The sequence below is a fragment of the Paraburkholderia sp. JHI2823 genome (genome assembly GCF_038900695.1).
GTDB classification, from domain to species: domain Bacteria; phylum Pseudomonadota; class Gammaproteobacteria; order Burkholderiales; family Burkholderiaceae; genus Paraburkholderia; species Paraburkholderia mimosarum.
Genome location: NZ_JAYMRY010000009.1, coordinates 1 through 115,343, shown reverse-complemented (window position 1 = coordinate 115,343; position 115,343 = coordinate 1). Strand labels below are relative to the sequence as shown.

Sequence of the window (115,343 nt, the reverse complement as noted above, 5' to 3'; positions counted from 1 at the left end):
GGGCTTCTTGGAGAACTTGTACGCGCCATGCGACGTGCCGATGGCGATGGCCAGCGCATCGCACTGGGTGAGCTTCACGAAGTCGGCGGCCTGCTCCGGATCGGTCAGGAGCTGCTCGCGCGTCATGGTGCCTTCGGCGCCGTGACCGTCTTCCTTGTCGCCCTTCATCGTTTCCAGCGAACCGAGCACGCCCAGTTCGGCTTCGACCGTCACGCCGATCGAGTGCGCCATTTCGACGACCTTGCGCGACACATCGACGTTGTACTCGTAGGAAGCGACCGTCTTGCCGTCGGCTTCGAGCGAGCCGTCCATCATCACGCTGGTGAAACCGCTGCGGATCGCGGCCATGCAGACCGCCGGCGACTGGCCGTGGTCCTGGTGCATCACGACCGGAATATGCGGATACGACTCGACCGCGGCTTCGATCAGGTGACGCAGGAACGGCTCGCCCGCATACTTGCGCGCGCCGGCCGAGGCTTGCATGATCACCGGCGAACCCACCTGGTTCGCGGCTTCCATGATCGCCTGGACCTGTTCCAGGTTGTTCACGTTGAACGCCGGCAGGCCATAGCCGTGTTCAGCCGCGTGATCGAGCAGTTGACGCATTGAAACGAGAGGCATTGTTGCTACTCCTTTGATTTGAAACGAATGGCTTCGTGCCGCCGGCTATCTTGCGCAGCCGGTCGAAGGCGGCCTGGCAGCCGCCGCCCGCGTGCTCGCAGCGGGCTCGATGCCGTGATTTTATCGCGAAGCGCGTCCCCTCCCGGCGCGAGGCACGCAACGGGCATGAAACTGGCGTATCGAGACGTCAAATCAGCGAGAAGATGCAAAAACGGTTGACAGGCGGTGCGGCGTTTCTACGAAGTACGTACCGGGATTTGTGGGCAAAAGCCATCAATCAACACCGATTTGGCGCCGATCCGATACCAGTCTGATACCAGTCGGCGCCAGCGCGGTTTATCTTAGGGAGCCTCGCAAAAATCACGGCGAGAGATCACAAGACGGCACTCACAGCACGTCGCCCACGCGCACGATCTTCAGCGTGTTCGTGCCGCCCGGCTGACCCATCGGTTCACCCACGGTCAGCACGACCATGTCCCCGCGCGCCGCATACCCCTTGCTCACCACCACTTCGATCGCTTGCTGGAGGGCCGTATCGCGGTCGCTGCTGGTGTCCAGATGCAGCGGCGTCACATTGCGGTAGAGCGACATCGCGCGCTCGCTGGCCGCGCGCGGCGTGAGCGCGAAGATCGGCACGTGAGTCCAGTGGCGCGACATCCAGAGCGCCGTCGAGCCCGACTCGGTGAGCGCGACGATCGCCTTGGCGCCCAGGTGGTAGGCCGTGAAGAGCGCGCCCATGGCGATCGACTGGTCGATGCGCGTGAACGTACGGTCGAGGAAGTCCTTGTCGAGTTCGCTCTGCTCCGACTTCTCGGCTTCCAGACAAATCGCGGCCATCGCCTCGATGGTCTGCACCGGGTACTTGCCCGCCGCAGATTCGGCCGAGAGCATCACTGCGTCGGTGCCGTCCAGCACGGCGTTGGCGACGTCCGAGACTTCGGCGCGCGTGGGCACCGGCGCGTGGATCATCGACTCCATCATCTGCGTGGCCGTGATGACGAGCTTGTTCGAGTCGCGCGCCATGCGGATCATGCGCTTTTGCAGCGCCGGCACCGCCGCGTTGCCCACTTCCACGGCGAGGTCGCCGCGCGCGACCATGATGCCGTCCGACGAATCAAGAATCTCCTGGAGCGCCGGAATCGCTTCGGCGCGCTCGATCTTCGCGATCATCTTCGGCTTGATGCCGTACGGCGCGCCCGCGATGTTCGCGAGCTGACGCGCCATTTCCATGTCGGTCGCGTTCTTCGGGAACGACACGGCGACGAAGTCCGCGCCGAGCGACATGGCCGTGCGGATGTCTTCCATGTCCTTCGCGGTCAGCGCGGGCGCCGTGAGGCCGCCGCCCTGGCGGTTGATGCCCTTGTTGTTCGACAGGTCGCCGCCCACGCGCACGACCGTGTGAATCTCGCTGCCGATCACGCGCGAGACGTCGAGCACGATGAGGCCGTCGTTGAGCAGCAGGACGTCGCCGGGCTTCAGGTCGCGCGGCAGATCCTTGTAGTCGAGGCCGACGCGTTCGTCATTGCCCAGCTCGCATTCGGCGTCGAGGATGAACGGTTGACCCGGCTCGAGCACCGTCTTGCCATTCTCGAATTTGCCGACGCGGATCTTCGGCCCTTGCAGGTCCGCCATGATCGCGACTTCGCGGCCGGCCTGGCGGGCGCAATCCCGCACCATTTCAGCGCGCTGACGGTGGTCGTCGGCGGTGCCGTGCGAGAAGTTGAGGCGCACCACGTCCAGCCCTGCGCGGATCATTTTCTGCAGGATGTCCGGCGTGCTGGAAGCCGGACCGATGGTGGCGACAATCTTGGTGGCGCGATGCATGAGTCTCCTCGTCTGGATAGGATCGCTGGGAAAACCGCTGCTGCGAGACGTGCTGGCCGGTCGTGCCGCGGCAGCGGACGCACCGGAACGCGCACCGGGTGAGCCCGGCGTCGCTTTCTTGGAGGTCGCCGCGGGGCTCACTTGAGCCGCTGCGGCGCTTTTTACATGCGTAACTGGATTCGATGCGGGCGTGGCTGTGCGCCCTGTCGGATTCTGCGCGGCTGTCGATTCAGCAGTCGACTGTCTTGCCGCCTCGTCTGCGACGTCCGCCATTGCGGCAACGGGCGTCGCGCCCGCCCGTGCCGGATCTGGCTGGGGCGCTGCGCCCCCCTTCTTTGCGGCCCCGGCTGCGCTGCGCGACTTCTGTGCGCCAGCGCGAGGAAGTTTGCTCATGGCGGCGGCTCTTGCCGACTTCGCGCCCGGGGCCCGCGGCGCCACTTAACCGGCCGCCCGCGTTTCGAGCACTTCGACTGCCGGCAGCTTCTTGCCTTCGAGGAACTCGAGGAAGGCGCCGCCGCCCGTCGAGATGTAGCTGACCTTGTCGGCGATGTTGTACTTCGCGATGGCCGCGAGCGTGTCGCCGCCGCCTGCGATCGAGAATGCGCCCGAGTTGGCGATCGCATCCGCGAGCGTCTTCGTGCCGTTGCCGAACTGATCGAACTCGAACACGCCGACCGGGCCGTTCCACACGATCGTGCCGGCCTGCGCGAGCTGTGCGGCGAGCGCGTTGGCGGTGACGGGGCCGATGTCGAGGATCATCTCGTCGTCGGCCACGTCGGCCACCTTCTTCGTTTCGGCCTTCGCCGTCGGCGCGAACTCCTTGGCCGTCACGACGTCGGTCGGGATCGGCACCGAGGCGCCGCGCGCGCGCGCCGCTTCGATGATGGCCTTCGCTTCGTCCACGAGATCGGCTTCGGCAAGCGACTTGCCGATCTTCAGGCCCGCAGCCAGCATGAACGTGTTGGCGATGCCGCCGCCCACGATCAGCTGGTCGACCTTTTCGGCCAGCGACTTGAGGATGGTGAGCTTGGTCGAGACCTTGGAGCCTGCCACGATCGCCACCAGCGGGCGCTTGGGCGCGCCGAGCGCCTTGCCGAGCGCGTCGAGTTCGGCCGCGAGCAGCGGGCCCGCGCAGGCGACGCCCGCATACTTCGCGATGCCGTACGTGGTCGCTTCGGCGCGGTGGGCGGTGCCGAACGCGTCGTTCACGTAGATATCGCAGAGCTTCGCCATCTTTTGCGAAAGCTCGTCCGAGTTCTTCTTCTCGCCCTTGTTCACGCGGCAGTTCTCGAGCAGCACGACGTTGCCCGGCTCGACGTTCACGCCGTTCTCAACCCAGTTCGCAACCAGCGGTACGTCGCGGCCGAGCAGTTCGGCGAGACGCTTCGCGACCGGCGCGAGCGAGTCTTCGGGCTTGAACTCGCCTTCGGTCGGGCGGCCCAGGTGCGAGGTGACCATGACGGCCGCGCCAGCGTCGAGTGCGGCCTTGATGGCCGGCACGGAGGCGCGCACGCGGGTGTCTTCGGTGATGTTGCCGTTGTCGTCCTGTGGCACGTTCAGGTCGGCGCGGATGAATACGCGCTTGCCTTTCAACTTGCCTTCGGAGATCAGATCGGAAAGACGCAGAACCTTGTTCATGGACATGTCATCTTGATGGTGGGAAGGCGGTGGCAAGGCGATGCGGGCGCCGCGGGCCAGTCTCAGTGGCGGGCGGCCAGGACGTGCTGCAGGGCACGGCGCGGGATCCGGATCTGACTGGCTTTCCGGTCAGGGCTCCGGGTCGCGGCTCGTCGCTGGCACGAGCCGGCATCGAATTGCGAGATCGGTATTTTAGCCGATAGCCAGGACGATCTGAGACGTGCCCTGGCGAATCTCGCGTATTTGGGAAGGCGCTGCACGCCCAGCGGGCATTGGGCGCGGACTGCTGCGCCGCAGCATGCGCGGCGGCTCAAAAAAAACCGCGAGGGGTGCTTGCCACACCCGAATTGCCCGCAAACCCCGCCCCACGTGCCCGCAGGCGCGCTGGGAGGCGGCAAATGACGCTAAAATAGCCGTCTTTGCCACCCGCAGCCGCGCGGCATGCGGCGAAGCCCGCTTAACAAGCCCGATATTTACTGCACTTGTCTGGAGAATCGTATGTCAATGGCCGACCGCGACGGCAAGATCTGGATGGACGGCAAGCTGATTGACTGGCGCGACGCCAAGATTCACGTGCTGACCCACACGCTGCACTACGGCATGGGCGTTTTCGAAGGCGTACGTGCCTACCAGACCGCCAGCGGCAGCACCGCCATCTTCCGCCTCGCCGAGCACACGAAGCGCCTGCTCAACTCGGCCAAGATTTTCCAGATGGACGTGCCGTTCGACGCGAAGACGCTCGCCGAGGCACAGCTCGAAGTCGTGCGCGCGAACAAGCTCGCCTCGTGCTACATCCGTCCGATCATCTGGGTCGGCTCGGAGAAGCTCGGCGTTTCGGCGCGAGGCAACACGATTCACGTGGCCATCGCCGCATGGCCGTGGGGCGCCTATCTGGGCGAAGACGGCCTTGCCAAGGGCATCCGCGTGAAGACTTCGTCGTTCACGCGCCATCACGTGAATGTCTCGATGGTGCGCGCGAAGGCTTCGGGCTGGTACGTGAACTCGATCCTCGCCAACCAGGAAGCCACCGCCGACGGCTACGACGAAGCGCTGCTGCTCGACGTCGACGGCTACGTGTCGGAAGGCTCGGGCGAGAACTTCTTCCTCGTCAACAACGGCAAGCTGTACACGCCGGACCTCGCGTCGTGCCTCGACGGCATCACGCGCGACACGGTCATCACGCTCGCGCGCGACATGGGTATTCCGGTGATCGAGAAGCGCATCACGCGCGACGAGGTGTACACCTGCGACGAAGCGTTCTTCACCGGCACCGCCGCCGAAGTCACGCCGATCCGCGAGCTCGACAACCGCACGATCGGCAGCGGCTCGCGCGGCCCGATCACGGAGAAGCTGCAATCGGCCTTCTTCGACGTGGTCTCGGGCAAGAGCGAAAAATACGCAAGCTGGCTCGCGAAGGTCTAAGCAGCGAACGCTTGCCCCCACAGCTACACAGAGAATCGTCCTCATGAGCGAAATCAAGGAAATGCCGCTGGTCGAACTTTCGGCCAAGGATCTGCCCGCTTACTGCCCGAACCCGTCGATGCCGCGCTGGAGCAACCATCCGCGCGTGTTCCTCGACGTGACGCACGGCGAAGCGAAGTGCCCATACTGCAGCACGCGTTACAAGCTGCGCGAGGGCGAGGTCGTCCACGGCCACTGACGCGTTGCGCCCAAACGTGCCGATCGCGCCCGAACGGCGCGTTGGCATTGTCGTCCGTGAGCGCGTGCCGCCGAGTGAAAGCATCGCGCTCGCCCGGCATTCCCCATGCATCACTGCCCGCAGCGTGCCGCCAGCAAGACGGCGGTGCGCTGCGGGTCGTGCGCACATCGCCACGAAGCCATACGCCGTTGCGCTTTCGCCCACCGGCACGCCGGCGGGACGTCACGCAAACGCTTCGTCGAATTCATAACCGTGTTTCGCGCGCCGCCCCGAAGCGGGAAGCCGCGTGCAACCTTTACCCTCTCCGGACCCTGACTCCCGATGCGCCGCGCGCTGGTAATCGCACCGAACTGGATCGGTGACGCACTGATGGCGCAGCCGCTTTTATCGCGGCTCGTTAAACTGCACCCCCGCATTCAGATCGATGCGCTCGCGCCGACCTGGGTTGCGCCCGTGCTCGAGCGCATGCCCGAGATCCGCGACGTCTACGCCACCGACCTCGGCCACGGCAAGCTGCAGTTGCTGCGCCGCTGGCAACTGGCCGGCGATCTGCGTGCCGAGCGCTACGACGCCGCCTATGTGCTGCCCAATTCGCTCAAGTCCGCGCTGATTCCGTGGCTCGCCAACGTGCCGCTGCGCATTGGCTACACGGGGGAGAACCGCTACGGCCTGCTGAACGTGCGCCACGCGAATCCCCCGAAGAACGAGCGGCCACCGATGGTCGGGCACTACGCCGCGCTCGCTTACGCGCCGGGCGCCACCGTGCCCGACGATCTGCCGATGCCGCGCCTCGAGTCGGACCCGAACGAGGCCTCGCGCGTCTCGGCGCGCTTCAACCTCGATACGCGCGTGCCGCTGCTCGTGTTCTGCCCCGGCGCCGAATACGGCCCCGCCAAGCGCTGGCCGCCCGAGCATTTCGCGGCGCTCGCGAAGATGGTGGGCCAGTCGTTCCCGTACACGCAGATCGTCGCGCTAGGCTCGCCGAAGGACGCCCCGCTCGCCCAGGCCATCGCCGACCGTGCGCCGAACGTACGCAACCTGTGCGGGCAGACGGCGCTCGGCGAAGCGTGCGCGCTGATCTCGCGCGCGAACGCCGTGGTCACCAACGATTCGGGCCTGATGCACGTGGCGGCCGCGCTGCGCCGTCCGCTCGTCGCGCTCTACGGATCGACGGATCCGCGCCACACGCCGCCCTTGTCCGAGCTTGCAAAGGTACAATGGCTGCATCTCGAATGTAGTCCCTGCTTTGCGCGCGAGTGTCCGCTCGGGCATCTGAACTGCCTGCGCGAACTGAGTCCGGAGCAGGTTTTCGGCGATCTGCGCGGCATGCTGCTCGGGCAGCGATAGCAAGCTCCAGGCGGCGTTGGGTGGCGGTGCGCCACCCAACGCCGAAGCCATGGCGCACGCGAGTGGATGTGCGCCACGCAACGGACGCCACGCGCGTTGCGCGCGCCCAATAGAAGCACGAGAGAGAGACCAAAGCGCCGCATCGGAGCACGACGTCACAGGCCTGTCTCGCGAGGGCGGCATGCTCGCGGCAAAGGCGGCGTCTCGTTGCAACGGCGCCGCCCGCCGGAATGCGGCGCGCGCGGCCGGCAAACGCGCGAAACGCCGCGATCGGCACATGAGCCGACGCAACCGATCAATCGCCAACCCGCGCCCAGGTACACGCCGAGTGCAACTCTGAGCACACCAGACTAACGAGCCATGCCACGTTTTGCCCACATCTTCGAAGCCGCCGCGGACACCCTCAACACGTACTACCAGGCCGTCGCGGAAGTCAACATCGACAGCTTGATGGGTCTGTGGATCGATGAAGAATTCGTGAGCTGCATCACGGCGGAAGGCGCGCATCTGCATGGCCTGCCGAACATCCGCGCGGGCCTCTCCGCGCAGCTCGAAGCGGCGCCCGTGTCGATCGAGCCGCTCGACATCCGTGTGTACGACAGCCTCGGCACCGTGGTCTACGCGATCGTGGAGGCGCACCGCCCGGTCGATCCCCGCGCGATTCCCGCCATGGTCTTCACGACCTACGTGATGGTTCACGAGCGCGGCGAGTGGCGCATCGCGCACATTCACGCGAGCCGCATGCCGGACGACGCAGCCACCCAGTTTTCGGCCAGATTGCGCCACGGCCAGGGCGCGCTGCACTGACAGACGAGCGCAAGCAGGGGGCAGTCATGAGCACGACCGACGACACCAGCAAGCCCAGCGAGGCAGCCCGCGTCGCCGCCGCGCTCGAGGCCCAGGCTGCCGTGCTCGGCGCCAGCTACGACTCCCGCTACCGTGCGCCCTTCTGGCTGCCCGGCGCACATATCCAGACCATCGTGCCGGCGCTCTTCTCGCGCCTGCCCGCGCCCGCCTACCGTCGCGAGCGCTGGGACACGCCCGATGGCGATTTCATCGACGTTGACTGGGTTGACGGCAAAAGGACCGGCCCGGGTTCGCACGACGCACCGCTTTTCATCCTGTTCCACGGCCTGGAAGGCGGCTCGGGCTCGCACTACGCGCGCGCGCTCGCCGCGGCCGCGCACGCGCGCGGCTGGCACGCGGCGATTCCGCACTTTCGCAGTTGCAGCGGGCCGTTGAATCTGCTGCCGCGCTTTTACCATCTCGCCGATTCCGACGAGGCCGACTGGGTCCTGCGCCGCTTCGCCGCCCGCCACGCGGGGCCGCTCGTCGTCGCGGGGGTGTCGCTCGGCGGCAACGTGCTCCTGCACTGGCTCGCGCAGCGCCGCGAAGATGCCGCGATCGTCGCGGCCGCCGCAGCGATCTCGGCGCCGCTCGACGTGCACGCGGGCGGCGAGATGCTCGCGCAAGGCTTCGGCATGGTCTACACGCGCAGCTTCCTGAAGACGCTGAAGGTCAAGGCGCTCCAGAAGCTCGAACAGTACCCCGGCCTCTTCGACGCGCAGCGCGTGCTAGCCAGCCGCACGATGTACGAATTCGACAACGTCGTGACCGCGCCCCTGCACGGCTTTCGCAACACCCACGACTACTACACCCAGGCGACGATCCGTCCGAAGCTCGGCGAGATCGTCGTCCCCACGCTCGTTCTGAACGCGCGCAACGATCCGTTCCTGCCCGATCGCGTGCTGCCCGCGCGCCACGAAGTGAGCGCCGCAGTCGAGCTCGACCAGCCCGAACACGGCGGCCACGTCGGCTTCATGACGGGCCCGTTCCCCGGCCGCAGCGACTGGCTCGCGCAGCGCGTGTTCGCTTATCTCTCGTCTTTCGTCTCTCATGGATGACATCGTCAAACAGGCGCTCGCGCGCTGGCCCAACGTCCCGCATTGCACGGGCTGGCTGCTGCTCGACGCGCGCGGCAACTGGCGCATGCGCGACGAGGCCGCCCAGGCGCAGAACGCGCCCGGCACCGCGATCCGCCACGAAGCCCTGCTCGGCTTCATCAACCGCAACTACGAGCGCGATGAACAGGGGCAGTGGTACTTCCAGAACGGGCCGCAGCGCGTGTACGTCGAACTCGAATACACGCCGTGGATCGCCCGTCTCGCGGCCGGCCACTACGGTGGCGAGGGCGCGCTGACGCTCACCGACCAGGCCGGCCAGCCTTTCGAGCCCGTGGCCGCCTATCTCGACGAAGCGGGCAGCGTGATCTTCGCCGATGGCGGCACGCCGCCGCGCGCCGCGTTGCTGCACGATCACGACCTGGATCTGTTCTCCGACCACGCGACGCTCGCCGACGACGCCCACAGCGGCACGTTCCACTGGCGCGCCGACGCGGCGCTGCCGCTGCAGCCGATCAAGCGCGCCGACGTGTCCGCGCGCTTTGCCTTCGTGCCGAGCCCGGCGCTCGCGGAACGCGAAGCGCAAGGCGCCGCGCACGCCGACGACCCGTCGCCCGAGCGCGAAGGCCAGGCGCCTCAGCCGCGGCCCTCGTCCTTCGCGTCCTCGCGCTCCTGCTTGTAGCGCGCTTCGAAGTCGTGCAGGCGCGCATCGATGGTCGACAGGTCGTAGTAGCCCACCGATTTCATGTCGCGCGCCTCCTTGAGCTGGCGTATGGCCGAGGGCCACGCGCCGTCTAGCGCGAGCTTTTCCGCCATCGCGCGATGTTGCGTAAGCGTGTCGCCGAGCCCCGCGCTCGCCTGCGCGAGATAAAGCCACCACGCGCCTTGCTGCGGCTCGGCTTCCGTCTCGCTGCGCGCGAGCGCCTGCGCATCCTTGAACCGGTGCGCCGAAAGCAGCGCCTGCATCAGCGAATCGGTGGCCGCGTGCGAAGCGGGCCAAGCCTTGTGCGCGGCCTCACCTAGCCGCACGGCGTCGTCGGTGCGGCCCGAGCGCCGCGCAATCTCGATGGCGAGCACATCGAGACTCGGCGAGTTTCGTGTCTTGCCGCCATCCGCGGCCTCGAACTGCGCGAACGCGGCGCGCGAGTTCGCGAGCGAGGCCGTGGCGTCTGCGTAGCGCTCGAGCAGCATCTGCGCGTACGCAATGCCATACCAGTTCGCGGCGACGTTGAGCGCCGTGCGGTCTTCGAGCTCCGAACGCAGACGCGAAACCTCGTCGATGTAGTCGCCACGCGTGCGGTTCTGAAGCACGCGCACGCGTGCGCGCACGAAGCCATACTCGGGCGCCTGGTGCGGCTGACGGTAGTCGGCGCGGCGGGCGCGGTCCTGCATGTCGGCGATGCGCTCGCCGGTGAGCGGATGCGTGCGCGCGTACGCCGGCACGCCTGTGTCGCCCATCGAGTCGCGCTCGAGCCGTTCGAAAAACGCCACCATGCCCCATGAGTCGTAGCCCGCGCCCGTCAGCAGCTTGAAACCCACGCGATCGGCTTCATGCTCGGCGGCGCGCGAGAAGCGCAACTGGGTATCCACCGCGTAGGCCTGGCTGCCCAGTGCAATCGCGCTGCCGAGGTCGCCGCTGTGCGCGAGCACGCCCGCGAGAATGCCGAACAGTACGCCCGCGAGCGCAGCGAGGCCGGTGCGCACGTTTTGCGAAAGCATGCGCGCGATGTGCCGCTGCAACACGTGGCCCATCTCGTGACCGATCACGGAGGCGAGTTCGGATTCCGTTTGCGTGGCGACGATCAGGCCCGTGTTGACGCCGATAAACCCGCCGGGCAGCGAAAACGCGTTGATCTGGCCATCGCGGATCGCGAAGATCTCGAAGTCGGGCCGATAGCCGCCGATGAACTGTGCGCTCGCCGCGGCCGCGAGGCGCGCGGCGACCGAGTCGAGATAATCGAGCACGAGCCAGTCGCCGATATAGTCGGGGTCGCGCCGAATTTCGCGCATCACGCGCTCGCCGATGCGGCGCTCGGCCTGCGGCGTGAGCGCGCCGCCGGAGCCATCGCCGAGGTCGGGCAGTTGCGGCACCCAGGTGGGGGCGCGCACACTGGCATTGCTGCCCGGGTAAAGCGGACCGGACTGGCTCTGGGCCGCGAAGCGGCTCTGCGCGCCGCCATAGGTGCCGAACACGCCCTGCGCGATCGAGGCGGGGACCACGGGGTCCGCCGAGTCGTCGAGCGGGCCGTTGACGAGCGCGGGCGCCGCGGTAACGGGCGCAGTGGATGCGTCCGGCGCATGGCCCGATGCGGCGGTGACGGACTTGTGGGCCGTTGCTGGCGCTGCCGTTGTCGAGGTCGCGCCGGCGGTCGCAGCCGGGCCCGAGCCGAGACTGAGCACGGCGCCATTCGACGCCTGCGCGTACGCTTGCGGGTGAACCGCGAGCGACGCGCACAACCACGCAGCAAGCAGCCGTTTCAGACGCATTGATGACAGGATCGGAGAACGCGGGCACGGGCGCGGCGGCGAATCCGGTGCGCGCCGCCTGCGCCGACCGGTCGATTGTAGCCCGCCTGCCGCCGCACGCCGCGCTGATAAGATAGGCACCCCTCGAGGAAGAACCCACCATGCCCGAACTCACGCATTTTGACGCAGCCGGCGACGCCCACATGGTCGACGTCGGCGGCAAGGCCGAGACGAAGCGCATCGCGCTAGCGAGCGGCACGATTCGCATGCTGCCGGAGACCTTCGCGCTGATCCGCGACGGCCACGCAAAGAAAGGCGACGTGATCGGCGTCGCGCGCATCGCGGCGATCCAGGGCGCGAAGCGCACGTCGGACCTGATTCCGCTTTGCCACCCGCTCGCGATCACGCGCGTGAAGGTGGACTTCACGCTCGACGAAGCGCTGCCGGGCGTGCACTGCACCGCGCAGGTGGAGACGCTCGGCCGCACAGGCGTGGAGATGGAAGCGCTGACCGCCGTGCAGGTCGGTCTGCTGACGGTCTACGACATGTGCAAGGCCGTGGACCGCGGCATGACGATCACCGATGTGCGCGTGCTGGAGAAGCACGGCGGGAAGTCGGGGGATTGGGTGGCTGAGCGTTGAGCCCACGGGCTCCATCGAGGATAGGGCTATGACGATCGACGAGCTGCTCGAGCAGGTGCTGGCCTTCCGCGACGCGCGCGACTGGAAGCAGTTTCACACGCTGCGCAATCTGATCGTCTCTACGAGCATCGAGGCCGGCGAGCTGCTGGAAACCGTGCAGTGGAAGAACGATGCCGAGATCGAAGCCTTGCTCGCCGACCCCGAGCAATTGAAGAACCTCCGGCACGAGTGCGCCGATGTGTTCATCTATCTCATGCTGGTCGCCAACACGGCGGGATTCAGTCTCGTCGATGCGGCGGCAGAGAAGCTCGCGCTGAACGCGCGGCGCTATCCGGTCGAGAAAGCGAAGGGCAGCGCCGCGAAATACTCCGAGCTTTGATCGCGGCAAGCCGCCGAATCACCGCCGCTTTGTAGACAGGCCGCGAGACTCAGTCCTCCGAATCGTCCTCGTCGTCGGGCTCGGCCGCTTTCGGCGGAACGCCGTACTTCTTCACCAGTTGCGCCTTGAAGTCCTTGAGCGTGTCCTGCTCGTCGAGCAGTCCGTAGAGCGAAGCAAGCTGCGTCGGCCAGTCGTGCAACTCGGTGGCGAAAATGCGCAGGCGCTCCACCGTATCGAATGCACCCACCGTGTCGCCATCCAGCGCCTGCAAGACCGCATAGCGGCGCAGCACCGTCTCGCCGGGCAGCAGCGCAATGGCGCGCTGATGCGCGTAGAGCTTGCTCGAAAGACTCGCGGCGTTCATCGGCAACAGCGTAGCCATGCCGTAGTCGCCCCAGGCGCCGAACAGACGCGACGGATCGGCGCCATAATCGCGCGCCGGATGCTGGCCGTAGTACAGCACCTCCGCGCGGTTATAGTCGCGCAGCACCGGGTACAGCGCCGCAATGGCGCCGAACACGACCACCGCATACACGCCGAGCGCCACGCGCGGCGGCACGACGGAGAGCGGCTTCGTCTCCAGCAGGCCGAACACGAACATCGCGGGCAGCAGGAAGAACATGTACTGCTGCGGATATTCGACGAGCGCGTGCATGACGAGCACGCCGATCAGCATGAAGCCGAACACGCGCTCGGCGGTATGCGGCACGCGCAGCGCCCGCACGAACCAGGTGACGAGCCCGATCACGACGATGCCGAGCCCCACGAGGCCGGTCTTGGCTAGCAGGTCGAGGAAGATGTCGTGCGCGTTGTTGGCGATCTCGACGCCGCCCAGCGAGCGCACGAGCTCGAATTGATGCACCGGGAAATCGCCCCAGCCGACGCCTAGCACAGGATGCGACTTGAACATCGTCCAGCCGTAGCGCCACAGCGCGAGTCGTGGCGCGATCTGGCTGGCGTCCTTCATGCGTTCGGCGGCCGACTGGGCCAGGTCGAGGTTGTAGCGAATGTTGGCCCACCGCACGAACGCATTCATGCCGAAGAAGAGCACCAACAGCAGGACCGGAATGAGCCAGGCGCGCAAGCCGGCCGCCTTGCGGCCCGAGAGCGCCGCGGACGCGAGTCCGTCGGCACTCGCGCCGCGCCCCTCGCCCGCTTCAGTGCGGCAGCCCGTCAGCGCGATCCACAGCCCCGCGACGAAGATCACCCCCATCTGCAGCCACGGCCCGCGCGACACCGTGAGCGCGAGGCCGCCCGAATAGATCGCGGTCAGCACGCCCCAGAGCAAGGGGTTCAGGCGGCGCGTCTGCACGAGGTACATCGCGCCGGCCATGGCGAAAGCGATATACGACGCGAGGTGATTGGCCTGCGCCATGTTGCCGAACGGCCGCCGATCGACCGTGATGTTGTACGCGACCACGAGCGGCGTGACTTTCGTTTCCAGGTGAAAGAGCTGGATCACCTGGCTGAACACGGCGAAGAGCCCCCCGATCTGCAACGCGAACGCGCCCCACACGAGCGCCGACTGCATGAGGCGCGCGCGAGAGATGGTGTAACCCGCGTGCGTCGCCAGAAAGGCGGCGAGCAGGTAGCCCGCGCCCAGCCAGTTCATCGACGGCTCGGCGAGCGGCAGCGCGAAGGTCTGGACGATCAGCAGCAGGCCGAAGAAAAGCGGCACCAGCGCAACCGTGGGCGACGCGAAACCGCCGCCCGAGCGCGCCGGGCGAACGAGCATCAGCGTCGCTGCGGCGACCAGCACATAAAGTGTCAGCGCAACGAATTCCGCATAGAACGTGGGAATCGGATAGGTGTGGTTGACGACGGCATAAGGCAGCGTCAACGCGAGGGCCAGCAAGACGAACGTAAGGTAACGCGCAAATTTGGAAGGCATGGACTAGGCGGCAGGCGTCAGCAACGGGGCACTATACAAAACTTTTCCCCCGCTGTGCGGGTGCGGCCCGGTACTGCCGGCTCAGCATGCGCGGCTGCTGCCCGGTCGCACCCGCATGAACTGCGCGAACAGTGACATTGCCGGCTCGCGCCAGCGACGTGTCCGCTGCGCATGCTTCACGCGCAGCGGGCCCATCGTTGCCAGAGCATCGAAGCGCGAGGCCTACGCGCGACAGTCCGGCGGCGCGAGATTGCCGGCCAGCGTTGCGGCGTTCACGGGCGATGGGCCCGAGCCGGGCGGCCCCAGCGACGAAGCCGTCTTGCCGGCTGCGAAGCACTCCCACGTGAGCGTGCCGCCCTGCGCGCTGCCCTTCGCGAGCGCGACGCGCGCGGTGGGCTGATCGGTGTTGTCGGGCACCGAGGGCACGAGCACGATCGTGTTGCTGCCCGCGGGCGCCACGCGCGATGTGAACGCGACCGTGATCTGCCCGGTCGTGTCGTCGATGTGCAGGGAATCCACGTTGCGCGTCGCGGGGGGCACCGCATAGCCCGCGCTAAATTCGTTGCCGCTCGCGGCGTTCTCCGCCACGGCGAGCCGCGCCGAAGCCGCGAGCGAAAGGCCCTCGCCCACGCGGCTGCGCGCAAGGTAGTCCTGGTACGCGGGAATCGCGTAGGCGGCGATCACGCCGACGATCGCAAGCACGATCATCAGTTCGATCAGCGTGAAACCGCGCGCGGTCCAGCGCGAAGCGAGGCACGCCAGTCTCGCAAAACGCGCGAAGGGGCCATCGCGCGCGCTCATGGCGTGCGCGTCGCTACTTGCCAAGCGGGTCAAGGCAGGTACGGATACGATCATCTTCAGGGCTCCTGAAACAAGAAACGCCCGGCCACAGTCGTGGTCAGGCGTCTTGATCGTATCGACGGCCACGCTCATCGGGCAGTCGACCGGATGGCCGAGGCCAAACGAACAGGACCAGTGGCCTGGATGCAGCGACAGCGCGGGCGACTGCGCCCCAGTGCGATTGAATGCCCTTAAGTTTGTGCGCGCCGCGCGTTGCGGCGCCTGAGCCAGGAGCCGAGCCCGACGACGAACACCGCCCCCGCCACGCAGATGCCGTACTCCGCCACCGGCGTATCGAGCAGCGGCCAGCGGTCGCCGGCGGGATCGTTGACGATGAGCCCACCCGCGATCCAGCCGAGCAGCGCCGCGCCGAACGTCACGATCACGGGATAGCGGTCGAGCAGCTTCAGCACGAGCTGGCTGCCCCACACAATGAGCGGAATGCTCACCAGCAGCCCGAAGATCACGAGCGCGATGCGATGGCGAGGATCGGCGGCTTCGGCTGCGCCCGCAATCGCCACCACGTTGTCGAGGCTCATCACCGCGTCGGCGACGATGATCGTCTTGATCGCCCCGATCAGCTTGTCGGCGGGCTTCACATTGGCGTGCTCGATATGACTGGGCGCAAGCAGCCGCACGCCGATCCACAGCAGCAGCAGTCCGCCCGTGAACTTCAGGAACGGCACGTTGAGCAGCATCACCGCGAAGGCGATCAGCACGACACGCAGCGCGATTGCGCCCGCGGTGCCCCAGAGGATGCCGCGCAAGCGCTGCTGCGAAGGCAGGTCGCGGCAGGCGAGCGCGATCACCACGGCGTTGTCGCCGCCGAGCAGGATGTCGATGACGATGATCTGGATGACTGCGCCCCAGTGGAGCGACGCGAAAAACTCGAACATGAAAACGGGAGACTCAGAAGTGACTCAGGATTGGCGGTTCACGCGGCGAGCCAAATAAAAAAGCGAGGAAGCCATGACTGGCTCCCTCGCTTTTGCCCGGAAACCTCGTGAAAGGATTCCGCAAGGATATCAAAAATCGCTGGCTGCTCGCGCATTCATGACGCGCGAGCGCCCGCGAATCTGGATTTACAGCACCGACTTCAGCAGACGGCCCATTTCCGACGGGTTGCGCGTCACCTTGATGCCGCAGCCGTCCATGATTTCCAGCTTCGCGTCGGCCGTGTCCGCACCGCCCGAGATCAGCGCGCCGGCGTGGCCCATGCGCTTGCCCGGAGGCGCCGTGACGCCCGCGATGAAGCCGACCACCGGCTTCTTCATGTTGTCCTTGATCCAGTAAGCGGCGTTCGCTTCGTCCGGACCGCCGATCTCGCCGATCATGATCACGGCGTCCGTATCCGGATCGTCGTTGAACATCTTCATGACGTCGATGTGCTTCAGACCGTTGATCGGGTCGCCGCCGATACCGACTGCCGACGACTGGCCGAGGCCGAGCGCGGTGAGCTGGGCCACGGCTTCATACGTCAGCGTGCCCGAGCGCGACACGACACCGATGCGGCCCTTGCGGTGGATGTGACCCGGCATGATGCCGATCTTCAGCTCGTCCGGCGTGATCGTGCCGGGGCAGTTCGGGCCGAGCAGCAGCGTCTTGCGGCCTTCGCGGCGCATACGGTCCTTGACTTCGATCATGTCGCGCACGGGAATGCCTTCCGTGATGCAGATTGCGAGATCGAGGTCGGCCTCGACGGCTTCCCAGATCGCAGCGGCTGCGCCTGCGGGCGGCACGTAGATGACCGAAACGGTCGCGCCGGTGGCTTCCTTCGCTTCACGCACGTTCGCGTAGATGGGAATGCCCTCGAAGTCCTCGCCGGCCTTCTTCGGGTTCACGCCCGCGACGAACGCTTCGCGGCCGTTGGCGTACTCACGGCAGGCGCGGGTGTGGAACTGACCGGTCTTGCCGGTGATGCCCTGCGTGATGACCTTGGTGTCTTTGTTGATCAGAATCGACATGTATTGACCTCTGTTCGTTTGGCGCAATTCGTCGCGTCGCCCGCACGGATGCGGAGTTCGCGCCGAACACTACGCCATTCGTATCCGGTGAAAATTACTTGCCTTCGGCAGCCGCGACGACCTTCTGCGCGGCCTCTTCCATGCTGTCTGCCGAGATGATCGGCAGGCCCGATTCGGCCAGCATCTTCTTGCCGAGGTCCTCGTTCGTGCCCTTCATGCGCACGACGAGCGGCACGTTCAGGTTCACGGCCTTCGAACCGGCGATCACGCCTTCCGCGATCACGTCGCAGCGCATGATGCCGCCGAAGATGTTCACGAGGATCGCCTTCAGGCCCGGGTTCTTGAGCATGAGCTTGAACGCTTCGGTCACCTTCTCGGTCGTGGCACCGCCGCCGACGTCGAGGAAGTTGGCCGGCTCGCCGCCGAACAGCTTGATGGTGTCCATCGTCGCCATCGCGAGGCCTGCGCCGTTCACGAGACAGCCGATGTTGCCGTCGAGCGAGATGTAAGCGAGGTCGAACTTCGAGGCTTCGATTTCAGCCGGATCTTCTTCGTCCAGATCGCGGTAAGCCACGATTTCGGGGTGGCGTGCAAGCGCGTTCGAATCGAAGTTGAACTTCGCGTCGAGCGCCGTCACGGTGCCGTTGCTGGAGACGTTCAGCGGGTTGATTTCGGCCAGCGACGCATCGGTTTCCCAGAACGCCTTGTACAGACCCTTCAGGATGTCGCGCGCTTGCGGAATCGAAGCAGCGGGCACGCCGATTTTCGCGGCGAGGTCGTCGGCCTGCGCGTCGAGCAGACCCGTCGACGGCTCGACGATGACCTTGTGGATCAGTTCCGGGTGCTTTTCGGCGACTTCTTCGATGTCCATGCCGCCTTCGCTCGAACCCATCAGAACGACCTTTTGCGACACGCGATCGACGACGAGGCTGACATACAGTTCTTGCTTGATGTCGGCGCCTTCTTCGATCAGCAGGCGGTTGACCTTCTGGCCTTCCGGACCGGTCTGGTGCGTGACGAGCTGCATGCCGAGGATCTGGTTCGCGTACTCGCGCACCTGCTCGAGCGACTTGGCAACCTTCACGCCGCCGCCCTTGCCGCGGCCACCCGCGTGGATCTGTGCCTTGACGACCCAAACCGGACCGCCCAGCTCTTCAGCGGCCTTGACCGCGTCATCCACCGAAAACACCGGGATGCCGCGCGGGACCGCGACTCCGAATTTCCGCAGGATTTCCTTACCCTGGTACTCGTGAATCTTCATGCGTGATTCCTTCAGTCTGAGAGTTGGAGTGAACTTCGATTCCGCTGTTGTTATTCATGCGTGACGGCGCCGGCCCTGCCCTCTCGGCCCGGGCTGCTGTCGTCGCGCACGCCGGCGACGTCCGCGCCGCGCTCTATGGAACGCGGCACATAGCCATACCAGCGCGGATAAAACTGCTTCACCGCCTCTGAGTCCAACCGCAGCGCGTGGCAGCGGCCAAGCTGGAAAGGCGGCTTCTCGCCGGCGGCCTCGTTGCCTCCGGCGGTCTTGCCGAGTTCCGGTCCGGGCTCTTCGCCCGGCGAGCCATTCGATGTGTCCCACACCTCTCCGACGAACGCCTGGATCGCGACGGTCGGCAGTACGCCCAACATTTCTGTGAGATGCGTGCAGCCAGCCGTGCCGGCGACGAGCCGGCCCGCTTCGCGGCGGAAGTTCTGGAGGAGATTGAGCCCGATGAGGGCCCGATAGGCGGGGTTAGCGTTCTGGCACTGACCGTCATAAGGCACCCAGTCGGACGACGCCTGGGCGTCGACGACGTTGAGCTTGCGATCGATCGTAATGCGCAGCCAGAGTTCATGGATCGGCAAACCGTTGGGCCGGACACCGGCGGCGAGCGGCACGTCGCGTGGCTTGTGGTCGGTCAGGCACGCGTCGATGTCCCACAGGCCGTCTTCGCGCTCATAGGCAACCGCCCGGATGGCGCGCTGATGGCGCAACTGGCGGGGCACGGGCGGGGAAAGCGGCATGCTAAAGGTAAGACCGGATGGGAAAACCTCGCGATTTTAACATACCGGGTATTTGGGACAGCCGCGGATACAAAGGGCCGGCTCACAGGCCCGGCGCGGGTTTGCGCGCGCCGGTTTTCGGGACGACCGGCTCAATTGCCGGAGCCGTCTTCCTCGAGACCCTTGAGGATCTTGCCGATGATCGACATCGAGAAGCCGCGCGCCGCGAGAAAGCGCGCCTGGCGCGCGCGCTCAGCCGGCGTTTCGGGCAACTGACCATACTTCTTCTGCCAGACGGCGCGGGCGCGCACGAGTTCGGTCTCGCGCAAATGCGTGCTCACCTCTTCGATGAGCGCGTCGCCCACGGCGTGGCGCTTCAGTTCGCTGACGATGCGTCCTGCCCCCACGCGCGCCGCGCGCCGGTGCACGACGCTTTCGGCAAAGCGGGCATCGGAGAGCCAGCCCTCGCGTTCGAGCGAATCGAGCAGCGCCTCGAGCGCGTCGGCGTCGTCGGTGTACGGCATGAGCTTGCGCGAGAGTTCGGCACGGCTGTATTCGCGGCGCGAAAGATAGCCGAGCGCGCGGCCTTTGAGCGAGCGCTCGGGACGCTGCTTTTCCGCGGGCGATTTGTCGCGCGCGCGCGCTCGTGCAGCGCGCGTGGTCGAGCTGCGCTCGTAGGTGTCTGCTTGGGGTGTGGTGGCCTCGTCTGGCTCGTCCATCGGTGCCCGCCGGGATCGCGAGCCGGACGCCGCTTTGGATGACGGTTCGGACCTCGCGTTCGGCGAAGCCTCACCTTGCGCGCCGAAGAACGCCTCGAACGGCACTTCGAAAACCGCGCCGCCATCGTCACCGATATCGGCCGGCGAAGAATTGTCCCCGCCAGAATGCGCAAAGCCGCGATCGCCCGCCTGGGCGTCGCGGCTCGAAGAGCGCATGCGTGGGTCGCGCAGCGAATCCGCAGGCAAACTCGCGGACAAATCCGTGCGCAAGTTCGCCTGCTCGGAAGACATCGTGGACGCCGCCCGAGACGGCGGCATCGAAGCGGACCCGCCCTTGCGCATCGGCTTGCCTTAGTGACGAGGGCTTATTCTTCGTCGGCGATCTCGACTTCGCCGCCATCATTGGCGCCGACCGGCATCGTGTTGACGCCGAGCGATTCACGGATGCGGTTTTCGATCTCGCGAGCAATGTCCGGATTCTCGCGCAGGAATTCGCGCGCGTTGTCCTTGCCCTGGCCGATGCGCTCGCCGCTATAGCTGTACCACGCACCCGCCTTGTCGACGATCTTGGCCTGCACGCCGAGGTCGATGATTTCGCCCTGACGCGAGATGCCTTCGCCATAGAGGATGTCGAACACGGCTTCGCGGAACGGCGGCGAGACCTTGTTCTTCACGACCTTCACGCGCGTTTCGCTGCCGATCACCTCGTCGTTCTTCTTGATCGAGCCGATACGGCGAATGTCCAGACGCACCGACGCGTAGAACTTGAGCGCGTTGCCGCCCGTGGTGGTTTCCGGGTTGCCGAACATCACACCGATCTTCATGCGGATCTGGTTGATGAAGATCACCATGCAGTTCGTCTTCTTGATCGTGCCGGTGAGCTTGCGCAGTGCCTGCGACATCAGACGCGCCTGCAGACCCGGCAGCGAGTCGCCCATTTCACCTTCGATTTCGGCCTTCGGCACGAGCGCCGCGACCGAGTCGATCACGATCATGTCGATCGAGCCCGAGCGCACGAGCGCGTCGGTGATTTCGAGCGCCTGCTCGCCCGTGTCCGGCTGCGAGATGAGCAGTTCCGGCACGTTCACGCCGAGCTTGGCGGCGTACTGCACGTCGAGCGCGTGTTCCGCGTCGATGAACGCTGCCGTGCCGCCGAGCTTCTGCAGTTCGGCGATCACCTGGAGCGTGAGCGTGGTCTTGCCCGACGATTCCGGACCGTAGATCTCGACCACCCGGCCGCGCGGCAGGCCGCCCACGCCGAGCGCGATGTCGAGGCCGAGCGAGCCGGTGGAGACTACCTGGATGTCCTCGACCGCCTCGCCGTCGCCGAGTCGCATGATCGACCCCTTGCCGAACTGCTTTTCGATCTGCGCGAGCGCGGCGGCCAGCGCCTTGCTCTTTTCAGCAGTCAGTCCAGCCGAGCCTTTCTTGCTATCTTCCATGAATCGTCCTTTGCTATGATGAACGGCGTCTCGTGACCATGTGCACACCTCATTGCGCACGCCTCATTCGGGCTAATGCACACGAACGCAGACACTGTATAAAAAAACAGTGGTTTTGGCAAGTCTTTACGGCTAACCAGAACCTCGATTTTCGGAGACCGCCGCGCGTCGCGTGGCCGCGCCTTCAAGGACGCGGCGCGGCGCGGGCGCTACGAGGCTCAAGGCCTCGAAGTCGACGCTGGCGCAACATGCGAATCCTCATTGCCGAAGACGACAGCATACTCGCGGACGGACTCGTGAGATCACTCCGCCAATCGGGCTATGCCGTCGATCACGTGCGTAACGGCGTAGACGCCGATACGGCGCTGTCGATGCAGTCGTTCGACCTTTTGATCCTCGATCTCGGCCTGCCCAAAATGCCGGGCCTCGAAGTGCTGCGCCGCTTGCGCGCGCGCAATTCCAACCTGCCCGTGCTGATCCTCACGGCCGCAGACAGCGTGGACGAGCGCGTGAAAGGCCTCGACCTCGGCGCCGACGACTACATGGCCAAGCCGTTCGCGCTCAACGAGCTCGAAGCGCGCGTGCGCGCGCTCACGCGGCGCGGCGCGGGCGGCGGCCCGACCGTGGTGCGTCACGGCGCGCTCTCGTTCGACCAGGTGGGGCGCATTGCGCGCATCAACGACCTGGTGCTCGACCTGTCGGCGCGCGAGCTGGGCGTGCTCGAAGTGCTGCTGCAGCGGCTAGGGCGGCTGGTCTCGAAGGAACAGCTCGTCGATCACCTGTGCGAGTGGGGCGAAGAGGTCAGCAACAACGCGATCGAAGTCTACGTGCACCGGCTGCGCAAGAAACTCGAAGCGGGCGGCGTGCGCATCGTGACCGTGCGCGGGCTCGGCTATTGCCTCGAAAAGGAGGCGAAGGAATCGAAGGACGCGCAGGCCGGCGCCCCCGGCGCCCCGCCGGCGATGCCCGCCAGCCACTACTTCAAGTAAGCGGGAGCGACGATGGCCGGGCGTCCCTCCATCGCGCGCGGCGCGTCGCCCAAAGGCGCGCGAGGCGTCGCCGCGGAGAACCCGTCGGGCGCGTCCGCATCCGCCGCGGACGCCCTCGACGACGACGCACGCGACGCCCGCTACGCCAATCCGTTCGCCCCGCCCGACGAAGCCGAAGCCGCCGCCGAGGCACGCCCGCGCTCGCTCTTCGGCGAAATTCTCGACTGGATGCTCGCGCCACTGCTGCTGCTCTGGCCGATGAGCATCGCGGTCACGTATCTCGTCGCGAAATCCATCGCCAACGGGCCCTTCGACCGTGCGCTCGAAACCGACGCCTATGTGCTCGCCCGCCAGATCCAGCCCGTGAACGGCGTGGCCGAGCTGACATTGCCCGCCTCCACGCGCGATTTCCTGCGCGCCGACAACGTCGACAGCGTGTACTACCAGGTGCTCGGAACGCGCGGCGAACTGGTGGGCGGCGACCGGGACATGCCGCTGCCGCACGACGACGACCGCCCGCCGCCGGGCGTGGTCGAGTTCCGCGACGACACGCTGCACGGCATCGATATCCGCGTCGCCTATACGACCGTCGATCCGGGGCACCTCGCCGCCGCCGGTCCGCAAGATCAGCCCGTGCTCGTGCAGGTCGCGGAGACGCTCGACAAGCGCCGCCAGCTCGCCAACGACATCATCAAGGGCGTGATCCTGCCGCAGTTCGTGATCTTGCCGCTCGCGATCCTGCTGGTGTGGTTCGGCCTCTCGCGCGGTCTCGCGCCGTTGCACGCGCTGCAATCGAACATCCGCATGCGCCGCCCCGACGACCTCTCGCCGCTCGAAGCGCGCCGCGCGCCGCCCGAGATCGAGCCGCTCGTCACCTCGTTCAACGATCTGCTCACGCGGCTCGAACAGAACATGGAGCTGCAAAAGCGCTTCATCGCCGACGCCGCGCATCAGATGAAGACGCCGCTCGCGGGCCTGCGCACCCAGGCCGAGCTTGCCTTGCGCCAGGACGCGCCGGCCGAAGTGCACCGCTCGCTCGAGCAGATCGCGACGAGCTCCGAGCACGCCGCGCGGCTCGTCACGCAACTGCTAGCGCTGGCCCGCGCGGAAAACCGCATGTCCGGGCAGATCTTCACGCCGGTCGACGTCGCGGACGTGGCGCGCCACGCCGTGCGCGACTGGGTGCAGCCGGCGCTCGCCAAGCAGATGGATCTCGGCTACGAAGGCCCGGAAAAGGACTACGGCGGGGAAGACGGCGGAGGTGACGATGAAGCGCCGACGCGCGTGGAAGTGGACGGCAACCCCGTGATGTTGCGCGAGATGCTCTCGAATCTCATCGACAACGCGATCCGCTACACGCCAGCAGGCGGACGCATCACCGTGCGCGTGCGGCCCGAGCCCGCGGCGGGCGTGGTCCATCTCGAAGTGGAAGATACGGGCATGGGCATTCCGGCCGCCGAGCGCGAGCGCGTGATCGAACGCTTCTACCGCATTCTCGGCCGCGACGGCGAAGGCAGCGGGCTCGGGCTCGCGATCGTGCGCGAGATCGCCACGATGCACGGCGGCACGCTCGCGATCGAAGACCATGTCTATCAGGAATCGCCACGTCTCGCCGGGACGCTCGTGCGCGTGACGCTGCGGCTGCGCGGGCGGGTTTGAGCCGTGCGCTCGCCGTCAGAGCGGCGAATCTGACCAATCGACTGTGAAATCCGGGATGGGACTTACCCTTACCCAACGCGTCCAGCCCGCCGCAGCAAGACGATGTTAGGAGACGTTGGCGCACGACTATGAGCAGTTGCCGCGTAATTAGGCGATGATGAGCGATCGAACCCCATTCCGACACGTTGCCAGCAAACCCCTACGCGCGTCAGAAACCAGTAAGTTTCCATTCCAATAATGCTCCGCAGGACCGCTGCGGGCAGCGTGCCGCACTTCGCCGCCCGACGGACCACACGCATATCAAAATACTGGAGACATTTATGGCAACCGTTGGCGGACAAGTCTCGCACGCGCCGATGACCCGCGACGAAAAACGCGTGATCTTCGCGTCGTCGCTCGGCACCGTGTTCGAGTGGTACGACTTCTATCTGGCCGGATCGCTTGCGGCCTTCATCAGCAAGAGCTTCTTCTCCGGCGTCAATCCGACCGCCGGCTTCATCTTCACGCTGCTCGGCTTTGCCGCCGGCTTTGCCGTGCGCCCGTTCGGCGCGCTCGTGTTCGGCCGGCTCGGCGACCTCGTGGGCCGCAAGCACACGTTCCTCATCACGATCGTCATCATGGGCCTTTCGACCTTCGTGGTGGGCTTCCTGCCTGGCTACGCGTCGATCGGCATTGCGTCGCCGGTGATCTTCATCGCCATGCGCCTTCTGCAGGGCCTCGCGCTCGGCGGCGAATACGGCGGTGCCGCGACCTACGTCGCGGAGCACGCGCCTGCCGGCCGCCGCGGCTTCTATACCTCGTGGATCCAGACGACGGCCACGCTCGGCCTGTTCCTCTCGCTGCTCGTGATCCTCGGTGTGCGCACCTTCACCGGCGAAGAGCAGTTTGCTGCGTGGGCCTGGCGCATTCCCTTCGTCGCATCGATCCTGTTGCTCGCCGTTTCGGTGTGGATTCGCCTGCAACTCGACGAATCGCCGGCGTTCAAGCGCATCAAGGCCGAAGGCAAGGTCTCGAAGGCCCCGCTCACGGAAGCATTCGGCCAGTGGAAGAACCTCAAGGTCGTGCTGCTCGCCCTCTTCGGCGTCACGGCCGGCCAGGCCGTGGTCTGGTACACGGGCCAGTTCTATGCGCTCTTCTTCCTCACGCAGACGCTCAAGGTGGACGGCGCCAGCGCCAACATCCTGATCGCGCTCGCGCTCCTGATCGGCACGCCGTTCTTCGTGTTCTTCGGCGCGCTCTCGGACAAGATCGGCCGCAAGCCCATCATCATGGCCGGCTGCCTGATCGCGGCGCTCACCTACTTCCCGATCTTCAAGGCCATCACGCACTACGCGAACCCGGCGCTCGAAGCCGCCACGCAGCGCGCGCCGATCGTCGTGATCGCGGACCCGGCCGAGTGCTCGTTCCAGTTCAACCCGGTGGGCACCTCGAAGTTCACGAGCTCGTGCGACATCGCCAAGAGCGCGCTCTCCAAGGCCGGCCTGAACTACGAGAACGTGGCCGCCCCGGCGGGCACGCTCGCGCAGATCAAGGTGGGCGACACGACCGTCGACACGTTCGACGGCCGTGCACCCGGCGCGAAGGAGGCGGGTGCGGTGTTCGACAAGACGCTTGCGGCTGCATTGAAGGCGGCGGGTTATCCGCTCAAGGCCGACCCGTCGCAGCTCAACTGGCCGATGACCGTGGTGATGCTGACGATCCTCGTGATCTTCGTGACGATGGTGTACGGGCCGATCGCGGCGATGCTGGTCGAGATGTTCCCGACGCGCATCCGCTACACGTCGATGTCGCTGCCCTATCACATCGGCAACGGCTGGTTCGGCGGCTTCCTGCCGGCGACGGCCTTCGCGATCGTGGCGGCACGCGGCGATATCTACTCGGGCCTCTGGTATCCGATCGTCATCGCACTGGGGACCTTCGTGATCGGCATGCTGTTCGTGAAGGAAACCAAGGACTCGGATATTTACGCGCAGGATTGATGGTTTGGCGGAGGCGCTTGCAGGCGGGACCGGTCGGGCCGCAAGCGCCGGTTTGAAAAAGATGGCGAAGGGGGTTGACACCCTCCGGGTGTATCGCCATAATTCGTCTTCTTCGGCGAATTAGCTCAGTCGGTTAGAGCGACGGAATCATAATCCGCAGGTCCGGGGTTCGAATCCCTGATTCGCCACCAGTTGTAAGAAGGCCGCTGTCCCGCAAGGGCAGCGGCCTTTTGTCTTTCGGGACGCTTCAAGTGCGAATCAGGTCACAACCCCACGCACACGTAGTTCCACGCCATGAGGTCGCCGTGCCGGCTTGCCAATGCAAACAGCCCGCTTGCCGTTCGAGTAGCGTGGATTGCGGCGTATCGCCTGGGTCGCGACGCGCACTGCGTGACCGGCACTACGGCGATACGACGGTACACTCACGCGGCACAAGACCGAGCAAATCGCGCAGGGCGTGCAGGCGTTGTCGATCTCGTGGAGACAGGCCAGTCTGCTCCAGCAGACCCTCTATCCTGGACGCCCAATAGTCAAAGCGGATGAGCTGCGGGCGGTGCACCAACGCATTCAACGCGCTCTCCAGTTGTTCGATCTCGGTCTTCGCCATGTTCACGGTCGCTTCCTTGTGTGTTTTGCGAAAGCATCGAATTTCAAATCTGCGGTCCTGACTCCACAGCCGCGATCTTCCGGCAATGACATCGCGTCTGTTCATGCCAAATCGCGTCGCTGTAACGGCAGTTAGTGGTCCTACGTGAGACGCACTACCAATCGACTGCGAAGAAGAGGAGCAGCCCGTGGCCGCTTGCTGCGACGAAAATCCTGCAACAGGACGCTAAGCGACATCGGCATTGTCGGCCGATGCACACAATTCGTGCTTTGCGATCGGCTCGGTCGCGGTCCACGGCGACCAATCGCCTTGCTCATTCGGGACGGCGACACGCAAGGCATGAGAGCCGTCGGAGAACGTGAGCCATTCAATGCTGAGGCGCCAGTCCGCGGCAGGGTCGGCGGCACGGACGTCGCCGCTTCCCTGCTTGAAGTGGAGATTGCCCTCCTGCAGGACGGCAAGCGCCGAATGGCGTTCTGGTTGTGCGCGATTGCGATTCCACCGGTTAAGCAGTCTGGCAGCAATTTCGGCGTCGAACATGTCTAGCGTTCCTCAACGGGCTGATACAGAGATCGACCCAGGCGCATAACTGCGGGGCACGGATCTGACCTGGACGCCGCTTTCACGATCACGCGCAGGCAGGCCATCTAGCAGCGGTTGCCCGAGCAGGCTCTGCCGCACCGCGAAAACCTGAGGCCAGGCTCGATCGACGCGCCTGACACAAGAGCCATATATCGCCCCCGGAAATCGGCGCACACGGAATGACAGCCGCAGATATTGCGCAATCGTTTGCTTCTTCATTCCGAACGAACCCCGGACATCATGGCGATTGACTTGGTAACGGCCTCGCCTTGGAAGGTTTTGATTGGGGTAAACCCTGAATCCTTCCGGACCGCATCGGAGGCCAGGGACACGTTTCACGTCCTCACTTGCGGCGCCCGTTTGCGATTCGTTGCGCGCACACCCATCTGGCACAAACGCTCAACTCTCGATGCGCTCGCGCGTCACCTGCAACAACGCCGCCATCGCGTGGCTCGCTGCCTGCGCGTCGCGACGAGCAATCGCCTCGTACACGGCAGTGTGATCCGGCAACGCCGCGTTGAAGACTTCCGCGCGCTTCGCGTTCACGCGCAACTGGCCTTCCAGCGTCCGCTCGATCAGCGTACCGAGCGGCACCAGCAATTCATTGCGGCAAGCGCCGAGCACGGCAAGATGAAAGCGCAGGTCCGCGCGCACCCATTCGTCTACATTGCGCGCCTGCGCCATCGCATCATGCGCGCTGGCGAGCGACGCAAGCGCGTCGGCATCGTGCGCACTGGCGGCCAGGCCCGCCGCGAACGGCTCGATCATCTCGCGCATTTCCTGGAGCTTGAGCGCAAAGGCCAGCGGCGGTGCCACACGCGCGTACCAGTCGAGCACGTCGGCATCCAGCAGGTTCCAGGCGTCACGCGCGCGCACCCGGGTGCCCACGCGCGGGCGCGATTCCACGAGCCCCTTCGAAGTGAGCGTGCGCAGCGCCTCGCGCAGCACCGTGCGGCTCACATCGAAGGTTTCCATCAGTTCGGCCTCGCGCGGCAGCACCGTCGCGGGCGGATAGTCGCCACGCAGGATTGCGCTGCCGAGTTCGTAGGCCACGGTGCCATGCAGATCGCGTTGAATCAGCTTTCTCCGCGAGGAATGGGCGGTGCGAATCCAGTCCAGATACTGGGAATCGACACGAAATAATACTATTAATAGCACTTAAAGGCGAATTTTGCAGTAGTATGTGCACCTGAACAGTGCCGCGCGCGTTGTGCGCCGCGCCGCCCTACCGCCCTGCACAGGAGACACCGCATGAAAATCACCAGGCTCGAAACCTTCGTCGTTCCGCCGCGCTGGCTCTTTCTCAAGATCGAAACGGACGAGGGCATCGTCGGCTGGGGCGAGCCGGTCGTCGAGGGTCGCGCCCACACGGTCGCAGCCGCCGTCGAAGAACTCGCCGACTATCTGATCGGCAAGGACCCGCTCCTCATCGAAGACCATTGGCAGGTGATGTACCGCGCGGGCTTCTACCGTGGCGGCCCGATCTCGATGAGCGCCATTGCAGGCGTCGACCAGGCGCTATGGGACATCCTGGGCAAGCACCATGGCGTGCCCGTGCATGCGCTGCTCGGCGGCCAGGTGCGCGACAAGATCAAGGTGTATTCGTGGATCGGCGGCGACCGTCCGAGCGACGTCGCCAACAACGCGCGCGCCGTGGTCGAGCGCGGCTTCAAGGCCGTGAAGATGAACGGCTCCGAAGAGCTGCAGATCATCGACACGTTCGACAAGGTACAAGGCGTCATCAACAACGTCGCGGCTGTGCGCGAAGCCGTGGGCCCGAACGTCGGCATTGGCGTGGACTTCCATGGACGTGTGCACAAACCGATGGCCAAGGTGCTCGCGAAGGAACTCGATCCGTTCAAGCTGATGTTCATCGAAGAGCCGGTGCTTTCCGAGAACGTCGAGGCGCTGCGCGACATCGTCAACCAGACCAGCACGCCGATCGCGCTTGGTGAGCGCCTCTACTCGCGCTGGGACTTCAAGCACATTCTCGCCGGCGGCTACGTCGACATCATCCAGCCCGACGCCTCGCACGCGGGCGGCATCACCGAGTGCCGCAAGATCGCCGCGATGGCCGAGGCGTACGACGTCGCGCTCGCGCTGCACTGCCCGCTCGGTCCGATCGCGCTCGCCACCTGCCTGCAGATCGACGCGGTGAGCTACAACGCGTTCATCCAGGAACAGAGCCTCGGCATTCACTACAACAAGGGCAACGACCTGCTCGACTACATCAGGAATCCCGAGGTTTTCAGGTACGAGGACGGCTTCGTGTCGATTCCGCAGGGCCCGGGCCTCGGCATCGAGGTGAACGAAGAGAAAGTGCGCGAGATGGCGAAAACCGGGCACCGCTGGCGCAATCCGGTGTGGCGTCACGAGGACGGCAGCGTCGCCGAATGGTGATGCACAGATGAAACGCCAAACGCGCGGCAGCCACGGTGACGCGGCGCGGTCAATTCCGCGCGTTTCGGCGATGTAACGTTTCCCGAGGCTTTGCGTGCTCCTGCACGCGCGCTTGCGATTCGCTCGAACGGCCTATGTCGTTTGCACACACAGCGAGTTCACGCAAACCCGCGCCGCTCATGGCGCTGCCATCAGCGAACGCAGCCTGCACGGGCCGGCGCTTCCCACTGGCCTGCTCCTTGCTGATTTCCCTGCAACCCAACCTCTGCGTTGCAAGGGATTTCCATGGATGCGTCGCTTCCCGACTATCTGATCCGCGAACAAGCCGCCGTGGGCGCGCTCGTCCTCTTCGGCTTTCTGCGCGTGCTCGCCGGCGCCATCGCCTGCGCGCGCGGCTGGCGCATTGGCTGGGTGGAGTACGCCGCGATTGGCGCCGCGGCGCTATGGTGCGCGCCGCAACTGGTCGCACTGATCGCGAATCCTTCATCGGTTGCCGCGCTCGCGGGACTCGAAGGCAACGCCACCGGCTGCGCCATCGCCCTCTTCTTCGCGCCGATCCTCAGTCACCGGCTCGGCTACGAATAAGCTGCCAGGAAGCGACGAGCAAGCCGCTGCGACGACATTTCAGCCCTGCAACACGTAGCCCGGCACGCTGTGCGCGAGCACGGCCGCCGTCACCAGCACGCCGATCATGACGATCGCTTCGAGATGGATCACGTTGACGAAGCGGCGCGCCGCCGCCGTCGACGCGGAGCGCCGCAGTTCCGGCATCGCCACCAGCCGGTTGAAGCCGCCCATCACGAGTGCGATCAGAACGAGCGCCACCTTGATGAGAAGCACACGACCCCACGTGCTGTTCACGATGGCGTCGATCGAACCGCCGCTGCCGCGCAGCGCGTCGAACACGCCCGTCGCGATCACGAAGCCCACGGCGAAGAACGCCACGTTCGAGACCTGGCCCGCGGTGCGGATCAGCACGCCGCGCGCGGTCGAAGCGCCGAGCGCCGGCAGCACGGCGAGGCCGCCCGCCATGACGATGCCGCTCCACGCGCTGGCGCTGAGCAAGTGCAGCGTATGCAGCCCGAGCGCCGCCGAAGCGAGGCCGGCATCGGCGGCATGGCCGAGGCCCGCGCGACCCGCAGCGATGGCGACGAGCGCGAGCCACAGCACGCCATCGCGCGCCACGCTGGCGGTCGCGAACGCGCAGCCGAACAGCACGAGCGCCCCCGCGAGCGCGACGGACCATGCGTGGCCAACGCGCGTTTGCGAGAGCACGGTGCGCACCACGCCGAACGCGCCGGGCAACGATTCGCCGCTCACCGCCGCGCTCTCGTAAAGCATCCACATGACGAGCGCGACCACGAGCACGAACGCCGAGGCACGCAACGAGCGTTGCGCGCGCAGCCATGCAAGGCGCGCGGGTGCGACCGGCGTGCGGCCGTCCTTGTCGAGCCAGGCGCCATAGAACGCCGACCCTAGCGCGAACGCATAGGCCATGTTGACGATGGCCGCCATGGCGACCTGCCCGATCGAGAGCCAGTCAGCGTTCATCGGACTTCGCCCTCCCGCGTGAAGCTCGCGCGAACGGCGCGCGAAGCGGAACGGGTGGCTTGCAGCAACGATAGGGAAAGTGCAATAGGAGTCATCGAGACGAGTGGCAAGGAAACAACATGAAAACAACATGAAAACAGCAGCCGCAGCGCGCGCAGCACGTCGCGCGTCCCGCAGCGGTGCCTGCTTCGATAGCTGCCGCATGAATCGGTTCAACGCGCGGTTCAATGCGCGGTTCAATGCGCGGTTCGATGCGCGGTTCGATGCACGCACGTCGCCGATTCGATGCGCCGTCAACGCCAGTTCAATGCACGAGCATCGAGTCACGAAGGGGAACCCAAGCAGCACGCTCGTGCAGCGTCATCCTCAGTCATGCGAACGGCATCCGGTGCTCGCCGGATGGGGCGCCGGTGAGGGACAACCCCGTGTCACCGATTGGCGAACAGGTGCAGAATCATAACCGGCGCCGCGACCCTCGGCCGCAAGCGCGTCGCGCGGCGGCTCGAGGGCATCGCGAGACGCTTGTGGCGCATGTGGCAAATGGTCACTATTAGTCCCGGATGCTAGAATCTGCTGCGTCGCCGCAGCGCGCACGGGTCTTCTGCTTTCATCGCGCGCAGCCTACAAGCCGGGCCGTTCGAAGCCTGGTCAGGTCCACGATAAAGATGGAGTTACGCGTGTCCCCAAGACGTATCTTCCGACCGCTCATTCCGCTCGTCGCGCCTCTGGGAGCAGCACTTTTGCTCGGGGCGACCAGCGTTCTCAGCGCTGCATACGCCCAAACGGCGGCGTCAGCCCCACAGCCCAAAGCCCCCGACACCATCGCTTCCCGCGTGCAGGGTTGTACCGCGTGCCACGGCACGCACGGCCAGGGCACCGACAACGATTACTTCCCGCGTCTCGCGGGCAAACCGGCCGAGTACCTGTTCAACCAGCTAATGAACTTCCGCGAGGGTCGCCGCAAGTACCCTCCGATGAATTATCTGGTCACCTATCTCTCCGACGATTACCTGCACGAGATCGCGACATACTTCTCGCAGCAGCGACCGCCCTATCCGCCGCCCGCGAAGCCTTCGGTCGGCAGTGACACGCTCGCGCGCGGTCAGGCCATCGTGCTGCACGGCGATCCGGCCAAGCAGGTGCCCGCCTGCGCGGCGTGCCATGGCGCGAAGCTCACGGGCATGGAGCCGGCCATTCCTGGCCTCGTCGGTTTGCATGCGGACTATATCAGCGCGCAGATCGGCGCCTGGCGCTCGGGCTCGCGGCATGCGAAGGCACCGGACTGCATGCATGAGATCGCCACGCGCCTCACCGACAATGACGTGAATGCGGTCGCGGCCTGGCTCTCCACGCAGAGCGCGCCGCAGAACCCCGTGCCGGCGCCCGCTGGCTCACTGAAGACGCCGCTTGCCTGCGGCAGCGAACCGCAATAAGGCGCCGGGGGAGACAGCCGATATGAACCGAAAGTCCCTGTTCGCACTTTCCGCCGTCGTCGTGGCCGCCGCCGCGGCCCTCGTACCGGTGCTCTGGTCGGGCACCGACTGGCTGCGCAATGGCGCCGTGCAGGCCGCGACGCCCGCCGACCAGGCCGACCTCATCAAGAAGGGCGAATACCTCGCCCGCGCCGGCGACTGCATTGCCTGCCACACGGTGCGCGGCGGCCAGATGTTCGCGGGCGGCTTGCCGATGGCCACGCCGTTCGGCACGCTCTACACGCCCAACATCACGCCCGACGACCAGTACGGCATCGGCAAGTGGAGCGCCAACGACTTCTACCGCGCCATGCACACGGGTCGCTCGAAGGACGGCAGCCTGCTCTATCCGGCCTTCCCGTTCACGAGCTACACCAGGGTCACGCGCGCCGACTCGGACGCGATCTTCGCCTATCTGCGCTCGGTACCGCCGGTGAACGTGCCGAGCCGGCCGCACGAACTCAAGTTCCCGTTCAACAACCGCAACCTGCTGATCGGCTGGCGCACGCTGTTCTTCCGCGAGGGCGAATACAAGCCCGATCCGACCAAATCGGTCGAATGGAATCGCGGCGCGTATCTCGTGGAAGGCCTCGGCCACTGCGGCATGTGCCATACCTCGATCAACGCGATGGGCGGTCCGGTCAACTCGGCGGCTTTCGCGGGCGGTCTGATCCCGCTGCAGAACTGGTACGCGCCGTCGCTCACGGGCAGCGAAGGCGGCCTCGGCGACTGGGACATCAGGGACATCTCGAGTCTCCTGAAGACCGGCGTTTCCGAGCGCGGCGCCGTGTTCGGCCCGATGGCGGACGTGATCCACAACAGTCTGCAATATCTCTCGGATGACGACATCCACGCGATGGCCACGTACCTGAAGACCATCCCGCAGAAGAAGGAAGCGCCCGAAACGATGCAAATGGAGACATCGGAAGCGTTTGGTGGCGAACTCTTGCAGCAAGGTCAGAAGATCTACCATGACCAGTGTGCCAAGTGCCACGCGGACAACGGTCTCGGCATGCCGCCGAACTTCCCGCCGCTTGCGAACAATCAGTCTATCCAGATGCATTCGGCCGTGAATCCGATCCGCATGGTGCTCAACGGCGGTTATCCGCCGAGCACGGAGGGCAACCCGCGCCCTTACGGCATGCCGCCGTTCGCACAGTCGCTCTCGAATCAGGAGGTGGCGGCGGTCGTGACGTTCATCCGTATGTCGTGGGGCAACAAGGGCATGCCGGTGTCCCCGCAACAGGTCGCCGATCTGCGCTCGTCGCCGCTCGACTGACCGGCGCCGGCGTCGACCGGGGTTGGCGCTTCAGCGCTCGCTCGGGTCCCACGCCGAGCGCGACGGCCCCCGCAGGCCGTTACTGCTATAGTGGCGTTTGCCTGCCAGGGCGCAATCCGCGGAAACCGCGGGCTGCGCCCTTCGCCATTTGTCGCCGGCCGCGCGGTGTAGCCCGCTCCGTGGCCCGTCAGGCATGGGTTTGGGCGCTGTGGTCGAGCACTGCGGACCGCGCAGGGGGGATCTGTTTCCCCTGCGCACTACGGGCGAAAAGAACAAGGAGTGGTCGTCATGCACGCCGGTGAGCGTCTGAACAGCATGACTCACCTCGTGGGCGCGATGTTGTCGGTAGCGGGGCTGGTCTCGCTCGTGACGCTCGCCGCGCTGGATCACGACGCGTACAAGGTCGTGAGCTTTGCGGTATACGGGGCAATGTTGTGTGCGCTGTACACGATCTCGACGCTGTATCACGGCGTGCGCGGCGTGCGCCTGAAAGCCGTGCTGCAGAAGTGCGACCATGCCGCGATCTATCTGCTCATCGCGGGAAGCTATACTCCGTTCTCGCTCGTGACCCTGCGCGGGCCTTGGGGCTGGTCGCTCTTCGGCGTGAGTTGGGGGCTCGCGGCCCTCGGCATCGTCCAGGAGCTCACGCTCGGGCGGCGCACCAGGGCGTTTTCGATGGTGCTGTACGTGGTGATGGGCTGGCTCGCGGTGGTGGCGGTTCGCCCGCTCGTCGAGGCCCTGCCGACGGCAGGCACGGCGTGGCTACTCGCCGGCGGCCTCATCTACAGCGCCGGCATTTATTTTTTCGTCAATGACGAACGCATCCGGCACGGACATGGAATCTGGCATCTGTTCGTGCTCGCCGGGAGCGTCTGTCAATTCGTGAGCGTCGCGCGCTACGTCGCGTGACGCGTCAATGTGAAGGCATCGCCCGGTCGCCGCAGTGTCCGCGACCGGGCGACGCAACTTAACGCCAGACGACGTGTCTTGATCGACCGTCCGTTCCATTAAGAAAAAATGCGGCGCGCGCACTGGCGCGCCGTCCGAACAACGCATGAGAGCGGCTTCACCGGGCGCATTCGAACCCGGGAACGCTGGTTTGGCTGCGCAGCGCGCCTCCATGGGCCGCGAAGCGACGCCAGCGCTGATGCAATACAACAGGTGTTTATGTCTTTCGATTCTCTCGGCTTGTCCGAACCGCTGGTCCGCGCCGTCAACGAACTTGGCTACAGCACGCCCACGCCGATCCAGGCGCAAGCGATTCCCGCCGTGCTCGGCGGCGGCGACCTGCTCGCCGGCGCGCAAACCGGCACAGGCAAGACCGCCGGCTTCACGCTGCCGATCCTGCAACGCCTCTCGGACATGCCACCGGGCGCGAATGGCAAGCGCGTGGTGCGGGCGCTGATCCTCACGCCCACGCGTGAACTCGCCGCACAGGTCGAAGAGAGCGTGCGCGCCTACGGCAAGTATCTGAAGCTCAAGTCCACGGTGATGTTCGGCGGCGTGGGCATCAATCCGCAGATCGACGCGCTCAGGCGCGGCGTGGACATCGTGGTCGCGACGCCAGGGCGCCTGCTCGATCACATGCAGCAGAAGACGATCGACCTTTCTCAGCTCGAGATTCTCGTGCTCGACGAAGCCGATCGCATGCTCGACATGGGCTTCATCCACGACATCAAGCGCGTGCTCGCGAAGCTGCCGCCCAAGCGCCAGAACTTGCTCTTCTCGGCCACGTTCGCCGACGAGATCAAGGCGCTCGCCGACAACCTGCTCGACTCGCCGGCGCTCATCGAAGTCGCGCGCCGCAACACCACGGCCGAAACCGTTGCGCAGAAGATCTATCCCGTCGACCGCGACCGCAAGCGCGACCTGCTCACGCACCTCATCCGCCAGCACAACTGGTTCCAGGTGCTCGTGTTCACGCGCACGAAGCACGGCGCGAACCGCCTTGCCGAGCAACTCACGAAGGACGGCATCAGCGCGCTCGCGATTCACGGCAACAAGAGCCAATCGGCGCGCACGCGCGCGTTGAGCGAGTTCAAGGACGGCACGCTGCAGGTCCTGGTCGCCACCGACATCGCCGCGCGCGGCATCGATATCGACCAGCTCCCGCACGTGGTGAACTACGACCTGCCGAACGTGCCCGAGGACTATGTGCACCGCATCGGCCGCACCGGCCGCGCGGGCGCGACGGGCGAGGCGGTGTCGCTCGTGTGCGTGGACGAGCATCAGCTGCTCAAGGACATCGAGAAGCTGATCAAGCGCGCAGTGCCGCAAGAGGTCATTCCGGGCTTCGAGCCGGACCCGAACGCGAAGCCGGAGCCGATCCAGCGCCGTAGCCAGCCGCAAGGCCGCTCGCCGCGCCAGGGGCAAGGTCAGGGCCGCGGGGCGTCGAATGGCGCCAACAGCGGCCGCCCAGCGCAAGCGCGTGAAGCACGCGAGCCGCGCGAATCGCGCGGCGGTAATCGCGAAGGTGGGCGCGAAGGTGGGCGCGAAGGTGGGCGCGAAGGTAATCGTGACGGTGGCCGTGAAAGCAACCGCGCGCAGGCATCCAATAGCGGCGGCAATGGCGGTCAGCGCCAGGCCAAGCCGGCTTCGAACGGCGGCGGCGTGCGCACGGCAAAACCCGTCAAGCAAGGCGCGAATCACGGCGCACAAGGCGCGCGCGGCGAGCACACGCGCCGCGAAAGTCAGCGCGGCGTCTCGCACGAGAGCGCGCTTGGCCGCCCGCAACGCAAGCCGCAATCCAACCCCGGCGCGCTGCTCGGCGGCCGCCCGGGCGGCAGCAATCGGCGCGACGGCAACGGCCAGCGCGATCGCTGATCTCCCGCGCTCCCGCCCCTCAGTCGGCCGTGCGTCGGTCGTTGTGCGGCGGGCGCTACTGCAGACAAAAAAGCCCGCTTTCCAGCGGGCTTTTTTTTCGCGGCGCGCCAGCGCTAGCGGAAGAAAACGTGCTGCGTGATCTTCGCGAGCGGATAGTGCACACCCGGCTGAATCTTCGCGGGCAGGTTGAGCGGCTTGAGCAGCATCTTCACGCACATGTCGGCGGAAAGATTGCGGCGCACGAGCTTGTTCACGCGTGCGGTCAACTCGCGGCTATAGGCCTCGTCGCGTACGCGGTCGGGATAGCGGCCCGCGAATACATGACGCAGCGCGATCTCGGAATCCTCGTTCTTGATCTCCATCACGCGGCGCATGAGCGCACCGAGCACGGCCAGACGCCCATGGCCTTCTATCTGGTTGTACTTCTTGAAATAGCGGAAAAAGTGCTTGTAGTGGCGCACTTCGTCGCTGCGGATGTTGTCGGTGATTTCCTTGAGCACGGGGTCGTTCGAGCATTCGCCGATCGCACGGTAGAGCGTCGCCGTGCCGGTTTCCACCACGCAGCGCGCCACCATTTCAAGCGCGCGGGTCCTCTCGAACTCCTCGAACGAACAGGTCTTCGAATACTCGTCGATGAAATTTCGGAACGCCGTATCCCAGTCGAAGTCGGGCCATACGTGTTGAATGTAGGTCTTCAGCGCACGGCCATGCTGAAGCTCCTCGGGCTCCCATTCGCGATTGAGCCACTCCGAGACTTCGGGGTCGCCGTTGAAAAACACGCTCAGGTTGCTGGTGTAAAGGTCGGAGCCGCTTTCGATGAACGAAGAGGCGCACAGGAGCAGCATCAGATCTTCGTTGGCGGCGGCCCGTCGACGGTCGATACGGCTGAGATCGATGTCTTCGATGCGCCATGGCATCTCATGGCGAGGCTCGTTGTCGTTACGCATTGTGTCGTACTCCCGAAGCGGTCGCTACGCTCACGGCGCGCGGCGCATGACCGGCGCCCCCCGAGGCTCGGCATGTCGTGTCTGTCGCGCAGTGAAAGGTTATCAGCCATCCCTATTGCATCTTAGCTGTTGTTTCGCGTAGCTGCAGTTATTCAGCACAGACCGTACCTGTTGCCTACAGTTCCGGGAACAAACACCTCGTTTGCACCACATCGTGAGTCGGGATGCGGCGCGGGTGGCCATGCCCGCTTGCCACGTTGCCGTGCTGGTCGACTCATCGAGCTGTCGGGGGCAAGCGCGAAAGCGCATGTCCCGCGACGCCAGTCGCGATGCAGAGGCCGTGCCCTTGCCGCAGTGCGGTAAGAACCTCAAGTGATTTCGCGAATCGGGGCGGCTCGCACTACCGCTGCGCGTGGCCTCGAATGTCAAAGGGAAAATTTTCGGGGTGTGGTTTGTACAACGCGGCGGTGTTGACTACACTCCAGTTCCCCGAGGCAGATCCCGGGCTGGATGCCGTTTTGGCCGCGCAGAGGCGGTTCGGGCGGCCGGTCCCTCCAGTCATTCGATCTGCGTCGTTGCAGGCTTTCGCTCACACCACCGCATTTTTGTCGCCGCGCCGCCCTGCGGGCCGCAACGGGCGACCTCTGATGCGGCAACACGGAGAGAGAACGATGCTGAGTCCGCATGAATTCGCCACCCTGCTGCTAGTGAAGGACGCCCCCAATCAGCTCGACATGGAGCGAGAAGAACTGGACGCCTTGCTCGAACGACAGCTCGTCCAACTGGAGCGCCTCGCTTCCGGCCTCCAGCAATGGCGACTAACCGAAATCGGCGACTCTGCGTTGCGCGCCATCAAACGGTGTTCGTAGCCTGAGCCTGCGGGTCAGGCGCCCGCCCAGCCACAGGCCCCATTGCCCTTTACCGATTTGCGCGGACGCGAGGTCGTCCGCCAGCCCGACTTGTCGGGCACGTCCCCGATGCAGGCGCACGGCAGTAGACGTACGCGCCTGCAGTGCATGGTCACGCGGACCCGCGCGCTTCATGCCCGCGTGACCATTTTTTTGCGCACTGTTGCGTGCTCTCGTCCGGGAGCGGATTGCCTGCGCTCACGAGCGCCTTGCCACTGAATTGCCCGTCTAGCCCGCCCGCAGCGTGGGGTCGGCTGCTGCACGCCAGCTCAGCGCCTGCGCGCGCTGGGCGTTGAGGAACTTCACCCACTGGCTATGCGCCTCGGGCTCGGTGCTTTTGCCGAGCGCGGCGTACTGCTGCGCGAGCGCCACCTGAAAACCGCAAAACTGGTCCTGAGGCAACCTGCCGCGTCGATTGGCAACCCAGGCGTCGAGAATCGCCGAGTAGACGCCCGGCGCGTACGCGCCGAAGTCCGCCGTTTGGCCGCACATCTGCTGCAAGGCGGCGAGCGAAGGCGCGCGCCCCCCTCCCTCGGGCCCCGGCGGCGCGCCAACGCACCCCGCGACCAGTATGGCCGCACCGATCATCGCTATTCCACGCATGATTGCCTCGTTGCAGTTTTCGACGGTTGGAACAGTGGCGTCCCGACGCCGCCATTGTCGCACCGAGCCGCGCGAGCCACATCTGGCCGGTCCGCCGGGGCGAGGGAAGCGGATGACGTCGTGGCCCCTGAGCCCACTCCGTGCAAAAAGCAAAAGCACGTATGATGGGGGGTTTCCACCTTCTCGCCTGCCTGGCCGCAGCGCGCATCGGCCCTTGGCCAAGCGTCGCCCGGCCTCTCGTTTCACGCATGATCGACCATCTCATCTGCGACTGTGACGGCGTGCTCGTCGACAGCGAAGTCATCGCCGACCGCGTGCTTTTCGAAACGCTCAGCAGCACCTTCCCCGGCATCGATTTCCACGCCGCCGTGAATGCGGCGTTCGGCCAGCAGACCTCGCGCTTTCTCGCCGACGTCGCCGCGCGCTTCAACCTCACGCTGCCCGACGACTTTCTCGAGACGATCGAGCATCGCTGCGAAGCCGCCATTGCGGAATCGGTGAGCCCGATCAACGGCGTACGCGATGCCTTGCACAAGGTCACGCTGCCTGCCGCCGTCGTCTCGAACAGCCGGATCACGCGCGTGCACGCCTCGGTGCGGCGCGCCGGGCTCGACACGATCTTCGGCGAGCGGATCTTCAGCGCCGAGCAGGTCGCGCGTCCCAAGCCTTACCCGGACGTCTATCTGCACGCGGCGCGGCAACTCGGCGTGGAGCCGGCGCGCTGCGTCGTCGTGGAGGACAGCATTTCGGGGTTGAATGCCGCGCGCGCGGCCGGCATGAAGACGATCGCGTTCGTCGGCGCGAGCCATATCCCTTCTGGCTACGCCGATGTGCTGCGCGAGATGGGCATCACGCGCATCATGGCGCACATGGAAGAGCTGCCCGCGCTCGTCGAGGCCGGCGTGCGCGGCGAGTTCGGCGACGTGCAGTCGTAAAATCCGGCTGCGCGCCCGCGGAAGACGCGCGACGCAGCGCCCAACAGCGCCACGTCGCTCGACCCGCTACTTCGGCCAGCCCGCGTCAGGCCGGCTCGGCGCAGCGCTCGCGCGCCACGGCGAGCGACTCGCGAAACGCCACGAGTTCGGCAATCGTCAGCATCGGCAGGTTGTGGAGTTTCGCGAAGTCGTCGATCTGCTTGCCGCGCGCCATCGTGCCGTCGGGGTTCATCAGCTCGCAGAGCACGCCCGCAGGCGCGAGGCCCGCGAGCACCGCCAGGTCCACGGTGCCTTCGGTGTGGCCGCGGCGCGCCAGCACGCCGCCTTGCTGGGCACGCAGCGGGAACACATGACCGGGGCGCACGATGTCGGCCGGCTTCGCGTTCGGGGCGATCGCGGCGCGGATCGTCGTCACCCGGTCGGCGGCCGAAACGCCCGTGCTCACGCCGTCGCGCGCCTCGATCGAGACCGTGAACGCGGTGCGGTTGCGGCTTTCGTTGTGCGACACCATCGGCGGAAGTTCGAGCGCGCGCACCTTGTCTTCCGAGAGGCACAGGCAGACGATGCCGCTGCATTCGCGGATGAAGAGCGCCATCGTTTCGGTCGTGAGGCGCTCGGCGGCGACGATCAGATCGGCTTCGTCCTCGCGGTCGTGGTCGTCCTGCAGGACGACCGGGCGGCCTTCACGCATGGCTTGCAGCGCGGCGGCGATGCGCGGCGGCATCGGTTCCGATTCGAGAAACGGGAGATCGGCAGCGGCGTCGAGCGGCGCGCCTTGGGACGATGCGAAGGTGGAACTGGCAGTAAGAGACATGTGAAACGCTCCTCGCGAGAGTTAGGCGAAAAACGTTTCAGGGCATTGCAAACAGACAGGAATCCCCGGCGCGCGCCGTTCGGCAGACATGCCGCGTGCCTCGAACACAACGAGGAACGCACGCGTATCGGCCGAAACGCCGCGGCGGATGGGCAAACATGACCATCTGCACATCTTCTTCCATCCGGACTATGACCGTCGGCTCTGGCTTCGCACCAGATCTGCTGACCCTGCGCGCAAACAACGAGGCTCGCGCAGGCGCTCGCGGGCTCGCAGGCCTTGCCTTGCGGCGCGGCCGGCATACCGCCGGTGGGGAATTGCACCCCGCCCTGAAGACGCACTGATTACCGGCTCATTAGCTGAATTAGCCGGCGGGCAAAGAATATAACAGGCCGCGCGATCGTGCAGCGCGAAAAAGCTCGATTAGACAAGGCTACCGAAACGGGTCTTGTGCATTCCCGCATCGGCGCAAGGTCCGCCTGGTGGGGCGCAGCGCCGTTCATACCGGCCGCGCGGCCACTTCGGCGATTTCATGGGCCGTCTCGACCGCATCGCTCGCATCGACTGGATCGGCCGCATCGACCGTCGATCCCGGCTCGCCGGCGGACGCCGGGGCAGGCACGCCCCAACGCGGCGGTGTCTCGGCGTTCAGCGTCACGCGGAACACGCGCGCTTCGGTGTCGCCGGGATTACGCAGGCTGTGCGGCTGGTCGGCGTCGAACTGAATCGCGTCGCCCGTTGCGAGCAGTTGGCGCCGATCGTTCACGCGCACTTCGAGCGTGCCCTCGCTCACCACGAGATTCATCGTGGTGCCGGGCGGCCGACGCACGCCGGGCTCCGTATGCAGCGCCGCCACGCGCAGTTCGTGGAATTCGACGGCGGTGCGCTCGCCTTCCGGGTAGAGTGCGCGCGCCGAGTAGCGGCCGTCGGCGGAAACGAGTCGCGGCGCGCGCTCGGCGGGCAGATGCTCGAAACCGTTCACGGCATGGCGCCGCAAGAACGCCGCAACCGATACCTTCAGCGCCGCCGCCACCTTGCACAGCACCTTGATCGACGGCACGCTGCGCGCCGACTCGACCTGGGCCAGCATCGCGCGCGAGACACCCGAGGCGCGCGCAAGCGCGTCGAGAGAAAGCTGGCGTTCGGCGCGCAACCGCGCGAGATTCACGCCCACGAGATGCTCGAGCGTGTCGAACGTGTCGGGCGCGTATCCGGATCCTTCGGTCTGCGCAATATTGGGCTGCGCATCGCGCACGAGCGCGAGAGGGGAATGCATGGCTGCCTCCTGGCGCGCCGCGTGGAAGCAGCGCATGAGCGTGAATGGAGGCAAGACTAGCATCGCGATTTGCCGCGCCCAACGAAGTTATCTTCACACTGTTATCAGCATTGCAGAGCGGGATTCGGGGATTGCTTTCGCGCCCTGCGCATAAGGCGCGGCCTTGCGCATTGCCCTCGTCGGGCGCTCACGTATTCTGCCGCGCCGCCACGTGCGCGTCGCGCAGCGGTACGGCGCGCGCATCGAGCCGCGCCGCCGCCCATGTGAGCACGAGCGCTGCCACCGAGACGGCCGCAGCCACCCAAGGCAGCGAGTCGAGTGCCACGCCGTGTGCAATGGCGAGCCCGCCCATCCAGGCGCCCATTGCATTGCCCACGTTGAACGCACCGATGTTCAGCGTCGAGGCGAGATTCGGCGCCGCCGCGGCCTTCGCGACCACGCGCATCTGCAGCGGCGGCACGGTCGCGAACGCGGCGATCCCCCAGACGAACACGGTGACGGCAGCCGGCCACATCGCATGGCTCGTCCTCGTAAAGATGGCCATCACCACGGCGAGCACCACGAGAATGCCCATGAGCGAAGGCATCAGCGCGCGGTCCGCGAGCTTGCCGCCCAAGGTGTTGCCGAGCGTCAGGCCCACGCCGAACAGCACCAGCATCAGCGTCACGCCGCGCGGCGAGAAGCCGCCCACCTGTTCGAGAATCGGCGCAATGTAGGTGAACACGACGAACACGCCGCCAAAGCCCAGCACCGTCATGCCGAGCGCGAGCCACACCTGCGGGTCGCGCAGCACGCGCACTTCGTGGCCGAGACCGGATGGGCCGCTGTCGTGATGGTTGGGAACCAGGGCCGTCACGCCAATGAGCGAGAGCACGCCCAGGCCGCTCACGATCCAGAACGCCACGCGCCAGCCGAACTGCTGGCCAATGGCTGTGCCGAACGGCACGCCGAGCACGGTGGCAAGCGTGAGGCCGGTGAACATCAGCGCAATGGCGCTCGCCCGCTTTTCCTGCGGCACGAGCGAGGCGGCCACCACGGCGCCGATGCCGAAGAACGAGCCGTGCGCAAACGAGGCCACGACGCGTGCGACCATCAGCAGCGCGTAGGTCGAGGCGAGCGCGCACATCACGTTACCGACGATGAACACGCCCATCAGCAATTGCAGCGCGAGCTTGCGCGGCATGCGGCTGGTCAGCGCGGCAAGAAGCGGCGCGCCGGCCGCCACGCCGAGCGCATAGCCGGTCACGAGCAGGCCCGCGGCGGGAATCGTCACGTTCAGATCGCGCGCGACGTCGGGCAACAGGCCCATGATGAGGAACTCAGTGGTGCCGATGGCAAAGGCGCTGATGGCCAGCGCGAGCAAGGGAATGGGCATCGAAATCTCCGTCAACGAGCCTGGATTCAATCGGGTTCAGTCGGCCGCGGTTGGCTGCGGTTGGTCGCGGTCGGCAGCGGTTGGCCTCATGCCGCCGCGCCGCCCGCCGTCGACGTCACGAACTCGACGACGACGCCCGGCGCGAGCGCAACGAAAAGCTGGATTTCCGCACACACGGGCACCTCGGCGCGCTGGTGCAGCACGCGGTGCGCGGCGAGCCGTTCGAGCAGCGCGCGCCACGCGTCGCCGGGCGCGACGCGAAACGCCACGTGGTCGATGCGGGGCGCGACGAGCGCGCCCGATGAACCCGGCGACTGCGCGGGCACGGTCGCATCGACGAGGTGGATGACCGGGCGGCCGTTCGCGTAGAGCCAGTGGCCGTCCACGCGAAACGGCGGACGCGGACCGTCGTCGAGGCCGACGATGTCGCGAAAGAAGCGGCATGCGCCTTCGAGGTCGGGCGTGACGAGGGTGACGTGATCGAGTTGCATGGCGTGCGGGCCGGGTCGGGCAGGTCCGAGGCGCGGCGGTTGTCCTGAAAACACGCGCATTGTCCGGGCTACGCTCAAATTTGATAATTGGCGTAGCATTTGAAGCATTTTCAACGGCTTTCTAATAATCACGCGATGGACAATCTCGGCGACGTGCGCCTGTTCGTGGAGGCCGCACGCCTCGGCAGCCTTTCCGCGGCAGGCCGCAAGCTCGGCCTCACGCCCGCCGCGGCCAGCGCCCGGCTCGCGCGGCTCGAAGCCGAACTTCGTGCGCGTCTGTTCGACCGCACGACACGCCAGCTACGGCTCACCGACGAAGGCCGCCTCTACCTCACCTGTAGCGAACACGCGCTGCGCTCGCTCGACGACGCCAAAGCGGCCTTGCAGGAGGGCCAGAACGCGGTGCGTGGCAAGGTGCGGATTTCGGCGACCTCGGATTTCGGCCGCAATTTGCTGATGACGTGGCTCGACGAATTCCGCGCCCGCTATCCCGACGTGCGTTTCGCGCTGATGCTGACCGACTCGCTCTCGAATCTCGTGCTCGAGGACATCGATCTCGCGATCCGCTTCGGCACGCCGCAGGACAGCTCGCTCGTGGCGCGCTGGCTCGCACCGAACCGCCGCGTGCTGTGCGCCTCGCCCGAGTACCTCGCGCGCTGCGGCGAGCCGCATGAGCCGAATGATCTGGCACGTTTCGACTGCATCGTGATCGGCTCGGCGGCGGGACCGGTGAACGAATGGCGCTTCACGCGCGGCGACGAAACGCAGACGTACACGGTGCCGCTCGACCGCGCGCTCGAGTCAACGGATGGCGAAGTGGCGCGCCAGTGGGCGCTGTGCGGGTACGGCCTCGCGGTGAAGTCGATCTGGGATGTCGCGGACGATCTGCGCGCCGGGCGGCTCAAGACCGTGATGCCCGAGTGGCGCTACCCGGACGCGCCGCTGCACGCGCTCTATCACCGCAACCGCTTTCTTGCGCCGCGTGTGCGTGCGCTGCTCGACTTTCTCAGTGAGCGCTTCGCGCAGACGTCGGGAGAGCTGGAGGCGCTCGTGCCCTGCACGGAACCGGGCGTTGCGACGCAAAGCCGAAGGCGCAAACGGCTATAATGTCCGATTGCGCAGAAAGCGATCCGCAGCCTCAAAAACCGGCAAAAAGAAGCGAAAAGCAAAGCGGAACGTCCCTGATGTGTCACGAAACCATGTCACGAGACGGCATCACCAGACGCGCATCGCCAGACGAGGGCTGCAAAAGCACCCCCCGATTCGGCCCCCCTTAAAACACCGTAGTCCTGACGTGCATCCCGCGCAGCACGCGCGTGCATCAAGCGGACGACGCCCCCAGGTCAACCACTGCGAACGGCGAACCCCGATGACCAAGAAAGTTTATGTAAAGACCTTTGGCTGCCAGATGAACGAGTACGACTCCGACAAGATGGTCGACGTACTCGGCGCCGCCGAAGGCCTCGTGAAGACCGACACCCCCGAAGACGCGGACGTCATTCTCTTCAACACCTGCTCGGTGCGCGAGAAGGCGCAGGAAAAGGTCTTCTCCGACCTCGGCCGCGTGCGCGAACTCAAGGAAGCGAACCCGAACCTGCTGATCGGCGTGGGCGGCTGCGTGGCGAGCCAGGAAGGCGCGGCGATCGTCGCGCGCGCGCCCTATGTGGACCTCGTGTTCGGCCCGCAAACGCTGCACCGCCTGCCGCAGATGATCGACGCGCGCCGCGCCTCGGGCCGCGCGCAGGTGGACATCACCTTCCCCGAAATCGAGAAGTTCGACCATCTGCCGCCCGCGCGCGTGGAAGGCCCGAGCGCGTTCGTCTCGATCATGGAAGGCTGCAGCAAGTACTGCAGCTACTGCGTCGTGCCCTACACGCGCGGCGAGGAAGTCTCGCGTCCGCTCGACGACGTGCTCACCGAAATCGCCGGCCTCGCCGATCAGGGCGTGCGTGAAGTCACGCTGCTCGGCCAGAACGTGAACGCCTACCGAGGCGCGTTGACGGCCGGCGCGCCCGACGTCGCGGACTTCGCGACGCTGATCGAATACGTCGCCGAGATTCCCGGGATCGAGCGCATCCGCTACACGACTTCGCACCCGAAGGAGTTCACGCAGCGCCTCATCGATACCTACGCGAAGGTGCCCAAGCTCGTGAGCCATCTGCATCTGCCGGTCCAGCACGGCTCGGACCGCGTGCTCATGGCGATGAAGCGCGGCTACACCGTGCTCGAATACAAGTCGATCATCCGCAAGCTGCGCGCGATCCGTCCGGACCTGTCGCTCTCCACGGACTTCATCGTGGGCTTCCCCGGCGAGACGGAAGAGGACTTCCAGAAGATGATGGCGCTCGTCGAGGAGATGAGCTACGACACGAGCTTCTCGTTCATCTACAGCCCGCGTCCGGGCACGCCCGCCGCGAACCTCTCCGACGACACGCCGCGCGAGGTGAAGCTCAAGCGCCTGCAGCACCTGCAGGCCACGATCGAAGAGAACGTGAAGCGCGTCAGCGAGTCGATGGTCGGCCGCGTGGAGCGCATTCTCGTGGAAGGCCCCTCGCGCAAGGATCCGGGCGAGCTGTCGGGCCGCACCGAGAACAATCGTGTCGTGAACTTTCCGGCGCCGCTTGCCTCGCATGCGCGCCTGATCGGCCAGATGATCGACGTGAAGATCAACCACGCGTACCCGCACTCGCTGCGCGGCGAACTCGTGCTCGCGCACGAGGACGCTTCGACGCTCGCGCACTGATCGGTCAGTACGCCACGAGCCGAATACGAGCCCCCTACGAGCCCATTACGCGCCTGTTCCGCGCCCACCGCGCGGCACAAGGCATCGGAATTCAGGAGTTCAGAGACACCTTGAAGCCCAATCAGCAGCATCTGGAATTCACCGCGCCGCGCGACGACAACGCGCGCCTCGCCAACCTCTGCGGCCCGCTCGACGAAAACCTGCGGCAGATCGAGCAGGCGCTCGACGTGACGCTCGCGCGGCGCGGCCATCGCATCAGCATCCGGGGGCGCGGCGCGAAGCTCGCGCTCACGGCGCTCGAGAACTTCTACAACCAGGCGCGTGATCCGCTCTCCGTCGACGATATCCAGCTCGCGCTCGTCGAAGCGCGTCAGGCGGCGAACGACCCGCGCGGCAATGGCAACGGCGTCGTGCGCGGCAACGCCAATGGCACCGGCAGCGGCGAGATCGCCGGCGACGCCACGGAAATCGATCCCCGTTTTCGCGGCGACCCCGATCATCCGTTCGACCAGCCCGCGCGCGAAGGCTTCGAAGCCGAAGAACCCGGCCCGAAGCTCTACACGCGCCGCGCCGATCTGCGCGGCCGCACGCCGGCGCAGCGCGAGTACCTCAAGCAGATCATCTCGCACGACGTGACGTTCGGCGTCGGGCCCGCGGGCACCGGCAAGACCTATCTCGCCGTGGCCTGCGCGGTGGACGCGCTCGAGCGCGACCAGGTCAAGCGCATCGTGCTCACGCGTCCGGCCGTGGAAGCGGGCGAGCGTCTCGGCTTCCTGCCGGGCGACCTCGCGCAGAAGGTCGATCCGTACCTGCGTCCGCTCTATGACGCGCTCTACGACCTGCTCGGCTTCGACAAGACCGCGAAGATGTTCGAGCGCCAGATGATCGAAATCGCGCCGCTCGCCTACATGCGCGGGCGCACGCTCAATCACGCGTTCATCATCCTCGACGAGGCGCAGAACACCACGCCCGAGCAGATGAAGATGTTCCTCACGCGTATCGGCTTCGGCTCGAAGGCCGTCGTGACCGGCGACACCACCCAGGTGGACCTGCCGCGCGGCCACAAGAGCGGCTTGATCGAGGCGCAGCAGGTGCTCGCGGACGTGCGCGGCATCGCGCTCACGCGCTTCACGAGCGCCGACGTCGTGCGCCATCCGCTCGTCGCGCGTATCGTCGAGGCCTACGACGCGCATTCGAAAAAGGACGAAAGCGTTGGCGACGCACGCTGACGCGGTCTGCCTCGCTCCCTTGCTCCAGCCCATGCCCCGCGCACCGAAACTCAAACTGACCGTGCAGTTCCCCGCCGCGAAGGCGTTCCCCGAGCACAAGGCCACGCTGCCGCGCGCCACCGTCGCGGCGTGGCTCAAGGCCGCGCTATTCGCGGACGCGGAACTGACCGTGCGCTTCGTCGACGCCGAAGAAGGCCGCTCGCTCAACCGCGCTTATCGCGGCAAGGACTACGCGACCAACGTGCTCACCTTCGCTTACGCGGAAAGTGAAGACGATCCGGTCACGGGCGACCTGATCCTGTGCTGCCCCGTCGTGGAAAAGGAAGCCGCCGAGCAGGGCAAGCCGCTCGCCGCGCACTACGCGCATCTGCTCGTGCACGGCGCGCTGCACGCCCAGGGCTACGACCACGAGGACGAGGCCGAAGCCGAGGAAATGGAGGGCATCGAGACCGAGGTGCTCAACTCCCTCGGCTTTCCCGATCCGTACAAGTAGGCTCCGGCCATGAACGACAAGCGCGCGCCCGATGTCGCCGAACCCTCCGGACTGCCCGAGACAGGCGGCGCGAGCGCGCCCTGCCCGGGCTACCCCCCGGCGCTCGGCGAGTCGCGGCTCCTCACCGAAGATGAATTGCGCGCTTCGCTCGCCTGCACGCTCGAAAACTGGGACGGTAAGAGCGACATCTGGCTCTTCGGCTATGGCTCGCTGATCTGGAACCCGGGGCTCCCAACGGTCGAGAACGTGCGTTCGCGCGTGCATGGCTACCATCGCGGGCTGTACATGTGGTCGCGCGTCAACCGCGGCACGCCCGAGCAGCCCGGCCTCGTGCTGGCGCTGGATCGCGGCGGCTCGTGCGCCGGCGTCGCGTTCCGGCTAGCGGGCCAGGGCGTTATGCCGCACCTCGAAGCGCTCTGGCGCCGCGAGATGCCCATGGGCTCCTACCGCCCCGCGTGGCTGCCCTGCGTGCTCGCCGACGGCCGCCGCGTCGCGGCGCTCGCGTTCGTCATGCGCCGCGACGTCGCCTCCTACACCGGCAAGCTTTCCGAAGCGACCGTGCGCACCGTGTTCGGCTGCGCGTCGGGCCGCTATGGCACCACGCTCGACTATGTGCAGCGCACCGTAGACGCGCTGCGCGAGAGCGGCATGCGCGACCGGGTGCTGGAGCGGCTGCTGGCGCGCTGCGCATAGCGAAAAGCCGCGCCGTTTTTTGTCCGCAGCGCGGCCGCCCGTCATCTGCGTTAGGATTGATCTGCCGGTGTATGTCATGCGTGTGCCATTACACGGTGGCGCCACAGGCATGTTGTATCCTTAACCCTCCGCAACAGCGCGCCCCGCCCCCAAGCGGCAAAGGGCGCACCACCATGAACGACTCTTATCCCAGTCGACGCCAGACCGACAAACCGCAAGAAAAGCGCTCCCTGCTCGAGCGGCTGACCGACTTCATCTCGCCCGAGCCCGACTCGCGCAGCGAACTTCTCGAAATCCTCCAGGACGCGCACGCGCGCAATCTGATCGACGCCGATTCGCTTTCGATGATCGAAGGCGTGTTCCAGGTGTCCGAACTCTGCGCACGCGACATCATGATCCCGCGCGCCCAGATGGACGCGATCAACATCGCCGAAAGTCCTGACGAATTCATTCCGTACGTGCTGGAGAAGGCGCACTCGCGCTACCCCGTGTACGACGGCAACCGCGACAACGTGATCGGCGTGCTGCTCGCGAAAGATCTGCTGCGCTACTACGCCGAAGAGGAATTCGACGTGCGCGGCATGCTCCGCCCCGCGGTGTTCATCCCCGAATCCAAGCGCCTCAATGTGCTGCTGCACGACTTTCGCCAGAACCGCAATCACATCGCCATCGTCGTGGACGAATACGGCGGCGTAGCCGGCCTCATCACGATCGAGGACGTGCTGGAGCAGATCGTCGGCGACATCGAGGACGAGTACGACTTCGACGAGGAAAGCGGGAACATCATCGCCTCGCCCGACGGGCGCTTTCGCGTGCGCGCGCTCACCGAGATCGAGCAGTTCAACGAGGTATTCGGCACCCATTACTCCGATGAGGAAGTCGATACGATCGGCGGCTTCGTGACCCATCATTTCGGGCACTTGCCGCATCGCGGCGAGAAGGTGCGCATCGACGACCTGATCTTCGAGGTGCTGCGCGCCGACGCCCGGCAGCTTCACATGCTGCTCGTGCGCCGCGACCCGATGGCCGGCCAGCGCGAAGCCGCACTGCAGCCGCCCGGCACCTGAGCGCACAGCCCGCCTGGCTCCTGCGGACACGTCTAAACGCCAGCCTTCGGGCTGGCGTTTTGCCTCCAAGGGTTCGCTATCGCGATCGGGCCCCAAGGCATTCGAGAGGCGCGCCCCGGCAATGACGCACGAAAGTGCTATCGTTGCGCTCGTCGCGCAATCCGCCCTCGTGCTTGTTACGCCATCGCTTTTCATTCGTCGCTTTCATTCGTCGCTTTTATTCGTCGCTTTTCCCGTACTTCACAGCCGAATTTCACCGCTTCACATGGCCGAACCGATCGATACCCGCACGCGCAGCGAACCGCGCGCGCCCGAAGCTAAGGGCACCGCCGCCAGCAACGGCACCGCACGCCGCGCGCTGCCGCTCTGGCACTATCTCGCCGCCGCCGCGTGCGGGGCGCTCAACACGCTTTCGTTCGCCCCCACGCCGCATGGCGGCTGGCTCGCCATCGCGATCTTCGCGCTCTTCTACTTCTGGCTCACGCGCACGACCGGCTGGAAGAGCGCGATGTTCACGGGCTGGGCGTTCGGCTTCGGCAACTTCGTGACCGGGGTGTGGTGGCTCTATGTGAGCATGCACTTCTATGGCGGCATGCCCGCGGTGCTCGCGGGCGCGGCGCTCGCGCTGTTCTCGCTCTATCTGGGCCTCTATCCGGCGCTCGCCGCGCTCGTCTGGTCGTTCTGCGCGGGACATGCGAAGAACGGACGCAGTGGCGACTTGCCCTTCTCGCCCACATGGCACGGCGCGTTCGCGTTCGCTAGCGCGTGGGCGCTCGGCGAGTGGGCGCGCGGCTACGTCTTCACAGGCTTTCCGTGGCTATCGAGCGGCTATGCACAGGTGGACGGTCCGCTCGCCGGCTTTGCGCCGATCGTGGGCGTCTACGGTGTGGGCTGGATGCTCGCGCTCGTCGCGGCGCTCATCGTCCAGGCGCTGCTGCGCGCGCGCGACTTGAAGCAAGGCAGCACCGCGCAAGCCCACGCCACGCCGCCGCGCCGTGCGATCGCGACGCCCGCGCTCCTCGCCGTGGCCGTGATCGCAGCCGGCCTGCTGCTCTCGCTCGTCTCGTGGACCCAGCCTTCCGGCACGCCGCTCAACGTGCGTCTGCTGCAAGGCAACGTCAAGCAGGAGATGAAGTTCTCGGAGTCGGGCATGGTCGACGCGCTCAACGAGTTCCAGAAGCTCATCACCGAAAAGCCGGCCGATCTCGTCATCACGCCGGAAACGGCCGTTCCCGTGCTCGTGCAGGAGATCCCCGAGAAGTTCGGCCGCGATATCCGCGCCTTCGCGGACGGCACCCACACCGCCATCCTGTTCGGCGCGGTGGGCGGCACGATCACGCCCGAAGGACGCGTGACCGACTACACCAACAGCCTGTTCGGCATCACGCCGGGCCAGAACGGTCTTTACCGCTACGACAAGCACCATCTCGTGCCCTTCGGCGAATTCGTGCCCTGGGGCTTCCGCTGGTTCGTGAACCTCATGAACATTCCGCTCGGGGACTTCGCGCGCGGCGCGCCCGTGCAGCCGCCGTTCCCCGTGCGCGGCGAACTCGTGGCCGTGAACATCTGCTACGAGGACATCTTCGGCGAGGAAATCGCGCGCACCGTGCGCGAGAATCCGACCTCGCCCGGCATTCTCATCAATTCGACGAACCTCGCCTGGTTCGGCGACACCATCGCGCTCGACCAGCATCTGCAGATCGCGCGCATGCGCTCGCTCGAAACGGGCCGGCCGATGCTGCGCGCCACCAACACGGGCGCGACGGCCGCCATCGATGCGAAAGGCCGCGTGATCGCGCGCCTGCCCACCTTCACGGTGGGCTCGCTCGACCTCCAGGTGGAAGGCACGACAGGCTTCACGCCCTACGTGAAGAGCGGCAACAACACGGTGATCGCCGTTTCACTCCTGTTGCTCGCGCTCGGATTTGCGTTTGGACCGGCATTCAAGAGCAAGAAGGAACGCACGCAGGCAAGCACGAAATAAGCACGCGGGGCGACCACGGAGCGACCACGAAACCACCACGAAGCGGGCCACGAAACCACGCGCGCGACGACCCGCTGCGGCCTCTTCCCGTCGCCCGAACCCCGCCCAGGTCTCAATGCCCCGGCAATCCGGTAAAATTCAAGGTTTTAGCACCTGGCCGCCTCCCGGCCCGGGCCACGCGAGGAAAGGGGCAAGGCCGCGAATCGCCGCCCCGCCCGCGCGCTCGCCTGGTGGGGCCGCCGCATTCCGCCCCCGAAAGCCCCGAAGGCCCGATAGACACTGCAGGCATACATGCTCACGTTTCAGCAAATCATCCTGACGCTCCAGTCTTACTGGGACAAGCAGGGCTGCGCACTGCTCCAGCCGATCGACATGGAAGTCGGCGCCGGCACCTCGCACGTCCACACCTTCCTGCGCGCGATCGGCCCCGAGCCGTGGCGAGCAGCCTATGTGCAGCCGTCGCGCCGCCCGAAGGATGGCCGCTACGGCGAGAACCCGAACCGCCTGCAGCATTACTACCAGTACCAGGTGGTGCTCAAGCCGGCGCCGGAAAACATTCTCGACCTGTACCTCGGCTCGCTCGAGGCGCTCGGCTTCGACCTGAAGCAGAACGACGTGCGCTTCGTGGAAGACGACTGGGAGAACCCCACGCTCGGCGCGTGGGGTCTTGGCTGGGAAGTGTGGCTCAACGGCATGGAAGTGACGCAGTTCACCTACTTCCAGCAGGTGGGCGGCCTCGACTGCAAACCGGTGCTCGGCGAGATCACCTACGGCCTCGAGCGTCTCGCGATGTATCTGCAGAAGGTCGAGAACGTCTACGACCTCGTCTGGACCGAGTGGGAAGAGCAAGGCCCGAACGGCCCCGAACTGCGCCGCCTCACCTACGGCGATGTCTACCATCAGAACGAAGTCGAGCAATCGACGTACAACTTCGAGCACGCGAACGTCGACCTGCTGTTCACGTTCTTCAACGCGTACGAAGGCGAAGCGAAGCGCATGATGGAGCACCAGCTCGCGCTGCCCGCCTATGAACTCGTGCTCAAGGCCGCGCACACCTTCAACCTGCTCGACGCGCGCGGCGCGATCTCCGTGACGGAGCGCGCGGCGTACATCGGCCGCATTCGCGCGCTTTCGCGCAGCGTGGCGCAGTCGTACTACGAGTCGCGCGAGAAGCTCGGCTTCCCGATGCTCGGCAACCCCGTGCACGGCGTGCCCGGCCTGACCACCGACGAACAGGACGCCGCGATGCCCGCCTGGGCGCCGCCGCTGAAGGTCGAACGCAAGTTCGACGAGGCATGACCGGATCTCAAGAACAATGACGCAAGCTCATCACGCCACCCTCCTCGTCGAACTGCTGACCGAGGAACTGCCGCCGAAGGCCCTCGCACGCCTTGGCGACGCGTTCGCCGAAGCCATCGCGCAGCGCCTCGCCGCGCGCGACCTGATCGAAGGCGACCTCTCGTTCGAACGTTTCGCCACGCCGCGCCGCCTTGGCGTGACGATCAAGAACGTGCGCAGCGTCGCGCCTGAAAAGCAGGTGCGCGAAAAAGTGCTGCCCGTTTCGGTCGCGCTCGACGCCAACGGCCAGCCCACCGCGCCGCTCGTGAAGAAGCTCGCCGCGCTCGGCTTCCCCGACTTCCCCGTGAGCGACCTCGAGCGCGCGAGCGACGGCAAGAACGAAGCCTTCTTCCTGCGCTACTCGGCGCCCGGCGCCACGCTCGCCGACGGCCTGCAAGCCGTGCTCGACGAAGTGCTCGGCAAGCTGCCGATTCCGAAGGTCATGAGCTACCAGCGCCCGGACGGCAGCAACGTGCAGTTCGTGCGCCCCGTGCATCGCCTCACGGTGCTGCACGGCGACCAGATCGTGCCGGTCACGGCATTCGGCATCGACGCGAACGACACCACGCGCGGCCATCGCTTCCTTTCCGAAGGCCTCATCGCCATCACGCACGCCGACGACTACGCGCACACGCTCCAGCACAAGGGCTTCGTGATCGCCAGCTACGCGGACCGCCGCGAATCGATCCGCGCGCAACTCAGCGAGCAGGCAGGCAGCGACAAGGTCGTGATGCCCGATTCGCTGCTCGACGAAGTGAACGCGCTCGTCGAATGGCCTGTGGTCTACGCGTGCCGCTTCGAGGACGAGTTCCTGCAAGTGCCCCAGGAATGCCTGATCCTCACGATGCAGACCAACCAGAAATACTTCGCGCTCACCGACGATCAAGGCCGTCTGCGCTCGCGCTTTCTGATCGTCTCGAACATCGCGACGCAAACGCCCGACGAGATCGTCGAGGGCAACGAACGCGTGGTGCGCCCGCGTCTCGCCGACGCGAAGTTCTTCTTCGAGCAGGACAAGAAGAAGCCGCTGGCCGACCGCGTGCCGCTGCTCGCGAACGTGGTCTATCACAACAAGCTCGGCTCGCAGCTGCAGCGCGTGGAGCGCCTCGAAGCGCTCGCGGGCCAGATCGCCCTGATGTGCAGCGCCAATATCGCGCTCGCGGAACGGGGGGCGCGCCTCGCGAAGGCCGACCTCTTGACCGACATGGTGGGCGAGTTCCCCGAGCTGCAAGGCACGATGGGCACCTACTACGCGCGCCACGACGGCGAGCCCGAAGAAGTGGCGATTGCGTGCTCCGAGCACTACCAGCCGCGCTTCTCCGGCGATGCGCTGCCCGCCACCACGACGGGCACGATCGTCGCGCTCGCGGACAAGCTCGAGACGCTGGTCGGCATCTGGGGCATCGGACTCGCGCCGACCGGCGAGAAGGATCCGTTCGCGCTGCGCCGCCACGCGCTGGGCGTGCTGCGCATTCTCGTCGAAAAGCAGTTGCCGCTCGACCTCGTCGAACTGCTGCGCGCCACTTACGCACAGTTTGCCGGCATCGAGGCCGTCACGGAATCGACGCAGGCCATCTACGAATTCTGCATGGACCGCCTGCGCGGCATGCTGCGCGAACGCGGCTTTGCGGCCACCGAAATCGACGCGGTGCTCGCGCTGAACCCCACGCGCCTCGATGACATCGTTTCGCGCCTGGAAGCCGTGCGCGAATTCGCGGCGCTCGCGGAAGCGGCAGCGCTGGCGGCAGCGAACAAGCGCATCTCGAACATCCTCAAGAAGTCCGAGGATGCGCAAGACGCGGGCGTGCAGATCACTCTCTTCGTCGAAGCCGCCGAGAAGGCGCTCTTCGCCAAGCTCGAACAGGTCGCGCCGCGCGTGGAAACGCAACTCGCCGCACGCGAGTACACGGGCGCCCTCTCCGCGCTTGCGGCGCTGCGCGAAACGGTGGACACGTTCTTCAACGACGTCATGGTGAACGCGGAAGACCCGGCGCTGCGTGCGAACCGCCTCGCGCTGCTGAAGGCGCTGCATCGCCAGATGAACAGCGTCGCGGACATCTCGCGGCTCGCCGCCTGAGCAGGACAAAGCGAGACGCCATGCCGACCAGCACTACCAGAAAACTCGTGATCCTCGACCGCGACGGCGTGATCAACCTCGACTCCGATGCGTTCATCAAGTCGCCGGACGAATGGGTCGCGATTCCCGGCAGCCTCGAAGCGATCGCGCGCCTGAACCAGGCGGGCTATCGCGTGGCGGTGGCGTCGAACCAGTCGGGCATCGGGCGCGGACTCTTCGACATGGCCGCGCTCAATGCCATGCACGCGAAGATGCACCGCCAGGCGGCCGCCGTGGGCGGGCGCATCGACGCCGTGTTCTTCTGCCCGCATACGGCGCAGGACCACTGCGAGTGCCGCAAGCCGCAGCCGGGCATGCTCAAGATGATCGCGGAACGCTTCGAGATCGACCCGGCCGACACCCCAGTGGTAGGCGACGCGCTGCGCGACCTGCAGGCGGGTGCGGTGCTCGGCTTTCCCACGCACCTCGTGCGCTCGGGCAAGGGCGAGAAGACGCTCGCCGCGGGCGGCCTGCCCGAAGGCACGAAGGTCCACGACGACCTGCGCGCGTTCGCGCTCGACTTTCTCGCGAACGAATCTGCGTGAACACGCACGCATAACACGCCCACCTGCTCGACTGATGCGCTTCATACGCTCCCTGCTACTGTTCATCTACCTCATCGTCTACACGGTTCCGTACGCAACGGCGTGCTTCATCGCGTTCCCGTTCATGAACGCGGCGCGCCGCTACTGGATGGCCGTGGGCTGGTGCCGCTCGACGCTCTTCGTCGTGCGGCATCTCAACGGCATCCGCTACCGCGTGGAGGGCATGGAGAACCTGCCGAACGGACCGGCGGTGCTGCTCTCGAAGCACCAGTCCGCATGGGAGACGCTGGCGTTTCCCGCGCTCATGCCGCGGCCGCTGTGCTACGTGTTCAAGCGTGAACTGCTGTTCGTGCCGTTCTTCGGCTGGGCGCTCGGCATGCTGAAGATGATTCACATTAACCGTAAGGAAGGGAAAAACGCGTTCACCTCGGTCATACGCCAGGGCAAGCTGCGCATGGCCGAAGGCGCATGGGTGATCATGTTTCCCGAAGGCACGCGCATTCCCGTGGGCAAGCAGGGCAAATACAAGACGGGCGGCCCGCGCTTCGCCATTGAAACGGGCGCGCCCGTGGTGCCGATCGCGCACAACGCGGGACACGTCTGGCCCCGAAATTCGTTCATCAAATATCCGGGTATAGTCACGGTGTCGATCGGCAAGCCGATCGAGACGACCGGACTCACGCCCGACGAAGTGAACACGCGCGTGGAAAAGTGGATCGAGGCGGAAATGCGGCGCATTGATCCCGAGGCGTATCGCGAAGCGGATGGCGCGGCGGCGAAAGCGGCGCGGATTTGAGGCGCGGAGGGTGTCGCCGCTTTTCCCGCGGACGACCGTTGCGCTGGCGCGCAGGCTGTTTGCACGACTTGTGCGCCTTGGCGCGCGGCTAAGCGCGCCACGAGACGACGCGCACGAACGCCCTGCGAGGAAACGCGCACGCCCACCCGCACCAGGCCAGACGATGCAGAAGTCCCCCACGCCGCACCCGAGCGCGGCACTCGACAACCGGCAACTCGACCTGCCGCTCTTTGCTGACCCGGCGCCTGTCGTTGCGCCGGATGCGTCCTCCCTCCCTCTCACACCACCGCCTGCGGCTTCGCCCGGGAAGCCGGGCAAAGCGCCGCTTGCGCCGGACGGCACACGGATGCGCACCGTCGAGCTTGGCGTGCGCACGCTGCATTACCGGCTCAAGCGCTCGTCGCGCAAATCGATTGGGTTCGTGATCGACGGTACCGGGCTTTGCATCACTGCGCCCCGGTGGGTGGCGATCGCCGATATCGAGAACGCGATTGCCGAGAAGCAGCGGTGGATCTTTGCGAAGCTCGCCGAGTGGAAAACCCGCACGGAACAACGTGTATTGCCGCGCGTGGAATGGAGCGATGGGGCCGAACTGCCTTTTCTCGGCAAGCCCATTGCGGTGAAGCTTGGCGCTTCTTTGCTTGCGTTTGATGAAGCAACTCGTGTGCTTGCGTTGCCATTGCCGCCGCATGCCGAGGCGCAGCAGATCAAGGACCGCGTGACTGGGTGGCTGCAGGGCGAAGCGACGCGGATCTTTGGCGAGCGGCTCGTGGTGTATGCAGAGAAGCTTGGCGTTTCGTTCCGTTCTTATGCGCTTTCTTCGGCAGCTACGCGGTGGGGCAGCTGTTCAAGCGAAGGCAGGATTCGCTTGAACTGGCGGTTGATTCATTTTCCGCTTTCGGTTGTGGACTATGTGGTGGCGCACGAGCTCGCGCATCTCAGGGAGATGAATCATAGTCCGCGGTTCTGGCGGACTGTTGAGTCGATCTTTCCGGAGTTTCGGGAGGCGCGGAAGCAGCTTAAGCAGTGTCCGGTGGAGATGTAGGCGGAGGTTTGAGGGGGCAATAGGTAGTGTCACGACTCACCGAAAGCTGGCTGTTATTTCAACGCGGCACATCGACGGCTCCCTGGATTCCGGCTAGCGCGTCTGCGAAGGCGGCGTGCGTAGAACTGCCTTGAATACCAGGCCCGCGAATTGCAAGTTCGTAGTCAAGTATCTGCGCCACATGCGACCCGGCTCTTGAATGACACGATATAGCCATTCGAGGCCGCTACGCTGCATCCAAACTGGCGCCCGGCGTACTTTCCCAGCGACGACGTCAAAAGTGCCGCCCACGCCCATCACGAAATCCACCCCAAGCTGATCGCGCCAGCGATTGATGAAGTTCTCCTTCTTTGGCGATGTGATCGCGACAAACAAAAGCCGCGCCCCCGACGCCTGGATCTTCTCAACGATCGCATGTTCATCGTCCCAGAAGTAGCCGTGGTGATAGCCCGCTACGATCAGGCGGTGATAGCGCTGCGCAACGATCTCGGCGGTCGCCTGCACAACCTCGGGCGTGGCGCCGAGGAGGAAGACCGGAAGGCCGCGTTCTGCTGCCATGGCGAGCAGGTCGTCAAAAAGATCCACGCCGGCGACCCGTTCCGGTACTTCAACGCCGAGCAAGCGCGCGGCCCAGACTACACCCATGCCGTCAATATTGATGATGTCGCACGCACGAATCGACGCCGCAAGGACGACATCGTGTTGCATGTGTACAACCTTCGCTACGTTGACAACGACGTGTTGAGTGAACCGTCTGGCCTCGACGCGGTTCTTGACCAGCTCAACAGTCTCGCGTCCGGTCGCCACGTCCATCGGACAGGAAAAGAGCTCTATTCTTTTCATTGCGCGTCTCGCCCGCGCCGCGCAACGTCGGCGCTGTAAAGACTCAGTGCGTAGAAGGCCCACGCCTGAGTCCATCTCATGTAATCCACCGTATTGGAAAAATAGCGGCCCCTTTGATAGACGAAGCGTCCCTTGTTTCGCAGATAGAGACGTTCGATCGAACGATGGATGACCCGCCGCGCAAGCTCATGATCTTCGTCCGTTCCTCCGACGCGCAGTAGCGTAATAAGAGCTTGCGCAACCGAATGCATGTCGAGCGGATACATCCGGTTGGCGTAGTACTTCACGTCGCCGGTCGCCTCAAAAAATGCCTGCCGATAGAACCCAATGCCTCGATCCACGACCTGATCGAACTCGCGCGTGTTCAATGCACCCTGCAGAGCGGAAAGTGCCTCCAGGTTATAGCCCGTATGGAATCCGTCGACGAACGCGTGGTGACTGCGCTCCCCGTACCGCCACGCGCCGTCCGCGGCCTGCGCACGGGCCGAATGACGCGCTGCGAGCAACGCCTGCTCGCATGCGGCAACATCGCCCTCAAGACTGGCCGTCGATGCGACAATCGCAGCTGACCAAAGATTGGCGTTGTGAACCATCGCACCCTCACCGGGCACATAGCGGTAGAACGCCGTGTCTTGCTGAACCGTGTACAGCGTTTGCAGAAATTTTCCCGCGTCTACAGCACTGTCGATAAACCGGTGCTCGCCAGTGGCACGCCACAGCGCGAGAAGCGCTCGCACGACATAGCAAGTCGTAATAGCATTCGGCTTGCCGAGCGGTACGTCGAACGCTCGCGCGGCCCAGTGGAAGTGGTAGCCCCACGAGCTGTACGGCCATTCCTGTCGATCAGCCCGCCGGGACAACAACCAATCGCCCAACCTGACTGCCTCGTCGAGATCGCGACCGCTCGTAGTCTGCTGGAAGCGTTCGATCAATCCGAGAACCATCAATGCAATTCCCTTTGGATTCCGCTCTTTTCTGATTCCGCAGAGTGGCCTGAAATTGACCGGACTACGTCTATGCAACTGCTGCCAGGCAATCATCGCAAACCGAAAGCGCTTGCCTCCGAGTGACGCAAACACGGCGCTGTTTAGCGCGTCGTAGGGATCGTAACCGCGGTAGTCCTCACTTCTGATTCCATGCAGGAGCACGTCACAGATCGCCCTAACCTGATCCGCTTCCTCCTCATAGGTTATTTTGCTGCCCGCTACAATCGGTCGATCGCGGCAGATACTTCTTTCTTCTTTCGGTTCAAAACGATCACTCATGCTTTGCGTGTTCCAAAAATTCAACCTGGCGCTTGCGAATTGATACAGGACCATAGAACAAGGTTTGCACTTCCGCGTCGGATGGCTCTCTTTGCCAGCCGGCCTTATACAAACCTATTTTCAAATAGGCATTCTGGTCGCCTGGATAGGCATTGGCGATCTTCTCGGAACCAAAAACAAGCTCATCGTTCTTCCATAGCTGAGTTAGCGACTGTTTTCCGGAGTCGTCCGGGATATAACGAAGGGTCCAGTGGACCCACTTCCCCCTGTCATCATCGGCGCAGCATATTTTTTCTCTGGCGGTTATCTTCTGCACCTGCATTCCGCCACGCGTCGATACGTAATAGCTTGTCCCGAGCAAAGCCAGTGCAACCGTCGGCCCACCCTGCCTCGCCGATTGGTGAATCTGAGAAATGATCACCATTTGCTTCGCATCGAACTCGAAACCTCGCGGAATGTAGGTACTCCAGCGCACGAGATAATCGGAGCGCTGCGCGAACGTCGCTGGCTCGCGGAACAGCACTTCGGCCCGCGGCGTGCCATTAGCAACATTCGTGAAGCTTTCGTGACGCGCGATCGTCGCTCTCAAGACCTGCCGCGGCGCATCGTCCGGATCGGGCACGGTCTCGATGTCGCCGGGATTCGCTTGAGGCGACACCGCGCCGCTCAATCCGTCGCGCCAGTCGACTTCAGCCATTTGTCTCCATTTAGAGTCGTCTGTCGGCGGCGTGGCGCTCACGAAGCCCGGCATCGCCAGCGCGCACGCGAATAGCGTCCTTCCGCACAGACTAAAGCGCGATAAACAAAACGACGTAAAATTCATGTGTAGTTCAAACTAAATTCACCGATCATTCAAGGCGATCGCAGTTCTCGATAGCAAGAAATGTACTGCGCGCACACGCTTTTGAACGAGTAACGCGCGAGGCCGTACTGGCGCCCCGCCTCACCCATCCGCCAAGCCGCCCCTGGGTCGTCGTGAACCCGCTCCAGCGCTTCGGCAAGTTTCGCTGCATTACCCGTTTCAACCAGATATCCCGTCTCCCCTTCCTTGACAAGATCGAGGAATCCACCCGTCCTTGTTCCGACGACCGCAAGACCGCAAAGCATCGCTTCGAGCGTCGATAGGCCGAACGACTCGCCGTGGCTAGGCAGGCAGAACGCCCGCGCATTACGGTAGAAGTCCATCAGACCGTCGCCGGTCAGCCAGCCTGCAAACGAAACGCAGTCCACGATGTCAAGCTGCTGCGCCAGGTCTACCCACCGATCCTTTTCACCTGCCCCCGCGAGTTTCACATGGATGTGCCGCTGCTTCTTCTTGAGGATGGCGATAGCGGCAAACATGTCACGCAACCCCTTCTCCTCGACGAAACGACCAGAGAACGCAACGTATGGCTGTAAATGACGCGCGTCAATCGCTCTCGCCGGCCCTTGCAATGCAACCTGCTCCGCATTGCGCGCGCAATTGCCGATCACACGAACACTCGCTCCCTTTCTGAATTGGCGGATGTCCGTGGCCATTTCTGTCGATACACCAATGGCGTCATCGGACGACTCTATAAACTCCCGCAGAGCTGCCTTGAACCATCCGTTCGACCGCTCAATGCATTCGGTCAGGTTGTTCGAGTGCCAGTGAAATATCACCTTTCGTCGCAGCATGCGCGTGGCCCGAAATAGCATCAGGTTTCTCAGCGCCGAACCGCGCGCAGACACGTGAAAGTGGATGACGTCAACATCATTCCACACACGCAGAAAAAATCGCGGCAGATCCAACAGAAGGAACAACAGTCTGTCCTTTGTCGTCTTAAAGCCACGGGTCTCGAAGAATGCGACCCGAATCGAGTTCTCTTCGAACATCGTCTTCGCTGCCCGCAACTCCTCGAGCACGGAGGCGACACCGCCTCGCTGCCCGTATCCCGGACCAACATGCAGTACGCAAATTGCTTTGGTCATGACACGCGCTCCGTTTTCTTTCGTTCATCGCTTTCTGCAACCGACCCGCACTCCACGTCGGACCATCGCCGGACGAGGTCCGAGATCATGGCGAGAAAAGGTGCGACGATTGCGGAAGTCAGCACATGACCAGCGGAGCAGGCGATCAGAACCAGCAAGACGAAGAAATATCTTCCGTAATGCGCGATAGGTCCGTCGCCGGACCGTACGTACAACCCGAGAAGATCCCGCACGTACAAGCAGAAGACAGGAATTCCCATTATTAGCGCAAGATCTGGCCCGTCTATTTCAATGAGGTATCGAACAGCTGGGTAACCGCCCGTGAGCAGAGGCAGGAAGTCTCGACTGGCGAGCTCATCCCATACGTTCGAGAACTTCATGTTACGGCCAGACATAATCACCGTCGCAATTCTGCCGCTGCCCGCATGATCGTTTTGATAGCTGAAATACTGAATGCTGAGATCGACCGCTTGGCGCACGGACGGCACGATAAAATAGACTGAGACCGCCGCCACTAGCATCAGCGCGACAACGAGGGCGAGCCGGGCCGTTGCCTTGACGACACCGTATCGCGAGTAGGAATATGCCGCGATGACACTAAAACCAGCAGCCAGCGCGCCCTTCGTACCGAGCAGGAACGCCGCCGCGATCAGTGTCGCGACCAACCCGACCCGCCCTGAACTCCAGCCATGCCGGAGAACTTGTAGGTAGGCCATGGCCAGCCCTGAGAGCAGCAATGCCGACGCTTCGTTCTGCGCGTAGATGATGCCTTTGTAGCCCGCGCGGATGTGGGTCTCGCCCCGATAGCTGCGAAACATATCGATCGAGAACACAGCGCCTGCGAGTATCGCGACGCCGTACACCAACAGGGTCAGGCGCATCAGGGCTTCGACCTTTTCCAGCTGCGTGTCCTTAAGTTCAGAGAATGCCGCGACATAGACGAAGAGGGAAAAGACCTTGGCAATTGCAATAACTTGCTCAATGAATTCCCCACTGGTCATTCCGTCGAGCGCCAGCGAGGCGAACGACATGACGACCGTCACCAACGCGAGGAGGCAAATGCGCCAGCTGGAGAGCCGTATCCGACCGCTGAGCAACATCGCGGCAACCAGACCAGCGACCATCGCGCCTCGTACGTAGAGCGAATAGCGCGCGCCCATGTCACCACCGACCTGCCCTTTCAGCGTGTATGCCGAAAGGAAGTCAGCAAGCGGCGACAGCGCGATACCGACCACAAGGACGAGCCAGATCATCGATCTCGATGAACTGTCCCATGTACCCGTACGTGATTCGCGAATCTGGATTGCCGAGGCACTCATCGCGTGCAGTCCTGCTTCTTGCCACCACTGCCGATCGACTCGGCGGCGCGAATCGTGGCCGCGACACTCCAGCGCGCGATGAGCCGCCCAACGCGGATGGGCTCCAGCAAGCAATCGCGCCATCGTACTCTCGATGGGGTAAGTTGGCTGCGCTCGCCTTCGAGGTCGCTCGCTATGGATTCGAACGCCTCCCACACCACGTAAGGCCGCAGTTCCTTGATGCGCATGGCACCGTCGTCACGATGCCACGGCCAATCGTCGAGCAGCGCCCGCACTGGCCCCTCCGTATGAGCCAGTGCGAGCATGGCGCCATGCGGGGAAATCCAGTAGCCGACCGCACCCGATGTCCATTGCTTAAACGGAGTACCGATGCGCATGCCGTCGATTTGACGGGAGCGTTTCAGCGGCTCGTAGAGATACTCTCGTGCCTCGCGCGAGCGGCTAAGCTTCGATTGGCCCAACAGCACGACGTCAGCCATGTCTGCGAGCATGTCTTCGCGCCAATTCAGCACCTTCGTGAAGAACGCAGGATCCATCAGGGCGTCATCTTCGAGCACGATTGTGCTCCTGCCGCCACTCGCGATGTCCTGCCAAAGCCGTCGATGACTGAGGAAACATGCCACCTCGCCGCAGCTCAGCGATCTGCCATAGCGTGCGCGCGCCGCGGCGTCATCGTAGAGACGCGCGAGTTCGCCGTTCCCGAAACATCGTGCGTCGATCGCGTCAATAAAGGAAAAATGCGCGCCATGCGTCGACATCGCTTCCGCGATGCGCTCTCGTCGCCCCGAGCGCTTCAACGAAACAATCATGACCGGAAATCTCGCTGACATTCATGCCCTCAGCAATTGAGTGAAATGCGCCCGCATACGGGGCGACCCCACGATGACCATGACGAACACCGCGAGGATCACCGCCTCGGCGGTTAGAAACGCCCACCCGGCGCCGCGCGCACCGAAGCGAGGAATCAGCGCGAATGACAATCCGATGTTGAGCACGCCAGCGAGCAGCATGACGACCGACCTTAACTTACCGTTCGCGAATGGAACCAGCACCTGGAGGCCGAGCAGATAGGCGAGATTGCCGAAAATGGTCGCGATGCAAAGCAGCGTCAACACAGGCGCCGCCGCGCCGAAGTCGGGCCCGAGAAGCACGCTAGTCACGTAATGAGAGAGCGCAGTGACAGCAAGCACGCCCACGCCCGTGATGGCGAGTGTCGCGACAGCACCAAGCGCCGTGAGCCTGGCCGCCGACATAGGCCTGTCGAGCATTAGCGCCGACACACGCGGATACAGCACCGAATTGATCTGGGCAGGCACCATGTTTCCCACCGTTTTGAGGCGATCAGCGGCCGCGTAGAGTCCCACCTGGTAAGGATCGCCTAGCGCACCGAGAAGCACGGTATTGGTCACTCCGAACAGACTGACCGAAATCGTCGACAAGAACATATCGACACCCTCTCTCAGGCGACGCGCCGCCGAGCGCCAGACTCGTCCCGGACGACCCAGAAGCCCGAGCCTTTGTACCATCAGCAGCGAGAAGAGCCCCGTCATGCACGGGGCAAATGCCTGGATCGCTGCAGCGAGCGCGATGTCATCAGCTGATTTGACAAACGCGAAGATCAGCGGCAGCGTCGCGAAGCGGCCCGCCAGCGATACGACCGCAAACAGGGAGAAGCGCTCCAGTCCCTGCAAAACCCAATTGAGCGTGAACACATTGCTGACGACGGCAATCCACGACACCAGTACGACAGGTATTGCCGTGGCGGCGTGTCTATCGAAGCGCATCGCGACACCCAAAGCGAGCAGGGAAACAAGACAAAGCAGCGCCTTCGCAAAAATGACTGACCAGATCAGATCGTTGACGGCATCCTTATCGCCGCGACGTTCGACGATCGCGCGCGGCCCGCTGAGGTTGAAGCCCCAATCCGTCCAGAGCACGCCATAGACGGCGATAGCAGACGCATAACCCAGGATGCCGAAATTCGACGGCCCAAGAATGCGCGTGAGGTACGGGAACGTCGCCAGCGGCACGAGGTAATTGCCGACCTGCCAAGCGATCATCGCGAACAGGTTACGGCCAAGCCGCGGCGCTCGCGCCGCACTCCCCGTTTCACCAGGAACTCGTCGCGAGCATACGAATTTATCCACTTGCGGCTCGACTGAGCGATGGAGTAACAAATGCTTCGCTCACGCGAGCACCCCGCGCGTATCAATCACCACCTTCGTCTGCAACCGAATCGGATCGACTTGCTTGAATTGCGCGTGATCAACAAGAATAACGATCACATCGGCTTCAGCCATCGCGGTACGTAGATCGCAAAGCCCGATACGTCCTTCCAGGTCTGGCGGAAGTTTTTGAATATTCGGCTCAACAGCAACAACTTGCGCCGGGAACCGGTCGGCCAGTTCGTTCGCAATCTCAACCGCAGGGCTCTCACGCAAATCATCGATGTTCGCCTTGAATGCGAGACCGAGACACGCAATCAACGGCTCCCTGAAGCGCTTCGCTGCTCGCTCCACACGCTCGACAACCCAATTTGGTTTGTCATCGTTCACCGTACGCGCCGCACGAATGAGTCGAGCCTGCTCTGGCGCCGAGTCCACGATGAACCACGGGTCAACGGCGATGCAATGCCCGCCCACGCCCGGCCCCGGCTGGAGGATATCCACGCGTGGATGCCGGTTTGCCAGCTTGATCAATTCCCACACGTTGATCTCCAGCCGGTCACAAATCAGCGAAAGCTCATTGGCAAATGCAATATTCACGTCGCGGAACGAGTTCTCGGTCAGCTTGCACATCTCAGCCGTTCGAGCGTCCGTGATGATGCACTCGCCACGCACAAATACCTGGTAGAGTTCGCGCGCCGCCTCGCTGCAGCGCGCTGTCATGCCGCCAATCACACGATCGTTTTCGACCAGTTCGCGAATCACGTGCCCGGGCAATACGCGCTCGGGACAATGGGCAACGCGCACGTCGGACGCATCTCCCATTTGCTGCGGAAAAGTGAGGTCCGGTCGCATCTCCGCCATCCACTCGGACATTCTCGCAGTAGCACCAACGGGTGAAGTCGATTCGAGCACCACCAGGTCGCCCTTTTTCAATACCGGCGCCACGGCGCGGCTCGCCGCTTCGATGTATGAAAGGTCCGGTTTGTGGCCATCCGCAAATGGCGTCGGAACTGCGATAAGAAATGCATCGGCAGGTTCCGGGTTCGTCGTTGCACGCAGATAGCCCTGCGATACCGCTGCGTGAACGAGCATGTCGAGTTCCGGCTCGACAATATGAATGGCGCCGCGGTTGATCGTGTCGACGGCGTGCTGGTTCACGTCTACGCCAATGACCTTCTTGCGGCGCGCGGCGAACGCGGCCGCCGTGGGAAGTCCGATATAGCCCAGTCCAACAACCGAAATCGTTTCGAAGTTCATAGTAGCCAAGCCCTTATTCTCCTTGTCCCCGACCCGCGCGAGCTGCGGTGCCCCACCAGTCATTCAGCGCAGCCGTAATGCGCTCGCACGCGTGTCCATCCCCATACGGGTTTTTGCCGCGGCTCATCGCCCCGTAAGCCTTGTCGTCCTCCAGCAAGCGCGCCACGCCCTGCACGATCGCGCTGACTTCCGTCCCAACGAGCCGCACCACCCCCGCATCAACGGCTTCCTGCCGCTCGGTCGTATCGCGCATGACGAGCACGGGCTTTTGAAGCGAGGGCGCCTCTTCCTGAATGCCGCCCGAGTCCGTCAGGATCAAATGAGCGCGATCCATGAGGCTTACGAACGGCAGATAGTCGAGTGGCTCGATCAAATGCACGTTCGCAATGCCGGTGAGCAGGCGATTGACAGGTTCACGCACGCTCGGGTTGAGATGAACGGGATAGACGATGTCCACCTCCGGCCATGCCCCTGCAACTTGCGCGAGCGCCGTGCAGATGCGTTCGAAGCCGTCACCGAAACTCTCTCTGCGGTGGCCCGTGACCAGAACGAGCCGGCGCTTCGGGTCGAGCCTCGGAAGCACGCGTTGTGCTTGCTCACGCAGCGTTGCCTCCGCGGCCAGTCGGCCTCGCACGTGCAGCAGCGCATCGACAACGGTGTTGCCTGTGACAGCAATCGACTTGGCGGAAACACCTTCACGCAGGAGGTTTTCCCTGGCGACTTCGGTGGGTGCCAGATGCAGCGAAGCCAGGACGCCGGTCAGCCTCCGGTTCGCTTCTTCTGGCCAAGGCGAGAGCAGGTTGCCAGTCCGCAATCCGGCTTCAATATGAGCGACCGGCGTGCGGTTGTAGTACGCGGCCAGGGTTGCCGCCATCGTCGTGGTCGTATCGCCATGCACGAGCACCAGATCGGGTTGCTCTTGTGAAAGCACGCCGCGCATACCCGCCAGGATGGTCGATGTGACGTCGTAGAGATCCTGACCGCGCTTCATGATGTTCAGGTCGAAGTCAGGTCGAATCGAGAACAGGCTGAGCACCTGGTCCAACATCTCGCGATGCTGCCCGGTGACGCATACCCGACACCGTACGCCCGGCTCGCGTTGCAGGCGCTTGACCAGAGGCGCCATCTTGATCGCTTCCGGCCGGGTTCCAAACGTTAGTAGTACAGTTTTTTCCATCGACACAACCTTAGGCAGTTCGCGCCCGCGTGGGACTTCGGACCTCAATCGGGCTTCTTGCTGTAGTTCGAATACGCGCCGTAGGAAGCGCCACGCTCCGGTACATCCGTGAGCAGCAGGCCATCGATCTCGACACCGGCGCTCGTGAGTTGGCGCGTACATTCGCGCAATTCGGCGGCGGAATGGCGTCCATGGCGCACGACCATCAGAGTGGCGCCTGCGTGCTTACCGATCAGAACGGCGTCCGTGACCGCGAGCACGGGCGGTGAGTCGATAATCACCACGTCGTAACTCAACGCCAACGCCTTCAGCACTTCTCCAAGCCGCTCCCGCGTGAGGAGTTCGGCCGGGCGGTCAGGTATGGAGCCCGACGTAATGACATCGAGATTCGGTAGCACTTCGCGGTGGATAGCATCTCTCTGTTCACAACCAGTCAAGAGATCCGAGAACCCCCGCTTGCGTGCAATCGAGAAGTAGAAATGAACATCGCCGCGCCGCATATCGGCGTCGATCAGCAGAATGCGCTTGCCCGTAGCCGCCAGAACCGTTGCCAGATTCACGGACACAAACGATTTGCCGACGCCCGGCCGCGGCCCCGTGAGCATCACAATGTTGTTTTCAGGTTTCAGCACGCCAAACTGCATTGCCGTACGCAGACTGCGCATCCCCTCCACCGCTACATCATCGGGATACACAGCCGCAAGAACGGCAGGCCTAGTGGGGTTGCGGCGCACAGATTGACGCAGCGCCAATTCCTTGTCGCTGTGTGAAATGATTGCGTGTACCGGAAGATCGACTGCGCGCTCTATTTCCGATGGGGTCTCGAGCCCGCGGTTGAACATGCGGCGCGCGAGCGCAATCCCACATCCAATTAACAGCCCGGATACCAAGGCCAGCGGCAGTACCAGACTTTTCCGCGGCCTCACCGGCTCCTCCGGCACGACTGCATAGTCGACCGTGCGGACGTTGCCGAGCTGCCCCGCCTTCAACACGCGCAACTGCTGGGTACTATCGAGCAATTTCATATAAAGGTCGGTGTTGACCTTCACGTCGCGCATGAGCCGCAGTGCCTGCTGCTGCGTCTCGGGCAACGCTGCTACCTGCTTCTCGTATTGATCTTGTTGATCTTCTAGCTCGGCAATGCGCGCATCTACCGCCGCAACACTGGAATGCGACGCCGTGAAGCGCTGCACGAGATCTGCACGTTGTTGCTGGAGTTCGGTGAGGCGAGTCTTTGAATCGACAACCGATTGCAGCAGCAGCTTGCCCTGGGCATCGAGATCGATCGCCCCAGACTTCGCGCGAAATGCGTTATAGCGGGCTTCAGCCTGGTCGAGGGCGGCGCGCAGCTGGGGCAACTGCTCGCCGAGAAAATCGAGCATCTGTTGCGCTTGCGCCGACTTGCGATCGACGTTGCGCTGTACATAAAGGCTCGCGACCATATTGACAATAGCCGTCACGCGCTCCGCGTCCGGGCCATCCAGCTTCATGCCGATGATTCCCGACTGTTTCGTCTTCTCCGCGATATCAAGCTTCTTCTGCAACTCGGCAACGGTCAGTTGAGTCGACAAACGCTTCAGGTCGAAGCGCGTTCCGGCATGTGCCAGCAAAGACGTCACCTCGAGCGTGACGGGTCCGTATTGCGTCCTTGCGCTCGCGACCGCACCGACACGCCCGTGGAGGACAACGTCGCCCGATGGGTCTTTCAGTTCATATCGCTCTGCTTCAATTACCGTCAGTTCAAACTTCTTCTGATACAGCTCTCGCGGGACGTCGAACCGGGTCACGCCAATACGCTCTCCGCCCCACGCGTAGCGCTTCATTCCGAGCAATGGCGAAAGCAGTTTGTCGCTGTCTTGAGCACGATAGCGCGCAACAGGCGCACCGATCAGCGGGAAATAGTGGGGCCGCGCGTCGATATCGACATGAAGCCGGTCGACCGTTTCGGCCATCACGGTGCGCGAGCGAATCAGTTCGATCTCCGCGTCGGCGGTGGCCTTCGATTGGAACAGCGACGCAAGATCGCCCAGTTTGTCGTTGATCGAACCCGCGCCCGAGTCGTCGTCCACCTGGATCATCGCGTCAGCGCGATAAACAGGTGCTCCGAGAAAGGCATAAGCCGCTCCGAGGGCGAACACGATCGCCATGACGATGCCAATCAGGGTGAGGTTCTCGCGAAGCACCGCAAAGAGCTCCGAGAGGTCGATTTCATCATCATCCGCGGCGTTGGCATGCGGATCGTTCTTAAGAAGAGTCATGATTCAATGGATCTTGCTGTCCTGCAGGACGCGGCGCCAATGCGCGACGCCGTGTTCGATCTGTGCCACGGCCAGATCGAACGTTGCGCGATGTCGACCGTACGGATCGACGACGTCCACGCCCTCTGCTTCGATCAGACGGAACACCTTGCCGCGCGCGAATGGCCAGTTGCGTTCGATCTGTTCGCGTTGCCCCTTCGTCATCGTGAGGATCAGATCGGCGCCACGAACCTGCGCATCGGTGAGTTGCGATGCCATGTGTGCTTCCAGAGGCACGCCACGTTCGCGTGCCAATTCCACGATGGTGGGATCGGCGCTTTCACCCACCAGCGCGCGCGTTCCCGCCGAACTGAAGGCGATGCCGGGCAACGAACGCGCGAGCATCGCGCACGCCAACGGACTGCGACAGATGTTGCCCTCGCAAACGACCAGAACGCTCTCGATCATTTCGCCACCAGCCCGGCGGTCAAACCGGCATTGATTGCGGGAATCAGCAACGTCAGCACGCGGTTGAAGCGGACAAGGCCGTTGCCATCGACGTACACGACGTCCTTCGGCTGCAGGTCGAACTCCTTTGCCACGAGCATGGCCACGGGCGAACGTCCGTCGAGGTGGAAGACTTCCGGCTTGCCGTTCAGCGCACCGCGGATCACGAACATTTGCGCAGCGTCCGCTGTCGACGAATTCACACTGCCCGCCTGCGCGATGGCGTCCGCGAGCGTGATACGACCTGTGCGGCGTGGAATCGCAGCAATCGGCTTGCTGACTTCGCCCATTACGTAGACGTCGTTTTCGTCGCGGGCGACGACGCGCAGCATGTCCCCGGGCTTGAGGTACAGCCGCGACGGACTCAAGCCGCTCGCCACCATTTGCGTCAGGTTGATACGGTGAGATGTGTTCCCACGCACGAGTACGAGGTCGCTTTGATCGGCTGTCTCAGCGAATCCGCCAGCGCGCGAAATCGCTTCGTACAGCGACATAGGTACGTCATTCACCGCGACCACACCGGGGCTGCGCACCTCGCCGTCTACGTACACCTCGTGGGCGCGGTACGAGGCGATACGCACGGTGACCTGCGGCTTGACGAAATAGCGCGCAAGCGACGCCGTGAGCAAACGTTGAATTTCCTCTGTGCGAAGTCCCGCAACGTGCATCGTGCCGGCGTAGGGAAACGTGAGATTGCCGGACTGGTCGACGACGAAGCCGGAAAACGGATCGCCGGGGCGCGTGGACGCCTGCGACTGCGTCGGGCCCATGGCCGCCGCCAGTTCCGGGTGATCCCAAACGACGATCTGCAACACGTCGCCAGCGCCGACCGCATACGGTTGCGGAGCCGCCGAAAGCAGTTCGGCCTGCTGCTGCTGCTGTCTCAGGCGCGCCTCCTGGAAGCGCTTCACCGTCTCGACATTGAGTTCGGTAACAGGCACTTCGGGTGTAGCGGAGGTCGCATTGGCGACTAGCGCACCGCTCCCCACCCCGGCGACACCTCCGCCGCCGCCCATCGACTCATCGGCCTCGGTCCTGGTATCGGGCCCGCTCGGCGCCTCCGTCAGGGTGGCAGCGTTCGACAGAGACATGCGCATGCCAGGCGCGATCGCGCAACCACCGAGCGCGGCACAAAGCGCAATAGCCGCACTTGCACCCGCAATGCGCCCGGCGACGTCGCGCGGCGTCCGGCGCCCGGCATGAGCAAACGGTTTCATCGATCGTTTCACCACTTCTACGTTCCAGCAAATCAATAGGCGTTTCGGTGCACTAGTCCCTTGAAGACCGTTGCGAAGACAATTCGCATATCGAGCCAGAAGGACCAGTTGCTGAGGTAATACAAGTCGTGTTCGACGCGTCCCCGCATCTTCTCGATGCGATCGGTCTCGCCGCGGAAGCCGTTAACCTGTGCCCAGCCGGTGATGCCCGGCTTGATGCGATAGCGGTGGATATAGCCATCCACGATGTTTTGATAGAGCGCGTCATGCTCGATCGCGTGCGGCCGCGGCCCGACGACCGACATTTCGCCGCGCAGCACATTGAAAAACTGTGGCAACTCGTCGAGGCTCGTGCGGCGCAGGAAAGCTCCCACGCGTGTGATGCGCGGGTCGTTACGCGTTGCCTGCTCGACGACGCCACGCGCCGCGGCGTGCAAGCGCATGCTGCGAAACTTGTAGATGTTGAAGACCTTGCCGTTCGCGCCCTTGCGTCGCTGCGTGAAGAGCGCTGGTCCTGGCGATGAGAGCTTCACGGCAATCGCGATGATCAGGAGCAGCGGCAAGAGCACCGTCACGGCGGCCAGCGCAAACACGCGATCGAAAATGTCCTTCGCGACAAGGGCATCCGACGACAGCGGCGAACCGACGAGGTTGATAGCAGACGTGCCGTCGAGATCGATCACTTCGCCTTCGAACAGCGCGAGCCCGCTCACGTCAGGAATGAAGCGGATGTTCAGGAGGTCGTTGCGAAAAAGCTCGATGAAGTCGAGAATCGTCTTCTCTTCCGAGACTGGCAAAGCCAGCCAGATTTCTTCCACGTGATGCCGCCGCACGAAGCCGGCGAACCCTTCGCGATCGCGAAATGCCGGCACGATGCCCGGCGCCACGCCGGTCGCAGGACCGGTGTCGAAGATCGTCGCGACGAGATACGTCGAGTCCTTTGCCGCTTCAACCTTGCGCAGCAGGTGACGGCAGTGCGCCCCGCTGCCGACGATTGCCACGGCGCGCGTGCGTGCGGCTCGCTCCACGCGTCGCACGCTGCGGGCGCGCTCGACAAAACGGCAAACTACGAGGCCGAGTCCGGAGAAGAGCGCCCATCGCGCAACCCAATCGCCGGACGGCCGGTAAGGCTCGAGGGAAGCGATAGCGAACAGTAGCGCCGCTGCGAGCGCAATGATCCACGCGAGCGTGGGAACACAAACGCAATGCCAGAATGAATGCCGGTGCGCGACCCGATACAGACCGAACGCCGGAAAAAGAAACACGGACCCGAGCAGCGCAAACGCCACGAGTGCACTGTCATAACCGGGTTGACTGCCGCTCGCCTCGAAGCGCGAGGCGAAAGAAGCGCCAAACGCGATCACGGCGATATCGAGCAAACGAGAGGACAGGTTGCCGCGACGTCGCGACGTTCCTTCACAGGCTTGACAAGGCAGGCGCATGAAATCTTCCACGAATGAATAGTTGGCCGCGTCGCCACCGACACGGCTCTTCAAGACAGCCGCAGACCAGCCATCACTGCTTACCGCAAGTTCATCCGGGAACGTTCCAGCCACGCCCTGAATCCACAATCAGAAAGAGATGAATCAAGAGAGAATCGATACGTTGTCTGCACGTCACGCCATTTCCCAGTGAAGTCGAAGACGTTCGCACGTACGACGAGGATGCGAATCCGGGAGAATCGCGATGAATACCCCGGATACTGAATTGCACGCGCGGGCCTGAATCGCCAGGTCGCGGCCTGGCTAATGACCAGGAATGGAAGTCTCGACTGACAGACGCGTCGCGTATATAGGAAGAGTCTGAAACCCTCTCCTGCGATGCGGGCAATGCATCTCGATATCAGGTCTGCAGTCAATCGGACCCAGACAATCCCGGGATCACCCATCCATAAATCAGTAATGCGAAATAAATAGATCCTGGCGGATCAGCAGCCTCGCACAAGCTATAGATGCTCAGATTTGAGCTTGAACAGGATATGTGAATTCACTGCCGCCCGTTATTCTTCTTTTCATTTTTGGGCGGAGTGTCAATTCAATTTAAAGTTTTATCCAGTTCTCGAAACGGGCGTATGAATACGCCGAGGCCGTCGCGAGAAGAAATCTCACTTCTTCTTCTGAATAAACTCGATCTTGTACCCATCCGGATCGGTCACGAACGCGATCACCGTGGTCCCATGCTTCATCGGGCCGGCTTCGCGCACCACCGTGCCGCCTTGCTCCTTGATCTTCGCGCAGGCCGCATACGCATCTTCCACCTCGACGGCCAGATGCCCGAACCCGGTGCCGAGATCATAAGAAGCCGTGTCCCAGTTGTGCGTCAACTCGATCACGGTGCCGTCGCGCTCGTCCGTGTACCCGACGAAGGCCAGCGTGAACTTGCCATCGGGATAGTCTTCGCGGCGCAGCAGTTTCATGCCGAGCAGTTCGGTGTAGAACTTGATCGAGCGATCGAGGTCGCCGACCCGGATCATCGTGTGTAGCAGGCGCATCGTGAACTCCGTTTTGCCGTCGTCAAAAGCCGGACTGTACCAAAAACCCACCGCCCCTGCCGGCGCCGGCAAGATGTGCCGATTTGCTCTAGCATGAACGCCATTCCCGAATTTGCCAGGGCAAGTTCGCTGACGGGATGTAAGCAAAGAACGTAAGGAACGAGGGGTGAACATGCGGATTCTGGTAGTCGGTGCGGGTGCGACGGGCGGCTATTTCGGTGGCCGGCTCGCTGCCGCAGGGCGCGACGTGACGTTTCTGGTGCGCGAGGCGCGCGCCGCGCAATTGCGCGAATCCGGCCTCGTGATCCGCAGTCCGGCTGGCGATCTCACCCTGCGCGACATCAAGACGGTCACCCGCAAAGCGCTAGAGGCGCAAGGCGGCCAACCGTTCGATCTCGTCCTGCTGAGCTGCAAGGCTTACGACCTCGACAACGCAATCGATTCGTTCGCCGCAGCCGTCGGTCCGAACACGCTGATCCTGCCGCTGCTCAACGGCATGCGCCATCTGGAGGCGCTGCAGGCGCGCTTCGGCACGCAGGCGGTGCTGGGCGGCGTCTGCCTGATTGCGTCCACGCTCAATGACAAGCGCGAAATCGTGCATCTCAACGACGTGCAGGCCATCACCTTCGGCGAGCTCGGTGGCGGTGTCTCAGCGCGCGTGCAAGCCGTGGCGGACGAGTTCGGCAACGCCGGTTTCCACGCGAAGGCGAGCGACAAGATTCTTCAGGAGATGTGGGAGAAGTGGGTGTTCCTCGCGTCGCTTGCGGGCAGCACCTGTCTTTTCCGGGCGCCCGTTGGCGTCATTCTGGCCACACCCGACGGCGCCGCAACCGTCGAGCGTCTGTTCGCCGAATGCCGCGCGATTGCCGCCGGGCACGGCCACGCCGTGCGCGACAGCTTCCTCGAGCGCTCGCGCGCCATGCTGTTCGCCGAGGGTTCGCCGCTCACCGCTTCGATGTTGCGCGACGTGCAGAACGGTTCGCGCATCGAGGCCGATCATGTGCTCGGCGACCTGATCCGGCGCGGCGGCGCGGCGCGGCAAGCCTCGAACGAGCTTTCGGTGCTGCGCATCGTCTATAGCCAGCTCAAGGCCTATGAAGCACAACGCAGCGAGGCAGCCTGAGCGAGCGGCAACGCACCGGCAACGCGGCGCGGCACGTCAGGCGCCGCTTGCCTCGTCCAGCGCCTGAGCGAGGCGCACGTACTCGTCCACCGGCACTTCCTCCGCGCGGCGGGCAAGATCGAAACCGAGCGCGTCGAAATCGAGGCGATCGCGATAGTCGCCGAGCGTATTGCGCAGCATCTTGCGCCGCTGCGAGAAGGCGGCCGTCACGAGTTCGCCGAGCAGGGCTTCGTTGAGCTTCGGCAGTTCGTGCGGCGCGTACGGAATCATGCGCACGATCGCCGAATCCACCTTCGGCGGCGGCTGGAACGATTCGGGCGGCACGTCCAGCATCTTGTCCATCACGTAGCGATACTGAAGCATCACCGAAAGGCGGCCGAACGCCTTGCTGCCCGGCTCTGCCACCATCCGCTCGACCACCTCGTTCTGCAGCATGAAGTGCTGGTCGATCACGCGATCGGCGAACGTGGCGAGATGAAACAGCAGCGGGCTCGAAATGTTGTACGGCAGGTTGCCGACGATGCGCAGCGATGGCTTCTCGCCCGGCGCCGCGAGGGAGCCGAAGTCGAACGCGAGCGCGTCGCCCGCGTGCAACTCGAGGAGCGGGCCGAACTTTTTGGTGAGGCGCGCGATCAGGTCGCGGTCCAGTTCGACCGCGTGCAACGGCGACTCGGGCGTGGCGAGGCGTTCGATGAGCGGCTCGGTGAGGGCGCCGAGGCCCGGCCCGATCTCGACCATGCGCTCACCGCGCTGCGGGCGAATGACGTCGACGATCGAGTCGATCACGCCCGTGTCGACGAGGAAGTTCTGGCCGAAGCGCTTGCGCGCAAAGTGGCCCTGGTGCTGTCTGCTGCTGTTGGACATCTTCTCTGGAATCAATCAGATGGCGCGCCGGTGGCGGGCCATCGAAACGGCTGTGTCGAGGGCGGCGATCAGGCTGCCGGCGTCCGCGCGGCCCGTGCCGGCGAGGTCGAGCGCGGTGCCGTGATCGACCGAGGTGCGCACGATCGGCAAGCCGAGCGTGACGTTGATGCCCTCGCCGAACGTCGCGTATTTCAGGACCGGCAGGCCCTGGTCGTGGTACATCGCCAGCACGCAGTCTGCGTCCTTGAGGTAGCGCGGCTGGAACAGCGTGTCGGCGGGATAAGGGCCGCGAGCGTCAATGCCCTCGGCGGCGGCGGCCGTCAGCGCCGGCGAAATCGTGTCGATTTCCTCGCGCCCCAGGTAGCCATTCTCGCCCGCGTGCGGGTTCAGGCCGGTCACGAGGATGCGCGGCAGCGGCACACCGAAATGGTGCCGCAGATCATGGTCGATGATGCGCAGCGTTTCGACGAGCCCGTCGACGGTCAGCGCCGCCGATACGTCCTTGAGCGGCAAATGCGTGGTGGCGAGCGCCACGCGCAACGGCCGGGCGCCCGTGCCCGCCAGCATCATGACCACTCGCGGCGTGTGGGTGCGTTCGGCCAGGTATTCGGTGTGGCCGGTGAACGGCACGCCGGCGTCGTTGATGGTGCTCTTTTGCAGCGGCGCGGTGACGATCGCGTCGAACTCGCCGGACACCGCGCCGTCAATGGCGCGGTCGAGCAGTGCGAGCACATAACGGCCGTTAGCGGCGTCGAGCTTGCCCGGCTTCGCGGGCGCCGCCAGCCCGACATGCTCGACCTGCACGGGCTGACTGGCCAGCACGGCGGCCCAGTCGACGTTAGCGGCTTGCGCGCGGGTCTCGATGAGCGCGCTGTCGCCGAGCACGACGAACTGCGCATCGGGCCAGTGCACCGAGGCGCCCGCCAGCGCGGCGGCGGTCAGCTCGGGGCCGACGCCCGCCGGTTCGCCGGTGGTGATGGCAATGCGGATCGGGCCCGCCCTCCGCGGAGCCGGCGACGACGTTGCGGAGGTGTTCATGGCTCGAATCCTTTCCAAAGCGATCAGTTGTGCGGCGGCGTCATGCCCGCGATCTTGTAATCGACGTAGGCACTGTCACGCAACTGGCGCAGCCAGTCGGCGTAGGCCTGCTCGGCCTTGCGCTGGCCGATGGCCTGGCGTGCGAGATCCATCTGCTGGGCGATCGAGCCTTCGGCGTCGCGGCGGCCCAGCACCTGGATCAGGTGGTAGCCATACTCGGTGCGCACGGGCTCGCTGAGCTGATTGTCCTGCAGCGTGTTCATCGCGCGCTCGAATTCGGGCACGGTTTCGCCCGGGCTGATCCAGCCAAGGTCGCCGCCCTGCGAGGCGGAGCCGTCCTGAGAATAGGTGCGCGCGAACTTGGCGAAGTCGCCGCCCGCCCCGATCTCCTGGCGGATTTCGAGCAGCTTCTGACGCGCCTGCGGCTCGGACATGCCGTCGCCCACGCGCAGCAGAATGTGGCGCACGTGTGTTTGCACGAGCTTGGGTGCGTCGGCGGCCGTGCCTTGGCCCTGGCGACGCTCGACGAGCCGCACGATTTCGAAGCCGTCGTTGGTGCGAATCACCGAGGGATTCACTTCGCCCGGTCGCAGCGTGGAAGCTGCGGTCACGAACTCGGGCGGCAGCTTCGATTGCGGCTGGAAGCCCATGTCACCGCCCTTGCCTGCGTCGCTCGCCTGCGAGTTCGACTTGGCAAGGCTCTCGAACTTGCTGCCCGACTGCGCCTCCTTGAGCAGCGCGTTGGCCTTCGCCTGCGCGGCTTCGATGTCGGTCTCAGAAGCGTTCAGCGGCGCCTTGATGAAGATGTGCTGGAAATGCAGGTCGCTCGTCTGGCCTGCGTTCGGCCCGCGCTGGCTCGCGATGTAGTTCGCGACTTCGGCGTCGGAAACCGTGATCCGGCTGTCCACTTCCTTCTCGCGCAGCTTCGAGAGCGTGAGTTCCGTGCGCGCGTCGCGCATGAACGTGCTCCACGGCACCCCGGCCGCCTCGATGCGCGTGCGGTAGGTGGCGAGGTCCATGCCGTTCGCCTGGGCGAGGCGCTCGAGCGTGCGTTGCACGGCGGCGTCGTCGACGATGATGCCGTCTTCCTTCGCCTTCTGGAGCTGGATGCGCTCCAGCACCATCTGGTTGAGCACCTGCGAGCGCAACTGGTCGATGGGCGGGATCGGCGCGTTTTGCTGCTGCAAACGGTGCGAGATGAGTTCGACGCGGCCGTCGAGTTCGCGCTGCGTGATCACGCCGTCATTGACCACTGCGGCGATCGTGTCCACTGCCTGGCCATTGCCGGCCGGGAGACCTTGAGCTTGCGCCGACACGGCAGGCAACACGCCTGCGACGGCGAAGAGACTCGCAGCGTACGCTGCCAGGCGAAGCTTTTTCATGATTCCCACAGATACTCCAATGTTGGCGGGCCCGCTCAGCCCGTCTCTATGCAACCGACACCGCGTTGCCCCGAGGCGCCTCGCGCAAGCCATGCGCTCCGGGTCACGCGTTATTGATAATCAGTGAAGCGCGACGGCGACGGCGCCACACCCGGCAGTTGCGTGTACCCCGGCACTGCGGACCGGAACGCCGCCACGAGTCCGTTGTCGACGTTCGACAGCCCCTTGAGCGTGAGCTGCGCGAGAAAGCGCGTTGACGAACTCGGGCTGCCCGACGTATTGACCCCGTTCGCGTAACGCTGCAGGCCGACACCGAGAACCCAGCAGTCGGCGTCGTACTGCATGCCGACCAGGCCGTCGACGATCCGATGACCGTCCAGATCGTAGTTGAAGCGGCCCACGGCGTACACCCGATGCGAGAACGGCCATTGAGCCGAGATCAGGATCTGGTTGATCGGCGTGTTTTCGAGCGTCGTGTTGGCGCGCGTGTAGCGATACGCCACGTTCAGCACGCGGCTCGGTCCCGGGCTGTACCCGAACCCGATGCTCGCCTTGGTGAACGCGTTGTTGTCGGCATTATATTGGAACGCCGTTTCCGAAGCGAAACCGCCCCCGATTTTCAGCGATGCGCCCGCGATCAGATCCGAATGCGTCGCCTGCGCGTTAGTCTCGCCGGGAATGAGCGTGACGCGCTGGTCCTGGAAGAAATACTGCTGCGCCAGCACGAAGCGCGCGCGTTCGTCGCCCGAGGCCGGGTCGATGAAGCGCGTGGTGATCGCGGCCGTGATGCGGTTCGCGTCGGCGATGCGGTCGTTACCGACGAACGTGTTCGGCGTGAAAATTTCCGCGAGCCCGAAGTCCGACTCGGCGGTATCGAAAAGGGGCGCGAACTGCTGGTTGTGGTACGGCGTGTACACGTAGTACAGGCGGGGTTCCAGCGTCTGGATGTAATCCTGGCCGAACAGGTGCACCGAGCGGTCGAACACGAGCCCCGTGTCGAAGCTGAACGTGGGGATCGATTCGGTGAAGCTCTTCGGCGTGCCGACGGGCGAACCGAAGGTCGTGCCCGGCGCGCCGATGTTGCTAAGGTTGTACGACGCGAAGTGCCATTGCACCTTCGGCGTGACGAAATAACCCGGCCCCATCAAGGAGTACGACAGGTACGGATTGAAGACGACGCGGTCGCCTTCGGTCGCGTTGGCTTCCGTGATGCGGAAGCGCGAATAGTCGGCTTCCATGCCGTAGTCGAAGCCGCCGACGTTGTACTTCGCGTACTTCACGTTCAACTGCGGCTCTCGGCCGTATGGCGGCGTCGACGACTCGACCGTCTGCCAGTGCTGCCAGCGACCCAGCACGGACCACGGACCGTTGTTGTACGTGAGGCCGGCTTCCTGCTGATAGAGCGTCTGCGTGCCGTTCAGGAACTGGTTGGCCGGAGACGACAGGTCGGACGAGTAGGTATTGTCCGAGACCTTGTTGTAGTAAATGTAACCGCCGAACCCGTTGCCGAAGTTCTGGTTGTGCTGGATGAACAGCGCGTAGCGGTTCGTCTTCGTGATCGCGTCGTCCGGCAGGAACGTTCCCGTGATCGAGCCCGAGTAGTTCGTCGAGAGATACCGGTAGTTGCCCTGCAGGAACACGCCCCGCTTCGAGATGATCTCGGGCGTGAACGTGAAGTCGCGGTTCGGCGCGATGTTGAAATAGTACGGCAACGAAATTTCGTAGCCGTTCGTCGAGCTGATCGAGAACGTCGGCGGCAACAGGCCGCTGCGCCGCTCGCCCGAGAGCGGGAACGACAGCCACGGGCTCGCGAAGATCGGCACGTTCTGGAAGAACAGCACGCCGTTGTGCGCCACGCCTTCGTCGCTGCCCGTGTCGAAGTCGAATTCGCTGCCCTTGATGTACCAGGCCGGATTGGTCGAACACTGGCACGCGGTGTAGGTGCCGTTCGTGAGCACCGAGCGTTCGCTGTCCAGCAGATCGGCGCGCGCGGCGCTGCCCGAGCCGCCCGTGAGCGTGAAATGGTATTTCGGCGCGGGCATGAAGCCCTCGTTCGCCTCGACCTTCAGATGCGCCTCGGGCCCCACGAACGTCGTGCCCTTTTGCGACACCACGACATTGCCATACGCGTTGGCCATGTCGGTGTCCTGGTCGTAGTGAAGAGCGTCGCCTTTCACCACGTTCGAGCCCTGGCGCAGCTCCGCGGCGCCTCGCACCGCGAGGTCGGTGTCCACGGTGCCGGTGGTCGAATCGCCGAGCACGAAAGTCGCCGGGCGCTGACCCGGCGCGTTGATGTGGTCCTCGAGTTGCGGCGCGAGCCGCAGGCTCCACGGGCCGTCCAGCTGCTGCGGCTGAGCGGCGTCGCCCGTGAGCTGGGCGTGCGCGAGCGCAGGCACCAGACCCGGTACGGCCATGAGTGCCGCGATGAGCCGCCGCTTGCCCGGCACGCCGTCGTCACTGAGGGAGATCGTCTGGAAAAACTGTCTGGGCGGCATGTATGGTTTTGGCGAATCGGCCCGGCCGCCGCCCACTCCGTCATGGCGGCCCGCCTGCGCACCGCCCTTCCGATGAACCGGATCGAGGCCGGACTGCACACAATCAATTACATTTCATCGAACGATGGACCGGCGATGAATGCGGCGAACCTACCGTCATGCGGGCTTTGGCGCGAGTCGCGTCAAAAAAGTCGTGGGGTATTATATGGCAAGACGTTGATCCACTGATTTTGCCTCTGGCTTTCATGACCTTTTCTGCCGCGCATTCCCCCGCCGCTTCCCCAGCCGACAGCCGCCGCGATCTGCTCGCCGCCTGGCTCGGCAGCCACGCCGAACGCTACGCCCTCGACCTCGCGACGCTAGCGCCCGCCTCCGCCGACGCGAGCTTTCGCCGCTACTTCCGCCTCGCGAGCGCGGGTGCGCATGGCGCGACGCTCATCGCGGTCGACGCCCCGCCCCCCGAAAAATGCCGCGAATTCGCCCAGATCGCGCAGTTGCTCGAAGCAGCGGGCGTGCATGTGCCGCGCGTGCTCGAAGCGGATTTCGACGCGGGCTTGATGCTCGTGACCGATCTCGGCACCGCGCCCTACCTGAAAACGCTGCAGGAAGCCGGCCCCGGCCCGCGCTCGCGCGAACTGATGCGCGACGCGATCGACGCGCTGATCCGCTGGCAGCTGAGTTCGCGCGCGGGCGTGCTGCCGGACTTCGACGAAGCCTTCATGCGCCGCGAGATGGAGCTGATGCCCGAGTGGTATCTCGAGCGCCATCTGGGCCGCAAGGTCGACGAGGCCACGCGCGGCGTGCTCGATCGCACCTTCGCGCTGCTCGTGACGAGCGCGCGCACCCAGCCGCAGACCTTCATGCTGCGCGACTTCATGCCCCGCAACCTGATGATCGCCACGCCCAACCCCGGCGTGCTCGACTTCCAGGACGCCGTGTACGGCCCGATCACTTACGACGTCGTCTCGCTGCTGCGTGACGCGTTCCTGAGCTGGGACGAGGAGTTCGAGCTTGATTGCTTCGCGCACTACTGGGAGCGCGCGAAGAAAGCGGGACTGCCCGTCGACCAGGACTTCGGCGAGTTCTACCGCCAGCTCGAATGGATGGGCCTGCAGCGCCACATCAAGGTGCTCGGCCTCTTTTGCCGCATCCACTATCGCGACGGCAAACCGCATTACATGAACGACCTGCCGCGCTTTCTCGCCTACGCGAGCAAGGTCGCGCACCGCTACCGCCCGCTGGCTCCCTTCGCGCGCCTCATCGACGACCTGCAGGGCAGCGCCGTCGAAGTCGCTTACACCTTCTGAAACGGGCCGCCATGACCCAATCGAATCACGCGCCGGCGACGGCGGCCCGCGGTCGCACCGCGATGATCTTCGCCGCCGGGCGCGGCGAGCGCATGCGTCCGCTCACCGACACCTGCCCGAAGCCGCTCCTCGAAGTGGGCGGCAAGCCGCTCATCGTGTGGCAGATCGAGCGGCTCGCGGCGGCGGGCTACACGCGCATCGTCATCAATCATGCATGGCTTGGCGCGCAGATCGAAGCCGCGCTCGGCGACGGCTCGCGCTTTGGCGTGGCGCTCTTCTACTCGCCTGAAAGCGACGCGCTCGAAACCGCGGGCGGCATTGCGCAGGCGCTCCCGCTCATCGCGCCAGACGGCGCGGCCGAGGTCTTCCTCGCGGTGAGCGGCGACGTCTATAGCGAGTACGATTTCGCGCGGCTCGCGGCGCGCACCGAGGCGCTCGCCGCGCGCGAAGCGCCAGGCATGCATCTCGTAATGGTGCCGAACCCGGCGTTCCATCCGAACGGCGACTTCGCGCTGGGCTCAGACGGCCACCTCGCGCTCGAAGGCGCGCCGCGCTATACGTTCGGCAATTTCGGCCTTTACGACACGCGCATGTTCCGCGATCTCGCGCCGGGCACGAAGCGCGCGCTCACACCGTACTATCGCGAGGCGATCGCCCAGGGTCGCGCGAGCGGCGAACTGTACGAGGGCGTATGGGAGAACGTCGGCACGCCCGCGCAACTCGAAGCGCTCGACACCGCGCTGCGCGCCAACGCCCGGCAGGGCTGAAGCACGCCGTGCGCAACGCAAAAGCGCCGGCGCGCGGCTCGCTTCAGTGCCCGCCCGCTGCCGGCGCTTCGATCTGTCCTTCCGGTGCCTGGGGCGCCTCGCTCGCCTTCTGCTGCTGCAGCGCCCACATCTGCGCATAATGCCCGCCCGCGGCGAGCAGTTGCGCATGCGTGCCGCGCTCCACGATGCGCCCATGATCCATCACGATGATCTGCTGCGCGTGCACCACGGTCGAGAGCCGGTGCGCGATGACGAGCGTCGTGCGCTCGCGCGCGATCAGATCGAGCTCGTGCTGGATGGCGCGCTCGGAGCGCGAGTCGAGCGCCGACGTCGCCTCGTCGAAGAGCAGGATCGGCGGATTCTTGAGCAGCGTGCGCGCGATCGCCACGCGCTGTTTCTCGCCGCCCGAGAGCTTGAGGCCGCGCTCGCCCACGGGCGTGTCGTAGCCCCTGGGCAGGCTTTCGATGAACGCGTGAATGTGCGCCGCGCGCGCGGCCGCGATCACCTCTTCGCGGCTCGCCGTGGGGCGGCCATAAGCGATGTTGTAGTAGATCGAATCGTTGAACAGCACCGTGTCCTGCGGCACGATGCCGATCGAGGCGCGCAGCGAATCCTGCGTGACGTCGCGAATATCCTGACCATCGATCGTGATTGCGCCACCCGTCGTGCGATCGAGATCGTAGAAACGGAACATCAGCCGCGCGAGCGTGGACTTGCCCGAGCCGCTGTGCCCCACCACGGCCGTCGTCGTGCCCGCCGCAATCGTGAAGCTCAGGTCGTGCAGGATCTGGCGTGAAGGCTCGTACGCGAAGTTCACGTGCGAAAAGCGCACCTCGCCGCCACGCACCGCAAGCGGCTGCGCGCCGAGCGCGTCGGGCACTTCGCGCTCGACGGTGAGCAGCGTGAACATGCGGTCCATGTCCGTGAGGCTCTGCTTCAGTTCACGATAGACGACGCCGAGAAAATTCAGCGGAATGTAAAGCTGAAGCATGAACGTGTTGATGAGCACGAGGTCGCCGAGCGTGAGCCGTCCTGCCATCACGCCCTGCGTGGCGCGCCAGAGTATGAACACGAGGCCCGTGCCGATGATCGCCTGCTGCCCGAAGTTGAGCGCCGAGAGCGACTGCTGCGACTTGATCGCGGCCTTCCTGTAGCGGCGCAGGTTCTCGTCGTAGCGCGTCGTTTCCCACTCTTCGTTGCCGAAATACTTCACGGTCTCGTAGTTGATGAGCGAATCGATCGCGCGCGAGTTGGCGCGCGAATCGAGCTCGTTCATCGTGCGGCGGAAATGCGTGCGCCACTCGGTCACCTTCACCGTGAAGACGATGTACGCAACCAGTGCGACGAGCGTGACGATCGCGTAATACGCCTCGTACTTGACCACGAAAAAGCCGAGCACGAGGCCCACTTCGACGAGCGTCGGCAGGATGCTGTAGAGCGAGTACGAAATGAGCTGCGTGATGCCGCGCGTGCCGCGCTCGATGTCGCGCGACATGCCGCCCGTCTGCCGTTCGAGATGAAAGCGCAGCGACAGCGAATGCAGATGGCGGAAGACCTTGAGCGCGAGCTGGCGCACGGCGCTCTCGGTCACCTTCGAAAAAAGGATTTCGCGCAGTTCGGTGAAGAGCGAAGTCGAGAGGCGCACCACGGCGTATGCCACGACGAGCAGCCCGACGCCGCCCGCGAGCACGATGCCGGGGGCGTGCTCCGCGCGGCCGAGCGCTTCGAGATGACGCACCGAGGCGAGTCCATCGACGATGTGCTTCATCACGATCGGCACGCCGAGGTTGGCCACCTTCGCGCCGATCAGACAGCAGAGCGCGAACGCCACGCGCCATTTGTACGCGGTCAGGTAAGGCAGCAGTGAAACGATCGTCTGCCAGTCGTTGCGCGGCCCGGTGGCGGGCAGCGCGGGTTCGTTGGAAGCGGGAAAGCGGCGCATGGCGGGGCGGCGATATGAGTGTGCGAAATTCGGTGGAATTGCGGCGGGAAGCGCGGCGGAAAGTGCGGTGCGAAGTGTGGTGAGAAGTGTGGGTAGAAGCGCGGTGAGAATGCGCTGCGAACGCCGCGCGAATGCGTAGTGCGAAGGCCGGTTCGAAGACCGGAGCTGGGCGCGGCGCAAGCGGCACGACGAGTCCTGTGGGGCAATCGGCGACGGGTTTCGCGAGGGTGGAAGGCACTTATCGACCCGCCCGCCGCGCCTCATGCTTTCCCGTACAATTCCTGATCGACGTATTGTCGCAGAAGGCGGCGCGCCCCGCTGGACGCGCTCATGCCTGCCCAACAGCGCATGTCAGCACCAGGACCAGCGCCGCTGCGCCGCCCGCCGTTCGATCCCTTTTCATGGAAGCCCGATGACCGATTCGTTCCCGCTCCCCCAAAAATCGCCCGCGCTGCGCGTCGTGCCGCAACCCTCGGATGCGAACGTCCACGGCGACGTCTTCGGCGGCTGGATCATGGCGCAGGTCGACATTGCCGGCTCGATTCCGGCGAGCCGCCGCGCCAACGGGCGCGTCGCGACCGTCGCGGTGAACTCGTTCGTGTTCAAGCAACCGGTGTTCGTGGGCGATCTGCTGAGCTTCTACGCCGAAATCGTCAAGACGGGCAACACCTCCGTGACCGTTGAGGTCGAGGTGTACGCCCAGCGCATGCGCCTCCAGGAGGAAGTCGTCAAGGTCACCGAAGCAACGCTCACTTACGTGGCGACCGGCGCGGACCGCCGTCCGCGCCCACTGCCCGCAATTGAATAACACAACTGCGAACGCAACCACGAACGCAACCGCGAACGCCCGGCGCGTGCGCCGGGCTCAAACCGTCCACGCAAGCCCGGGCGCTTCCTCGTAAGCGGCGCTCGCGCGCAGCAGCGCCGCCGCCTCGTCGCCGGGCAGCGGCGGCGCGAAGAAGTACCCTTGCAGTTCGTCGCACGCGCGCTCGCGCAGGAAGGCGAACTGCGCCGACGTCTCCACCCCTTCCGCGATCACCTGCAATTGCAACTCGTGCGCGAGCGCGATGATGGCCGCCGTGATCGTTTCGTCGTCGCTGCTCGTGCCGATGTCGGCGACGAACGAGCGGTCGATCTTGAGCCGGTCCACGGGCAGACGCTTCAGGTAGCTCAGGCTCGAATAACCGGTGCCGAAGTCGTCGATGGCGATGCCGATGCCAAGCGCGTGCAGCTCGTTGAGCATCGACACGGCTTCCTCGGCGTTGCGCATGAGCGTGCTCTCGGTCAGTTCGATTTCGAGCCAGCAGGCTTCGAGCCCGGTTTCCTGGAGCACATCCTTCACGAGTTGCGCAATGTCGCGCTGGTGGAAGGTCCTCGCCGAGAAGTTCACGGAAACGCGCACGGGCGGCAGCCCCGCGAGTTGCCACTCGCGATTCTGCCGGCACGCCTCGCGCAGCACCCAGTCGGAGAGCGGGCCGATGAGGCCGCTTTCCTCGGCCACCGGAATGAACTGCGCTGGCGAAACGAGCCCCACCTCGGGATCGCGCCAGCGCACGAGCGCCTCCATGCCGATAATGCGCCCGCCCTCGATCTCCACCTGGGGCTGGTAGTGCAGCAGGAACTCGCCGTCGCGCAGCGCGCGGCGCAGTCGCCTTTCAAGATTCAGGCGCGCGCCCACGTTCGCATTCATCTCCGGCTGGAAGAACTGGAACGTATTGCGGCCCATGTCCTTCGCGCGGTACATCGCGACGTCGGCCTTCTTGAGCAGCGTTTCGGCGTCGTTGCCGTCCTGCGGGTACACGCTCGCACCCATGCTGCAGCCCACGTAGAGCTCGGTGCCGTCGATCCACACCGGCTCCGAGATCAGCGCGCGCGCCCGCTCCATCCAGCCGATCAGCGCCTTCTCGTCGATGGCGTCGGTGAGCACGATCACGAACTCGTCGCCACCGTGGCGCGCGACCGTCTCGGTCGTGCGCGTGCAGCGCTGGAGCCGCTCGGCCACTACGCCCAGCAGCCGGTCGCCCACGCTGTGGCCCAGGCTGTCGTTGACGTTCTTGAAGCCGTCGAGATCGATGAACACCACGGCCACGCCGGTGTCGTGCCGCTGCGCCGCGAGCAGCGCATGCTGAAGCCGGTCGCGCAGCAGATTGCGGTTGGGCAGCAGCGTGAGGCTGTCGTAGTTCGCCTGGTATTCGAGTTGCTCCTGGTAGCGAATCAGCTCGGTCACGTCGTTGATGATGCCGATGTGGTGCGTGATGCGCCCATCGAGATCGGGCACCGGCGCGATCAGCAACTGGTTCCAGAAGAGCGCGCCGTCCTTGCGGTAATTGCGCAGCACGGCGCTCACCTCGCGGTTCGAGAGCAGCGCCTTGCGGATCGCGATGAGGCCGTCCTGCTCGCGGTCGTCGCGCTGCAGGAAGCGGCAGTCCTGGCCGATCACCTCGCTGGGATCGAAGCCCGTGATGCGGCCGAACGCCGGATTCGCGTACTCGATCAGGTTGCTGCCGCCCGGCCCCGGCGCGGTGATGAGAATCGCGTTGGTGCACGCGTCGAGCGCGCGGCTTTGCAGGCGCAGCGCGAGGTCGGCGCGCTTGCTTTCGGTCGTGTCCGTGTAGGAGCCGAGCACGCCGATCACGCGGCCGTCGCCGTCGAGCATCGGCAGCTTGCTCGTGAGCGTCGTGCGGTGCAGCCCGTCGATCGTGAGGTCGTCCTCGTAGTTGATGCGCGGCAGGCCGGAGTCGATCACCTCGCGGTCCTGTTCGCGCATCGCGTCGGCATAGGCGCGCCACGGCAGGTCGTCGTCGGACTTGCCGATGATCTGCTCGGGGTACGCGAGACCTGCGTCGCGCGCGAAAGTCATGTTGCAGCCGAGATAGCGCGACTCGGCATCCTTCCAGAAGATGCGCTGCGGAATGTTGTCGATCACCGTCTCGAGCATCTGGTTCGAGCGCTGCGCTTCCGCTTCCGCCTTGATCTGCTCGGTCACGTCGTCGGCGAGCACGAACACGGCGTCGCGGCCGAGGAAAGTGAGCGAGTGATGCGAAATGTCCACACTGACGAGCGAGCCGTCGCGCCGGCGGTGGTGCCAGATGCCGGCCATCGTGCGCAGGTTCCGCGTGAGCGTGTCCGAGCGGGCAAGGTGCTGCTCGAGTCGCGCGACTTCCTCGGGCGGACGGATGTCGCGGATCGTCATCGCGAGGAACTCTTCCTCGCTGTAGCCGTACTGCTGGATCGCGGCGGTGTTCACGGCGAGAAAACGCATCGTCTCGCGGTCGAACACATACATGGGCACCGGGTGGGCGTCGAACAGCCCCTGGAAGCGCTCGCTGCGCAGGCGCATGCCGCTCACCGCGCGCAGCTTCTCGCGGGCGGCGCTCTCGCGCGCGCCGAACGTGTAGATGAGCAGCGTCGCCCCCGCGAGCATCGTCACGATCAGGAGCACGAGGGCGCGGCCACCCGAACGCGCCGAATCGGCGAGCGCGGCAGCAAGCGCCTGGTCCTGCGTGCGTTGCAGCGCCGCGAGGCGCATGTCGAGCCGGTCGACGAGGGAATCGAAGCGGAGGTATTCGCCGGAGAGCCAGGCGGCAGTGGCGGGCGACACGCCCTCCGCGGTGGGCGCGGCGGTTGCGGGCAGGAGCGTCTTGGCGTTTGGCGTCGCGGGCGTCTGGACGGTGCTTGCCGCGATGCCGGTCGTGACGTTCCCACCGGTGCTTGCCGCGGCATGCGCGGCAAGCGGCGCGGCTGCTGGCGAATCCGGCGTGACGGCGCTCGCCGCCTCCGGGGCCGCGGCGTGCAGCGGCAGTATCGCGCCGGTCACGATATGCCCGTCCGCGCGCGCATTCGGTACGCTCGGCGAGTGAGCCGCCGGTGCCGCGACGCCGTTGCGGGCAAGCGCCTCGCGCGCGGCAAGCTGCGCCGCGGGCGCGCGCGCCGCATTGGGTGGCGTTGCCGCGCCGGCCTGCTGGCCGGTCGCGCCGCCTGCCGCGGGATCATCCAATGGCGCCGCGCTCGCCCCCGCCACGGCCTGTCCGCGCTCGTCGGCCACGCGCTGCCCGGCGCGCGCGAGCGTCTCATCGATCTCCCTCGCAATGGCGGCGGCATCGGCCGCCGTCGCATCGAAGCGGGCTGCGAGGTTGGCATCGCCGGCCAGCTCAGCCCGCAGTACGCGGCCGGTTTCATCGAGCAGGGCGGCACGCGCCTCGCGTGCGCCGGCGGACTCGGCCTGCCCCTGCACCGCGAGACGGCTCAGCGCGCTCAAGCCGCTGCCGAACGCGTCGCGATAGCGGTCGAGGTCGTGGCGGATCGTCGCCGCCTGGCCGGCGCGCAGATCGATCTCGCGCTGACCGTCGATCTGCGTCCACGCGACAAACGCGTTTGCGCCGACGGCCGCCGCAACGACGGCGAGATTGATGAGTTGGCGCTTCGAAAAGAGAAAGTTCATGAATGCCGAGCGTCGTTCGCGCCCGCGCCGTGGACGCGGGATGATGGGTCACGACTGCGCGCGACCGGTCGGCGCCTGACGCGCCAACCCGAAATAACGGCACGCCTCGGCTTGTCTTGAGGGAAAAATCGCTGAAAGCGGCGAAAAAAAAGCCCGGCGGCGCGCGCGAGGCGGCCTCCGCCAGCGGAATCAGGATAACGATCGAGCGGGAAAAATCAGCAGGTAAGCATCAACGCGGCACCGCCAGCCCGAACTCTCGCATGGCCGGCAGGAAGTCGTGGTTGCCCTCCGGTTTGCGCGCGAGCTTGGCAAGCACATAGCGCTGGAACGGGGCGAGTTGCGCCCAGTCTTCGAGGCCCGGTGGCCGCAGATTGGCGAGCTCCGCCTGCAGCGCAATGCCGGCCGGCACCGCACTCACGTCGCGCCAGGCCGGCGCTTCGTCGGGCGCGAACCATTCGGGTTCGACGTTGGCATGCGTGCGGATCATTTCGAACAGCGCGTGATCGAAATTGGGCTCGATCTGCGTGTCCTCGTCCACGGGAAAACACGCCAGCAGCCGGCGGTCCTCGTAGGGCAGCAACTGCCATTGCGCGAGGGAAATGCGCAGACCAAAACGATCCAGGTTGAAGCGCACGCACATCGGAATAAAGGTGAGATTTTCCGACGAGTCGACCTCGAACCGGAAGAGCAGCGGAGCTTCGTTCAATGCCATGACGGTATCCTCGCGAGGCGGGCGTAGGCGCGACAAGCGCGGGCGGCCCGCTTGAGGTATTTTAGAACCTTCCGCGCGCGGCGCAGGCCCGCCATCCACCGGCAGCGCTGCGGTGCCGCGCCGCCGCTGCATAAGGACTGATGGAGTTCCCGCTTGGCCACACCGCCCCGTTCCCCCGCTCTCACGCCGACCCTGGCGGCGCCACCACTCGAATCCGAAGGCCAGCGCGGCGCCATCGAGCTGCGTGTGCACCGTCACCGCGGCGGCACGGTAGAAACGCATGTCGACCACGTGGGCCAGGAATGGCCCGTCGCGCTCGTCTTCAACGGCATTTCGCATGCGGTCATGATGTGCACGCCGCGCGACCTCGAAGCGTTCGCAGTGGGCTTTGCGATCTCGGAAGGCATCGTCGGGCGCAACGCCGATATCCAGGACATCGAGGTCTACTGGCATGCAGAGCCTTCGGCCGACCTGCCGCATGCCGAAGTCCATCTCACGGTGGTCCAGCAGGCGTTCGTCGCGCTGAAGGAAAAGCGCCGCGCGCTCGCCGGTCGTAGCGGCTGCGGCGTATGCGGCATCGAGAGCATCGATCTGCTCGATCTCGAACCGGAGCAGGTGCCCGACACCGGCTTCGTTGCGCGGCTCGCGCCCGACGCCATCGCGCGCGCCGCCCGGGAGCTGCCGCAGCACCAGGCGCTCACGAAGCTCACGGGCGGCCTGCACGCGGCCGCGTGGTGCGACGAAAACGGCACGATCCTGCGCGCCTTCGAGGACGTGGGCCGCCACAACGCGCTCGACAAGCTCATCGGTCAGCTCGTGATCGAGCGCGCCGACACGCAGCAGGGCTTCGTCTTCCTCTCTAGCCGCGCAAGCTACGAGCTCGTGCGCAAGGCCGCGCGCGTGGGCATTCCGATGGTCGCGACGATCTCGGCGCCCTCCTCGCTCGCCATCGCCATCGCGAAGCGCGCCGGCCTGCGGCTCGTGAGCTTTTGCCGCGAGTCGGGCTACGTCGATTACGAAACGGCGTGAAGCACACTCCGTAATTCGTGACGCCCGGCCCGGCGCCTCAATCGAACTGCCGGAAATCCGGCTTGCGCTTTTCGAGGAACGCAGTGAACGCCTCGCGCGCCTCGGGCGAGAGCAGCATCTTGCCGAAGTGCACGCACTCCTCGCTGATACGCGTCTTGATCTCGTGCTCGCTCGCGTGCTTCATGAGCGACTTCGTCATGCGCAGCGACGAAGCAGGCAGCGCGACGAGCTTCGCCAGTTGCGCGGCAACGAACGCATCGAGCTCGGCGGCTGGCAGCACTCGGTTCACGAAGCCCATGCGATGCGCCTGCTCCGCGTCGACGATCTCGCCGAGCATCAGCATCTCCGCCGCGCCCTGATACCCCGCAATGCGAGGCAGCAGCAGCGACGAAGCCGCCTCCGGGCACAGCCCGAGCTGCGCGAACGGCACGGCGAAGCGCGCGTTGTCGGCGGCGTAGACCATATCGCAATGCAGCAGCAGCGTCGTGCCCACGCCGATGGCCGGTCCTTTCACCGCCGCGACGAGCGGCTTCTCGAACGTCGAGATGGCGTCGAGAAAGCGGACCACGGGCGAATCGGCGCCAGTGGGCGGCGACTTCAGGAAGTCTTCGATGTCGTTGCCCGCCGTGAAGATTTCGGCGCCGCCGCGCACCAGCACCGCGCGCACCGACGCATCCTCGCGCGCGGCCGCGAACGCGTCGATCATCGCCAGATACATTGCGGGCGTGAGCGCGTTCTTGCGCGCGGGCCGGTCGATGGTGATCGTGAGCACGCCGTTTTCGCGTGCGGTCAGGATTTCGTTGCTCATGCGGGAGTCTCCTCGCAAAGTCCACACATCCGATAACAAAAAACGGCCCGCAAACCGCGAAGTCTGCGAACCGTGTCGATCAACGCCTGGGCGTTTCGGCCGGAGCGCTTACAGCCGCTCGATGATGCCGGCCGCACCCATGCCGGTGCCGACGCACATCGTCACCATGCCGTACTTGTAGTTGCGGCGGCGCAGGCCGTGCACGACCGTCGAGGCGCGGATCGCGCCCGTCGCGCCGAGCGGGTGGCCCAATGCGATGGCGCCGCCGAGCGGGTTGATCTTCGAAGGATCGAGGCCGAGGTCCTCGATCACCGCCAGCGACTGCGCGGCAAACGCCTCGTTCAGCTCGATCCAGTCGAGATCGTCCTGCTTGAGGCCCGCGGCCTTGAGCGCGGCCGGAATTGCTTCCTTCGGGCCGATGCCCATGATCTCCGGCGGCACGCCGCGCACCGCGAAGCTCACGAAGCGCGCGAGCGGCGTGAGGTTGAACTGCTTGAGGACCTTCTCGGAGACGACGATCAGCGCGCCAGCGCCGTCGGACGTCTGCGAGCTGTTGCCCGCCGTGACCGAGCCCTTGTTCGCGAACACGGCGCGCAGCTTCGCGAGACCTTCGAGCGTGGTGTCGGCACGCGGGCCTTCGTCGAGCTCGATCAGGCGTTCCTTCACTTTCACCTCGCCCGAGGCGAGATCAGGATAGCGCTCGACGATCGTGTATGGCGCGATCTCGTCCTTGAACTCGCCCGCCTGTTGCGCGACGAGCGCGCGGCGGTGCGATTCCACCGAGAACGCGTCCTGCGCCTCGCGGCTCACCTTCCAGCGCTCCGCCACTTTCTCTGCGGTCAAGCCCATGCCGTAAGCAATGCCGACGTCTTCGCTGCGATCGAAGATGTGCGGCGAGAGCGACGGCTTGTTGCCCATCATCGGCACCATGCTCATCGACTCGCAGCCGCCCGCGATGATCGCGTCGGACTCGCCCACGCGGACGCGGTCCGCCGCCATGGCGAGCGCCGTGAGACCCGACGCGCAGAAGCGGTTGACGGTCACGCCGCCCACGCTCTGCGGCAGCCCCGCGAGCAGCGCGCCCATGCGCGCCACGTTCAGTCCCTGCTCGGCCTCGGGAATCGCGCAGCCGACGATGGCGTCTTCGATCACGCTCGTGTCGAGGCCGGGGACCTGCGCCACGGCCGACCTGATCGCGTGAACGAGCAGCTCGTCGGGGCGGGTGTTCCTGAACACACCGCGCGGCGCCTTGCCGATGGGCGTGCGGCTCGCGGCGACGATGTATGCGTCCTGCAACTGTTTGCTCATCTCTTACTCCAGTCCGTTGTCTCGTGCCGCTTTAGTTGCGCACCGGCTTGCCGGTTTGCAGCATGCCCATGATGCGTTCCTGTGTCTTTTGCGTGCCGAGCAGCTCGACGAACGGGCGGCGCTCGAGCTTGAGCAGCCACTCTTCGTCGACGAGGCTGCCCGCCTCGACGTCGCCGCCGCAGATCGCTTCGGCGATGCGGCTCGCAATCAGGAAGTCGTGATCGCTGATGAAGCGGCCGTCGCGCATGTTCACGAGCGACGCCTTGATCGTCGAGATCGCCGAGCGGCCCGCCACCGGAATCTGCGTTGCGCGCAGCGGCGGACGATAGCCCGCCGCCGAGAGTGCGCGCGCTTCCTTCTTCGCCGTGTCGAGCAGCTCGAAGACGTTGAAGACGATCGTGTCCGACGGCTTCAGATAGCCCATGGCGCGCGCTTCGTGCGCCGAGCCCGAGACCTTGGCCATCGCCGCGTTTTCGAACGACTTCTGCAGGAACCTGAGCAAATCGCTCGGCGCCGCACCGATCGCCTGCGCGCCTTCGGCCGCACGAATGGCCGCTTCCTTCAGGCCGCCGCCAGCCGGCACGAGACCCACGCCAACTTCGACGAGGCCGACGTAGCTCTCGATATGCGCGACGCGCTTCGCGCTTTGCAGCATGATTTCGCAGCCGCCGCCGAGCGCGATGCCGGACACCGCCGTGATGACGGGCACGTTGGCGTACTTCACGCGCAACATCGTGTCCTGGAACTTCTTCACGAAGGGCTCGATGCCCTTCGCGCCGCCCATCATGAACGCGGGCATCGCCTCTTCGAGGTTCGCACCCGCCGAGAACGGGCCGCCCGGCGTGCCGAGCTTGAGCGAAGTCGGTTGCCAGATCACGACGCCCTTGTAGCCGTCTTCGGCGATGTCGATAGCCTTCACGAGCGAGTCGAGCAGGCCCGGGCCCATCGTGTTCATCTTGCTCTTGTACGAGACGATGACGACATCGTCCTCGCCCGCACGGTCGTCCACCCATGCGCGCAGGTGCTCGTTTTCGAACAGCGTCTTGCCGTAGGTCTTCGGATCGCGCGCCCCGGTTTCACCGAAGAGCGCCGCGCGGAACACCTGGCGCTCGTACACGGGCAGATTCGAGCGCGGCTCGAAGCGTTGCGCGGCCGGCGACCACGAGCCGTCAGCAGCGTGCACGCCGCCGTTCGCGGCCACCGGGCCGTCGAACACCCAGGCGGGGAGCGGCGCATTCGAGAGCGCCTTGCCCGCTTCGATGTCTTCCTTCACCCACTCGGCGACCTGCTTCCAGCCCGCGGCCTGCCAGCCCTCGAACGGGCCTTCGTTCCAGCCGAAGCCCCAGCGGATCGCGAGATCCACGTCGCGCGCGTTGTCCGCGATCGACTGCAGATGCACGCCGATGTAATGGAACACGTCGCGGAAGATCGCCCACAGGAACTGCGCCTGCGGATGCTGGGTTTCGCGCAGGAGCTTCAGGCGCTCGGCAGGCGGGCGCTTGAGGATGCGGCCCACCAGCTCGTCGGCCTTGCCGCCGCCGTCGACGTACTCGCCCGTGCTGGGGTCGAGCACCTTGATCGCACGGCCTTCCTTGCGATAGAAACCTGCGCCCGTCTTCTGGCCGAGCGCGCCCTTCGCCACGAGACCCGCGAGCACGGCCGGCGTCTCGTAGACGGGGAAGAACGGATCGTCCTTCAGGTTGTCCTGCATCGTCTTGATGACATGCGCCATCGTGTCGAGACCGACGACATCGGCGGTACGGAACGTCGCCGATTTGGCGCGGCCAAGGCGCGCGCCCGTGAGGTCGTCGACTTCGTCGAAGCGCAAACCGAACTTCTTCGCCTCGGCGATCACCGCGAGAATCGAGAACACGCCCACGCGGTTCGCGATGAAGTTCGGCGTGTCCTTCGCGCGCACCACACCCTTGCCGACGACGCTCGTGAGGAACGATTCGAGCTGGTCGAGGATTTCGGGCTTTGTGTGCGCCGTCGGGATCAGCTCGACGAGGTGCATGTAGCGCGGCGGATTGAAAAAGTGCACGCCGCAAAAACGCGCCTTCAGGTCATCACCGAAGCCATGCGAGAGTTCGGTGATCGACAGGCCCGAAGTGTTGCTCGCGAAAATCGCGTTCGGGGCGAGGTGCGGCGCGACCTTCTTGTAGAGGTCGTGCTTCCAGTCCATGCGCTCGGCGATCGCCTCGATCACCACGTCGCATTCCGCGAGCTTCGCGATGTCGTCCTCGTAGTTCGCGGGCGTGATGTATTGCGCGTCGTCCTTCACGCCGAACGGCGCGGGCGAGAGCTTCTTGAGCGTCTCGATCGCCTTGAGCGGGATCGCGTTCTTCGGGCCTTCCTTCGCGGGCAGATCGAACAGCAGCACGGGCACGCGGGCGTTGATGAGATGCGCGGCGATCTGCGCGCCCATCACGCCGGCGCCGAGCACGGCTACCTTGCGAATATTGAGATTGCTCACGTTGTTCCTCCAGCGGATATGCAATGTCGAGCGGATTTGAGATGGTTTGCGGCGCGGACCGGCCTGTTGTTGTTCTTGCCGAGGCGCCGCTTCCGGGCATTCGGTGTTTCAGCGCCGCGCGCGCTCGCGAGCAAAGCAAGCAGCGCGCACCTTGAGCGCTTAGAACAGCGCTTCGTCGACTTCCATCAGCGTCTTCGAACCCGCGCGCGCCTGGCGGATCGACGTGGCCGTTTCAGGCAGCAGCTTCGCAAAATAGAAGCGCGCCGTTGCCAGCTTCGACTTGTAGAACGGATCGCCCGAGCTTTCCTTGTCGAGCGCGATGCGCGCCATGCGCGCCCAGAAGTACGCGAATACGAGGTGGCCTGCCGTGCGCAGGTACGGCACCGCGGCCGCGCCCACTTCGTCGGGGTTCTGCATGGCCTTCATGCCGATTTCCATCGTGAGCTTCTGCATCTTGTCGCCGATGTCGGCGAGCGGATTCACGAACTCCTGCATCTCCGGCTTGATGCCTTCGGCTTCGACGAAATCCGTCACGAGCTTGCCGAACTTCTTGAGCTTCGCGCCCATGTCGCCCAGCACCTTGCGGCCCAGCAGGTCGAGCGACTGGATCGTGTTCGTGCCTTCGTAGATCTGGTTGATACGCGCGTCGCGCACGTACTGCTCCATGCCCCACTCGGAGATGAAGCCGTGCCCGCCGTACACCTGCATGCCGAGGTTGGTGCTCTCGAAGGCGTTGTCGGTGAGAAAGGCCTTGATGATCGGCGTGAGCAGCGCGACAAGATCGGCGGCTTCCTTGCGCTCGGCTTCGTCGCCGTGCGAGAGCTCCTTGTCGATCTGCAGCGCGGACCAGTACGTGAACGCGCGCGCGCCTTCGGCCCATGCCTTCTGCGTGAGCAGCATGCGGCGCACGTCGGGATGCACGATGATCGGGTCGGCGGCCTTTTCGGGCGCCTTCGGGCCGGTCAGCGCGCGCATCTGCAGACGCTCCTTCGCGTACGCGAGCGAGTTCTGATAAGCGACTTCGGTGAGACCGAGGCCCTGCATGCCGACGCCGAGGCGTGCGGCGTTCATCATCACGAACATGGCGTTCAAGCCCTTGTTCGGCTCGCCGACGAGCCAGCCCTTCGCGCCGTCGAGGTTCATCACGCAGGTGGCGTTGCCGTGAATACCCATCTTGTGCTCGATCGAGCCGCACTTGATGCCGTTGCGCTCGCCGATCGCGCCCGCCGCCGTGGGAATGAACTTCGGCACCACGAAGAGCGAGATGCCCTTCGTTCCCGGCGGCGCGTCCGGCAGCCGTGCGAGCACGAGGTGGATAATGTTCTCGGCCATGTCGTGCTCACCGCTCGAGATGAAGATCTTCGTGCCGGTGATCGCATACGAGCCGTCGCCGTTGGGCTCGGCCTTAGTGCGCAGGATGCCGAGGTCGGTGCCGCAATGCGGCTCGGTCAGGCACATCGTGCCGGTCCACACGCCTTCGACCAGCTTCGGCAGGTAGGTTTTCTGGAGTTCGGGCGTACCGTGCGCGTGCAGACACTCGTAGGCGCCATGCGAGAGACCCGGATACATGGTCCACGCCTGGTTCGCCGAGTTCAGCATTTCGTAGAGGGCGTTGTTGACGAACGCCGGCAGGCCCTGGCCACCGTATTGGGGATCGCAGCCGAGCGCCGGCCAGCCCGCTTCGACATACTGCCTGTACGCTTCCTTGAAACCCGTCGGCGTGGTGACGACGCCGTCGCCGGCATAGGTGCAGCCCTCGCGGTCGCCGACCTGATTCAGCGGAAACAGCACCTCGGAGCAGAACTTGCCGGCTTCTTCGAGCACCTGATTGATGGTGTCGGCGTCGAGGTCGGCGTGCTTCGGCATCTGCTTCACTTCGCCTTCCACGTTCAGCAGCTCGTGCAGCACGAACTGCATGTCGCGCAGCGGCGCGGTGTACTGTCCCATGTCTTCTCTCCAGAATGTGAGCTTCGGGTCCCTCGCGCCGCCGCGACTTCGATGGTGCGGCAAGACGCTACTGGGTTCCGCTCTGATACGAAACGATCAACCTCTCGAACGCGGCCCACGTATGCTCGACCGCGTCCGGCAGATGCAGGAAGCGGCCATCATGATGCAGGCCGAGCGTCACGCTATACAGTTCGAAGAGCATCAGCGCGGGATCGGTGTCCTTACGCAAATGCCCTTCCTCGATTGCCTGCGAAATGGCCCTCATGAGCGCCGCGCGCCACATCGACACGCTCGCCACGAGCGTCTCGCGCACCTGGCTGTCCGCGCGGTCGTCGTACTCGACCGCGCCGCTGATGTAGATGCAGCCGGTCGTGACTTCGTGAATGCGCTTCTCGATCCATCGCGACAGCATCGCACGCAGACGCGGCAAACCACGCGGCTCGCGCAAACTCGGAAAGAAGACTTCTTCCTCGAATCGACGGTGGTACTCGCGCACCACCTCGACCTGCAGGTCTTCCCGCGAACCGAAGTGGGCGAAGACGCCACTCTTGCTCATCTGCATGCGCTCGGCGAGCAGGCCGATGGTCAGTCCTTCCAGTCCGTCGCGTCCTGCGAGATCGAGTGCTGCATCCAGAATGGCGGCTCGTGTCTGTTCGCCTTTTCGCATAGCTTTCTTTACCGTAACGATGCGGCCGCGATGTCGCTGTCGACGGCTAGTCAACCGCTTGCATCGGGGCCTGAATTAAATCGAACGGCCGTACTATTGTTGAGGACAGCCGTCCGCGAAACAAGGACTTTATTAGAAACCGATTTCTAACCGGTACGCTAATTTTCGGGGTTCGTACACCGGGCGCAAGCCGACATTCTCTCGATTGCACGTGCAGGGACTCGTATGGCAGGCGCATCGTTCGGACGACGCTTTCTGGCGACTTTCTCGCGCCTCGCCGTTCTAGTCGTAGCCGCCCACGGTGATGAGCTTCATGAGCGCTCGATAAAACGCCCACGCGAGCCAGTTCACGGCGCGCACTTGCCACGGCCGCGCTTCGTAGCTCGCGCGGTCGATTTCCACGGAGTCGCCGAACGCGGCGAGAATCTCGCCGCGCAGTTGCTCGATCTGGGGATGCTCGACCAGCAGCACGTTCGCCTCGTTGTTGAGCACGAGGCTGAGCGCGTCGAGGTTGGACGACCCCACGGTGGCCCAGCTCGAATCGACGACGGCCACCTTGCCGTGCAGCATCGTTTTCTCGTATTCGGCGATCTGCACGCCCGCACTGAGCAGCGAGTGGTAGAGAAACGGCACCCCGTAGTCGAGCACCTTGAATTCCTTTCGTCCGACGAGAAGCCTGATCGCCACGCCGCGCTCCGCGGCCGAAACGAGCGCGCGCCGCAGCCGCCGTCCCGGCATGAAGTACGGATTGGCGAGCAGCACTTCCTTGCGCGCCTCGCCGATGGCGTCGAGATAGGCCTTCTCGATGGCGCGCCGGTTCACCACGTTGTCGCGCGCGACGAAGGCCACGCACGGCACCTGCGCCGAGCGCGGGTCGCGCACGCTCGCGCGCAGCCGCTCGCGCAGGCGCGTGAACAAGTGTCTCGTGCGAGGCGAGCGCACGGTGGGCGTTAGCGCGCGCAGCGCGTCGTCCACGATCTGGGTGGGGCGACCCACCGTGTGACCGGTCGGATGCGGCGCCATGAAGCCCGCGCTCGCGGGCACGCCGGGCGAGAGCGCCTGCGGCAGCGGCGGGCGGTAGCCGAGCCGGATGCGCCGCCACTGCTGTTCGATCGCGAGGCGCACATCGACGACGACGGGGCCGTGCAGTTCGACGGCGAAATCCCAGCGTGGATACGGCAGCTTGCGGCCATCCTGCTCGATATCGTCGATCACGTTGATGCCGCCACAATACGCAAACTGGTCGTCGATCACGGCGAGCTTGCGGTGCGTGCGCGAAAAGCCGAACCGCCCGAAGATATGCGGGTTGTAGACGCGATGCTCGACGCCCGCGCCGAGCCACACCTCGAACAGCCCGATGCGCGGCGAGCCGATGCCGTCGGTGATGACGCGCACGCGCACCCCACGCGCCGCCGCGCGCAGGAGCGCGTCGGAGAGCGAGCGGCCGATGGCGTCGTCGCAGAAGATGTAAGTTTCGAGTGCGACGTCGCGCGTGGCTGCGTCGATGCGCGCGATCATCGCGCCGAAGAGATCCGCGCTGGAGCCGAACAGCCGCACGTCATTGCCGCTGGTGAAGCGGTAACGCGAACGATAGCGCCGACCGAGGAGCGCCTCGCGCAGCCTCACGACGCGCTGCGATTCGATGCCCGGATCGGTGCTCGTCTCGCTCATGTTCCGCTCACTTGAGTCGCTTCATCTCCGTCGCGCCGCTTGCGCCCCTCGCGCAGCCGGGACGGTAGCTGAAGGATGGCCTCGCGGTTCGACCACGAGAAGCACTTCGCCGCCGCTTCCTCGTAAGGCAGCCACAGATACGCCGTATGCTCGCGCGGCGCGAGCGTGACGACTGTGCCCGTGGGCACTTCCAGGCTGAACCAGTGCTCGGTGTTGCGCGTGACGCCGGGCGCATAGCGATGCCGCCAGACGGGATAGATTTCGTACTCGATCTCGTGACGCCAGTCGAGCAGCGCCGCCTGCGGCACACCATCGGTGCCGACGGCAATCCCCGTCTCCTCGGCCACTTCGCGCACGGCGGTTTCGGCGAATGGCTCGTCGAGGCGATCCTTCGAGCCGGTGACGGACTGCCAGAAGCCGGGCCGGTCGGCGCGTTCGATGATCAGGACCTCCAACTGCGGCGTGTGGATGACGACGAGTACGGATTCCGGAATCTTCGGCGGCTTCTGCATGGCGATGGAGCGTGGGGAGGAACGCGCGCTGCGCGCTTGCGGCGCGTCTAAAGGTAATTTAACGCAAAAAGCAAAAAAGGCGCACGATGCGCCTTTTTTGTCGTTGCGATGCAAAAGCTCGCGGTGGGCACCGGGGCGGAGCGCCCGGCGCTGCGCTGCTTACTGTGCCGTCTTCTGCTCGGGCTGACGCAGACGGATGTGCAGTTCGCGAAGCTGCTTCTCGTCCACCGCGCTCGGCGCCTGCGTGAGCAGACACTGCGCGCGTTGCGTCTTCGGGAACGCGATCACGTCGCGGATCGAGTCGGCGCCGGCCATCATCGTGACGATGCGGTCGAGACCGAAAGCGATACCGCCGTGCGGCGGCGCGCCGTACTGCAGCGCGTCGAGCAGGAAGCCGAACTTCGCGCGCGCCTCATCGGGACCGATCTTGAGTGCGCGGAACACCTTGCTCTGCACGTCTTCCTGATAGATACGCACCGAGCCGCCGCCGATTTCCCAGCCGTTCAGCACCATGTCGTAGGCCTTGGCGAGGCAGCGGCCCGGATCCGTTTCGAGGTATTCGAGGTGCTCGTCCTTCGGGCTCGTGAACGGGTGATGCGCGGCCACGTAGCGGTTCTCTTCCTCGTCGTACTCGAACATCGGGAAATCGATGACCCACAGCGGCTTCCAGCCCTTCTCGACGAGACCGTTGGCCTTGCCGAACTCCGAGTGGCCGATCTTCAGGCGCAGTGCGCCGAGGCTGTCGTTCACGACCTTCGCGCGGTCCGCCGCGAAGAAGATGATGTCGCCATCCTGCGCGCCGGTGCGCTCGAGGATCGCGGCGATCGCGGCGTCGTGCAGGTTCTTGACGATCGGGCTTTGCAGACCGTCACGGCCCTTGGCGGCTTCGTTGACCTTGATCCACGCGAGACCCTTCGCGCCGTAGATCCGCACGAACTCGGTGTAGCCGTCGATGTCGCCGCGCGAAAGCTCGCCGCCCTTCGGCACGCGCAGCGCCGCGACGCGGCCGTCCTTCGTGTTGGCCGGCGTGCTGAACACCTTGAAATCGACGTCCCTCATGGCGTCGGTCAGCTCGGTGAATTCGAGCTTCACGCGCAGGTCCGGCTTGTCCGAGCCGAAGCGGCTCATGGCTTCCGAGTACGGCATGATCGGGAACTTCGCATCGAGCTCGACGCCGATCGTTTCCTTGAACACGTGACGCGCCATGTCTTCGAACAGGTCGCGGATTTCCTGCTCGCCGAGGAACGACGTTTCGCAGTCGATCTGCGTGAATTCGGGCTGACGATCGGCGCGCAGGTCTTCGTCGCGGAAGCACTTGACGATCTGATAGTAGCGATCGAAGTTGGCGACCATCAGCAGCTGCTTGAAGAGCTGCGGCGACTGCGGCAGTGCGAAGAACTGCCCCGCGTTCACGCGCGACGGCACGAGGTAGTCGCGCGCGCCTTCCGGCGTGCTCTTCGTGAGCATCGGCGTTTCGATGTCGATGAAGCCGAGCGCGTCGAGATACTTGCGCACGGCCATCGTCACGCGATAGCGCAGGCGCAGGTTGTGCTGCATCTGCGGACGGCGCAGGTCGAGCACGCGGTGCGTGAGACGCGTGGTTTCCGAGAGGTTGTCGTCGTCGAGCTGGAACGGCGGCGTGACCGATGCGTTGAGCACCACGAGCTCGTGGCACAGCACTTCGATCTTGCCGCTCGTGAGGTTCGCGTTGACCGTGCCTTCCGGACGATTGCGAACGACGCCCTTCACTTGCACGCAGAATTCGTTGCGCACGCCTTCGGCGATCTTGAACATCTCCGCGCGATCGGGATCGCAGACGACCTGAACGAGGCCCTCGCGGTCGCGCAGGTCGATGAAGATGACGCCGCCATGGTCACGGCGGCGATGCACCCATCCGCACAGCGAAACAGTTTGGCCCAGCAGCTGTTCGGTCACCAGACCGCAGTATTCAGATCTCATCGACATGATGTTCGTCTTTCGTTATGCATGAATGAACGGGAGCGGCGCGCGGCGCGCGTCGTCCGGTATTAAAGCGGAGGATCGATATGGCGGCGTGGAGAGGTAGCCGGCGCGACCACGCCCATCGAAACAATATACTTGAGCGCGGCGTCGACGGTCATGTCCAGCTCGACGACCTCGCTCTTCGGCACCATCAGGAAAAAGCCCGACGTGGGATTCGGCGTAGTCGGCACATACACGCTCACGTGATCTTCCTGCAGGTGGTTGACCACGTCGCCGCCCGGAATGCCGGTGAGAAACGCGATCGTCCACGAACCCTTGCGCGGGTATTCGATCAGGAGTGCCTTGCGAAATGCGTTGCCGTTGCTCGAAAGCAGTGTATCGGAAACCTGCTGGATACTGCCGTACAGCGGCCCGACGATGGGAATGCGCCGCACCAGCACGTTCCACCACTCCACCAGCTTCTGCCCGATGAAGTTGTGCGTGAGCAGACCCACGCCGAAGATGAACGCGAGCGTGAGCACCGCGCCGAGGCCCGGCAGGCGCATGTGGAACATGCGCTCCGGCCGCCACGACTCGGGCAGCAGCAACAGCGTCTGATCCATCGTGCCGATGACGAGGTTCAGCACCCACAGCGTGATGGCCAACGGCACCAGCACGAGAAGGCCAGTCAGAAATACCGATTTGAACGTCGCTTTCTTGATCGTCATGTACACCGCCAAGCGGGCCGCACACGGCATCGGTTATGCCGGCGTGGCAATGGCGCGGCGCGATCCGCAGGAATCGCGCCGCGGGTTTTCAGGTCGAGGCCGCCGGGCTCGGCGCGCTCGGCGCACTGCTGGCCGTGCCGCTCGCCGCCGCGGGAGCCGCTGCGCCTGATCCGTTGGCAGCGCTCTCGCCCGCCGGCTTGCCGCTCTCGGACGACGCCGCGCTCTCGCCCGCCGCATTGTCCTTTGCACCCGTCGCCGCAGCGCTCTTGCCGCCGCTGTTGCCGCCACGGAAATCGGTGACGTACCAGCCCGAACCTTTCAGCTGAAAGCCGGCGGCCGTGACCTGTTTGCGAAAGGTGTCCGCGCCGCAGCTCGGGCACTGCGTCAGGGGCGCATCGCTAATCTTTTGCAGCACGTCCTTGTCGAAGCCGCACGACTCGCAGCGATAAGCGTAGATCGGCATGATCTCTATCCTGATGAAAATCTGATAATTGCTTGCAAAGCCTTGAATTATAGCCGCAAACCAGGATCGCCCCTGGCATTTACCGGGGGTTGGCTGTCCAGCGGGAAGCGTCGGAGGGTTGCGGCCGCCCGGGTTCAGATGAGGGCGGGTCGCGCGCGCATCAAGAGCACGCGCGGCTCTGCCGGGAGGCTAATGCCCCGCGCGCCTGCCGGGCAAGGCGCTCGCCAGCGCCTCTCAGCGCTCAAGCGCGTGGCGGCGCGTCGTCGTGACGGCGCCACACGAGCCAGCGCTCGCGCCCTGCGAAGATGGGCAGCGAGTCGGCCACGGGTCGATCGTCCACCAGTGTGAAGAACGGCGTGAGCAAGGCGTCGAGCTCGTCACGCGCGATGGCGAACGGCGGCCCGTTGGGTGTCTCGCCAATGAAGAAGTAGCCCGCGAGCAGCGCGCCCGGTTGCAGCAGATCGGCCATGCGCCTCGCGTACGCTGCGCGCTGCGCTTTGGGCAATGCGCACAGGAAGGCACGCTCGAACACCCAGGCTGGTGCGAACGGCGGCTGGTAGGTGTAAAAGTCCGCCTCTTCGACCACGTCTGCGTACTGGCCCAGCGCCGCGCGCGCGCTCGCGACCGCAGCCGGCGCGAAATCGATGGCGCGCACCGCGCGGCCGCGCTCGGCGAGCCAGCGCGCCTCCCAGGCGTTGCCGCAGCCCGGAATCAGCACGGCGGCCTCGGGGTGCGCGGCGGCGAAGGCCTCGAACTCGCGCTGCACGCCCGCCTGGTCCCACGGCGTGAAGCCGCGTGCGAAGCGCTCGTCCCAGAACGAGGGCGACGCCGGATCGCGGGTTTCGAACTCGGGCGCGTCGCCCGGTTGCGGCGGCAGGGTCGGGTCGCTCATCGTCTCACTCCTCGTCTCGTACGCTGTCCTGGCGGCGCATTTCAGCCACCGTAGGCAAAGGCCAGCCACACCCGCGCCGCCACCATGCCCACGCCCACCGCTGCGCCGAACACCAGCAAGCCCTGCAGCAACCGGTTGGTGCGCCGTTGCTCGGCGAGCATCTGGCGGATTGTCTCGTCATTGACGAGTCCGCCCGGTTCCTGGCGGTGCAGCAGCATCTGATGCACGAGGCGTGGCAGTTGCGGCAGCGTCTTGCTCCACTGGGGCGCCTCGATCTTGAAGCGCTCGTACCAGCCGCGCAGGCCGATCTGCTCGGTCATCCAGCGTTCGAGGTAAGGCTTCGCCGTTTTCCAGAGATCCAGCTCCGGGTCGAGCGAGCGCCCGAGGCCCTCGACGTTGAGCATGGTCTTTTGCAGCAGCACGAGCTGCGGCTGGATTTCCACGTTGAAGCGTCGCGAAGTCTGGAACAGTCGCAGCAGCACCTGGCCGAGCGAAATATCCTTCAACGCGCGGTCGAAATACGGCTCGCACACGGCGCGAATCGCGCTTTCCAGCTCTTCCACGCGCGTATGGGGCGGCACCCAGCCCGACTCGATGTGGAGGGTCGCCACGCGGTGATAGTCGCGCTTGAAGAAGGCGAGGAAGTTCTGCGCGAGGTAGTTCTTGTCGAAATCCGACAACGCGCCGACGATGCCGAAGTCGAGCGCGATATAGCGGCCGAAATGCGCGGGATCGAGGCTCACCTGGATGTTGCCGGGGTGCATGTCCGCGTGGAAGAAGCCGTCGCGAAACACCTGCGTGAAGAAGATCTCGACGCCCTCGCGCGCGAGCTTCGGAATGTCCACCCCGGCCGCGCGCAGCTTGTCCACCTGGCTGATCGGCACGCCGACCATGCGCTCCATCACGAGGACGTTGGGTGTGCTGTACTCCCAGTACATCTCCGGCACGAGCAGCAGATCGAGGCCCGCGAAGTTGCGGCGCAACTGGCTGCCGTTGGCGGCCTCGCGCATCAGATCGAGCTCGTCGTGCAGGTACTTGTCGAACTCCGCGACCACCTCGCGCGGCTTCAGGCGCTTGCCGTCTGCCCACAGACGCTCGGCCCACACGGCGAGGTCGCGCAGGAGCGCGAGGTCGGAATCGATCACCGGGCGCATGTTGGGGCGCAGCACCTTGACCGCCACGGGCTTGCCCGCGTGCTGGCCCGACTTCACCTTCGCGAAGTGCACCTGCGCGATCGAGGCGCTCGCCACCGGCACCCGCTCGAACTCGTCGAAAATCTTATCGACATGCGCGCCCAGCGATTTCTCGATCAGGCCGATCGCCACGTTCGAATCGAACGGCGGCACCTGGTCCTGCAGCTTGGCGAGTTCGTTGGCGATGTCGGGCGGCAGCAGGTCGCGGCGCGTAGACAGCACCTGGCCGAACTTGACGAAGATCGGGCCGAGGCTTTCCAGTGCAAGACGCAGACGCACGCCGGGCGGATCGTCGAAGCGCCGACCGATCGTCGTGATGCGCAGGAGCAGCGCGACGCGCCGGTCGTTGATCCGGCTCAACATCATCTCGTCGAGGCCGAAGCGGATGACGGTGAAGAAAATCTTGAGAAAACGCAGAAAACGCATGTCTGGGAAGCCTGTTGACTAGCGCGAGCCGCGCGGCGCAGCGCTCTGGCTCGCGCCCCTGGCCTGTGATTTTTGTTCGATCCGCTCGATGCGCTTTTCGACGCGCGCCAACGCATCGCGTGCGCGCGACAGTTCCTCGTTGAAGCCTTCCAGCTCGACGCGCCGCACCAGTTGCGGATTCTCGTCGAGCAGATATTCCGTGACCGAGCCGAGCACGTTGCGCCCCGTGCGCCAGGCCTGCTCGCCCGCGGCGCGCGCAAGCGCGGCGATGCGGGAAGCCGGGGCGTCGCCAATCAGGTTCGCGAGATCCTCTTCGGGTTCCCAGCGCAAATGCTCGGCAAGCTTGCCGATGACTTGCGCGAACTCGGCATCGCCCTCGATCTTCACGTGCTTCATGACGGCCGCCTGGCCGCCTTGCACGAACGAGGAGAGCGCGCCCGCGGGCACCGATAGCGTGACATCGACACCGCCGGCATCGTGGTCCTCGACCGCGCCCAGATACCCGTCCGGCAGCACCAGCAGCGTGAGCACGACGGGCTCACACGTGAGGCGCGCGGTCTTGCCGGCATAGGGAGCGAGGCGCTCACGCGCCCACGTTTCGCGCGCGAGCAGGTGATTGACGGCAGCAGCGAAGGGCTTGGCGGCGAGAGTCATCGGCATGAAATAAGAAAACCCGCACGGGCACCAGCCCGGGCGGGTTCCTATTGTAACGTTCGAGCGTAACGTTCGAGCCGCAGGATCGCGCCGCCGCCCTGCCCGATACGACGTGGCGCGGCGGCGGCGTGACGGGTAGACAACGGGCGGACAACGTGCAGACGCCGCACTCCATGATCCGAATCAATTCACGAAGCGCGCGGCCGCCCTGCGGACTCAGTGCGACTCGACCTGCTGAATGCCCGCGAGGAGCCAGCCTTCGCCCGACGTGCGCGACTTCGAGAGATTCCAGATTTCGACGAACGGATCGGCCGGCGCGCCCGCGCTTTCGCGGATCAGGCCGGAGAAGCGCACGCTTGCGAGATATTCGCTGCCGCGATCTTCCACACCGAGCAGGTCTGCGTTGAGTTGCACGACGTCGGTCTGGTTGGGCTGCGCGCCGCGGCCCGCGAGATCGACGCGGATTTCGGCGAACATCTCGGGCGTCGTGAACTCGCGGATGTCGTCCATGTTGCCCGCGTCCCACGCGGCCTGCAGACGCACGAAGTAGACCTTCGCGTTGCGCAGGAAGGCTTCGGTGTCGAAGCCCGCAGGAATCGACGCACCTGCAGCCGGCGGCGTATCGATATGCGGCGTGCTGAGCGGATTGGCTTCAGGCGCGAGGTACTGCCCCGTAGGCGGCGCGGTATAGCGCGGCTCCTGCGGTTGATACCCACCGGACGACTGGCTCAGGTTGCTCGACGAGGCATATCCGCCACCGGTCTGGTACGCGGGTTCCGCGGCGCGGCGGCGGCTCATGAACTTGCGGATCAGCCAGATCGCGATGAAGGCGATCAGCGCGATGACGATCATGTTGGCCATCATGCCCGCGAACGCTTCGCCAAGACCGAAGTGCGAGAGCAGCGCCGCGATGCCGAGACCGGCCGCGAGGCCCGCGATGGGCCCGAGCCAGCGATTGCGCGCCGGTGCGGGTGCGGGCGTGGGAGCCGGCGTGCCCGGCGCGCGCTGGGCGCCGGCTTGCTGCGCGGGATTCGTCGGGCTGGGCTGCGCGGGCGGCGGCGTCGTGCTGCGCTGCGTGGCCGTTGACGACTGCTTGCCGAAGCTGCGGCCGCCACCCATGCGGCGAGCCTCGGCGTCGAACGACGCGAGGCTGCCGGCGACCATCACGCCGACGATGGCCAGAACGCCGATTCGTCTGGCCCACGAGACTGAAAGCTTTTTGGAAGCAATGATGCGGGGCTCAGACATAGCGGAAATTCCTTTAAAGACAGAGAGTTGGGAACACTAATACTTTGTACCGACGTGTAAGGCTACCACGCCAGCTGACAAATTGTAATATTTGACGGCATCGAGGCCGACTTGTTCCATCATCGTCTTGAGTGTTTCCTGATCGGGATGCATGCGGATCGACTCCGCGAGGTACTGGTAACTCTCCGCGTCCTGGGCGAAACGCTGGCCCAGCCACGGCAGCACCTTGAACGAATAAACGTCGTACGCCTTCTTGAGCGGCTCCCAGACCTTCGAGAATTCGAGCACGAGCACGCGCCCGCCCGGCTTGAGCACGCGGCGCATTTCGGCGAGCGCGACGTCCTTGTGCGTCATGTTGCGCAGGCCGAAGGCCACGGTCACCACGTCGAAGTAGTTGTCGGGGAAGGGAATTTTCTCGGCGTCGCACAACAGCGCCGGCGTGATCACGCCGCGGTCGATGAGACGGTCGCGGCCCACGCGCAGCATCGACTCGTTGATGTCGGTATGCCAGACCTCGCCGGTCGGGCCCGCCTTCTTCGCGAACGCCATCGACAGATCGCCGGTGCCGCCCGCGATATCGAGCACCTTCGCGCCCGGCCGGATGTTCGCCTGCGCGATCGTGAAGGCCTTCCACGCGCGGTGCAGTCCGCCCGACATCAGGTCGTTCATCAGGTCGTAGTTCGAGGCGACCGAGTGAAACACGCCGGCCACCTTCTTCGCCTTGTCCTGTTCGTCGACTGTCTGATAGCCGAAGTGGGTTTTGCTCATCGCGCTCGTCCTTTCGCGGAAGGGTGTTCTATTGTGATGGGTGCGCCGTGTCTGTCAGACGAGCGGCGGGGCAGGATCGTAACAGGAAGCGTCAGTGGCAGTGGCCATGCGCTGCAGGCGGCGGCGCCATGGGGGCGTCGCGCTCGACGCCCGCCGCCTTCAATCTGGCGAAATAATCGGCCCAGAGTTCGTCCTGCCGCGTGGCGAGCTCGTAGAGCTGGTCCCACGAATAGATGCCGGTGTTGTGGCCGTCCGAAAACGTCGGCTGCAGCGCGTAGTTGCCGACACCCTCGAGCGCCGTGATGGTCACCTCGCGCTTGCCGGTCTGCAGCGTTTCCTGGCCGGGCCCATGGCCGCGCACCTCCGCCGAAGGCGAATAGACCCGCATCAGCTCGAACGGCACGCGATAGCTCTCGCCATTCGCATACTGGAGTTCGAGCACGCGCGAGACGGCGTGCACCACGACGCCGGTCGGCACCGGCGTATCGGATTTCAGTCCACTCATGTTCGTTCCTGCGTTTGACCGCGTGTTGACCGCACCATCAGCGCATGTTGGCCGTCCACCGCCGGCCGCCTGCTCAGGCCTGGTCCATCTCCTGGCGCACCGCGTCGCGCAGCAGCGTAGCCTGCGCGCGGCGCTGGCCCAGCATCGCTTCCGAAACCGTGCGTTGGCGCGGCGCCCACACGGGCAGCGGGAAATGCGCGTCGTTCGTGAAGCGCGGAATCACATGCCAGTGCATATGCGGCACCTGATTGCCAAGGCTCGCGAGATTCACCTTCGAAGGCTGCATGACGCGGCGCAGCGCGCGCTCGACCGCATACACCACGCGCATCAGATGCTCCCGGTCTTCCGCGCCCAGGTCCGAGAACTCGGCGACATGCTCATTCCAGATGACCCGGCAGAAGCCGGGATAGTCGGCTTCGGCGGTCGCGAGCACGACGCGCATGCGCTCGTCCTGCCACAGCACGTCGCCGCCTTCCTCATTGCAGAATACGCATTTCATCGTCGTCCCCGAACCGGTTTCACGGAAAATTGAGCGCTGCCATTAGACCAGCACGCGCTCGATTCCGCCATTGTTCGCGCTCTGAACGTAGTCCGCCATCCAGTTTTCGCCAAGTACGTGTCGGGCGATTTCCACCACGATGTAATCGGCTTCGATGTTGGCGTCTTCGTTGTACCGCGACAGACCCTGGAGGCACGACGGGCAGCTCGTCAGAATCTTGACGTCCTGCGCCGTACCCTGCCCGCCCGCTTCCTGCTGCGTAGCCGGCTGCACCCCGTTCGCGCCGTTGCCGGTGACCGGAATGCCGCGCAGCTTCGCCGCGCCCTTGCGGATTTCCTCTTCCTTGCGGAAGCGCACCTGCGTCGAAATGTCCGGGCGCGTGACGGCCAGCGTGCCCGATTCGCCGCAGCAGCGATCGTTCTTCTCGATGCGGTAGCCGTCCTTCTCCGAGCCCATCAGTTCATTGACGAGCTTGACCGGGTCCATCGTCTTGATCGGCGTGTGGCACGGGTCGTGGTACATGTAGCGCGTGCCCGTCACGCCATCGAGCTTGATGCCCTTCTCCAGCAGGAACTCGTGGATGTCGATGATGCGGCATCCCGGGAAGATCTTGTCGAATTCATAACCGGCCAGCTGGTCGTAGCAGGTGCCGCACGACACGACCACCGTCTTGATGTCGAGGTAGTTGAGCGTGTTCGCGACCCGATGGAACAGCACGCGGTTGTCGGTCACGATCTTCTCGGCCTTGTCGTACTGGCCCGAGCCGCGCTGCGGATAGCCGCAGCACAGGTAGCCCGGCGGCAGCACGGTCTGCACGCCCGCCTCCCACAGCATGGCCTGGGTGGCGAGGCCCACCTGCGAGAACAGACGCTCCGAGCCGCAGCCCGGGAAGTAGAACACCGCTTCCGAATCGACGCTCGTCGTCTTCGGGTTGCGGATGATCGGCACGATCTTGTTGTCCTCGATGTCGAGCAGCGCGCGCGCCGTCTTCTTCGGCAGGTTGCCCGGCATCTTCTTGTTGACGAAGTGGATCACCTGCTCGACCACGGGCGGCTTGCCGGTCGTGGCGGGCGGATGCGCCGTCTGCTTCTTCACGACCTTCTTGAGCAGATCGTTGCCGAGGCGCTGCGCCTTGTAGCCCACGCCCATCATCAGTTCGCGCGCGAGATTGATGGTCTGCGGATTGGTGGCGTTCAGGAAGAACATGCCCGCCGCGTTGCCCGCGTTGAACTTCTTCTTGCCCATCTTGCGCAGCAGGTTGCGCATGTTCATCGTCACGTCGCCGAAGTCGATCTTGACCGGGCACGGCGTCACGCACTTGTGGCAGACCGTGCAGTGATCGGCCACGTCGTTGAACTCGTCCCAGTGCTTGATCGACACGCCGCGGCGCGTCTGCTCTTCGTACAGGAACGCCTCGACCAGCAGCGAGGTCGCGAGAATCTTGTTGCGCGGGCTGTAGAGCAGGTTCGCGCGCGGCACGTGCGTGGCGCATACCGGCTTGCACTTGCCGCAGCGCAGGCAGTCCTTCACCGATTCGGCGATCGCGCCGATGTCGGACTGCTGCATGATGAGCGATTCATAGCCCATCAGGCCGAACGAAGGTGTGTAGGCGTTGCGCAGGTCGGCGCCTTCGAGCAGCTTGCCCGCATTGAAGCGGCCTTGCGGATCGACGCGCTGCTTGTAGGCGCGGAACTCGGCGATCTCGTCATCGGTGAGGAATTCGAGCTTCGTGATGCCGATGCCATGCTCGCCCGAAATCACGCCGTCGAGCGAGCGCGCGAGCTTCATGATGCGCGCGACCGCGTGGTGCGCGTCCTGCAGCATCTCGTAGTTGTCCGAGTTGACCGGCAGGTTCGTGTGCACGTTGCCGTCGCCGGCGTGCATGTGCAGCGCGACGAACACGCGGCCGCGCAGCACCTTCTTGTGGATCGCCTGGGCTTCGTCGAGGATCGGCTTGAACGCGCCGCCGTTGAAGATCTGGCGCAGTTCCGCGCGAATTTCCTCTTTCCACGACACGCGCACCGTGCGGTCCTGGGTCACGTGGAAGACGCTGGCGTCCGGCTGCGCGTCGACGCGGTCGGCGAACTTCTCCGCCAGCGCCTCGTAGCCCAGTTGCACGAGGTAGTGCTGCGCCTCGCGCAGCGACATGTCGAGCTTTTCGCCCACGAAGGTCCAGCGTTCGCGCACGCGCTTGAGCAGATCGAGCGCCTGCTGCACGCGGTCTTCGAGCAGTTCCGCCGAGGGAATCTCGTTCGCGTCGTCGGTCTTGCCGAGCGGCAGCTTCCCTTCCTTGAAGAACGCTTCGAGCGCGTCGACCAGTTGCAGCTTGTTCTTGATCGACAGCTCGATGTTGATGCGCTCGATGCCGTCCGTGTACTCGCCCATGCGATTGAGCGGGATCACGACGTCTTCGTTGATCTTGAACGCGTTGGTGTGCTTCGCGATGGCGGCCGTGCGGCTGCGGTCGAGCCAGAAGCGCTTGCGCGCCTCGGCGGACACCGCGACAAACCCCTCGCCGCTCTTGCCGTTGGCCATGCGGATGACTTCGGAGGTCGCGGTGGCCACGGCATCGGCGTCGTCGCCGACGATGTCGCCGATCAGCACCATCTTCGGGAACGCGTTGCGCTTGCTCTTGGTCGCGTAGCCCACGGCACGCAGATAGCGTTCGTCGAGGTGCTCCAGACCCGCGAGAATCGCGCCGCCCTGCTTCGACGTTTCGAACAGATAGTCCTTGATTTCGACGATGCTCGGGATCGCCTCGCGCGCCTGGCCGAAGAATTCGAGGCACACCGTGCGCGTATGGGCGGGCATCTTGTGCAGCACCCAGCGCGCGGACGTGATGAGCCCGTCGCAGCCTTCCTTCTGCACGCCCGGCAGACCCGCGAGGAATTTATCGGTGACGTCCTTGCCGAGGCCTTCCTTGCGAAAACGCTTGCCCTCGATATCGAGCCATTCGGTGCGCAGCAGCTTTTCGCCCGGCGCGTGCTCGCCGTCGAACCACTTCAGCTCGAAGCGCGCGACAGGAATGTCATGGATCTTGCCGAGATTGTGGTCGAGGCGCGTGACTTCGAGCCAGTTGCCCTGCGGATCGACCATGCGCCACCAGGCGAGATTGTCGAGCGCCGTGCCCCACAGCACGGCCTTCTTGCCGCCCGCGTTCATCGCGACGTTGCCGCCGATGCACGACGCATCGAGCGAGGTCGGGTCGACGGCGAACACGAAGCCCGCGGCGTCGGCGGCCTCGGTCACGCGGCGGGTGACGACGCCCGCGCCCGAGAAAATGGTCGCCACCTTGCGGTTCACGCCCGGCAGGTCGGTCATTTCGACGGGGCCGAGCTCTTCGAGCTTTTCGGTGTTGATGACGGCCGAGAACGGCGTGAGCGGCACCGCGCCGCCCGTGTAGCCCGTGCCGCCTCCGCGCGGAATCACGGTGAGGCCGAGCTCGAAGCAGGCCTTGATCAGGCCCGCGATTTCGGCTTCGGTGTCGGGCGTGAGGACGACGAACGGGTACTCGACGCGCCAGTCGGTCGCGTCGGTCACGTGCGAGACGCGCGCGAGACCGTCGAAGCGGATGTTGTCTTTGGCCGTGCGCTTGCCGAGCACCCTCGTCGCGCGCCGGCGCAGGTCCGCCATCTTGTCGAACTCGCCCGCGAAGGCGTCGATGGCGCGGCGCGTGGCGGCAACCAGCGTTTCGACGCGCGCGGCGCGGCTCACGCCTTCCTCGTCGGCATGCTCGACCAGGTCGGCGCGGCGGCGCTTTTCGATTTCGGCGAGGCGGTGGTTGAGCGCCTCGATCAGCAGCGCGCGGCGCTTCGGGTTGTCGAGCAGGTCGTCCTGCAGATAGGGATTGCGGCGCACGACCCAGATGTCGCCCAGCACCTCGTAAAGCATGCGCGCCGAGCGGCCGGTGCGGCGCTCCGCGCGCAGCTCGGCGAGCGCGTTCCAGGCCTCTTCGCCAAGCAGGCGGATGACGATCTCGCGATCCGAAAAGGACGTGTAGTTATAGGGAATCTCGCGCAAGCGCGGTTCGATGTCGGCGGCCACGGCGGCGGCGCCGCCGCGAGGATCGAAAACTTGAGGTGCGTTCATGGTTGGACGACTCTTTGAGCCAGCTCCACGCACGGCGTTCTGCCGGTGCGACGAATGCTGACGGGGCGCGTGGGGCGCTATTCTGAAATCGTATCCGCCTGTGGCAGGCAGCGGACGAAAGGGGTGGGGAGGCACATGGCGGCAACACTCACGCCGATGGTTCCCCGGCGCTCGGACTTAGCGACACGATCGTGCGTGGCGGGCGTGCCGCTGCGCCGCGGGGCGGGTCTCGCGCCGCGCGTGCATCAAATGGGCTGTCCGGGGTTGCCAGTGCATCTTCCGATCCTTGTTTCGAAAATGGATTTTACCGCATGATCCGCACCCGCGCTGACGCAGCGCGGGAAGCCCTACGGACACTAAAAATTCACTTGTGCCGACCGGCGGCCGGCATGGCTGGGGGCCCGATGTCCATCAAACGCCCAACCCCGCTCGCCTGCCCCGCCGCCAGCGCGCGGGCCGTTGGCGATATCATTGACGTTTTCCCGCACTGAACCCGCGCACGGCGCGCCCTCGCATGGCCTCCCACGACGATTACCTGAAGAAAATCCTCACCGCCCGCGTCTACGACGTCGCCCGGGAGACAGAACTCGAACGCGCCCCGAACCTCTCGGCGCGCCTGCGCAACGCGGTGTTCCTCAAGCGCGAGGACAACCAGCCGGTGTTCTCCTTCAAGCTGCGCGGCGCCTACAACAAGATGGCGCATCTCACGCCCGCGCAGCTCGAGCGCGGCGTGATCACCGCCTCGGCGGGCAATCACGCGCAGGGCGTGGCGCTTTCGGCGGCCAGGCTCGGCGTGAAGGCCGTGATCTGCGTGCCCGTCACCACGCCGCAAGTGAAGGTCGATGCGGTGCGCGCCCATGGCGGCGCCACCGTCGAGGTCGTGCAGGCGGGCGAGTCCTACAGCGACGCCTACGCCCACGCCGTACGGCTGCAGGAGGAGCGCGGCCTGACCTTCGTCCATC

At 65.1% G+C, this 115,343-nt stretch carries 95 protein-coding genes, 1 tRNA gene, 3 pseudogenes and 1 riboswitch (1 of these 100 running past the window's edge); of the genes and pseudogenes, 38 read left to right on the top strand and 61 right to left on the bottom strand.

The features are described 5' to 3' along the window. From fba to VSR34_RS12910, 3 genes are all read right to left on the bottom strand, one after another. A protein-coding gene (fba, locus tag VSR34_RS12920) for a class II fructose-bisphosphate aldolase (protein ID WP_028211757.1) crosses the window boundary here: on the bottom strand, positions 1-621 show its 5' portion. 444 nt of this gene lie to the left of the window's left edge; 621 of the gene's 1,065 nt are visible here — the first part of the coding sequence; the start codon lies at positions 619-621; the stop codon falls past the left edge of the window. A gap of 387 nt (positions 622-1,008) precedes the next feature. Further along, entirely contained in the window at positions 1,009-2,445 is a 1,437-nt protein-coding gene (gene pyk, locus VSR34_RS12915; RefSeq protein WP_028211758.1) for a pyruvate kinase, read from the bottom strand. Between the two features lie 438 nt (positions 2,446-2,883). Beyond that, complete coding sequence (locus VSR34_RS12910; RefSeq protein WP_028211759.1) at positions 2,884-4,083, bottom strand: phosphoglycerate kinase; 1,200 nt, start codon at positions 4,081-4,083, stop codon at positions 2,884-2,886. Between the two features lie 498 nt (positions 4,084-4,581). Here VSR34_RS12910 and VSR34_RS12905 point away from each other — a divergent pair, with 498 nt between their 5' ends. From VSR34_RS12905 to VSR34_RS12880, 6 genes and pseudogenes are all read left to right on the top strand, one after another. After that, positions 4,582-5,505: a branched-chain amino acid transaminase gene (locus VSR34_RS12905; RefSeq protein ID WP_028211760.1), complete on the top strand. Its 924-nt coding sequence runs from the start codon at positions 4,582-4,584 to the stop codon at positions 5,503-5,505. A 43-nt stretch (positions 5,506-5,548) separates the two neighbouring features. Beyond that, the gene (locus VSR34_RS12900) at positions 5,549-5,743 is read left to right on the top strand and encodes a zinc-finger domain-containing protein (RefSeq protein WP_028211761.1); all 195 of its coding nucleotides are present in this window, start codon (positions 5,549-5,551) and stop codon (positions 5,741-5,743) included. A gap of 321 nt (positions 5,744-6,064) precedes the next feature. After that, on the top strand, positions 6,065-7,090 hold the full coding sequence (gene waaF / locus VSR34_RS12895) for a lipopolysaccharide heptosyltransferase II (protein WP_028211762.1): 1,026 nt from the start codon (positions 6,065-6,067) through the stop codon (positions 7,088-7,090). Between the two features lie 360 nt (positions 7,091-7,450). Then, the gene (locus VSR34_RS12890) at positions 7,451-7,897 is read left to right on the top strand and encodes a nuclear transport factor 2 family protein (protein WP_342962649.1); all 447 of its coding nucleotides are present in this window, start codon (positions 7,451-7,453) and stop codon (positions 7,895-7,897) included. A gap of 26 nt (positions 7,898-7,923) precedes the next feature. Then, positions 7,924-8,994 (top strand): hydrolase, encoded by a 1,071-nt coding sequence (locus VSR34_RS12885; RefSeq protein WP_028211764.1) that lies wholly within the window; start codon positions 7,924-7,926, stop codon positions 8,992-8,994. After that, positions 8,987-9,556 (top strand): annotated as a pseudogene (locus VSR34_RS12880) (DUF2946 family protein); the annotation flags it as partial. The gene VSR34_RS12885 and the pseudogene VSR34_RS12880, both read left to right, overlap by 8 nt. 71 nt (positions 9,557-9,627) lie before the next feature. On the opposite strand, the gene VSR34_RS12875 reads toward VSR34_RS12880, so the two are convergent. Beyond that, positions 9,628-11,478: a M48 family metalloprotease gene (locus tag VSR34_RS12875; RefSeq protein ID WP_028211765.1), complete on the bottom strand. Its 1,851-nt coding sequence runs from the start codon at positions 11,476-11,478 to the stop codon at positions 9,628-9,630. Positions 11,479-11,618: 140 nt separating this feature from the next. On the opposite strand from VSR34_RS12875, the gene moaC reads away from it, so the two are divergent. Both moaC and VSR34_RS12865 read left to right on the top strand, forming a co-directional pair. Further along, on the top strand, positions 11,619-12,098 hold the full coding sequence (moaC, locus tag VSR34_RS12870; RefSeq protein ID WP_028211766.1) for a cyclic pyranopterin monophosphate synthase MoaC: 480 nt from the start codon (positions 11,619-11,621) through the stop codon (positions 12,096-12,098). A gap of 28 nt (positions 12,099-12,126) precedes the next feature. Further along, positions 12,127-12,477, top strand: a complete 351-nt coding sequence (locus VSR34_RS12865; protein WP_028211767.1) for a nucleotide pyrophosphohydrolase — start codon at positions 12,127-12,129, stop codon at positions 12,475-12,477. A gap of 49 nt (positions 12,478-12,526) precedes the next feature. On the opposite strand, the gene VSR34_RS12860 is transcribed toward VSR34_RS12865, so the two are convergent. The 8 genes from VSR34_RS12860 to recA all read right to left on the bottom strand — a co-directional run bounded on the left by VSR34_RS12860 (position 12,527) and on the right by recA (position 21,319). Beyond that, positions 12,527-14,368, bottom strand: coding sequence for a Wzy polymerase domain-containing protein (locus VSR34_RS12860; RefSeq protein WP_342962648.1), 1,842 nt, complete (start codon positions 14,366-14,368; stop codon positions 12,527-12,529). 222 nt (positions 14,369-14,590) lie between these two features. Then, positions 14,591-15,223: a pilin gene (locus VSR34_RS12855; RefSeq protein WP_342962647.1), complete on the bottom strand. Its 633-nt coding sequence runs from the start codon at positions 15,221-15,223 to the stop codon at positions 14,591-14,593. A 176-nt stretch (positions 15,224-15,399) separates the two neighbouring features. Continuing rightward, positions 15,400-16,104, bottom strand: a complete 705-nt coding sequence (locus VSR34_RS12850) for a TerC family protein (RefSeq protein WP_342962646.1) — start codon at positions 16,102-16,104, stop codon at positions 15,400-15,402. Positions 16,105-16,290: 186 nt separating this feature from the next. Continuing rightward, positions 16,291-17,172, bottom strand: coding sequence for a succinate--CoA ligase subunit alpha (gene sucD / locus VSR34_RS12845; protein WP_028211771.1), 882 nt, complete (start codon positions 17,170-17,172; stop codon positions 16,291-16,293). Between the two features lie 94 nt (positions 17,173-17,266). Beyond that, on the bottom strand, positions 17,267-18,433 hold the full coding sequence (gene sucC / locus VSR34_RS12840; protein WP_028211772.1) for an ADP-forming succinate--CoA ligase subunit beta: 1,167 nt from the start codon (positions 18,431-18,433) through the stop codon (positions 17,267-17,269). 50 nt (positions 18,434-18,483) lie between these two features. Continuing rightward, the gene (locus tag VSR34_RS12835) at positions 18,484-19,179 is read right to left on the bottom strand and encodes a DUF2889 domain-containing protein (RefSeq protein ID WP_342962645.1); all 696 of its coding nucleotides are present in this window, start codon (positions 19,177-19,179) and stop codon (positions 18,484-18,486) included. 131 nt (positions 19,180-19,310) lie between these two features. Beyond that, positions 19,311-20,168 (bottom strand): recombination regulator RecX, encoded by an 858-nt coding sequence (gene recX, locus VSR34_RS12830; protein ID WP_342962644.1) that lies wholly within the window; start codon positions 20,166-20,168, stop codon positions 19,311-19,313. A 74-nt stretch (positions 20,169-20,242) separates the two neighbouring features. Next, complete coding sequence (gene recA / locus VSR34_RS12825) at positions 20,243-21,319, bottom strand: recombinase RecA (RefSeq protein WP_028211774.1); 1,077 nt, start codon at positions 21,317-21,319, stop codon at positions 20,243-20,245. Positions 21,320-21,567: 248 nt separating this feature from the next. Here recA and VSR34_RS12820 point away from each other — a divergent pair, with 248 nt between their 5' ends. The 4 genes from VSR34_RS12820 (at position 21,568) to VSR34_RS12805 (ending at position 26,137) form a co-directional block, all read left to right on the top strand. Then, entirely contained in the window at positions 21,568-22,308 is a 741-nt protein-coding gene (locus tag VSR34_RS12820; RefSeq protein ID WP_342962643.1) for a response regulator transcription factor, read from the top strand. Positions 22,309-22,320: 12 nt separating this feature from the next. After that, positions 22,321-23,967, top strand: a complete 1,647-nt coding sequence (locus VSR34_RS12815) for a sensor histidine kinase N-terminal domain-containing protein (RefSeq protein ID WP_342962642.1) — start codon at positions 22,321-22,323, stop codon at positions 23,965-23,967. Between the two features lie 320 nt (positions 23,968-24,287). Further along, positions 24,288-25,946: an MFS transporter gene (locus tag VSR34_RS12810; protein ID WP_028211776.1), complete on the top strand. Its 1,659-nt coding sequence runs from the start codon at positions 24,288-24,290 to the stop codon at positions 25,944-25,946. Between the two features lie 114 nt (positions 25,947-26,060). Next, a tRNA-Met gene (locus VSR34_RS12805) sits at positions 26,061-26,137 on the top strand. Between the two features lie 209 nt (positions 26,138-26,346). On the opposite strand, the gene VSR34_RS12800 is transcribed toward VSR34_RS12805, so the two are convergent. From VSR34_RS12800 to VSR34_RS12790, 3 genes are all read right to left on the bottom strand, one after another. Continuing rightward, the gene (locus VSR34_RS12800) at positions 26,347-26,553 is read right to left on the bottom strand and encodes a hypothetical protein (RefSeq protein ID WP_036018861.1); all 207 of its coding nucleotides are present in this window, start codon (positions 26,551-26,553) and stop codon (positions 26,347-26,349) included. A 225-nt stretch (positions 26,554-26,778) separates the two neighbouring features. Next, entirely contained in the window at positions 26,779-27,093 is a 315-nt protein-coding gene (locus VSR34_RS12795) for a hypothetical protein (RefSeq protein WP_342962641.1), read from the bottom strand. Between the two features lie 441 nt (positions 27,094-27,534). Next, positions 27,535-28,245, bottom strand: a complete 711-nt coding sequence (locus VSR34_RS12790) for an FCD domain-containing protein (RefSeq protein ID WP_342962689.1) — start codon at positions 28,243-28,245, stop codon at positions 27,535-27,537. A gap of 141 nt (positions 28,246-28,386) precedes the next feature. On the opposite strand from VSR34_RS12790, the gene dgoD reads away from it, so the two are divergent. Both dgoD and VSR34_RS12780 read left to right on the top strand, forming a co-directional pair. Continuing rightward, positions 28,387-29,535, top strand: a complete 1,149-nt coding sequence (gene dgoD, locus VSR34_RS12785) for a galactonate dehydratase (protein ID WP_342962640.1) — start codon at positions 28,387-28,389, stop codon at positions 29,533-29,535. Positions 29,536-29,820: 285 nt separating this feature from the next. Beyond that, the gene (locus tag VSR34_RS12780) at positions 29,821-30,120 is read left to right on the top strand and encodes a hypothetical protein (RefSeq protein WP_342962639.1); all 300 of its coding nucleotides are present in this window, start codon (positions 29,821-29,823) and stop codon (positions 30,118-30,120) included. A 39-nt stretch (positions 30,121-30,159) separates the two neighbouring features. Here VSR34_RS12780 and VSR34_RS12775 read toward each other — a convergent pair whose 3' ends face one another. Beyond that, positions 30,160-31,086, bottom strand: a complete 927-nt coding sequence (locus tag VSR34_RS12775; protein ID WP_342962638.1) for a CopD family protein — start codon at positions 31,084-31,086, stop codon at positions 30,160-30,162. Between the two features lie 665 nt (positions 31,087-31,751). Here VSR34_RS12775 and VSR34_RS12770 point away from each other — a divergent pair. The 4 genes from VSR34_RS12770 (at position 31,752) to VSR34_RS12755 (ending at position 36,660) form a co-directional block, all read left to right on the top strand. Then, positions 31,752-32,519, top strand: a complete 768-nt coding sequence (locus VSR34_RS12770; protein WP_028211782.1) for a c-type cytochrome — start codon at positions 31,752-31,754, stop codon at positions 32,517-32,519. A gap of 22 nt (positions 32,520-32,541) precedes the next feature. Continuing rightward, positions 32,542-33,837 carry a cytochrome c gene (locus VSR34_RS12765; protein WP_028211783.1) on the top strand — a complete coding sequence of 432 codons (1,296 nt, stop codon included), beginning with the start codon at positions 32,542-32,544 and terminating at the stop codon, positions 33,835-33,837. Positions 33,838-34,125: 288 nt separating this feature from the next. Continuing rightward, positions 34,126-34,746 carry a hemolysin III family protein gene (locus tag VSR34_RS12760; RefSeq protein ID WP_342962637.1) on the top strand — a complete coding sequence of 207 codons (621 nt, stop codon included), beginning with the start codon at positions 34,126-34,128 and terminating at the stop codon, positions 34,744-34,746. A gap of 258 nt (positions 34,747-35,004) precedes the next feature. Further along, positions 35,005-36,660, top strand: coding sequence for a DEAD/DEAH box helicase (locus tag VSR34_RS12755; RefSeq protein WP_342962636.1), 1,656 nt, complete (start codon positions 35,005-35,007; stop codon positions 36,658-36,660). A 113-nt stretch (positions 36,661-36,773) separates the two neighbouring features. Here the strand turns inward: VSR34_RS12755 and VSR34_RS12750 are convergent, their stop codons facing one another. Continuing rightward, positions 36,774-37,577 carry a ferritin-like domain-containing protein gene (locus VSR34_RS12750; protein ID WP_342962688.1) on the bottom strand — a complete coding sequence of 268 codons (804 nt, stop codon included), beginning with the start codon at positions 37,575-37,577 and terminating at the stop codon, positions 36,774-36,776. A 701-nt stretch (positions 37,578-38,278) separates the two neighbouring features. Between VSR34_RS12750 and VSR34_RS12745 the strand changes: the two genes are divergently transcribed. After that, positions 38,279-38,476: a hypothetical protein gene (locus tag VSR34_RS12745; RefSeq protein ID WP_028211787.1), complete on the top strand. Its 198-nt coding sequence runs from the start codon at positions 38,279-38,281 to the stop codon at positions 38,474-38,476. Between the two features lie 267 nt (positions 38,477-38,743). On the opposite strand, the gene VSR34_RS12740 is transcribed toward VSR34_RS12745, so the two are convergent. Then, entirely contained in the window at positions 38,744-39,118 is a 375-nt protein-coding gene (locus VSR34_RS12740) for a hypothetical protein (protein WP_028211788.1), read from the bottom strand. Between the two features lie 248 nt (positions 39,119-39,366). On the opposite strand from VSR34_RS12740, the gene VSR34_RS12735 reads away from it, so the two are divergent. Continuing rightward, on the top strand, positions 39,367-40,053 hold the full coding sequence (locus VSR34_RS12735) for an HAD family hydrolase (RefSeq protein ID WP_028211789.1): 687 nt from the start codon (positions 39,367-39,369) through the stop codon (positions 40,051-40,053). 85 nt (positions 40,054-40,138) lie between these two features. On the opposite strand, the gene ribB is transcribed toward VSR34_RS12735, so the two are convergent. From ribB to VSR34_RS12715, 4 genes and pseudogenes are all read right to left on the bottom strand, one after another. Further along, positions 40,139-40,867 (bottom strand): 3,4-dihydroxy-2-butanone-4-phosphate synthase, encoded by a 729-nt coding sequence (gene ribB / locus VSR34_RS12730; protein WP_342962635.1) that lies wholly within the window; start codon positions 40,865-40,867, stop codon positions 40,139-40,141. 168 nt (positions 40,868-41,035) lie between these two features. Further along, a riboswitch (FMN riboswitch) is annotated at positions 41,036-41,208 on the bottom strand. 275 nt (positions 41,209-41,483) lie between these two features. Then, positions 41,484-42,143, bottom strand: a pseudogene (locus tag VSR34_RS12725) (XRE family transcriptional regulator); the annotation flags it as partial. 187 nt (positions 42,144-42,330) lie between these two features. Then, positions 42,331-43,518, bottom strand: a complete 1,188-nt coding sequence (locus VSR34_RS12720; RefSeq protein WP_342962634.1) for an MFS transporter — start codon at positions 43,516-43,518, stop codon at positions 42,331-42,333. An 86-nt stretch (positions 43,519-43,604) separates the two neighbouring features. Continuing rightward, positions 43,605-44,009 (bottom strand): VOC family protein, encoded by a 405-nt coding sequence (locus VSR34_RS12715; RefSeq protein ID WP_342962633.1) that lies wholly within the window; start codon positions 44,007-44,009, stop codon positions 43,605-43,607. Between the two features lie 135 nt (positions 44,010-44,144). On the opposite strand from VSR34_RS12715, the gene VSR34_RS12710 reads away from it, so the two are divergent. The 12 genes from VSR34_RS12710 to VSR34_RS12655 all read left to right on the top strand — a co-directional run bounded on the left by VSR34_RS12710 (position 44,145) and on the right by VSR34_RS12655 (position 58,058). Then, positions 44,145-45,116: a LysR family transcriptional regulator gene (locus VSR34_RS12710; RefSeq protein ID WP_342962632.1), complete on the top strand. Its 972-nt coding sequence runs from the start codon at positions 44,145-44,147 to the stop codon at positions 45,114-45,116. Positions 45,117-45,378: 262 nt separating this feature from the next. Further along, on the top strand, positions 45,379-46,752 hold the full coding sequence (gene miaB, locus VSR34_RS12705; protein WP_028211793.1) for a tRNA (N6-isopentenyl adenosine(37)-C2)-methylthiotransferase MiaB: 1,374 nt from the start codon (positions 45,379-45,381) through the stop codon (positions 46,750-46,752). 110 nt (positions 46,753-46,862) lie between these two features. Beyond that, positions 46,863-47,981: a PhoH family protein gene (locus VSR34_RS12700; RefSeq protein ID WP_028211794.1), complete on the top strand. Its 1,119-nt coding sequence runs from the start codon at positions 46,863-46,865 to the stop codon at positions 47,979-47,981. A gap of 31 nt (positions 47,982-48,012) precedes the next feature. Next, positions 48,013-48,474 (top strand): rRNA maturation RNase YbeY, encoded by a 462-nt coding sequence (gene ybeY / locus VSR34_RS12695; protein ID WP_342962687.1) that lies wholly within the window; start codon positions 48,013-48,015, stop codon positions 48,472-48,474. 9 nt (positions 48,475-48,483) lie between these two features. After that, a complete protein-coding gene (locus VSR34_RS12690; protein WP_081715981.1) occupies positions 48,484-49,167 on the top strand; it encodes a gamma-glutamylcyclotransferase in 684 nt (227 codons plus the stop codon). A gap of 173 nt (positions 49,168-49,340) precedes the next feature. After that, entirely contained in the window at positions 49,341-50,234 is an 894-nt protein-coding gene (locus VSR34_RS12685) for an HlyC/CorC family transporter (RefSeq protein ID WP_028211797.1), read from the top strand. Positions 50,235-50,499: 265 nt separating this feature from the next. Beyond that, positions 50,500-52,218 carry an apolipoprotein N-acyltransferase gene (gene lnt / locus VSR34_RS12680; protein ID WP_342962631.1) on the top strand — a complete coding sequence of 573 codons (1,719 nt, stop codon included), beginning with the start codon at positions 50,500-50,502 and terminating at the stop codon, positions 52,216-52,218. A 291-nt stretch (positions 52,219-52,509) separates the two neighbouring features. Beyond that, on the top strand, positions 52,510-53,517 hold the full coding sequence (gene glyQ, locus VSR34_RS12675) for a glycine--tRNA ligase subunit alpha (protein ID WP_081715982.1): 1,008 nt from the start codon (positions 52,510-52,512) through the stop codon (positions 53,515-53,517). A gap of 16 nt (positions 53,518-53,533) precedes the next feature. Then, positions 53,534-55,633, top strand: a complete 2,100-nt coding sequence (gene glyS / locus VSR34_RS12670) for a glycine--tRNA ligase subunit beta (RefSeq protein WP_028211799.1) — start codon at positions 53,534-53,536, stop codon at positions 55,631-55,633. Between the two features lie 20 nt (positions 55,634-55,653). Further along, positions 55,654-56,217, top strand: a complete 564-nt coding sequence (gene gmhB / locus VSR34_RS12665) for a D-glycero-beta-D-manno-heptose 1,7-bisphosphate 7-phosphatase (protein ID WP_028211800.1) — start codon at positions 55,654-55,656, stop codon at positions 56,215-56,217. A 34-nt stretch (positions 56,218-56,251) separates the two neighbouring features. Then, positions 56,252-57,013, top strand: a complete 762-nt coding sequence (locus VSR34_RS12660; protein ID WP_028211801.1) for a lysophospholipid acyltransferase family protein — start codon at positions 56,252-56,254, stop codon at positions 57,011-57,013. Positions 57,014-57,176: 163 nt separating this feature from the next. Beyond that, entirely contained in the window at positions 57,177-58,058 is an 882-nt protein-coding gene (locus VSR34_RS12655) for a SprT family zinc-dependent metalloprotease (RefSeq protein ID WP_028211802.1), read from the top strand. 93 nt (positions 58,059-58,151) lie between these two features. Here VSR34_RS12655 and VSR34_RS12650 read toward each other — a convergent pair whose 3' ends face one another. The 14 genes from VSR34_RS12650 to gloA form a co-directional block, all read right to left on the bottom strand. Next, positions 58,152-58,901 carry a WecB/TagA/CpsF family glycosyltransferase gene (locus tag VSR34_RS12650; RefSeq protein ID WP_036044946.1) on the bottom strand — a complete coding sequence of 250 codons (750 nt, stop codon included), beginning with the start codon at positions 58,899-58,901 and terminating at the stop codon, positions 58,152-58,154. Next, a complete protein-coding gene (locus tag VSR34_RS12645) occupies positions 58,898-60,166 on the bottom strand; it encodes an aspartate-semialdehyde dehydrogenase (protein ID WP_238327793.1) in 1,269 nt (422 codons plus the stop codon). The genes VSR34_RS12650 and VSR34_RS12645 overlap by 4 nt, the downstream gene beginning before the upstream one ends. After that, entirely contained in the window at positions 60,159-60,917 is a 759-nt protein-coding gene (locus VSR34_RS12640) for a heparin lyase I family protein (RefSeq protein ID WP_255217800.1), read from the bottom strand. The genes VSR34_RS12645 and VSR34_RS12640 overlap by 8 nt, the downstream gene beginning before the upstream one ends. A 101-nt stretch (positions 60,918-61,018) precedes the next feature. Further along, positions 61,019-62,116 (bottom strand): glycosyltransferase, encoded by a 1,098-nt coding sequence (locus VSR34_RS12635; protein WP_028211803.1) that lies wholly within the window; start codon positions 62,114-62,116, stop codon positions 61,019-61,021. After that, positions 62,113-63,369 (bottom strand): O-antigen ligase family protein, encoded by a 1,257-nt coding sequence (locus tag VSR34_RS12630; protein WP_063619596.1) that lies wholly within the window; start codon positions 63,367-63,369, stop codon positions 62,113-62,115. The genes VSR34_RS12635 and VSR34_RS12630 overlap by 4 nt, the downstream gene beginning before the upstream one ends. Positions 63,370-63,431: 62 nt before the next feature. Beyond that, the gene (locus VSR34_RS12625) at positions 63,432-64,244 is read right to left on the bottom strand and encodes a glycosyltransferase family 25 protein (RefSeq protein WP_238327794.1); all 813 of its coding nucleotides are present in this window, start codon (positions 64,242-64,244) and stop codon (positions 63,432-63,434) included. Between the two features lie 21 nt (positions 64,245-64,265). After that, positions 64,266-65,582 (bottom strand): flippase, encoded by a 1,317-nt coding sequence (locus VSR34_RS12620; RefSeq protein ID WP_342962630.1) that lies wholly within the window; start codon positions 65,580-65,582, stop codon positions 64,266-64,268. A gap of 39 nt (positions 65,583-65,621) precedes the next feature. Continuing rightward, positions 65,622-66,860 carry a UDP-N-acetyl-D-mannosamine dehydrogenase gene (gene wecC / locus VSR34_RS12615; protein WP_028230967.1) on the bottom strand — a complete coding sequence of 413 codons (1,239 nt, stop codon included), beginning with the start codon at positions 66,858-66,860 and terminating at the stop codon, positions 65,622-65,624. A gap of 13 nt (positions 66,861-66,873) precedes the next feature. After that, the gene (gene wecB, locus VSR34_RS12610; protein WP_342962686.1) at positions 66,874-68,037 is read right to left on the bottom strand and encodes a UDP-N-acetylglucosamine 2-epimerase (non-hydrolyzing); all 1,164 of its coding nucleotides are present in this window, start codon (positions 68,035-68,037) and stop codon (positions 66,874-66,876) included. Between the two features lie 44 nt (positions 68,038-68,081). After that, positions 68,082-70,295, bottom strand: a complete 2,214-nt coding sequence (locus tag VSR34_RS12605; protein ID WP_342962629.1) for a polysaccharide biosynthesis tyrosine autokinase — start codon at positions 70,293-70,295, stop codon at positions 68,082-68,084. A gap of 3 nt (positions 70,296-70,298) precedes the next feature. Beyond that, a complete protein-coding gene (locus VSR34_RS12600; RefSeq protein WP_342962628.1) occupies positions 70,299-70,742 on the bottom strand; it encodes a low molecular weight protein-tyrosine-phosphatase in 444 nt (147 codons plus the stop codon). Then, positions 70,739-71,872, bottom strand: coding sequence for a polysaccharide biosynthesis/export family protein (locus VSR34_RS12595; protein WP_342962627.1), 1,134 nt, complete (start codon positions 71,870-71,872; stop codon positions 70,739-70,741). Before VSR34_RS12595 ends, VSR34_RS12600 begins: the two co-directional genes overlap by 4 nt. A gap of 158 nt (positions 71,873-72,030) precedes the next feature. Then, complete coding sequence (locus tag VSR34_RS12590) at positions 72,031-73,440, bottom strand: undecaprenyl-phosphate glucose phosphotransferase (RefSeq protein WP_342962626.1); 1,410 nt, start codon at positions 73,438-73,440, stop codon at positions 72,031-72,033. A gap of 662 nt (positions 73,441-74,102) precedes the next feature. Continuing rightward, on the bottom strand, positions 74,103-74,489 hold the full coding sequence (gene gloA, locus VSR34_RS12585; RefSeq protein WP_028211810.1) for a lactoylglutathione lyase: 387 nt from the start codon (positions 74,487-74,489) through the stop codon (positions 74,103-74,105). 172 nt (positions 74,490-74,661) lie between these two features. On the opposite strand from gloA, the gene panE reads away from it, so the two are divergent. Continuing rightward, positions 74,662-75,612, top strand: coding sequence for a 2-dehydropantoate 2-reductase (panE, locus tag VSR34_RS12580; protein ID WP_342962625.1), 951 nt, complete (start codon positions 74,662-74,664; stop codon positions 75,610-75,612). 36 nt (positions 75,613-75,648) lie between these two features. Here the strand turns inward: panE and rsmA are convergent, their stop codons facing one another. The 4 genes from rsmA to VSR34_RS12560 form a co-directional block, all read right to left on the bottom strand. Next, on the bottom strand, positions 75,649-76,476 hold the full coding sequence (gene rsmA / locus VSR34_RS12575) for a 16S rRNA (adenine(1518)-N(6)/adenine(1519)-N(6))-dimethyltransferase RsmA (protein WP_028211812.1): 828 nt from the start codon (positions 76,474-76,476) through the stop codon (positions 75,649-75,651). 15 nt (positions 76,477-76,491) lie between these two features. Continuing rightward, the gene (gene pdxA, locus VSR34_RS12570) at positions 76,492-77,514 is read right to left on the bottom strand and encodes a 4-hydroxythreonine-4-phosphate dehydrogenase PdxA (protein WP_028211813.1); all 1,023 of its coding nucleotides are present in this window, start codon (positions 77,512-77,514) and stop codon (positions 76,492-76,494) included. Positions 77,515-77,537: 23 nt separating this feature from the next. Continuing rightward, positions 77,538-78,905, bottom strand: coding sequence for a peptidylprolyl isomerase (locus tag VSR34_RS12565; RefSeq protein ID WP_028211814.1), 1,368 nt, complete (start codon positions 78,903-78,905; stop codon positions 77,538-77,540). Between the two features lie 101 nt (positions 78,906-79,006). Next, positions 79,007-81,391 carry an LPS-assembly protein LptD gene (locus VSR34_RS12560; protein WP_342962624.1) on the bottom strand — a complete coding sequence of 795 codons (2,385 nt, stop codon included), beginning with the start codon at positions 81,389-81,391 and terminating at the stop codon, positions 79,007-79,009. Positions 81,392-81,636: 245 nt separating this feature from the next. On the opposite strand from VSR34_RS12560, the gene VSR34_RS12555 reads away from it, so the two are divergent. Beyond that, on the top strand, positions 81,637-82,698 hold the full coding sequence (locus VSR34_RS12555; RefSeq protein ID WP_342962623.1) for a phosphotransferase: 1,062 nt from the start codon (positions 81,637-81,639) through the stop codon (positions 82,696-82,698). A gap of 62 nt (positions 82,699-82,760) precedes the next feature. Beyond that, positions 82,761-83,465, top strand: coding sequence for an N-acetylmuramate alpha-1-phosphate uridylyltransferase MurU (murU, locus tag VSR34_RS12550; RefSeq protein WP_028211817.1), 705 nt, complete (start codon positions 82,761-82,763; stop codon positions 83,463-83,465). Positions 83,466-83,508: 43 nt separating this feature from the next. On the opposite strand, the gene VSR34_RS12545 is transcribed toward murU, so the two are convergent. Then, positions 83,509-85,407, bottom strand: a complete 1,899-nt coding sequence (locus tag VSR34_RS12545) for an ABC transporter ATP-binding protein/permease (protein ID WP_342962622.1) — start codon at positions 85,405-85,407, stop codon at positions 83,509-83,511. A gap of 412 nt (positions 85,408-85,819) precedes the next feature. Between VSR34_RS12545 and VSR34_RS12540 the strand changes: the two genes are divergently transcribed. Then, positions 85,820-86,215, top strand: coding sequence for an acyl-CoA thioesterase (locus VSR34_RS12540; protein WP_028211819.1), 396 nt, complete (start codon positions 85,820-85,822; stop codon positions 86,213-86,215). Between the two features lie 57 nt (positions 86,216-86,272). On the opposite strand, the gene VSR34_RS12535 is transcribed toward VSR34_RS12540, so the two are convergent. Both VSR34_RS12535 and VSR34_RS12530 read right to left on the bottom strand, forming a co-directional pair. Next, positions 86,273-89,848 (bottom strand): EAL domain-containing protein, encoded by a 3,576-nt coding sequence (locus tag VSR34_RS12535; RefSeq protein WP_342962621.1) that lies wholly within the window; start codon positions 89,846-89,848, stop codon positions 86,273-86,275. 229 nt (positions 89,849-90,077) lie between these two features. Beyond that, a complete protein-coding gene (locus VSR34_RS12530; RefSeq protein WP_028211820.1) occupies positions 90,078-90,560 on the bottom strand; it encodes a nitrate reductase associated protein in 483 nt (160 codons plus the stop codon). A gap of 192 nt (positions 90,561-90,752) precedes the next feature. Here VSR34_RS12530 and fdhD point away from each other — a divergent pair, with 192 nt between their 5' ends. After that, on the top strand, positions 90,753-91,589 hold the full coding sequence (fdhD, locus tag VSR34_RS12525; protein ID WP_342962685.1) for a formate dehydrogenase accessory sulfurtransferase FdhD: 837 nt from the start codon (positions 90,753-90,755) through the stop codon (positions 91,587-91,589). Between the two features lie 37 nt (positions 91,590-91,626). Here the strand turns inward: fdhD and VSR34_RS12520 are convergent, their stop codons facing one another. From VSR34_RS12520 to VSR34_RS12435, 18 genes and pseudogenes are all read right to left on the bottom strand, one after another. Continuing rightward, entirely contained in the window at positions 91,627-92,397 is a 771-nt protein-coding gene (locus VSR34_RS12520; protein WP_028211822.1) for an enoyl-CoA hydratase, read from the bottom strand. A 108-nt stretch (positions 92,398-92,505) separates the two neighbouring features. Next, positions 92,506-93,705, bottom strand: coding sequence for an acetyl-CoA C-acyltransferase (locus VSR34_RS12515; protein WP_342962620.1), 1,200 nt, complete (start codon positions 93,703-93,705; stop codon positions 92,506-92,508). Positions 93,706-93,736: 31 nt separating this feature from the next. Continuing rightward, positions 93,737-96,178, bottom strand: coding sequence for a 3-hydroxyacyl-CoA dehydrogenase/enoyl-CoA hydratase family protein (locus VSR34_RS12510; protein WP_342962619.1), 2,442 nt, complete (start codon positions 96,176-96,178; stop codon positions 93,737-93,739). Positions 96,179-96,337: 159 nt separating this feature from the next. Then, positions 96,338-98,125, bottom strand: a complete 1,788-nt coding sequence (locus VSR34_RS12505) for an acyl-CoA dehydrogenase C-terminal domain-containing protein (RefSeq protein ID WP_342962618.1) — start codon at positions 98,123-98,125, stop codon at positions 96,338-96,340. 67 nt (positions 98,126-98,192) lie between these two features. Continuing rightward, positions 98,193-98,792 (bottom strand): TetR/AcrR family transcriptional regulator, encoded by a 600-nt coding sequence (locus VSR34_RS12500; protein WP_028211826.1) that lies wholly within the window; start codon positions 98,790-98,792, stop codon positions 98,193-98,195. A 282-nt stretch (positions 98,793-99,074) separates the two neighbouring features. Then, positions 99,075-100,367, bottom strand: a pseudogene (locus tag VSR34_RS12495) (phospholipase D-like domain-containing protein); the annotation flags it as partial. A 92-nt stretch (positions 100,368-100,459) separates the two neighbouring features. After that, entirely contained in the window at positions 100,460-100,975 is a 516-nt protein-coding gene (gene nudB, locus VSR34_RS12490) for a dihydroneopterin triphosphate diphosphatase (RefSeq protein ID WP_342962617.1), read from the bottom strand. Positions 100,976-101,134: 159 nt separating this feature from the next. Further along, entirely contained in the window at positions 101,135-102,940 is a 1,806-nt protein-coding gene (gene aspS / locus VSR34_RS12485) for an aspartate--tRNA ligase (RefSeq protein WP_028211828.1), read from the bottom strand. A 62-nt stretch (positions 102,941-103,002) separates the two neighbouring features. Next, on the bottom strand, positions 103,003-103,644 hold the full coding sequence (locus VSR34_RS12480; protein WP_028211829.1) for a DUF502 domain-containing protein: 642 nt from the start codon (positions 103,642-103,644) through the stop codon (positions 103,003-103,005). 88 nt (positions 103,645-103,732) lie between these two features. Further along, positions 103,733-104,107: an FmdB family zinc ribbon protein gene (locus VSR34_RS12475; protein WP_028211830.1), complete on the bottom strand. Its 375-nt coding sequence runs from the start codon at positions 104,105-104,107 to the stop codon at positions 103,733-103,735. 241 nt (positions 104,108-104,348) lie between these two features. Next, positions 104,349-104,999: a methyltransferase domain-containing protein gene (locus VSR34_RS12470; RefSeq protein WP_342962616.1), complete on the bottom strand. Its 651-nt coding sequence runs from the start codon at positions 104,997-104,999 to the stop codon at positions 104,349-104,351. Positions 105,000-105,040: 41 nt separating this feature from the next. Continuing rightward, complete coding sequence (ubiB, locus tag VSR34_RS12465) at positions 105,041-106,618, bottom strand: ubiquinone biosynthesis regulatory protein kinase UbiB (protein ID WP_342962615.1); 1,578 nt, start codon at positions 106,616-106,618, stop codon at positions 105,041-105,043. An 18-nt stretch (positions 106,619-106,636) separates the two neighbouring features. After that, positions 106,637-107,272: an SCP2 sterol-binding domain-containing protein gene (locus VSR34_RS12460; RefSeq protein ID WP_028211833.1), complete on the bottom strand. Its 636-nt coding sequence runs from the start codon at positions 107,270-107,272 to the stop codon at positions 106,637-106,639. Between the two features lie 216 nt (positions 107,273-107,488). Beyond that, positions 107,489-108,520, bottom strand: coding sequence for a TIM44-like domain-containing protein (locus tag VSR34_RS12455; RefSeq protein WP_342962614.1), 1,032 nt, complete (start codon positions 108,518-108,520; stop codon positions 107,489-107,491). A 36-nt stretch (positions 108,521-108,556) separates the two neighbouring features. After that, the gene (gene ubiE, locus VSR34_RS12450) at positions 108,557-109,288 is read right to left on the bottom strand and encodes a bifunctional demethylmenaquinone methyltransferase/2-methoxy-6-polyprenyl-1,4-benzoquinol methylase UbiE (protein ID WP_028211835.1); all 732 of its coding nucleotides are present in this window, start codon (positions 109,286-109,288) and stop codon (positions 108,557-108,559) included. Positions 109,289-109,379: 91 nt separating this feature from the next. Then, positions 109,380-109,793 (bottom strand): DUF971 domain-containing protein, encoded by a 414-nt coding sequence (locus VSR34_RS12445; protein WP_342962613.1) that lies wholly within the window; start codon positions 109,791-109,793, stop codon positions 109,380-109,382. Positions 109,794-109,866: 73 nt separating this feature from the next. Continuing rightward, positions 109,867-110,292 carry an HIT family protein gene (locus VSR34_RS12440; protein WP_028211837.1) on the bottom strand — a complete coding sequence of 142 codons (426 nt, stop codon included), beginning with the start codon at positions 110,290-110,292 and terminating at the stop codon, positions 109,867-109,869. A gap of 42 nt (positions 110,293-110,334) precedes the next feature. Further along, positions 110,335-114,381, bottom strand: a complete 4,047-nt coding sequence (locus VSR34_RS12435; RefSeq protein ID WP_342962612.1) for an FAD/FMN-binding oxidoreductase — start codon at positions 114,379-114,381, stop codon at positions 110,335-110,337. 514 nt (positions 114,382-114,895) lie between these two features. Between VSR34_RS12435 and VSR34_RS12430 the strand changes: the two genes are divergently transcribed. Next, a partial coding sequence (locus tag VSR34_RS12430) for a pyridoxal-phosphate dependent enzyme (protein ID WP_342962611.1) occupies positions 114,896-115,343 on the top strand: 448 nt, incomplete at its 3' end.

Bases quoted from the DNA above. Each gene is read 5' to 3' on its own strand.
- pyk (WP_028211758.1), bottom strand. From the start codon at position 2,445: ATGCATCGCGCCACCAAGATTGTCGCCACCATCGGTCCGGCTTCCAGC.
- VSR34_RS12910 (WP_028211759.1), bottom strand. From the start codon at position 4,083: ATGAACAAGGTTCTGCGTCTTTCCGATCTGATCTCCGAAGGCAAGTTG.
- VSR34_RS12905 (WP_028211760.1), top strand. From the start codon at position 4,582: ATGTCAATGGCCGACCGCGACGGCAAGATCTGGATGGACGGCAAGCTG.
- VSR34_RS12900 (WP_028211761.1), top strand. From the start codon at position 5,549: ATGAGCGAAATCAAGGAAATGCCGCTGGTCGAACTTTCGGCCAAGGAT.
- waaF (WP_028211762.1), top strand. From the start codon at position 6,065: ATGCGCCGCGCGCTGGTAATCGCACCGAACTGGATCGGTGACGCACTG.
- VSR34_RS12890 (WP_342962649.1), top strand. From the start codon at position 7,451: ATGCCACGTTTTGCCCACATCTTCGAAGCCGCCGCGGACACCCTCAAC.
- VSR34_RS12885 (WP_028211764.1), top strand. From the start codon at position 7,924: ATGAGCACGACCGACGACACCAGCAAGCCCAGCGAGGCAGCCCGCGTC.
- VSR34_RS12875 (WP_028211765.1), bottom strand. From the start codon at position 11,478: ATGCGTCTGAAACGGCTGCTTGCTGCGTGGTTGTGCGCGTCGCTCGCG.
- moaC (WP_028211766.1), top strand. From the start codon at position 11,619: ATGCCCGAACTCACGCATTTTGACGCAGCCGGCGACGCCCACATGGTC.
- VSR34_RS12865 (WP_028211767.1), top strand. From the start codon at position 12,127: ATGACGATCGACGAGCTGCTCGAGCAGGTGCTGGCCTTCCGCGACGCG.
- VSR34_RS12860 (WP_342962648.1), bottom strand. From the start codon at position 14,368: ATGCCTTCCAAATTTGCGCGTTACCTTACGTTCGTCTTGCTGGCCCTC.
- VSR34_RS12855 (WP_342962647.1), bottom strand. From the start codon at position 15,223: ATGATCGTATCCGTACCTGCCTTGACCCGCTTGGCAAGTAGCGACGCG.
- VSR34_RS12850 (WP_342962646.1), bottom strand. From the start codon at position 16,104: ATGTTCGAGTTTTTCGCGTCGCTCCACTGGGGCGCAGTCATCCAGATC.
- sucD (WP_028211771.1), bottom strand. From the start codon at position 17,172: ATGTCGATTCTGATCAACAAAGACACCAAGGTCATCACGCAGGGCATC.
- sucC (WP_028211772.1), bottom strand. From the start codon at position 18,433: ATGAAGATTCACGAGTACCAGGGTAAGGAAATCCTGCGGAAATTCGGA.
- VSR34_RS12835 (WP_342962645.1), bottom strand. From the start codon at position 19,179: ATGCCGCTTTCCCCGCCCGTGCCCCGCCAGTTGCGCCATCAGCGCGCC.
- recX (WP_342962644.1), bottom strand. From the start codon at position 20,168: ATGTCTTCCGAGCAGGCGAACTTGCGCACGGATTTGTCCGCGAGTTTG.
- recA (WP_028211774.1), bottom strand. From the start codon at position 21,319: ATGGAAGATAGCAAGAAAGGCTCGGCTGGACTGACTGCTGAAAAGAGC.
- VSR34_RS12820 (WP_342962643.1), top strand. From the start codon at position 21,568: ATGCGAATCCTCATTGCCGAAGACGACAGCATACTCGCGGACGGACTC.
- VSR34_RS12815 (WP_342962642.1), top strand. From the start codon at position 22,321: ATGGCCGGGCGTCCCTCCATCGCGCGCGGCGCGTCGCCCAAAGGCGCG.
- VSR34_RS12810 (WP_028211776.1), top strand. From the start codon at position 24,288: ATGGCAACCGTTGGCGGACAAGTCTCGCACGCGCCGATGACCCGCGAC.
- VSR34_RS12800 (WP_036018861.1), bottom strand. From the start codon at position 26,553: ATGGCGAAGACCGAGATCGAACAACTGGAGAGCGCGTTGAATGCGTTG.
- VSR34_RS12795 (WP_342962641.1), bottom strand. From the start codon at position 27,093: ATGTTCGACGCCGAAATTGCTGCCAGACTGCTTAACCGGTGGAATCGC.
- dgoD (WP_342962640.1), top strand. From the start codon at position 28,387: ATGAAAATCACCAGGCTCGAAACCTTCGTCGTTCCGCCGCGCTGGCTC.
- VSR34_RS12780 (WP_342962639.1), top strand. From the start codon at position 29,821: ATGGATGCGTCGCTTCCCGACTATCTGATCCGCGAACAAGCCGCCGTG.
- VSR34_RS12775 (WP_342962638.1), bottom strand. From the start codon at position 31,086: ATGAACGCTGACTGGCTCTCGATCGGGCAGGTCGCCATGGCGGCCATC.
- VSR34_RS12770 (WP_028211782.1), top strand. From the start codon at position 31,752: ATGGAGTTACGCGTGTCCCCAAGACGTATCTTCCGACCGCTCATTCCG.
- VSR34_RS12765 (WP_028211783.1), top strand. From the start codon at position 32,542: ATGAACCGAAAGTCCCTGTTCGCACTTTCCGCCGTCGTCGTGGCCGCC.
- VSR34_RS12760 (WP_342962637.1), top strand. From the start codon at position 34,126: ATGCACGCCGGTGAGCGTCTGAACAGCATGACTCACCTCGTGGGCGCG.
- VSR34_RS12755 (WP_342962636.1), top strand. From the start codon at position 35,005: ATGTCTTTCGATTCTCTCGGCTTGTCCGAACCGCTGGTCCGCGCCGTC.
- VSR34_RS12750 (WP_342962688.1), bottom strand. From the start codon at position 37,577: ATGCCATGGCGCATCGAAGACATCGATCTCAGCCGTATCGACCGTCGA.
- VSR34_RS12745 (WP_028211787.1), top strand. From the start codon at position 38,279: ATGCTGAGTCCGCATGAATTCGCCACCCTGCTGCTAGTGAAGGACGCC.
- VSR34_RS12740 (WP_028211788.1), bottom strand. From the start codon at position 39,118: ATGCGTGGAATAGCGATGATCGGTGCGGCCATACTGGTCGCGGGGTGC.
- VSR34_RS12735 (WP_028211789.1), top strand. From the start codon at position 39,367: ATGATCGACCATCTCATCTGCGACTGTGACGGCGTGCTCGTCGACAGC.
- ribB (WP_342962635.1), bottom strand. From the start codon at position 40,867: ATGTCTCTTACTGCCAGTTCCACCTTCGCATCGTCCCAAGGCGCGCCG.
- VSR34_RS12720 (WP_342962634.1), bottom strand. From the start codon at position 43,518: ATGCCCATTCCCTTGCTCGCGCTGGCCATCAGCGCCTTTGCCATCGGC.
- VSR34_RS12715 (WP_342962633.1), bottom strand. From the start codon at position 44,009: ATGCAACTCGATCACGTCACCCTCGTCACGCCCGACCTCGAAGGCGCA.
- VSR34_RS12710 (WP_342962632.1), top strand. From the start codon at position 44,145: ATGGACAATCTCGGCGACGTGCGCCTGTTCGTGGAGGCCGCACGCCTC.
- miaB (WP_028211793.1), top strand. From the start codon at position 45,379: ATGACCAAGAAAGTTTATGTAAAGACCTTTGGCTGCCAGATGAACGAG.
- ybeY (WP_342962687.1), top strand. From the start codon at position 48,013: ATGCCCCGCGCACCGAAACTCAAACTGACCGTGCAGTTCCCCGCCGCG.
- VSR34_RS12690 (WP_081715981.1), top strand. From the start codon at position 48,484: ATGAACGACAAGCGCGCGCCCGATGTCGCCGAACCCTCCGGACTGCCC.
- VSR34_RS12685 (WP_028211797.1), top strand. From the start codon at position 49,341: ATGAACGACTCTTATCCCAGTCGACGCCAGACCGACAAACCGCAAGAA.
- lnt (WP_342962631.1), top strand. From the start codon at position 50,500: ATGGCCGAACCGATCGATACCCGCACGCGCAGCGAACCGCGCGCGCCC.
- glyQ (WP_081715982.1), top strand. From the start codon at position 52,510: ATGCTCACGTTTCAGCAAATCATCCTGACGCTCCAGTCTTACTGGGAC.
- glyS (WP_028211799.1), top strand. From the start codon at position 53,534: ATGACGCAAGCTCATCACGCCACCCTCCTCGTCGAACTGCTGACCGAG.
- gmhB (WP_028211800.1), top strand. From the start codon at position 55,654: ATGCCGACCAGCACTACCAGAAAACTCGTGATCCTCGACCGCGACGGC.
- VSR34_RS12660 (WP_028211801.1), top strand. From the start codon at position 56,252: ATGCGCTTCATACGCTCCCTGCTACTGTTCATCTACCTCATCGTCTAC.
- VSR34_RS12655 (WP_028211802.1), top strand. From the start codon at position 57,177: ATGCAGAAGTCCCCCACGCCGCACCCGAGCGCGGCACTCGACAACCGG.
- VSR34_RS12650 (WP_036044946.1), bottom strand. From the start codon at position 58,901: ATGAAAAGAATAGAGCTCTTTTCCTGTCCGATGGACGTGGCGACCGGA.
- VSR34_RS12645 (WP_238327793.1), bottom strand. From the start codon at position 60,166: ATGAGTGATCGTTTTGAACCGAAAGAAGAAAGAAGTATCTGCCGCGAT.
- VSR34_RS12640 (WP_255217800.1), bottom strand. From the start codon at position 60,917: ATGCCGGGCTTCGTGAGCGCCACGCCGCCGACAGACGACTCTAAATGG.
- VSR34_RS12635 (WP_028211803.1), bottom strand. From the start codon at position 62,116: ATGACCAAAGCAATTTGCGTACTGCATGTTGGTCCGGGATACGGGCAG.
- VSR34_RS12630 (WP_063619596.1), bottom strand. From the start codon at position 63,369: ATGATCTGGCTCGTCCTTGTGGTCGGTATCGCGCTGTCGCCGCTTGCT.
- VSR34_RS12625 (WP_238327794.1), bottom strand. From the start codon at position 64,244: ATGATTGTTTCGTTGAAGCGCTCGGGGCGACGAGAGCGCATCGCGGAA.
- wecC (WP_028230967.1), bottom strand. From the start codon at position 66,860: ATGAACTTCGAAACGATTTCGGTTGTTGGACTGGGCTATATCGGACTT.
- wecB (WP_342962686.1), bottom strand. From the start codon at position 68,037: ATGGAAAAAACTGTACTACTAACGTTTGGAACCCGGCCGGAAGCGATC.
- VSR34_RS12605 (WP_342962629.1), bottom strand. From the start codon at position 70,295: ATGACTCTTCTTAAGAACGATCCGCATGCCAACGCCGCGGATGATGAT.
- VSR34_RS12600 (WP_342962628.1), bottom strand. From the start codon at position 70,742: ATGATCGAGAGCGTTCTGGTCGTTTGCGAGGGCAACATCTGTCGCAGT.
- VSR34_RS12595 (WP_342962627.1), bottom strand. From the start codon at position 71,872: ATGTCTCTGTCGAACGCTGCCACCCTGACGGAGGCGCCGAGCGGGCCC.
- VSR34_RS12590 (WP_342962626.1), bottom strand. From the start codon at position 73,440: ATGCGCCTGCCTTGTCAAGCCTGTGAAGGAACGTCGCGACGTCGCGGC.
- gloA (WP_028211810.1), bottom strand. From the start codon at position 74,489: ATGCGCCTGCTACACACGATGATCCGGGTCGGCGACCTCGATCGCTCG.
- panE (WP_342962625.1), top strand. From the start codon at position 74,662: ATGCGGATTCTGGTAGTCGGTGCGGGTGCGACGGGCGGCTATTTCGGT.
- rsmA (WP_028211812.1), bottom strand. From the start codon at position 76,476: ATGTCCAACAGCAGCAGACAGCACCAGGGCCACTTTGCGCGCAAGCGC.
- pdxA (WP_028211813.1), bottom strand. From the start codon at position 77,514: ATGAACACCTCCGCAACGTCGTCGCCGGCTCCGCGGAGGGCGGGCCCG.
- VSR34_RS12560 (WP_342962624.1), bottom strand. From the start codon at position 81,391: ATGCCGCCCAGACAGTTTTTCCAGACGATCTCCCTCAGTGACGACGGC.
- VSR34_RS12555 (WP_342962623.1), top strand. From the start codon at position 81,637: ATGACCTTTTCTGCCGCGCATTCCCCCGCCGCTTCCCCAGCCGACAGC.
- murU (WP_028211817.1), top strand. From the start codon at position 82,761: ATGATCTTCGCCGCCGGGCGCGGCGAGCGCATGCGTCCGCTCACCGAC.
- VSR34_RS12545 (WP_342962622.1), bottom strand. From the start codon at position 85,407: ATGCGCCGCTTTCCCGCTTCCAACGAACCCGCGCTGCCCGCCACCGGG.
- VSR34_RS12540 (WP_028211819.1), top strand. From the start codon at position 85,820: ATGACCGATTCGTTCCCGCTCCCCCAAAAATCGCCCGCGCTGCGCGTC.
- VSR34_RS12535 (WP_342962621.1), bottom strand. From the start codon at position 89,848: ATGAACTTTCTCTTTTCGAAGCGCCAACTCATCAATCTCGCCGTCGTT.
- VSR34_RS12530 (WP_028211820.1), bottom strand. From the start codon at position 90,560: ATGGCATTGAACGAAGCTCCGCTGCTCTTCCGGTTCGAGGTCGACTCG.
- VSR34_RS12520 (WP_028211822.1), bottom strand. From the start codon at position 92,397: ATGAGCAACGAAATCCTGACCGCACGCGAAAACGGCGTGCTCACGATC.
- VSR34_RS12515 (WP_342962620.1), bottom strand. From the start codon at position 93,705: ATGAGCAAACAGTTGCAGGACGCATACATCGTCGCCGCGAGCCGCACG.
- VSR34_RS12505 (WP_342962618.1), bottom strand. From the start codon at position 98,125: ATGGGACAGTACACCGCGCCGCTGCGCGACATGCAGTTCGTGCTGCAC.
- VSR34_RS12500 (WP_028211826.1), bottom strand. From the start codon at position 98,792: ATGCGAAAAGGCGAACAGACACGAGCCGCCATTCTGGATGCAGCACTC.
- nudB (WP_342962617.1), bottom strand. From the start codon at position 100,975: ATGCAGAAGCCGCCGAAGATTCCGGAATCCGTACTCGTCGTCATCCAC.
- aspS (WP_028211828.1), bottom strand. From the start codon at position 102,940: ATGTCGATGAGATCTGAATACTGCGGTCTGGTGACCGAACAGCTGCTG.
- VSR34_RS12480 (WP_028211829.1), bottom strand. From the start codon at position 103,644: ATGACGATCAAGAAAGCGACGTTCAAATCGGTATTTCTGACTGGCCTT.
- VSR34_RS12475 (WP_028211830.1), bottom strand. From the start codon at position 104,107: ATGCCGATCTACGCTTATCGCTGCGAGTCGTGCGGCTTCGACAAGGAC.
- VSR34_RS12470 (WP_342962616.1), bottom strand. From the start codon at position 104,999: ATGAGCGACCCGACCCTGCCGCCGCAACCGGGCGACGCGCCCGAGTTC.
- ubiB (WP_342962615.1), bottom strand. From the start codon at position 106,618: ATGCGTTTTCTGCGTTTTCTCAAGATTTTCTTCACCGTCATCCGCTTC.
- VSR34_RS12460 (WP_028211833.1), bottom strand. From the start codon at position 107,272: ATGACTCTCGCCGCCAAGCCCTTCGCTGCTGCCGTCAATCACCTGCTC.
- VSR34_RS12455 (WP_342962614.1), bottom strand. From the start codon at position 108,520: ATGTCTGAGCCCCGCATCATTGCTTCCAAAAAGCTTTCAGTCTCGTGG.
- ubiE (WP_028211835.1), bottom strand. From the start codon at position 109,288: ATGAGCAAAACCCACTTCGGCTATCAGACAGTCGACGAACAGGACAAG.
- VSR34_RS12445 (WP_342962613.1), bottom strand. From the start codon at position 109,793: ATGAGTGGACTGAAATCCGATACGCCGGTGCCGACCGGCGTCGTGGTG.
- VSR34_RS12440 (WP_028211837.1), bottom strand. From the start codon at position 110,292: ATGAAATGCGTATTCTGCAATGAGGAAGGCGGCGACGTGCTGTGGCAG.
- VSR34_RS12435 (WP_342962612.1), bottom strand. From the start codon at position 114,381: ATGAACGCACCTCAAGTTTTCGATCCTCGCGGCGGCGCCGCCGCCGTG.